The 93,784-nt window shown below is 37.7% G+C and carries 57 protein-coding genes; 46 read left to right on the top strand and 11 right to left on the bottom strand.

Translation table 11 applies throughout. The features are described from left to right. Positions 1–631: 631 nt before the first annotated feature. Positions 632–1,333, bottom strand: a complete 702-nt coding sequence (locus OM074_RS12235) for a hypothetical protein (protein WP_301199794.1) — start codon at positions 1,331–1,333, stop codon at positions 632–634. Positions 1,334–1,946: 613 nt separating this feature from the next. On the opposite strand from OM074_RS12235, the gene OM074_RS12230 reads away from it, so the two are divergent. The 11 genes from OM074_RS12230 (at position 1,947) to glmM (ending at position 19,468) form a co-directional block, all read left to right on the top strand. After that, positions 1,947–3,455, top strand: coding sequence for a T9SS type A sorting domain-containing protein (locus OM074_RS12230; protein WP_301199793.1), 1,509 nt, complete (start codon positions 1,947–1,949; stop codon positions 3,453–3,455). A gap of 148 nt (positions 3,456–3,603) precedes the next feature. Continuing rightward, positions 3,604–6,768: a chondroitinase family polysaccharide lyase gene (locus OM074_RS12225; RefSeq protein ID WP_301199791.1), complete on the top strand. Its 3,165-nt coding sequence runs from the start codon at positions 3,604–3,606 to the stop codon at positions 6,766–6,768. A gap of 19 nt (positions 6,769–6,787) precedes the next feature. Continuing rightward, complete coding sequence (locus OM074_RS12220; protein WP_301199789.1) at positions 6,788–8,365, top strand: sulfatase; 1,578 nt, start codon at positions 6,788–6,790, stop codon at positions 8,363–8,365. Positions 8,366–8,692: 327 nt separating this feature from the next. Then, positions 8,693–9,745 (top strand): LacI family DNA-binding transcriptional regulator, encoded by a 1,053-nt coding sequence (locus OM074_RS12215; RefSeq protein WP_301199787.1) that lies wholly within the window; start codon positions 8,693–8,695, stop codon positions 9,743–9,745. 567 nt (positions 9,746–10,312) lie between these two features. Beyond that, positions 10,313–10,939 (top strand): carbohydrate-binding family 9-like protein, encoded by a 627-nt coding sequence (locus tag OM074_RS12210; protein WP_301199785.1) that lies wholly within the window; start codon positions 10,313–10,315, stop codon positions 10,937–10,939. Between the two features lie 150 nt (positions 10,940–11,089). Further along, positions 11,090–12,118 carry a UDP-glucose 4-epimerase GalE gene (gene galE / locus OM074_RS12205; RefSeq protein WP_301199783.1) on the top strand — a complete coding sequence of 343 codons (1,029 nt, stop codon included), beginning with the start codon at positions 11,090–11,092 and terminating at the stop codon, positions 12,116–12,118. A gap of 7 nt (positions 12,119–12,125) precedes the next feature. Beyond that, positions 12,126–14,444, top strand: a complete 2,319-nt coding sequence (locus tag OM074_RS12200) for a glucosamine-6-phosphate isomerase (protein ID WP_301199781.1) — start codon at positions 12,126–12,128, stop codon at positions 14,442–14,444. Between the two features lie 67 nt (positions 14,445–14,511). After that, positions 14,512–15,753, top strand: a complete 1,242-nt coding sequence (locus OM074_RS12195) for an MFS transporter (RefSeq protein ID WP_301199779.1) — start codon at positions 14,512–14,514, stop codon at positions 15,751–15,753. Between the two features lie 19 nt (positions 15,754–15,772). Continuing rightward, complete coding sequence (locus tag OM074_RS12190) at positions 15,773–16,861, top strand: phosphotransferase enzyme family protein (protein ID WP_301199777.1); 1,089 nt, start codon at positions 15,773–15,775, stop codon at positions 16,859–16,861. Positions 16,862–17,093: 232 nt separating this feature from the next. Then, positions 17,094–17,996 carry a nucleotidyltransferase family protein gene (locus OM074_RS12185; RefSeq protein ID WP_301199775.1) on the top strand — a complete coding sequence of 301 codons (903 nt, stop codon included), beginning with the start codon at positions 17,094–17,096 and terminating at the stop codon, positions 17,994–17,996. 101 nt (positions 17,997–18,097) lie between these two features. After that, complete coding sequence (gene glmM, locus OM074_RS12180) at positions 18,098–19,468, top strand: phosphoglucosamine mutase (protein WP_301199774.1); 1,371 nt, start codon at positions 18,098–18,100, stop codon at positions 19,466–19,468. Positions 19,469–19,606: 138 nt separating this feature from the next. Here glmM and uxuA read toward each other — a convergent pair whose 3' ends face one another. From uxuA to OM074_RS12160, 4 genes are all read right to left on the bottom strand, one after another. Further along, a complete protein-coding gene (uxuA, locus tag OM074_RS12175; RefSeq protein ID WP_301199772.1) occupies positions 19,607–20,809 on the bottom strand; it encodes a mannonate dehydratase in 1,203 nt (400 codons plus the stop codon). Between the two features lie 126 nt (positions 20,810–20,935). Beyond that, positions 20,936–21,316, bottom strand: a complete 381-nt coding sequence (locus tag OM074_RS12170) for a GxxExxY protein (protein WP_301199770.1) — start codon at positions 21,314–21,316, stop codon at positions 20,936–20,938. 91 nt (positions 21,317–21,407) lie between these two features. Further along, positions 21,408–22,214 (bottom strand): SDR family oxidoreductase, encoded by an 807-nt coding sequence (locus OM074_RS12165; protein ID WP_301199769.1) that lies wholly within the window; start codon positions 22,212–22,214, stop codon positions 21,408–21,410. Between the two features lie 51 nt (positions 22,215–22,265). Then, positions 22,266–22,901, bottom strand: a complete 636-nt coding sequence (locus OM074_RS12160; protein ID WP_301199768.1) for an NUDIX hydrolase — start codon at positions 22,899–22,901, stop codon at positions 22,266–22,268. 253 nt (positions 22,902–23,154) lie between these two features. Here OM074_RS12160 and OM074_RS12155 point away from each other — a divergent pair, with 253 nt between their 5' ends. From OM074_RS12155 to OM074_RS12075, 17 genes are all read left to right on the top strand, one after another. Further along, positions 23,155–24,366, top strand: coding sequence for a glycoside hydrolase family 27 protein (locus OM074_RS12155; RefSeq protein ID WP_301199766.1), 1,212 nt, complete (start codon positions 23,155–23,157; stop codon positions 24,364–24,366). 48 nt (positions 24,367–24,414) lie between these two features. Further along, positions 24,415–28,503, top strand: a complete 4,089-nt coding sequence (locus OM074_RS12150; RefSeq protein ID WP_301199764.1) for a hybrid sensor histidine kinase/response regulator transcription factor — start codon at positions 24,415–24,417, stop codon at positions 28,501–28,503. 227 nt (positions 28,504–28,730) lie between these two features. Further along, on the top strand, positions 28,731–31,166 hold the full coding sequence (locus tag OM074_RS12145) for a glycoside hydrolase family 94 protein (RefSeq protein WP_301199762.1): 2,436 nt from the start codon (positions 28,731–28,733) through the stop codon (positions 31,164–31,166). Positions 31,167–31,201: 35 nt separating this feature from the next. Then, complete coding sequence (locus OM074_RS12140) at positions 31,202–32,047, top strand: sialate O-acetylesterase (RefSeq protein WP_301199760.1); 846 nt, start codon at positions 31,202–31,204, stop codon at positions 32,045–32,047. A 13-nt stretch (positions 32,048–32,060) separates the two neighbouring features. Continuing rightward, positions 32,061–33,158, top strand: a complete 1,098-nt coding sequence (locus OM074_RS12135) for a glycoside hydrolase family 26 protein (protein WP_301199758.1) — start codon at positions 32,061–32,063, stop codon at positions 33,156–33,158. Between the two features lie 20 nt (positions 33,159–33,178). Beyond that, positions 33,179–34,390 carry a glycoside hydrolase family 130 protein gene (locus tag OM074_RS12130; protein ID WP_301199756.1) on the top strand — a complete coding sequence of 404 codons (1,212 nt, stop codon included), beginning with the start codon at positions 33,179–33,181 and terminating at the stop codon, positions 34,388–34,390. A 287-nt stretch (positions 34,391–34,677) separates the two neighbouring features. Next, entirely contained in the window at positions 34,678–36,060 is a 1,383-nt protein-coding gene (locus tag OM074_RS12125) for an MFS transporter (protein WP_301199755.1), read from the top strand. Between the two features lie 13 nt (positions 36,061–36,073). Next, positions 36,074–38,668: a beta-mannosidase gene (locus tag OM074_RS12120; RefSeq protein WP_301199753.1), complete on the top strand. Its 2,595-nt coding sequence runs from the start codon at positions 36,074–36,076 to the stop codon at positions 38,666–38,668. 114 nt (positions 38,669–38,782) lie between these two features. Continuing rightward, positions 38,783–41,992 carry a SusC/RagA family TonB-linked outer membrane protein gene (locus tag OM074_RS12115; protein ID WP_301199751.1) on the top strand — a complete coding sequence of 1,070 codons (3,210 nt, stop codon included), beginning with the start codon at positions 38,783–38,785 and terminating at the stop codon, positions 41,990–41,992. Between the two features lie 12 nt (positions 41,993–42,004). Continuing rightward, positions 42,005–43,702, top strand: a complete 1,698-nt coding sequence (locus tag OM074_RS12110; protein WP_301199750.1) for a RagB/SusD family nutrient uptake outer membrane protein — start codon at positions 42,005–42,007, stop codon at positions 43,700–43,702. Between the two features lie 70 nt (positions 43,703–43,772). Continuing rightward, on the top strand, positions 43,773–45,038 hold the full coding sequence (locus OM074_RS12105; RefSeq protein WP_301199748.1) for a glycan-binding surface protein: 1,266 nt from the start codon (positions 43,773–43,775) through the stop codon (positions 45,036–45,038). A 21-nt stretch (positions 45,039–45,059) separates the two neighbouring features. Then, positions 45,060–47,321, top strand: coding sequence for a hypothetical protein (locus tag OM074_RS12100; protein WP_301199746.1), 2,262 nt, complete (start codon positions 45,060–45,062; stop codon positions 47,319–47,321). Positions 47,322–47,525: 204 nt separating this feature from the next. Beyond that, the gene (locus OM074_RS12095; RefSeq protein ID WP_301199744.1) at positions 47,526–48,905 is read left to right on the top strand and encodes a glycosyl hydrolase; all 1,380 of its coding nucleotides are present in this window, start codon (positions 47,526–47,528) and stop codon (positions 48,903–48,905) included. A 9-nt stretch (positions 48,906–48,914) separates the two neighbouring features. Next, a complete protein-coding gene (locus OM074_RS12090) occupies positions 48,915–50,114 on the top strand; it encodes an AGE family epimerase/isomerase (protein ID WP_301199743.1) in 1,200 nt (399 codons plus the stop codon). Next, the gene (locus OM074_RS12085; RefSeq protein ID WP_301199741.1) at positions 50,104–51,087 is read left to right on the top strand and encodes a cellulase family glycosylhydrolase; all 984 of its coding nucleotides are present in this window, start codon (positions 50,104–50,106) and stop codon (positions 51,085–51,087) included. The genes OM074_RS12090 and OM074_RS12085 overlap by 11 nt, the downstream gene beginning before the upstream one ends. A 17-nt stretch (positions 51,088–51,104) precedes the next feature. After that, positions 51,105–52,484: a cellulase family glycosylhydrolase gene (locus tag OM074_RS12080; protein WP_301199739.1), complete on the top strand. Its 1,380-nt coding sequence runs from the start codon at positions 51,105–51,107 to the stop codon at positions 52,482–52,484. A gap of 246 nt (positions 52,485–52,730) precedes the next feature. Further along, complete coding sequence (locus OM074_RS12075) at positions 52,731–56,303, top strand: autotransporter-associated beta strand repeat-containing protein (RefSeq protein ID WP_301199737.1); 3,573 nt, start codon at positions 52,731–52,733, stop codon at positions 56,301–56,303. A gap of 705 nt (positions 56,304–57,008) precedes the next feature. Here OM074_RS12075 and OM074_RS12070 read toward each other — a convergent pair. The 6 genes from OM074_RS12070 to OM074_RS12045 all read right to left on the bottom strand — a co-directional run bounded on the left by OM074_RS12070 (position 57,009) and on the right by OM074_RS12045 (position 69,434). After that, a complete protein-coding gene (locus tag OM074_RS12070) occupies positions 57,009–58,427 on the bottom strand; it encodes an efflux transporter outer membrane subunit (protein WP_301199735.1) in 1,419 nt (472 codons plus the stop codon). A 4-nt stretch (positions 58,428–58,431) separates the two neighbouring features. After that, positions 58,432–61,593, bottom strand: a complete 3,162-nt coding sequence (locus OM074_RS12065; RefSeq protein WP_301199732.1) for an efflux RND transporter permease subunit — start codon at positions 61,591–61,593, stop codon at positions 58,432–58,434. Positions 61,594–61,676: 83 nt separating this feature from the next. Continuing rightward, positions 61,677–62,741 (bottom strand): efflux RND transporter periplasmic adaptor subunit, encoded by a 1,065-nt coding sequence (locus OM074_RS12060; protein ID WP_301199731.1) that lies wholly within the window; start codon positions 62,739–62,741, stop codon positions 61,677–61,679. Positions 62,742–62,814: 73 nt separating this feature from the next. Further along, positions 62,815–63,255 carry a MarR family winged helix-turn-helix transcriptional regulator gene (locus tag OM074_RS12055; protein WP_301199729.1) on the bottom strand — a complete coding sequence of 147 codons (441 nt, stop codon included), beginning with the start codon at positions 63,253–63,255 and terminating at the stop codon, positions 62,815–62,817. Between the two features lie 273 nt (positions 63,256–63,528). Further along, positions 63,529–64,929, bottom strand: coding sequence for a glucuronate isomerase (uxaC, locus tag OM074_RS12050; RefSeq protein WP_301199727.1), 1,401 nt, complete (start codon positions 64,927–64,929; stop codon positions 63,529–63,531). Between the two features lie 143 nt (positions 64,930–65,072). Beyond that, the gene (locus OM074_RS12045) at positions 65,073–69,434 is read right to left on the bottom strand and encodes a two-component regulator propeller domain-containing protein (protein ID WP_301199726.1); all 4,362 of its coding nucleotides are present in this window, start codon (positions 69,432–69,434) and stop codon (positions 65,073–65,075) included. Positions 69,435–69,680: 246 nt separating this feature from the next. Here OM074_RS12045 and OM074_RS12040 point away from each other — a divergent pair, with 246 nt between their 5' ends. The 18 genes from OM074_RS12040 to OM074_RS11955 form a co-directional block, all read left to right on the top strand. Next, positions 69,681–70,868: a glycoside hydrolase family 88/105 protein gene (locus OM074_RS12040; protein WP_301199725.1), complete on the top strand. Its 1,188-nt coding sequence runs from the start codon at positions 69,681–69,683 to the stop codon at positions 70,866–70,868. Between the two features lie 10 nt (positions 70,869–70,878). Next, on the top strand, positions 70,879–72,201 hold the full coding sequence (locus OM074_RS12035) for a pectate lyase family protein (RefSeq protein WP_301199724.1): 1,323 nt from the start codon (positions 70,879–70,881) through the stop codon (positions 72,199–72,201). 10 nt (positions 72,202–72,211) lie between these two features. Further along, positions 72,212–75,430, top strand: coding sequence for a SusC/RagA family TonB-linked outer membrane protein (locus OM074_RS12030; RefSeq protein WP_301199723.1), 3,219 nt, complete (start codon positions 72,212–72,214; stop codon positions 75,428–75,430). Between the two features lie 18 nt (positions 75,431–75,448). Further along, positions 75,449–77,236 carry a RagB/SusD family nutrient uptake outer membrane protein gene (locus tag OM074_RS12025; protein ID WP_301199722.1) on the top strand — a complete coding sequence of 596 codons (1,788 nt, stop codon included), beginning with the start codon at positions 75,449–75,451 and terminating at the stop codon, positions 77,234–77,236. A 38-nt stretch (positions 77,237–77,274) separates the two neighbouring features. Further along, on the top strand, positions 77,275–78,873 hold the full coding sequence (locus OM074_RS12020) for a DUF5123 domain-containing protein (RefSeq protein WP_301199721.1): 1,599 nt from the start codon (positions 77,275–77,277) through the stop codon (positions 78,871–78,873). A 122-nt stretch (positions 78,874–78,995) separates the two neighbouring features. After that, a complete protein-coding gene (locus OM074_RS12015) occupies positions 78,996–80,510 on the top strand; it encodes a right-handed parallel beta-helix repeat-containing protein (RefSeq protein WP_301199720.1) in 1,515 nt (504 codons plus the stop codon). Positions 80,511–80,533: 23 nt separating this feature from the next. Further along, entirely contained in the window at positions 80,534–81,505 is a 972-nt protein-coding gene (locus OM074_RS12010; RefSeq protein ID WP_301199719.1) for a pectinesterase family protein, read from the top strand. A gap of 105 nt (positions 81,506–81,610) precedes the next feature. Beyond that, positions 81,611–83,314: a glycoside hydrolase family 28 protein gene (locus OM074_RS12005; RefSeq protein ID WP_301199718.1), complete on the top strand. Its 1,704-nt coding sequence runs from the start codon at positions 81,611–81,613 to the stop codon at positions 83,312–83,314. A 27-nt stretch (positions 83,315–83,341) separates the two neighbouring features. Further along, positions 83,342–84,085, top strand: a complete 744-nt coding sequence (locus OM074_RS12000; RefSeq protein ID WP_301199717.1) for a rhamnogalacturonan acetylesterase — start codon at positions 83,342–83,344, stop codon at positions 84,083–84,085. A 62-nt stretch (positions 84,086–84,147) separates the two neighbouring features. After that, positions 84,148–85,098: an alpha/beta hydrolase gene (locus tag OM074_RS11995; protein WP_301199716.1), complete on the top strand. Its 951-nt coding sequence runs from the start codon at positions 84,148–84,150 to the stop codon at positions 85,096–85,098. A gap of 2 nt (positions 85,099–85,100) precedes the next feature. Beyond that, positions 85,101–86,315: a pectinesterase family protein gene (locus OM074_RS11990; RefSeq protein ID WP_301199715.1), complete on the top strand. Its 1,215-nt coding sequence runs from the start codon at positions 85,101–85,103 to the stop codon at positions 86,313–86,315. Positions 86,316–86,617: 302 nt separating this feature from the next. Beyond that, positions 86,618–87,301, top strand: coding sequence for an NUDIX hydrolase (locus OM074_RS11985; protein ID WP_301199714.1), 684 nt, complete (start codon positions 86,618–86,620; stop codon positions 87,299–87,301). A gap of 161 nt (positions 87,302–87,462) precedes the next feature. Beyond that, complete coding sequence (gene araA / locus OM074_RS11980; protein WP_301199713.1) at positions 87,463–88,965, top strand: L-arabinose isomerase; 1,503 nt, start codon at positions 87,463–87,465, stop codon at positions 88,963–88,965. Between the two features lie 66 nt (positions 88,966–89,031). Beyond that, positions 89,032–90,711, top strand: coding sequence for a sodium:solute symporter (locus OM074_RS11975; RefSeq protein ID WP_301199712.1), 1,680 nt, complete (start codon positions 89,032–89,034; stop codon positions 90,709–90,711). Between the two features lie 11 nt (positions 90,712–90,722). Continuing rightward, positions 90,723–91,406, top strand: a complete 684-nt coding sequence (gene araD / locus OM074_RS11970; RefSeq protein WP_301199711.1) for an L-ribulose-5-phosphate 4-epimerase — start codon at positions 90,723–90,725, stop codon at positions 91,404–91,406. An 81-nt stretch (positions 91,407–91,487) separates the two neighbouring features. Next, positions 91,488–93,125 carry a ribulokinase gene (locus OM074_RS11965; RefSeq protein WP_301199710.1) on the top strand — a complete coding sequence of 546 codons (1,638 nt, stop codon included), beginning with the start codon at positions 91,488–91,490 and terminating at the stop codon, positions 93,123–93,125. Between the two features lie 66 nt (positions 93,126–93,191). Further along, positions 93,192–93,632 carry an RpiB/LacA/LacB family sugar-phosphate isomerase gene (locus OM074_RS11960; protein ID WP_363320266.1) on the top strand — a complete coding sequence of 147 codons (441 nt, stop codon included), beginning with the start codon at positions 93,192–93,194 and terminating at the stop codon, positions 93,630–93,632. A 6-nt stretch (positions 93,633–93,638) separates the two neighbouring features. Further along, positions 93,639–93,784 (top strand): thiamine pyrophosphate-binding protein (locus tag OM074_RS11955; protein ID WP_435873443.1); only part of this gene is annotated, 146 nt, incomplete at its 3' end.

Raw genomic sequence — 93,784 nt, 5'->3', positions numbered from 1 at the left:
ATGCGTTGCATGGGGCTAGGATAAGCTGTGCTTTCAGCACGATATACAAAATGCTTTTACAAAAAATCTTCAGCCTAAAATATATAACATTATTCCAATAAAATAGAACCTTAGCCTGACGGCTATGCCCTTTAGGGTTTGGGGTTATACAAGCTGTAAATAAATCTCCACAAGGGTAGTCTCCACTTCAGAGCCTGTCCCGATCAAACGGGAGGATGTATGGAGGAGTAAAACGAGAAAGTACTTTCAGTTTGTAAGTAACCACTCTTCGTTAAAAGAGTTTTTACACACCCTGTAAAAGGAGGAGTACCTCGCCAAAGGCGAGGGAGGTGGTTTTATGCGTATTAAAAACCACCTCCCTTTTCCTGCCTCGTATTCCTCCTTGGCAAGAAGGAATACGATTTACAGCTTGCAAAACCTTAAATCACATTAGGTTTTATCTTTCCGTACACCCAAAGGCATCGATCGTTCCATGATCTTGAACGTAATGGACATTCAGAATGTAAGTCTGAAACTCAGGCCTTATCGAACTATATCATGTATCCACAGTTGCCATAAAAAAATAACATTAATGAGTAATACCAGTTTGGTATCCCATCGCAATTATTCTAATGCCTCTTGCTGGTACCAATTAATTTCTTCGGTAATCGCTGGCATAACGCTTTTTTCTGTTTTCATCCTTCCAAAAAACGTAGCGGCCATATTCCCTCACTTCGTTTAAGTGCAATGTTAAAAGAGAGTAGGCTTTGTCCCTAAGGATTTTATCTTCGTTGTAATTGCCTTTTTCTCCGTTAACTTTAGCCAAAATATCCTTTAGCTTGTTATAACTGGCTAAAGCATTTGTTGATAATTCAAAATCGTAATCAATAGTTTTTAAGGGTTCAGGATATTTTTCAGAGAGGGTATGTATTTCCAATAAATCCTGCACCAGGTCGTAACTGCCGCTACCTTCTTTTATGCGGTTTAGCTTTTTAATTAACGAAGCGTCTTTTCTATAGGCAAAAGTCATATGATGCAGAATTTCTTTTCTTAGCTCATAGGCAGCAGGAGCTTCATTTTTCCAAATTAATTCAGCTTCCTTTTTTGATTGGTATTCCGACTGCCATTGAGCTTCAAAATATCGGGTAATGTTAGCTAAATCAGTTAAAGCCTGTATGTAACTGGTATCCATACCTGCTTTGGCAAATTTTTCAACATCTTTATTGGCATCAACAGCAGTAGCTTCTGCCTCGCCGCATTGAACTTCAACCGGAGTACTGATGGTACGGATTTCTTGCGGCGTAACGGCATCAATTTTATCCTTCCAGGATTCTAATTCCAAAGGAGTTTCCATAATAAATAAAATTTTAAGAATTGCTTTAGGTTTTGATTATAACTGTTTGGTTTGTTATAACGCTCAGAACGTTATGGGCTATAAAACACAGCAGTAGATAATAGTATATGTTAGTTTTGGTGTTTCGCAAGCCGGTTCAGATTAAAGCAATTGTAATTAATAATAAAAATATCGTGGGCAAATGTAAAATTATTGTTGTAAAACGTTTGGATATTGTGACGAAATAGGGTAAGCCTTTGGTAAAGACCATGTTTTTATTGATAAATGCCATCCGTTGGTTAAAATCAATGTTCAATTTTGAGATATGGTTATCGGCATAGTTTTTAAAATACAATCATTTGATGTTGAAAGAGTGGTTTTGATATGTCGGGGAGTTTTAATGTTTTGTAAATAAACCTAACGGTCAGTAATGTTAACCTATCACTAAAACTTAACGAGCTATACATTAATATGAGTGCAAAAATAATACGTATAGTTTTTAAATGCTATTGAATCAGTGTTTTACTAAAAGAGTGGATGAATTTATTTACACTTGAATTGAACTAATGTGCACCGCAAAACAGTCAGGTTAAAATACTTTAGCACATAGAAATAATATTAAAATCAATCCATTATGAAAAAGTATTTACTTATAAATTTAGTAGCACTGTTATTCATTTCTTTAAACCTGAAAGCTCAGGAAACTGAAATTTATTATCCTGATTTGCGCTATGCCACCGAGGCCAGGGGTTTTACAATCCACAACGTAACTTTTGAGTCTTCAATCGAGGCTGAATTGTGGAAACGTTCTACTTTTTATATTCCTGCTGAATCGGAATTGGGATATACACGTACCGGCGAGCAAACAAGTATTGCTGTAAAAGGGTATGATGCCACTAATTATTATGCAACAGAAACTTATGCAGTTATCACTTCGGTTGATTTGAGTGCTAATAGCGCAATTAATGATTATCAGGTTACTTTTTTTAATATGGCGCAATATGGCAAGGTAAATTTTGCCGAATTCTCCGTGTTAATCACAACCAACTTCACGGGAGACGCCACCACAACAACATGGACCGATGTAACAGATCAACTGGATCAGCTGGATGATTATGTAGACTATGACAGCAACTGGACAAAATCAACATTAAGCTTAAATGCCTGGAAAGGTGAAAGTGCTGTGGTATTAGCCTTTAAATATAAAATTGCCAATACAGGTACAGTTGATTCATCAACCGACAGGCCTGGTATTTGGAGGGTTGCCGAAGTTCGTTTTACTCAAACATCTAAGGAATTAACCAACGTGATGGACTGGCAATTTGATGATTTCAATACCTTTGAGATGATCAATGTAACCAGCGCAAACGCTCAAGGCTGGAAAAGAACAGAAGCCTTAAGGACTGGTTTGGTTGAGCCGGTAGGAGAAGATTATAAATCGCTTCAGGCATCAGCGGTTTACGATGCCGATGGTTTAAAAAATGTTTCGCCAACAGAAACATGGGCCGTTCTGAACACGGTTGATTTAACAGGATATGAAAAAGCATATTTGTCGTTCTGGAATATCAGTCAATATAAAATTGGGGGCGATTCAGAAATGACAATTAAAATGTCGACAGATTATGTACCAAATGAATCAGATCCGCAAGGGGCAGTTGGTGCTGCAACATGGGCCGATATAACCAATGCATTTGTGCTTGATGAGTCGTTGGGTTATGATAGCAACTGGACAGAAAGTATAGGAGAGGTTTCTGTGGATTCCAATAATCCGGATGTAACATTTGCTTTTGTTTATAAGTGTACCGATACATACGAAGATGTAAATGGGGTAAATTCAGATTATAGAGCTTCTACATGGAAAATAGGTGATGTTAAAGTAGATGTTGAGCCCCTACCTACCAACTTTGAAGAAAGCAAACACGAAAATGAAGTGTGTTTTTACCCAAATCCGGTAAATGATATCATTAACTTTACAAGCCAGGTTGCCAGTGTGGAATTGTATAACATGAATGGTTCAATGGTTAAGTATCTGGTAAATCCCGGGCAGCACCAAAATATAAGCGACCTGACTAAAGGCATATATGTTATTAAACTAAAGCTGGATTCGGGAGAAATTCAGGTTAACAAGTTTATTAAACAATAGTACCATAACACATCAACAAAATTCAAAGTGTTATAAGGCACCTTGCAGCATACCATTCCCTTTAACCCCCAGGTTAGAGGGATGTGCTGTTTTATAGAACCATGTAACCACTCTATTTTCATTTGATCACTAATTATTTAAAAATAAGATGAACCGCATTTTAATAGTAGTATTAAGTTTGTTGTTTTGGAATTCCAATGCACAAGATTACCTTCAGTTAGAAGGAGAGGTTCCATCAAATTGGGAATCCTCCGATAATACATTAAGTATTTCAACAACACATTGTAAACTGGGTTCCCAATCAGTAAAATGGGAATGGAATCCCAACAGTAATATCTCTATAAAATCCCCTTTGGGTTTGGCAAATGCTTGTAATACCTATAAAGGAGGAATGATGTTGTGGATTTATAATGAAAACGCCAAAAACAACGAGTTGCTTTTTGAGTTTATGAATAGCGCTGATGTGGTTCAGTATTATTTTACGTATCATATTGACTTTGTTGGTTGGAGGGCTTGTTGGATTCGTTTTGATGAGGATATGTTGGGTGTTAAACAAGATAAAAACCTTACCTCGCTCCGTATTGTTGCGCCAAATACAAGCTCAGGAGGAACATTGTATTTTGACAGGATGAAGTTTCCTGCAACAAGGATAAACGACAGGGTTACCCCGGATGCACAGCTTGATTATATTAATCCGGAAATGAATGCCAACCATTGGTCGGCACTTTGGCATTGGTACTCAAATTATCAATTCGAACTGGCCTTACCCCAGGCGGTAACTTCAGAGCAAAAGGATGCGTTTGGTGAAATCAGGCAACGAATTACCGCAAATATAAAAGGAAACCCTGTTTCAGCTTCGCGTATTACCGAGATAAGAAACGAGTTTGCCGACTTAAATATCCAAAAACAAGATGGCGTAATATCTGGTGCCGCCTTTGTTTCTGCTGATGAATATGTAAAGGCTAATGGCGATAAGCGGTTTAATGATTTAGATGCTTTGGTGTATGATATTGCTAAAGCCTGGTACCATACTCAAGAAAACGGGTTTGATCAATACTTTATCGATATATTGGATTGGCTGTACGATCAGGGGCTGGTTGTGGGTAGCGGTTTGGGTACCAACCACCATTATGGTTATGAGTTCCGTGGCTTCCCAAAATCGATATGGTTAATGCAGGACGTACTAAAGTCATCAGGAAAATTTGATCAGGCATTTGAAATGATTCAATACTGGACCGGAGTTCAGGAGGTGCGGCAATTGCCTGAGGTTGAAAATTTCCAGGGGATTGTGGATGCCTGGAATACTATTATTCCGGGGCGTTTGTTGGCTATTATGCTAAGGGACGACTCTCCCGAGCTGGTTCGCGACATGCAGTCGTATGTTAGTTGGATGGATGCGGTAATGAAACCGAGTGTTGGACTTATGGGAGGATTTAAACCTGATGGGGCCGGATTTCATCATGGAATGATATATGCAGGATATATGAATGGTGGTTTTGGTGGTTTAAGTGAAATACTGTGTTATTTGGGAAATACCCCATTTAACTTATCCATTGAGTCGCGCAATAATTTACGCAAGGCTCTTGATGTGCACATGTGGTATTCAAACCTGCGCTCTATTGTTAATAGTGTATGCGGACGGAAACCAATGAACCAGGATTTGGGTACAGGAGCAATTAATGCATATGCATATCTGGCCAAAGCATCTGATCCGGTTGACAGGGATGCCGCTGCTCAATATATGCGTCTTACAAAGTATAAAAAGGAGCTTTATGATGAGTTTGTTACTTTGGGTATTACAGCAGCCCAGGCTCCGCAAGGCAACAAGAGTATTAATTATGGAGCCTTGAATATCCACCGCCGTGATAATTGGATGGCAGCCATCAAAGGATTTAATAATATTGTTACGGGAACAGAAATATATACGTCCAATAATCGGTATGGTAGATATCAAAGCTATGGAACTATTCAGATTCTGGGGACAGGCTCTCCCGTGGATGCAGTTTCCAGTGGCTATTCGTTAAATGGTTGGGACTGGAATCGGTTTCCGGGCGCAACAACAATACATTTACCATACGAGTTACTTGATTATGCCGGAGGTAATATTAACGAAAGATCAGATGAAGAAACATTTGCAGGTGCATGTACCATGGGCGATAATGGCATATTCGGGATGATACTCGATGAAAACAACCATGTGAACTATACCGATGATTTTGTAGCCAGAAAGTCAGTGTTTGCATTTGATAACCGTATTGTTTGTTTAGGAAGTGGAATAAGCAACGGTAATACTCAATATCCTACCGAAACAACCTTGTTTCAGGTTGCATTAAGCAATACAAGCGAAAGTGTGATGATGGACAATAATGCATTGTCATCATTTCCGCTTGAAAAAGATGTTGTGGTCAGTTCACCAGTAACCTTAATGGATACTAAAGGAAATGGTTATTATATCCCATCGGGCTCCTTAACTGTTTCAAAAATGAATCAGGAATCGCGCAATAACATCAATAAAACGGTAAACTATGGAGACTTTGCTACAGCATGGCTTAATCATGGTAAAGCACCCGTAAACAAAGGGTATGAATATGCTATTTTAGTTCAGTCTAATCATTCAGCTCTTCAAAATTTCTCAACTCTGATGCAACAGGATAATGCGCCATATAGTGTTATCAGGAAAGATAACGTTGCTCACATAGTTTATGATAAAGAAACAGATACATATGGCTATGTTTGTTTTGAGCCCAATGTAGATATATCAGATTTATTGATCAGCCAAACATCTTATCCATGTCTTATAATGACAAAGCAAGGTGAAGATAACAAGGTAAAACTTGTTATGACAGATCCGTCGTTAAACATGCCAACACCCGATGCACTGGTTAGTTATGAAGAAGTAAGGGAGCGTAGAGTTCAGGTTACAATAAAAGGTTCTTATCAATTGGCATCGCCAAATTCCTCATGTAATATTATTTCAAACGATAATAATACTACAATACTTGAGTTTATCTGTATTCATGGTTTGGGTGTAGAAATAGATCTCATTCCGGATGATACATCAAATAGTGGAGATAAGGTTAATGACAAAAATGAGGTAACTATTTTTCCTAATCCAGCCAATGAAATATTAAATATTGATACAAAGTCGCAGGTAGATTCGCTTAGGATCATAGGGGTGGATGGATCAATACATAATATTCAGCCAAATAAACAAAATCAGTTATCTATAAAAAACTTGACGAGTGGGGTTTATTACCTTGAAGTTATTTTGGGAGAAGGGAAAAAAGAAACCTTAAAGTTTATAAAGAAATAGTTTCTAAATATTAGATTAAATGAAACGATTTATAAAGAACAAAATAGTATTCGCTTGTGCTGTGATGTTTCTGTTTTCGCTTAGTGTTAATGCTAAAGAAAGGAGCAGTAAACCCAATGTTTTGTTTATATCAATAGATGATTTAAATGATTGGATTGGGATGTTGGGCGCAACAGGGCACCCTGATGTGAAAACGCCAAACCTGGATCGGTTAGCTGCAAGAGGGGTTTATTTTGCCAATAACCATGCAAACACAACAGCTTGTACGCCTTCCCGCTTGTCGGTAATGACTGGTTTAAGTGCGGTGAGTACAGGTTGTTATACCAATAAGAGTGGTGTGCAAAACCAAAATTTATGGAATGAAGTTTTGGCTTTGCCTGCTTTTTTTCGTCAAAATAATTATTACACCATGGCTTGTGGAAAGATCGAAGGTCACGCATGCCACGGTATTGAAAAAGAATATCCGCATCAAAAATTATGGGATGAAAGATTGCCCCGGGGGTTTTTAATGGACGAACAAACATTACGTGACGGACAAGGATATGGAGGAACAATTTTTTATCCTTTCCCCAAAGGTGGTTCGCCGATTAGAAATCATAATGCGTCTTATAAAGGCCATTCACTTTGTGCAGGTCCAATTAACCCTGATGAAATACCGGGCGGTAAAATGCCTGATGAATTAGCCGCAGATTGGGCTGTTGAACGTTTAAAACGGGAGTACGACGTGCCGTTTATGCTAGGAATTGGGTTTGTTAGGCCTCATGTTCCTTATACCGCACCTAAGCAATATTTTGATATGTATCCTGTTGATAAAATTTACATTCCCACAGATCCTATCGGAGAGATGGATGATATTCCATTGTATGGTAAAGCTATGGCGTATGGAGTTTTTGAACCAGGAGATGAGCGTATGGTACGTGAGTTAGGGTGTGAGTACCGCAAGGAGTTGGTTCAGGGGTATTTGGCTTGTGTAACTTTTATGGATGCCCAATTAGGAAAAGTGTTAGATGCTCTGGATAATAGTAATTATGCTGATAATACCATTATTATATTATGGTCTGATCATGGGCAGCATTTAGGCGAAAAGCGCAGTTGGCGTAAGCAGTGCCTGTGGCAGGAATCAACCAATAGTCCTATGCTTTGGGTTGTGCCTGGTTTAACAAAGGGAGAGATATGTAAGCAACCTTCAAGTTTGTTGGATATTTACCCTACATTAATACAGTTATGTGGTTTAAATGAAAAAGTAAAATCAGATGGCATAAGTTTGCTTCCCCAGTTGAAAGATGTAAACAAAAAAAGGAGTCAGCCTGCTGTTACAACCTGGACGTATGGTAGTCATGCTGTCAGAGATGAACGATGGCATTATATTCGATATTATGATGGATCTGAGGAATTGTATGATGCAGATAACGATTATGGCGAACATTATAATTTGGCTGAAAATCCGGATTATAAGGCAATTATCGCTAAAATGAAAAAGTATTTGCCCCAGGATATTTATACACCTACGTCAAATGATGTAGAATTTAATTCGTATAAGAAAAGGGTTGACCAATGGAAAAATAATCCATATTGGATACCGGAATGGTTAAGATAGTTGGGGGAGCATTACATAGCTTTTATTGAAGCTTAATATTATTTTGTGTATCATGAGCCATAACTATAATGTGTCATACATATCTTGGCTTTCATCCGGGTGATTATATGATGTAAATTACAAGGGGGAACCTGCTTGTGCCATTGCTACTCAGCAGGTGTGCAAGCAGGTTGTGTTATATAAGGTTTTTAGTATTGTGACATACCGGATTGATGTTATAAATTTTATACTGATCTATCCTTGGTGTGCACGTGAACGTTCTAAATGTTGTCATTGTTGTTTTTTTTCTTCATTTTTGTGGTCAGCATAATGAATAAGTATTGAAAAGTGAATTCTAAAACAAATTATACACTAAAGGATATTGCGCAGATGGCCGGTGTTTCCAGGGGTACTGTAGACAGGGTTATTCATGGCAGAGGGGTTGTTTCAAAGGAGACTTATGATAAGATTAAATTGATTCTGGATAAAATAAATTATCAGCCCAATTTTGCTGCACAATCTTTACGTAAGGGAGAGTTGTTTAAAATTGCAGTTTTGGTTCCGGATGGGGACATTGACGAGTTTTGGAAACGAGCGATGGATGGTATAGAAAAAGCCATCAAGGATCTGTCTTTCATTGGAATCAATGTAAGTATGCATTTGTTTAATTCATTTAAGGAGGTTAGCTTTTCTTATAATGCCAAACAGGTTTTAAAGGAAGGGTGCGATGGCGTATTGGTAGCTCCGGTATTTTATAAAGAAGCCATTGAATTTTTTGAAGAATGTCATAAACAAGGTATTCCTTATGCAACATTTAATACGGATATAAAAGAGAAAAACACATTGTGCCACGTGGGGCAGGATTTGGTTAAAAGTGGTGAAACGGCGGCAAGTTTGCTCAAAAAAGTATTGGGTAAAGATGATGGATATTTAATTATTCATATTCATGAGGATATTACTAATGCCAAACATATAGAAGAGAAAGAAAACGGTTTTATTGATTATTTAACCGGGAAAGGGGTTGAAAAGAGTAAGATCAGGATTTTAAAAGTGAATAATCATAAGATGATCGAGAAACAGATGATAGCTATGCTTGATGAGTTTCCTGAGGTTAGGGGAGTGTACGTAACAACATCTAAAGTTCATTATGTGGCAGATGTAATTGAAGCGTATTCGCTTGATTTGGTACTTATTGGTTATGATCTTATTGATGAAAACAGGAAGCACCTGAAACAGGGGAATATCGAGTTCCTAATTTATCAGAATCCTGGATTGCAAGCCAGTTCAGCTATAACACTGCTCCTGGATCACCTGGCGTTTAAAAAAGAAGTTCCCAAAATTAAGCTTCTGCCTATTGAAATTGTAATCAAAGAAAATTATAGGGATTATACAGCCATGTAGAGTCAGCCATAAAACTACCACATATTTCTCAAGCATCTCATCTTTACCTATCCGCATCTTTTGTTTGCGTGCTCGATATACATTAATGCAACTCACAGTATAAAAAGCGATGTTATACGTTATGGTGTTGTCTTGTACATTTACAAGCAATGTGCAGCATTTAAAAATGCATTGATTTGTTGTAAATATTCGCTACAATCCTTTGTTTATAAGCGTTTAGGGATGGTAGCTATGCTCCAGCCCGGGTTTGCAACTTCTTAAAACTTCCAGAGTATATGTTTCTTTTTTCTATTCAAATATAAAGTACACTAAAATTTATGTTTGTGGATATGTATTGTAGTCACGTGCACGAATATTTATTGAGTTTGGTTGATTTTTTAACCCTTGATAACAGGATGTGAATCTTTGTGTCTGTGATTTAAATAGCAGGCAATGAGTGTTGTAGGGGTTGATATTGTGTAGGATGGTGTGTTGTGTTAAATGTTAAAAAATGCTAATAACAACCAAGGGTGCACGTGCACGATAAATATTTCCATATATTTGCAATGTGTTTATTGGAAAAAAACTATGGAAAAAATTATTGTAGATAGAATAGAGAATGTAAAAGGGTGGTTTGCAGCTAAGGAGTTGGAAAGAAATTCAATTTCGTGTAATAACTGGGATTACCAAAGTGATGTAAATGCTGATTTTGTGATTGGTTATGATTGCGATAATCTTTATCTGAAATTTTTTGTTCAGGAATCTAATACTAAAGCAGTAAATACAAAATACAATGAACCTGTATACGAAGATAGTTGTGTTGAGTTCTTTGTTTCGTTTGATGGAGAAAAGTATTATAACCTGGAATTTAATTGTATAGGGAATGTTTTAGGCGGTTATGGTGCGAATAGGAATAATAGAGAACGATTAGCTACGGAATTGCTTACAAAAATTAGTACAAAACCTTCGCTGGGGAAAAATAGAATCAATATTATCGATCGGAAAACCGAGTGGAGCCTTGAAGTTGTGATCCCTAAAGCGGTTTTTAAAAATGAAGAAATCAAAACTTTCGAAGGACTCAAAACTACTTGTAATTTTTATAAATGTGGCGATAAACAAGCATTCCCTCATTATTTGTCATGGAGTCCGATAAGTGTTGAAAATCCAGATTTTCATTTGCCTGAATTTTTTGGAGAAGTTGTGTTTGGAAATTAAGACAATTGATTTAGAATCAGAGTATATGAAATTATCCTTAACTTTATTAGTTGTAAAGTATATACAGGGTTATGATTAAAAAAGTTAATGCGATTTCCTGAATGTGCAGAAGTTTTTGGTGCATTTTCTAAAGACAAAAAATTTAAACAGATGAAAAAACAAATATTAGTTACAGGGGGTACGGGATATATTGGATCGCATACAGTAGTGGAGTTGCTTTCTGAAGGTTTTGATGTTGTAATAGTAGATAATTTATCAAATTCCGACATAAGTGTGCTCGAGAACATTGAGAAGATATCAGGACTTAGGCCTGTGTTTGAGAAACTGGATCTGTCGGATGCTCTACAAACAGAAAGTTTGTTCCTGAAATATCCAAATATTGATGCAATTATTCATTTTGCAGCATATAAAGCTGTTGGGGAATCAGTGGAAAAACCATTAGAATATTATTCCAACAATGTGGGTTCGTTAATGAATTTACTGTCGTGTATGAATAAATATAAGGTTTCTAATCTCGTGTTTTCTTCATCCTGTACAGTATATGGGCAGCCGGAAAAGTTACCAGTAACAGAGAGTACACCCCGTCGTGAAGCTGAATCACCTTATGGAAACACTAAAAAGGTATGTGAGGATATCTTAAGAGATTCGGTTTCTGCTTATGCTGGGATGAAAGGAATTGCACTAAGGTACTTTAATCCCGTGGGAGCGCATAAATCTGCATTAATTGGTGAGCTACCTGTAGGAATACCTAATAATCTGGTTCCTTTTATTACTCAAACTGCTGCTGGTATCAGGGAAGAACTGAAAGTTTTTGGAAATGACTACAACACCCCGGATGGTAGTGCAATTCGCGATTTTATTAATGTGGTTGACCTTGCAAAAGCTCATGTAGTAGCTGTTGATAGATTAATTAATGATAATCATAAAACTAATTACGAGGTTTTTAACCTTGGTACAGGAAATGGATTGTCAGTATTGGAAATAGTAGAGTCGTTTCAAAAGGTTAATAATGTTAATCTTAATTATACTATAGTTGACCGTCGGGAGGGAGATATTGAAAAAATATATGCCGATACAACTTATGCAAATAAAGAGTTAGGATGGAAGGCTCAGGTGGCATTAGAGGAAACTCTGGCATCGGCCTGGAATTGGGAAAAGAATATTAGAAATATTAAATAGAAGAGCAATGGAGAAGAATAATTTTTCAAGCGTAGAGAAACACTATTTTAAGAAGTCAAATGTTGGATCAGTATCAACACAGGTTCCTTATATTCCAGTTGATAATTTTCCTCAGTTGGGAATGTTTACCGCTTTACGATTTTTAGAGTGGGTGGCTGATAATCCGGAAGGTGTAATTAGCTTGCCTACAGGAAAAACACCTGAGTATTTTATACGTTGGACTCAGTATTTGCTTGAGAACTGGAACAATGCAAAAGGAAAAAAGATTAGGGAAGAGAACGGCTTAAAAGTTGAGAAAAAACCTGATTTAAGCAAGCTGCACTTTGTTCAAATTGATGAGTTCTATCCAATTAATTCAAGTCAGCACAATAGTTTTTACCACTATGTAAAAGAATATTACATTAAGGGGTTTGGTTTGGATCCGGAACGTGCATTGTTAATCAATTCAGACGAGATTCCTTTAGTGGATGGAAAGCATTTTTCAGAAGTATTTCCAGATAGTATTGTCGATTTATCATTGCGCTATCGTGAGGCAAAAACCCAGAAGGAGAAAGAACAGCAGAAATCTATTTTTATGATAGATGACTGGTGTGTAGAGTATGAGTCTAAGATCAGAGAAAAAGGAGGTATAGGTTTCTTTTTAGGGGGAATAGGCCCTGATGGACACATTGCCTTTAACACCAGAGGATCGGATCACTTTTCAACAACCCGTTTAACAAAAACAAATTTTGAAACTCAGGCGCAGGCTGCAGGTGATTTAGGAGGGATAGAGGTGTCGAAGAATAGGTTGGTAATTACTATTGGATTAGAATCCATTACCTATAATAAAGATGCGGTAGCTTTGATCTTTGCAGCAGGAGAGGCCAAAGCCGGGGTTGTTAAAAATGCGTTGGAATCAAAACCAACCGTAATGTATCCGGCAACTGTTTTACAGAAACTGCCTAACAGTCGTTTTTACATCACCAAGAGTTCTGGCGTAAAACTAAATGATAGCGTTGATGCTTATTATAAAACCGGAGAGTGGACGCAGGAAAAAACGGAGCGTGCTATTATTGATTTATGTAAGCGCATTAACAAGTTTGGACCAAAACTGGAATTGTCCGATTTAAAATCAGACCCATATTGTAGTTTGATACCGGGACTTTCATTAGACACCGTTCAGCAGGTTATGGATTCGGTTAAGGGTAAATTGGCTAATGGATTAAAGCCAGAGATTAACCAGGCGTTTTATCATACTGGTCCCCATCACGATGATATTCAATTGGGTATTCAACCGCATGTAAACCGTATTTTACGCGAAAAGTCAAATAAATCTGTTTTCTCTGTATTAACATCTGGTTTTACTGCTGTAACCAATGATTTTGTAACTGAAACATTAAATAGTACAAAAAAACTACTGGATGATAACCGTATTCAGATGGTTAATTTCCCCGACTTTTTTGAGGCAGGTTATCAGTATAAATGGGATAAGGATGTATACCATTTTCTATTGAATGTGGCATCAGAGGAACCTTTGGAAAGAGTTCGCGGACTTTGCCACAGAGTGGTTCGTGCCATTGTTGCAGTTTGGGAAGTTAAGGATAAAGATGGGTTGCGAAATACAATTAACGCTATTTTGGCTAATATCAGGGAAAGCTACGATGGCCAAAAGAATCCTCCAAAAATCCAGAAGCTGAAAGGAATGATCCGTGAGTTTGAGGAAGAGTTGGTATGGGCGCATTCAGGGGTTCAGGTAAAAAATGTTCGTCACTTACGACTAGGTTTTTATACAGGGGATATCTTTACTGAGCAGCCAAATCGCGAAAGAGATGTGGCTCCGATCCTGGAAGAACTTAGAAAAGAAAAGCCTACTGTTATATCACTGGCGTTAGATCCGGAAGGAAGTGGACCGGATACGCATTATAAAGTGTTGCAGGCAATTGCTGATGCGGTTCGTTTGTGGAGTAAAGAAGAAGACTTGAGTAACTTAAGAATTTGGGGATATCGTAACGTATGGTTTAAGTTTGCACCATCAGAGATAAATGTAATGGTACCTGTGAGCATAAATGGACTGGATGTTTTAGATAAGTCATTTAGCGATTGTTATTTAAGTCAGGTAAATGCTTCATTCCCAAGTCATGAACATGATGGTAAATTTAGTACGCTGGCTAAAAGAATCTGGGCAGAGCAGTTGGAAAATGTTCAGTACTTGTTAGGTAAGGATTATTTCTATACAAATGAGGATCCTAATATTCGTGCCAGTCACGGGCTAATTTTCTTTAAAGAAATGAATGTTGACGAATTTTTGAAACAGGCCAGAGAGCTTGAAAAATCAATGGAAGGATAAGTTTTTTGTGATATACGTTTGGTCAATCTTTTAAAGGTTGACCAAATATTGAATAAATCAATTTGTTATGAGTGAATCTGTGAAGTCAAATCGAGGTAGCTATATACTACCTCTTGCAATTGTTAGCATCTTATTCTTTGTTATTGGTTTTGGAATAGGGATCAGCGGATTTTTAACCCCATTTCTGCAGGATGCCTTTAAACTATCTACATCACAATCCTATTTAGTTACTGCAGCAATATTCTCTGCGTTTGTAATATTTGGTGCTCCAGCTGGTGTTATTATTAAAAAGGTTGGGTATAAAAAAGGAATGGTTCTTGCTTTTTTTGTAATGGCATTGGGAATGGTCCTTTTTATTCCATCATCTAATCAGTTAAGTTTTCCATTGTTTCTTTTGGCATTGTTTGTAGGAGGTATTGGAAATACTCTTTTGCAGGCATCGGTAAATCCATATGTAACCATTATAGGTCCAAAAGAAAGTGCAGCTATGCGTATGAGCTTAATGGGAATCATGAATAAATCAGCATGGTGGCTATCGTCATTGTTTTTGGGATTGTTTATGGATTTGAAAAATGTAAAGTTGGATGATATCATATTTCCATTTTATATCGTTACTGCAATACTTGTCGGATTGGGCATCTTTATGATCTTTGCTCCACTTCCTGAAGTAAAAGCAGAAGGAGAGGAAGAAAGTGGAGAGGAAAATGCTGAGTTAACTGCTAAAACCAGCGTGTTTCAGTTTCCACACCTTTTATTAGGAGTATTGGCGTTGTTTATTTATGTGGGTGTTGAAACTTTACCAATGGTATCTGTTATAGGGTATGCAAAAGCAGTATTTGTTGATTCATCAGTCAATTTTGACAGTTTTTCTATTTATGTCCCTCTGGGATTGATCGCAGGTTATTTGTTTGGAGTGATTATGATTCCCAAATACCTATCACAAACCACTGCACTTAAAATCTTTTCATGGATAGGAGTTTTTTCAGCTTTGTTGTTAATCTTTTTGCCAGGTGAATTTGGAATATACACTATGGCGTTAATAGGTTTTGCTAATTCATTAATGTGGCCGGCTATTTGGCCATTGGCTATTGCCGATTTAGGGAAATTCACCAAAACAGGAGCTTCTTTGTTGGTTATGGGTATTGTCGGAGGTGCAGTTATTCCACTAGTTTTTGGATTTATCATTGATTTAGTAAAAAGTACTGAAGTAATAACTGTAGCAAATTATAAGAGTGCTTTCTGGGTTTATATTCCATGTTATTTCTATATCCTTTTCTTTGCTGTAAAAGGTTATAAAATAAGAAAGTAATAACTTCAATATATTGAAAATGGAAACAAATATATATAAGATAGCAGATTGCTTTCAATTGGAAGGTAGGGTTGCTAATATTTCACCTTTGGGAGAGGGATTTATCAATGACACCTTCATAATAGAAACGGAAGCTGAGGATATGCCCAATTACCTGATGCAGCGCAAAAATAAAAATATTTTTACAGATGTGCCTGCCATGATGGATAATATAGAAAGGGTTACTTTACATTTAAAAGAAAAAATTAAGGCTCAGGGTGGTGATATAGTGCGAGAGGCCTTAACGGTTGTTAAAACAAAAAATGGCTCTTTGTATCATGTAGACGATGAGGGTGAGTATTGGGCCGTATGTTTGTTTATTGCCGGAAGTATTACTTACGAAGCTGCTGACACCCCAGAGCTTGCATATGCCGGAGGAAAAGGTATTGGTAAGTTTCAATGTATGACTTCTGATTTTAAAGGCAAATTGGCCGATATTCTTCCTGGATTTCATAATATACGCTATCGTTTTAAACAGTGGGATGATGTGTTGAGTAAGGATCCGGTAGGAAGAAGTAAAGAGTTGGCCTCTGAGATTTCCTGGATTGAAGATCGCCGGGATGAAATGTTGAAATTTTGGGAGAAGGTAGAAAATGGTATTATTCCAACACGAGTAACACATAATGATACGAAAATCAATAATATACTTTTTGATGATAAAGGAGATGTATTGTGTGTTATTGATTTGGATACTGTATTAAGTAGTACTGTGTTAAATGATTTTGGTGATGCAATTCGTTCATATACCAATACCGGGTTGGAAGATGATAAGGACTTGGATAAAGTGTCGATGGATCTGGATATTTTTACTGCTTATACTAAAGGATATATTTCCGAAACAAAAACCTTTCTTACTCAATCAGAAATAGATAACCTCGCTTTTTCTGCCAAGTATATTACTTATGAACAGGTTCTTCGTTTTTTAATGGATTACATAGACGGAGACAATTACTATAAAACAAAGTATCCTGATCATAATTTGGTTCGTACACATGCACAATATAAATTATTGCAGAGTATTGAAAATCAATATGAGGATATGAAAGAAGTTGTTAAAAGCAGTCTTTGATATTTTAAATAACTGCGTTCGGTTAAAACTGTATAACCGATATTATATGTTAACTCACCAAACTTAGCCCCAATACTACCCGAAAAAAAGTACCAAAAAACTACCAGTGTTTAAATAGTTAAAAACCATATGAAATGAGCAAATAAATTCCACTATCCAAATTCGCACGAAGGAGGATGATTTGATTTGTTTGTGAGTTACTTATGACCATTTAAAATTAATTATTATCATAATGAAACCTACATTACTTGTATTAGCTGCCGGAATGGGAAGCCGTTACGGAGGTTTAAAGCAGATGGATCCGATTGGTCCAGCAGGAGAAACCATAATCGATTATTCAATAAACGATGCTATTGATGCCGGATTTGGAAAAATAGTGTTTGTAATTAGAGAGAGTTTTAAAGAGGAGTTTGTTCTTCTTTTTAATAAAAAAATAGAGGGTAAGATTACTGCAGAGTATGTAACTCAGGAAATAGAAACGATTCCAGCAGGATGTACTTTTATTTCAGAACGTTCCAAGCCTTGGGGTACAGGACATGCTATTTTGATGGCTAAGGATTGTATTAATGAGCCTTTTGCCGTGATTAATGCTGATGATTACTATGGAAGGGAAGCTTTTTTTACAATGGCAGATTTTTTATCAAATCAATCTTCTGATAAAGAATTTGGTATGGTTGGCTATCACTTGGGGAATACAATTTCAGAAAATGGTTCAGTTTCCCGTGGCGTGTGTTCAACTAGTGAAACAGGCCATTTATTATCTGTTGTGGAACGTACTCAAATTGAAAAGATAGATAATAGGATTGTGTACAGGGATTTTCAGAGATGGGTTACATTAGATACACAAACAACTGTTTCTATGAATTTTTGGGGATTTACACCTTTGGTATTTAGTCATTTGGAAGAGCTATTTGTTCAATTTTTAAAGGAACATGGTCAGGAAATGAGTTCTGAATTTTATATACCTTCGGTTGTTAGTGAAGTTATAAATCAAGGAAATACTAGTGTACGAGTTTTAAAATCAGATGCCCAATGGTTTGGTGTTACCTATAAAGAAGATAAAGAAAAGGCTGTTAACTGTATTAATAATTTAATAGCACAGGGTGTTTATCCAAAGCAATTGTGGGGCAATTAGTCTGATAAAAGTGATATCGTAATGTATGTAATAAGAATAAAGAGTTGAAAATTATTTTTCAGCTCTTTATTGTGAATAATCTTTTCTAACAATCAAAATAAATGACATTAATAAAATCAATTTCAGGAATCAGAGGTACCATTGGAGGAAGGCCTGGAGAGGCACTAACCCCTACTGATATTGTAAATATTTCAAGCGCGTTTGGAGTTTGGTTAAAAAATAGTGGGGCCAATAAAAAGGTAGTTATTGGTCGCGATGCCCGTATTAGTGGAGAAATGGTAAATCATCTTGTGGTCGGTTCATTGCTTTCTGTAGGTGTAGATGTGGTGGATTTAGGCTTGGCAACAACACCTTCTGTAGAAATGGCTGTAGTGGATTTGAATGCCGGAGGAGGAATTATTTTAACTGCCAGTCATAATCCAAAAAACTGGAATGCATTGAAACTATTAAATGGTAAAGGTGAATTTATTTCTGATGCTGATGGCAAGCAATTGCTAAAAATGGCTGATGATAGTAATTATCAATTTAATGAAGTTGATGAATTGGGCTCATATGATACTTGTGATTATTTAGATCAGCATATTGAGCATATATTGAATCTTCCTTTAGTAGATAATAAACTTATAGAACAAGCCTGTTTTTCTATTGCAGTAGATGCAGTAAATTCTGTTGGAGGAACGGCCATACCAAGGTTGTTAAAGGCTTTAGGTGTAACAACTGTAGAAGAAATCAATTGTAAGCCAGATGGCCATTTTGCTCATAACCCGGAACCGTTGCCGGAAAATATAAAAGAAATCTGTTCATTGGTAAAGGATAATAAGTATGATCTGGGTATTATTGTCGATCCTGATGTGGATCGCCTTGCGCTAGTATGTGATAATGGAGAGCCTTTTGGTGAAGAGTATACATTGGTTTCTGTTGCAGATTATATTCTGGAAAACACAAAAGGGGCATTGGTTGCTAATCTATCCTCAACTATGGCTTTGAAGGATATTGCAAAAAAACATAAGGTTGAGTTTTTTGAATCGGCTGTGGGAGAGGTAAATGTGGTAAATGTAATGAAGGAGCAAAACGCAGTTATAGGAGGTGAAGGAAATGGTGGGATTATATATCCTGAACTTCATTATGGGAGAGATGCTTTGGTTGGGGTTGCATTATTTTTAACTCACCTGGCAAAATCAAAGAAATCATCTTCTGAGTTAAGAGCGCAATATCCCGATTATAAGATGGTGAAACATAAATTGGAGCTGGATGAAAATCTTGATTTGGACGTTGTTTTAAAAGGTGTACTTGAAAAATATGTAGATTATCCATGCAACACTATTGATGGCGTAAAAATTAGTTTTCCAACAGGATGGGTTCATTTAAGGAAATCAAATACGGAGCCTATTATCAGGATTTATGCAGAGGGTAAGGATGTTTCTGATTCTCAGAAATTAGTAGAGGAAATATGTAATAAAATGAAATTATAATGGCATTTTAATTATAGAGCAAATAGAGGGGTGTTTTTGAATTTGAAAACAGCCCCTTTAATCTGAATAAAGAGAAGTTTTAACTGCTAACCTGGACAAGTTGTAAAAGAACTATTTGGCTTGTCCAGGTTATATTTTTTATATAAATGACTCTATTCCTGTCATTAGTCCATCTAGTTCAGCCAAACCCTTTAGTCTTCCAATTAAGGGGTATCCGGGATTGTAATCGTTGTTGTAATCATCCAGTATTTTAATTCCGTGATCGGGGCGAACCGGCATTTTAGTATCTTTTCTTCCTTCTGCAATGCGTCTTTTTTGTTCTTTGAGCAACGCAGTGATTAGCTTTACCATGTTTTGGCTTCCCACAATATGCCCGGATTCATAAAAGCTACCATCCTCTAAGAGAAGTGTGTTGCGCAGGTGTACAAAATGGATGCGTTCAGCAGTTTTGTTAATTATTTCATTTAAATCATTTTCCTTTCGTGCGGAAAGCGAGCCTGCGCAAAAAGTGATGCCATTGTTGGGCGAAGCGTTTGCCTCGAACAGCCATTCGTAGTCTTCAAGTTGTCCGATAATTCTGGGTAGTCCCAATACAGGAAATGGTGGATCATCTGGATGAATGGCCAAGCGAACTCCAGCTTCTTCTGCTATTGGAATTACATCATCCAAAAAGGCTTTAAGGTTTTTTCGCATCTCGTATTTGCCATATCCTTTGTATCGGTCAATAAACTGAAGGAATAAGCCCTTGTAGTCAGGGATGCTTCCATCAACCACTCCGTCAATAAAACCCTGGGTGACCACAATGATATTGTAAGCTAGTTTTTCCGCTTCCTCGGCAGACATGTTGGAATATACCTCTTTAGCCTTTTTAACAACCTCTGCAGGATAATCAGATTCTGCATTGGGGCGTTTCAAAATAAAAACATCAAAAGCTACAAAGGTTGGAAAATCAAAGTACATGGATTCACCACCATTTGAAAGCTTATAATGGAGGTTGGTACGTGCCCAGTCCAAAACCGGCATAAAATTGTAGCATATTGTATCTATACCGCAAGCACCTAGGTTTTTAACCGATTCCTGATAGTTCTTAATAAGACGGGGGCGGTCTTCAGAGCAAATTTTTATGCCTTCGCTTACGGGTAAGCTTTCAACAACACTCCAGCGCATGCCATGTTCTTCAATGGCATTTTTAACTTTCATAATCTCCTCTATTGTCCACACCTCACCATTGGGTATATGGTGCAAGGCTGTTATCACCCCTTCAACTCCCATCTGCCGAAGCATATCCAGTGAGATGTTATCTTTTTCGCCAAACCAGCGCCATGTTTTTTCTAAAGCCATATTTTTAATTGTTTATGCCATGTAAAAAGTTTATGAAATTCTTTGAACAAGACGGAAATGGATGTTTCTCGCAAAGAACATAAGGGCATAAGACTAATGATCCTTAATTGTTCATTAAATGTGACTTTAATCCAATCCGTTTACTACTCTTGTAATTCCGTTTTTTATTAATCTTTCGCCAAAATTTATTAACAGACCTAGTTTTGTGTCAGTTAGCTTTAAATAGGTTTTAACTTGTTTGTAAGCTACTGGAGCTAAAATTTCTACAGACTTTAATTCAATTAAAAGTTTGTTTTCAACAATTAAATCAGCTCTGAAGCCAAGCTGCATTTTTAGAGTGTCCCAGATTACAGGGATTGCTTTTTGTCTCTCTACTTTCAATCCTTGTTTCGACAATTCGTAATACAATATTTCTTCGTATACAGATTCCAGTAGTCCGGGACCAAGTTCAATATGAATTTTGAAACATGTATTGACTACAATTTTTGATAATTCATTCTCATTCATAAGATTTCTTTTTTTATAAAAATACTGATTTAACAATAGTTTTATATAAAATCTTATTATGCACTTATGTGCTTATGTACTTTGCGTGATCTTAAACTCCACTAAATGAGCTAAAGCCCCCGTCAACAGGAAGGATTACACCTGTGATAAAAGATGCTGCATCTGAGCATAGGAACTGAACAGCTCCATTAAGCTCTTTTATATCACCAAAGCGTTTCATAGGAGTTCGGGCCAGTACCTTTTTACTGCGCTCGGTATATGTTCCATCCTCATTAATCAGAACTTTTCGGTTTTGGTCGCCAATAAAAAATCCGGGAGCAATGGCATTAACGCGGACTTTTTCTCCAAATTTAGTTGCCATTTCCATGGCCATCCATTGTGTGAAAATATTGATGGCTGTTTTTGCTGTAGAATATCCAGGAACCCTGGTTATTGCTGAATAGGTTGCCATAGATGAAATGGTGATGATGCTACCTTCGCCTTGCCTGGCCATTATTTCACCAAAAACCAGTGATGGATAAACCGTACCATTCATATTTAAATCATTAACCTTGTTAAAGTCCTCGATCTTCATGTCGAATACGGTTTGTTCTTCAGTAAGAGTTGCCCCTGGCAAGTTACCACCGGCTGCATTCACTAAAATGTCAATACGTCCCCATTGATCAATGATTTTTTTGCTGGTCTGTTTCAAGTCGTCCATATCCAAAACACTTGAAACAAAACCAATGGCTTCACCTCCCTTTTGATTTAACTCATCAACACGGTTGTTAACATTTTCCTCTCTAATGTCAAGGATGGCAACTTTTACACCTGCTTCAATCAGGCTGTTAGCAATGCTTCCGCCCAAAACTCCTCCTCCGCCGGTTACTACGGCTACTTTATCTTTAATTTCAAACATAACTATATAGCGTTAAAAGTACGTAAACTAATTTGTGCAAATTTTTTTAATCTATTCTTTAAATTTATATAAAAATGCAGGACGTTGTTGACCTCCCTTTGTTTTTTCATCCAACCTTTCTACCAATTCCTGACTAATCACTTTTTTTCTAAAATTTCGGTTGTCAATTTCCGCCTGCAAAATCAACTGGTATAAATCTTTCATCTGGTTTAATGGGAATTTATCTGGTAACAGGCTGTTTAAAATAGGCTTTCTCCATATTTCTTCCTTTAGCCAATTTAAAGAATGTTCTATCATTTTATTATGGTCAAATGGTAAGGTCTTAATTTCATCTAAATTGTGCCAGCTAACTTGTTTGGCATGCGAACCCGCAATTAGTTCAAATTGTTCTGGTTTTATCAAAGCGCAATATAAAACAGATATTACCCTGTGATCCGGGTATCGATTGGGTTCATCAAATATTCCTACCTGGGTAAGAAAAATATTTTGGATACCGGTTAACTCATTTAAAACACGCTTTGCTGAGTTTTCTATAGTTTCAATTTCTGAAATGTATGCACCGGGAAGCGACCATTTTTCCGGCTCCGGGAATTTATCTCTTTTGATGAGCAGCACTTTCATTTTTCCATCTTCATAACCTAAAATGGTACAGTCTACAGAAATTCCTATTGGTAAGTGCATATTCATATTTAAATCGTTTGCGTACAAAGTACGTTAAAACTTCTGAAGTTTCAAAATAGTTTTGATATTAAATCGCGAGTGTATTTTTAATGTACATATAATCAATGATATGTGTTTGGTATCTCATGTTATGAGAGGCTTCTTTATTAATACGAATTATCATTTTGAACACATGTCAGAAACATTGTATGTATACGTGTTCCTTACTTATCATGTAGTTTTGTTAATGTATATATTTTATAATTTATTTTTAAGTAAGATGAGAAATATAAGTATTTTATTGTTGTTTTTTATTTCAATAACAACGTTTAGTCAAAAGGCTAAAGATGTTGCAACAACCCCTCCCATGGGATGGAATAGCTGGAATACCTTTGGAACTGAAATAAATGAGCAATTGGTAAAGGATATAGCAGATGCTTTTGTTGATTTGGGATTACGGGATGCCGGATATAATTACCTTGTACTTGATGATGGCTGGATGGCCAAAGAGCGAGATGAAAACAACAATTTGGTTCCTGGTCCAAACAAGTTTCCCAATGGGATGAAAGATGTTGTTGATTACGTGCATTCGCGGGGATTAAAGTTTGGTATTTACAACTGTGCCGGTAATAAAACCTGTGCCGGATACCCTGGGAGTCGTGGGTTTGAGTATCAGGATGCAAAGCTTTATGCCGAATGGGGAGTCGATTTTTTAAAATACGACTGGTGCAATACTGAGAACCTGAATGCAAAAGGGGCCTATCAAACCATGCGTGATGCCTTATATGCAACAGGTAGGCCTATTTTGTTCAGTATTTGCGAATGGGGTGATAATGATCCCTGGAAATGGGGTGAAGAAATGGGACACATGTGGCGGGTTACCGGAGATATTATAAATTGTTGGGATTGTAAAGTGGGTCATGGTACCTGGTCTTCTCTTGGGGTATGGCCAATTATAAAACTGCGAAAAGAGATTCGGAAATATACAGGTCCTGGCCATTGGAATGATTTTGATATGATGGAGGTAGGCAATGGGATGACAGCTGCCGAAGACCGTGTTCATTTTGCTATGTGGTCAATGTTGTCTTCTCCATTGATTATGGGTAATGACTTGCGTTCTGCTTCAAAAGAAACGATTGTTACATTGACTAATAAGGAGGTAATTGCTGTTAATCAGGATGAGTTGGGAATACAGGCTTATTGCCACTCCGATGAGGGAGAATTGGAGATCTGGGTAAAGCCTTTACATAATGGAGAATGGGCTTTTGCTTTTGTTAATATGAGCAAGGAGCGTATTGAGGTTGACTATGAATGGAATAGGCATCCGGTTAAAGATGATTTGTCGAACCGAGAATTAAAGGCTGACCATATCGTTTATAAGATAAGGGATTTGTATAACCATAAGGATTTAGGTACTACAAAAACCAATCTAAAATCAGATATTGGAAGCCATGATGTGTTAATGCTTCGTCTTGTGCCGGATATTAAGTAAATTTGAGTATACTTATTAAAACTGTTTTTCTGCTTTAATGTTCCAAATATGAATAGAGTTGTAATTACTTGTGTTGTATTATTTGTTTTTCTTTTTGAGTTGCGCCCTCAGCAGCAATATTCCTTTTTACAGGTTAATAGTGCTGATGGGTTGGTTAGCAACAGGGTTACATGTATTCATAAAGGTGCACGAGGCTTTATTTGGATTGGAACTAAAGCAGGGTTAAGCAGGTATGATGGCGTTAGGGTTGTTAATTACAAGCATGATTCAACTGATTCAACTTCGTTACCCAATAATCATATTATAAAAATACAGGAGGATAAAAAGGGTAATCTGGTGATACAAACGGGCACAGGTTATTATGTTTATGACATTCATAAGGAAAAGTTTTGTACAGATATCAATAAATATTTAGGGATAAAACCTGGCATGTTTTATATCGAGAGGATATATTGCGATGGGGAAGATGGAATATGGATAAAGACTCACGATCAGCGATATTATCAAAAATGGAATAAAGAGGATGGGGTTTTGGAAGATGTTTTTCCAAAAAAAGGTTCTGAAGGAGAGGCATTGGTTGATTTTTCGCATGTAAACAATAAATATTATTATCTGTTTGGCGATGGGATGCTGGAGTGTTATGATGATTCGGTATATAATCTGAAATTTAAAGATTCTTATTTGTCAGGAAAAATAGAAGGGGGTAGTTTAACCCCTGGTTTTTTTGTAGACAAGGAAAATGATTTTTGGTTCTATGGAAATGATAACGGTGTGTTTCATTATAATTCCTTATCCGCTACGTGGACCCATTACTCCAAAAACATGGGTAAAGTTCGCCTTACAAGTGATATTATTTATGAGGTAATTCAAGATGATAAGGGGTTGATATGGATTGCCACAGATCATGGAGGGATCAATATACTTAATAAGTATTCAGAAGAGCTTGTTAGTCTTAAATACCAGTCGGATAATGATAAAAGCATAGCCGATAACTCAATAACAGATCTGTATGTAGATGACGACCATATTATATGGGCAGCAACCAATAAAAATGGAGTGAGCTATTATCATGAGAGCATTCATAAGTTTCCTCATTACAGGAGCTTGCAATCGGATAAGAAGAGCTTGCCTTTTAATGATGTAAATTGCTTTCTTGAGGATAAAAATGGCAATTTGTGGATTGGTACAAACGGAGGAGGGCTCATTTATTATAATAGAACTTTAAAAACATACAAAACATTTATACACCATAAAGAAAACCCTTCCTCCATAAGCAGTAATGTGGTGATGAGCTTGTTTATTGACCATCAGGAAAGGTTGTGGATAGGGACTTATGCTGGAGGAGTGTGCCGGTTTGATGGTAAGCGTTTTATAAGATATCAGTTTAATAGCGATTGGGCCAGGGGATTGACGAATAATAATGTTTGGTCAATCATCGAAGATCAAAAACATACTATCTGGATAGGCACCAATGGGGGAGGTATTGAAATTTATGATAGTAAGAACGATTGTTTCATGAAACTACCCAATAAAGGGAAGTATACCATGCCAACCCAGCATATATCTGATTTACACAGGTTGTCAAACGGTAATGTTTTGATTGGAACAGCCTATGGTGCTTATTTATACGATACAAAGGAGCAAAGATATAAGCGTATTCCAGGCTTTGAAGAGGGGTTGGGTTTTGTGAATAAATCGGTAAATGCCGTATTTGAAGACTCAAGGGGACTCTATTGGATCGCTACTAACGAGGGCTTGATTTTTGTCGATCCACAAACAGGCTATGTAAAACTGTTTACCGCCAAGGATGGTTTGCCAGAGCATATTATGAACTGTATACAAGAGGATGAGTTTCAAACAATATGGGTAAGTAAATCAACCGGTTTAAGTCAAATAATTGTTAATAAGTCCTCCAGAGATAAAGAGTATGGTTTTACTATTTATCATTTTACAGAAGAAGATGGCTTGCAGGCTAATGAATTTAATCCAAACGCCGGGTTAAAAACCAATGACAACGAATTAATATTTGGTGGGATAAATGGCTTTAACCTTTTTAAATCGAAAGATATTAAAAGTAATACGGCCTTGTCAAATGTTGTATTTACGGGGTTGCAGGTTTATAATCAGGATGTTTTGCCAGATGTAAGTATTAAAAACACAAAGTTGTTGGATCAATCAATAACCACTACTGAAAAAATTGTTTTAAAGCATTCGATGAATGTTTTTTCAATAGATTTTGCTGCTTTAAACTATTTGATACCAGACAAAATAAAGTACAAATATAAACTTGAAGGTTTTAATAAAGAATGGCTGAGCCTGAATAATACTCAGCCTAAAGTGAGCTATACCAGCTTAAATGCAGGAGATTATATTTTGAAGGTAAAAGCTTCAAACAATGATGGGGTTTGGAATGAAGAATATGCCGCTTTAATAATTACCGTGCTACCTCCGTTTTATGCAACCCCTTGGGCATTTGTATTCTATGGTGTTATTATTATATTGCTTTTGGTGTACTATCGGTATTCTATGCTGCGTAAGGAACGCATGAAATTTACCCTGGAGCAGGAACGGTTGCAGGCGCGACAAAATCATGAGATGGATGAAATGAAGCTGCGTTTTTTAACCAATGTGAGTCACGAGTTCAGGACTCCTTTGACGCTTATCTTAACACCTTTGCAAAGGTTGCTTGAGCAGGTTAAATCTGAGAAAGATCAAAAATTACTGGAAGTAATCGATCGCAATGCGAGGAATCTGTTGGGGCTTGTGAATCAGTTGCTTGATTTCAGGAAGCTGGAGCTTCATGGTATGCGATATCACCCATCTTATGGCAATATTGTTGCCTTTCTTAGCAAGGTGATGGAGAATTTTGAAGAAGGTTTCCGCAAAAAGAATATAGAATTTGTATTTCTTCATGAGGTTGATCAGTTTATGCTTAATTTCGATAGTGACAAACTTCAAAAAGTAATGATGAATTTGTTTTCGAATGCCTTAAAATTTACTCCTGAAAAGGGGATTGTTACTCTGAAATTAAGTGTTGACAAAAAGGAAGATTTGGTACATATATCAGTTACTGATACCGGGATTGGAATTAAGAAGGAAGATTTAAATAATATTTTTGACCGCTTTTACCAGGCAGAAAATAATAAAAAACTTGGTTTGTCGGGTAGTGGCATTGGTCTGAATCTGGCACATGAAATGGTTCAGCTGCACAACGGAACCATCAGGGTGGAGAGTGAAGAGGGGGCAGGAGCAACTTTTACAGTTAGTCTTCCTGTTGAAAGTGCCGTAAGCGAAAAAGCTGAAGTGCATGACAAACCATTAAACGACCAATCAGAGAAAGAACCAGATAGGGAGCATAAGTCAAAAGAAAAACCAGTTGTTTTATTGGTTGAAGACAATGAGGATTTTAGAACCTTTATGAAAGAAACGCTGGATGACGATTTTGTTATTCATGAAGCTGCAGATGGGCAATTAGGTTATGATAAGGTGCATAATGTTTTGCCCGATTTGATAATTAGTGATGTGATGATGCCCAATATGGATGGTTTGGAATTGTGTAAAAAGCTTAGGGAAGATATAAGAACATCGCATATACCCCTGATTTTATTAACCGCCCGAACTGCTGATGAAGATAAAATTAAGGGTCTGGAGATTGGGGCCGATGATTATATTACAAAACCGTTTAATATGGAATTGTTGTTGTTACGGGTTAATAACCTGCTTCAAAAAAGAAGTAAGATGCAAAAGCAGTTTCAAAAAAATGTTGAGATTAATCCAAGTGAAGTGGAAATAACTTCTATGGATGAAAAATTGATTAAAAAGGCCATTGCAATTGTTGAGGATAATATTGAAGATCCTGGTTTTAGTGTTGAGGATTTTAGTAAGGAGTTGGGTATGAGTAGAGTTTATCTTTATAAAAAGTTGACATCAATAACCGGTAAATCACCTATTGAGTTTATGCGTATCATAAGGCTGAAAAGGGGCGCTCAACTATTGGAAAAAAGTCAGATGACTATTGCTGAAGTTGCCTACGCAGTCGGGTTTAATAGTCCCCGTTATTTTAGCAAATATTTTAAAGAAGAATACGGAATGTTACCTACTGCTTACGTTAAACAAAAAGCAGCGCAGGCAGAATAATTTTTTTGAAAAAAGAAAAGCGATTTGGCAGTAATCAAAGTTAAAATAATATTCATTGATACTGACCTTTGATCGCTTTTAACCAACCCGCAATGCTTCTAATTACCTAATAAATGGGGCAAATGTAAGCTGCTTAACATTTGAGCACCCTTCAGAAACATTACATACACCTGTCGTAGTTACTTGTATTCTATTTTTGGATATAAATAATAGCTAAAAATAGAAAAATGAAGTACGGACATTTTGATGATGCCAATAAGGAATATGTGATAACAAATCCTCAAACTCCTTTTCCATGGATAAATTATTTAGGGAATGAGGATTTCTTTGGTCTGGTTTCAAATACAGCAGGCGGGTATGCTTTTTATAAAGATGCTAAATTTCGCAGGTTAACTCGTTATCGGTATAATAATATACCCATGGACAATGGTGGCCGATATTTTTATATCAAAGATGAAGATACAATCTGGAGTCCGGGATGGAAACCGGTAAAAACACCGCTGGATAAATATGAGTGCAGGCATGGTTTAAGCTATTCAAAAATAACAGGTGTCAAAAATGGAGTAAGTGCCGAAAGTACTTTTTTTATTCCGCTAAAAACCTGGGCCGAAGTCCATCATCTGAAATTAACAAATGACAGTGACTCAGTAAAAAAGCTAAAGCTTTTTTCTTTTATGGAGTGGTGCCTTTGGAACGCCGAGGATGACCAGAATAACTTGCAACGAAACCTGAATACCGGAGAAGTTGAAGTGGAGGGCTCTACAATTTACCATAAAACAGAGTATAAGGAGCGTAGGAACCATTATGCATTTTATAGTGTAAATACCCCAATAAATGGGTATGATACCAACAGGGAAAGCTTTGTTGGTTTATACAATGAACTTTCCGGCCCTCAGGCAGTGCTTGATGGAAAGCCGCATAATTCTGAAGCACATGGCTGGTCGCCTGTTGCCTCGCACTATATCGAAGTAGAGTTACAGCCAGGAGAGGCGAAGGATTTTATTTTTGTGTTGGGATATGTTGAAAACCCAGAAGAGGATAAATGGGAAAGCAAAGGGGTAATCAATAAAAAGCCGGCGTTGGCTATTCAGCAAAAGTTTGATACTGCCGAAAAAGTAGAAAATGCTTTAGCTGAGCTTAAATCATATTGGGAGAATTTATTGAGCATTATAAACCTGGAAAGCAAGGATGATAAGCTAAATAGAATGGTGAATATATGGAACCAGTATCAATGTATGGTTACTTTTAATATGTCGCGTTCTGCATCTTTTTTTGAGGTTGGTATTGGCCGGGGAATGGGATTCAGGGATAGCAATCAGGATCTGATAGGTTTTGTGCACCAGGTACCTGAACGTGCCCGGGAGCGGATTATTGATATTGCTTCAACACAGTTTCCTGATGGAGGATGTTACCATCAATACCAGCCTTTAACCAAAAGAGGCAATGATGCCATTGGTGGCGGTTTTAATGATGATCCGCTTTGGCTGATACTGGGCACCGTTAGTTATATTAAGGAAACCGGTGATTTTTCGATATTGGATGAAATGGTTCCGTTTGATAATGATGAAAGTATAGCGCAATCCTTATTTGATCATTTAACCATTTCTTTTAATCATGTAATCAAAAATTTGGGACCAAATGGTTTGCCATTGATAGGTAGGGCAGATTGGAACGATTGTTTAAACCTGAACTGTTTTTCTACAAATCCCAACGAGTCGTTTCAAACTACTGAAAATAATACGAAAGGCTCAAAGGCAGAGTCGGTTATGATTGCCGGGTTGTTTGTGGTATACGGAACCGATTATGTGGAGCTTTGTGAAAAGTTGGGTAAAACCGATGAGGCTGCCAGGGCAAAATCTGAAGTCAACAAGATGGCTGAGGCTGTTAAATCAAAAGGATGGGATGGAGAATGGTTTTTGCGAGCCTATGATTTTTATGGTAACAAAGTGGGCTCTGATGAAAATGAGGAGGGTAAGATATTTATAGAATCTCAAGGTTGGTGTACCATGGCTGGTATAGGTAAGGATGAGGGGATGTGTGAAAAATCTTTAGATGCCGTAAAAGAGCGTTTGGATTGCGAATATGGTATTGTGCTAAATAATCCTGCTTTTACCAGGTATGTAGTAGAATACGGCGAAATTTCAACCTATCCTAAAGGATATAAGGAGAATGCCGGGATATTTTGTCATAACAACCCTTGGATTATGATCGGTGAAACCCGGATTGGAAGAGGGGATAGGGCATGGGAGTATTACCAAAAAATTTGTCCGGCCTATTTGGAAGAAATCAGTGATTTGCACAGGACAGAACCCTATGTGTATGCACAAATGATTGCAGGTAAAGATGCATATATTCCAGGTGAGGCTAAAAACTCCTGGTTAACAGGAACCGCGGCATGGAACTTTTATGCCATCACCCAATTTATTTTAGGTGTCAGGCCAGAATATGAAGGGCTTCTTGTAGATCCATGTTTGCCAAAGGCGATGGAGGAATATCAGTTTACACGCAAATTTAGGGGAGCTACCTATAAAATTAATATTGTAAATGGAGAACGGGGACATGGGGTGAAGGCGTTAAGCATAAATGGAAATAAGGTAGATGGTAACCTGATTCCTCTTCAAAAAGCCGGAGGGGTGTATCAGGTTGAGGTTATCATGTATTAAACGCACCATTCCATATTATTTTAAAAATACAAGTTATGAATATAAAAGTAATAGTATTGTTGGCTTTGGTTTTAATACCATTTGCCGGGTTTTCGCAAAATTCTGATTTTCATATTTATCTGTGTTTCGGACAATCGAATATGGAAGGACAGGGGAAAATAGAAGAGGAAGATAAAATTGCTGAATCAAGATTTAAAGTGCTGCAATCTGTTGATTGTCCTAATTTAAACAGAATGAAAGGGAACTGGTATCCTGCAGTAGCTCCTTTATGCCAATGTTTCTCGGGGCTTTCGCCAGCTGACTATTTTGGTAGGACAATGATTCAAAATTTGCCGGAAGACATAACCATTGGGGTGGTTCATGTGGCTGTTGGAGGTTGTGACATCAGGTTGTTTGATAAGGATTTGTATCAGGACTATGATTCGACATACACTGATAAATGGTTTGTGGAAAAGATTAAATCGTACGGTGGCAATCCATACAAGCACTTAATTGATTTGGCAAAACTGGCGCAAAAGGACGGCGTTATAAAGGGAATATTATTGCATCAGGGAGAAACAAATACTGATGATGAAAAATGGCCCGGGTATGTAAAAAAGATTTATAAGGATATGATGAAGGATTTGCATTTAAAGCCAAAACAGGTGCCGATAATTGTAGGAGAGGTTGTGCATAAAGATCAGGAAGGTAAATGTGCCAGTATGAATGAGATTATAGCAACGTTGCCCGATGTTGTTAAAACAGCTCATGTTGTATCCTCTGGTGGGTGTACAGATCAGGGTGACAAGGTTCACTTTAGCTCCGAAGGTTATAGAGAATTAGGAAGAAGGTACGCCTTAATGATGTTGGGGATATTAGGGTATAATGTTGATAACGAGTAATATATTAATTATTATGAGAATTGTTGTTTGTATTGCTTTTATTATGGTCGTAGTTGTAGGATGCAAAGCGCCAAAAGCTAAAGTGACTGAGAAAGAAAAAATGCTGGAAGTACTGAAAGCCGTTAAAGGGAATGGTGTTTTATTTGGACATCAGGACACTTATGCATATGGTTACTATTGGAAGGATGTTGAAGGGAATTCAGATGTAAAAAGGGTTGCTGGTGATTATCCGGCTGTGTTTGGTTGGGAGTTAGGAGGTATTGAAAAAGGTGTGGAAGCCAATCTTGATACAATTACCTTTGATAATATCCGAAAGTACGCAGTAAAAGCTTATGGGCAAGGGGGAATAAATACCTTTAGCTGGCATCCCTTTTCGGTTATTGACCGTGTTGATTCCTGGAATACTGATAAACGGGTTGTTGATAAGATTATTCCTGGAGGTGAGTTTCATGAGGCATTTAAGGAAGATTTAGATGCACTGGCTGATTTTTTAAACAGTGTAATTGCTACCAACGGAGTTAAAGTTCCTTTTATTTTTCGCCCCTGGCACGAAATGGATGGAACATGGTTTTGGTGGGGTAGCACCTGTTGCACTCCTGAAGAGTTTAAGGAATTATTCCGCTTTACCGTGGAATATTTACGCAACGAAAAAGGGCTTGACCAGATGCTGGTTGCTTATTCTCCCGACAGGAACTTTTATACCCGAGAGGAATACCTTACCTGGTATCCGGGAGATGAGTATGTAGATGTTATAGGAATGGATAATTATTACGACCTGTATACTGAAGGATTGCTTGATGAGGCCGTAAAAAAATTACATATTGTAATTGAATATGCCAACGAAAAGGGAAAAGTATCTGCTTTAACAGAAAGTGGGTATGAAAACATACCGGATCCAACCTGGTATACAAGTAAACTAGGGCGGGTGCTGAGCGACAGTATTGTAGCTGCAAATATCAGTTATGCCTTAGTATGGCGTAACGATCCTTTAAAACATTTCTTTTTTCCTTATCCGGAACATGCTTCGGCTAAATATGCAAAAGAGTTTCTTTCCAGAAAGGATGTTTGGTTGTTAAATGATTTGGTGCAGTTTAAAAATAGTAGTCATTGATGTAAACTTAAAATACAGTTATGAACAAAGATATTTTCAATACCCGTTTAGAAAAGATTAAAAAAGAACATGAAGAATTGGTTCAAAAACCAAATGAAGAACTATTCAGTAGTAATGGAATATATTGCAAGTACAAAAATCCTGTGCTAACGCGCAATCATGTGCCTTTGCATTGGCGCTATGATTTAAATAAGCAGAATAATCCATTTTTAATGGAGCGTATTGGGTTTAATGCTGCATTTAATGCCGGTGCAATTAAATTGAATGGAAAATATTTATTGGCTGTCAGGGTTGAAGGTAACGACCGGAAATCCTTTTTTGCTATTGCCGAAAGTGATAACGGAATTGATGGGTTTAAGTTTTGGGATAAACCCATAACACTGCCTCAAACAGAGAATCCGGATACCAATGTATATGATATGCGCTTAACCCAACACGATGATGGTTGGATTTACGGGGTGTTTTGTACCGAACGAAAAGATCCCGAAGCCCCGGAGGGTGACACCAGTAGCGCTGTAGCTGCAGCAGGTATTGCACGGACAAAGGATTTGGTAAACTGGCAACGTTTGCCTGATTTAATATCAACGACAGGTCAACAACGTAATGTGGTACTTTTCCCACATTTAATAGAGGGCAAATATGCATTTTATACCCGCCCGCAAGATGGGTTTATTGATACCGGAAATGGAGGGGGGATTGGATTTGGGTTGTCCGATTCCATAGAGCATCCAGAAGTTAAGGAAGAGGTAATTGTTGATGCGAAAACCTATCACACTATTTACGAAGTAAAAAATGGATTGGGGCCGGCGCCAATACGTACCGATAAAGGATGGCTGCAATTGGCTCATGGCGTGCGGAATACTGCGGCAGGGTTAAGGTATACGCTGTATATGTTTATGACTGATCTGGAGAAACCCTGGGTTATTACGCATAAACCTCATGGTCATTTTATCGCACCCTTAAAAGATGAGCGGGTAGGGGATGTCTCCAATGTGGTTTTTTCCAATGGTTGGATTGTTGATGAAGATGCCAGCCTGCCTGAGGGGCAGAGGAAAGTTTTTATCTATTACGCTTCATCAGACACACGCATGCATGTGGCTACAACTACAATTGATCAGCTGGTAGATTATTGTATCAATTCACCTCAGGATCAGCTGCATTCGCATTTGAGTGTAGAAACTATTAACAAGCTGGTTGATCAGAATAAAGATTTTATGCATTTGCTTGATTAAATCTATCAGGTTGGTGCAATATCAGGTTAATTGCTGCCGCACTAATTTTTTGTGTGATAAAGGTATGGTAACCGCATGATTAATTTCTGCAAGAAAACTCGTGATTCCTACGCTCACCCCTTTGATCCCCTAAAAGGGAAAATTCCAACGCGCTGTGCGGGAGCAACTTCCCCTTTAGGGGACTGAGGGGTGTGGGTGGGCTAACATAAATTTCAGCAGTTTTCTTGCAAGCACTAATTATATTATGCGGTAGCAATTGAAAGAGTTTAAAATCTAAAATAAAATCTATGATAAATAAAGTTTCCTTTAAAGAAAAAATAGGATATGGTTTTGGAGATGCAGCATCTTCCATGTTCTATAAGTTGTTTACAACTTTTTTGATATTCTTTTATACAGATGTGTTTGGTATTTCGGCAGCTGCGGCAGGTACCATGATTTTGATTACCCGCTTTTGGGATGCGCTTAATGATTTGATTATGGGGGCAATTGCCGACCGTACAAAAACAAAATGGGGGCAGTTTCGGCCTTACCTGCTGTGGTTTTCAGTCCCTTTTGCAATTATAGGAGTTCTTACATTTACAACCCCGGGATTTGCCGAAAACGGTAAGCTTATTTATGCTTATGTCAGTTATTCGCTAATGATGATGATTTATACAGTAGTAAATGTTCCGTATTCATCACTGATAGGGGTTATAACTTCCGATTCAGTTCAAAGAACTTCGTTGGCCTCATATCGTTATGCATTTGCATTTGGAGGTGGTATTTTGGTTCAGGCAACCTTGCTTAAAATGGCAGGTGTGCTCGGAGGGGATAATGAACAGTTGGGCTGGCAAATGGCAGTAGGAATATTTGGCGTATTGTCTGTAGTGTTTTTCTTGTTGACCTTCTTTTTAACAAGGGAACGTGTAAAACCTTTAAAGCAAGAAAAATCATCGATAAAAGAAGACCTGAAAGATTTGTTGCATAATAAACAATGGTTTATCCTTTTAGCAGTTGGTGTTTTTACTGTGATATTTAACCAGTTGAGGGAAGGAGCTGCGGTTTATTATTTAAAGTATTATTTTGGGGAGCAGGAGTTAATGCTATTTGGCAATGTATGGCATCTTGATTATAAGGCTTTAACCGGCATTTTGGTTCCGGTGTGGACAGGGGCAAATATACTGGGGGTTTTTATGGCAACCTGGATGGCAAAGACATTGGGAAAAAAGAAAGCTTATATGGTATTTATGATCATATCATTAGTTGCCAGTTTATTATATTACCCAATATCGCCAAATGATATTTATATGTTATTGTTGCTTCAGGTTGTTGTAGGTATTGCCGCAGGTTTACCAATTCCGTTAATGCTTGCTATGTTTGGCGATATTGCTGATTACTCAGAATGGAAATCCGGACGCAGGGCTACAGGTCTTATTTTTTCTTCAATTAGTATGTCGCAAAAACTGGGAAGCACTTTGGGTATTGCTCTAACCGGATATATATTGGCTTCTGTAGGATATTCTCCTAACAATGTAACAGCAGAATCCCAAACCGGAATCAGGTTTATGATGAGCGTTGTACCTGCTGTGGCAGCAGGCCTTTCTGTTGTTTTTTTGTTGGTATACAAATTAAACGAGAGTTATATGAAGAAAGTTAAGGATGAACTTAACGAAAGGATTAATAAGGTATAAAATTCAGTGCAAGATGAACATATATAGGAGCATAAAGAATTTTGGGATATTTATATGTTGGGTTATGGGCATATGTGCTTGTCAGCAAAAACCGATTGATAATTACACTGTAGTAAGGCTCAATAAGGGCTGGACGTATGAGGACGTTGAGGGAGAGCATAAAGGTTCTGCTATTGTGCCAGGTACAATCCATACCGATTTATTGAATAATAACCAGATTGAAGATCCTTTTTACAGGACCAATGAAAAGGATTTGCAATGGATAGATAAAAAAGACTGGGTTTATCAGAAGACATTTACGGTTGGTAAAAATATACTGGATAAAGATAAGGTAGTTTTACATTTTTATGGATTGGATACTTATGCGGATGTGTTTATTAATGGGAAACTCATATTAGAGGCATTTAATATGCATAGGGAATGGTCGGTAGATGTAAAAAAAATGCTGATGGAAGGAGAAAATCTGTTGAAGGTATATTTGCATTCCCCCGTTAAAAAGGGGCTGGAGTTGTACAATGCTTCTCCTTATGCATACCCGGCAACAAACGACCAATCGGAGAATGGAGGATTGGGAGATAAAAAGATATCGGTATTTACACGAAAGGCAGGTTATCATTATGGATGGGATTGGGGCCCCCGGTTTGTAACTTCGGGTATCTGGCGTCCGGTAGAACTAAGATGCTGGGATGACTTAAATATTGAATCCGTTTATATCAGGCAACCCTCAGTAACAAAGCAGCTTGCCAAATTAACTGCCGAAATCAATATAGATGCCAACGATGGTTTTGAAGCAGAATTGGTAATAAACAGTGATAAAGAGAAAAGTGCTGTTGCTGTAAAAAAGGTGCTGTTAAAAAAAGGAATGAATTTGGTTTCAGTACCTTTTGAAATTGTCAATCCGAAATTGTGGTGGAGTAATGGTTTGGGAAATCCCACAATGTATGATTTTAATGTGCAGGTTGTCGTTGGTGGGATGGTGGTATCAAATAAGAAGGTATCTGCCGGGTTGCGTTCTGTTAAGTTGGTTAGGGAGGCAGATGATAAAGGCGAGACTTTTTTGTTTGAATTAAATGGGGTAAGAGTATTTGCAAAGGGAGCCAATTATATTCCTAACGATAGTTTTTTACCTCGTGTTACAAAATCTGATTACGAAAAAGTGGTTGCCGATGCTGCTGATGCAAATATGAATATGTTGCGTATATGGGGAGGTGGCATATATGAGGATGATTATTTTTATGAATTATGCGACCGTAATGGTATTATGGTTTGGCAAGATTTTATGTTTGCTTGTTCCATGTATCCGGGAAATGAGGCCATGTTGAAGAATATAGAGCAGGAGGCAATTGATAATGTAACACGATTACACAACCACCCTTCAATCGTTCTATGGTGTGGTAATAATGAAATAAATACAGCCTGGCATCATTACGGACAAGGAGGATGGGGCTGGAAAAAACGTTATAATAAAGAACAGCAAGAAGAAATACACCGGGCTTATACTGATATTTTTCACGATATACTACCTCAGGTAGTGGATAGTTTAACAGAAACGGATTATTGGCCTTCTTCACCTCAGTCAGGTTATGAACCCAATAATCACGCCAGCTATGAATCCACATCAGGAGATACGCACTATTGGGGAGTTTGGCATGCATTGCACCCATTTGAAGATTTCGACAAATACAAGTCGCGCTTTATGAGTGAATATGGCTTTCAGTCGTTTCCTGATTTTGAATCGGTACAGACTTACGCAAAGCCTGAAGACTATGATATTGAATCAGAGGTAATGGCTGCCCATCAGCGGAGCGGTATTGGAAACTTGCGCATTAAAGAATACCTGAGTTGGTATTACAAAGTCCCTGATAATTTTGAGGAGTTTTTATATATGAGCCAGGTTTTGCAAGCCCATGGTATACGAATGGCTATTGAGGCGCACCGCAGGGCAATGCCCTATTGCATGGGATCGCTTTATTGGCAGATAAACGACTGTTGGCCTGTGGCCAGCTGGAGCAGTACCGATTATTATCATAAATGGAAAGCAGTTCATTATGCCGTAAAAAAGGCTTTTGAGCCAGTAATGATCAGTGCAGTAAATAAAGGACATGAGGTGGAGTTATATGTTGTTTCTGATCTTCAGGAAAACAAAAAAGCAGAAATGAATATTCAGCTCATGGATTTTAAGGGAAACATATTGTATAGTGAAGTGCGAAATGTTGATATAATGGAAAATACAAGCACTCAATTAGAATCTTTTAACCCAGAATCAATAGACGGTTTTACAAAGGAGTCTTGTGTTTTGGCTCTGACCCTAAGCGAAGACGGGAAAGAAATAAGTACAAAAACCCATTTTTTTACAACTGCGAAAGAACAGAAGCTTCAATCACCGGAAATAGATATTTCATTTGAAGAATCAGCAGAAGGACTTTATCTTGTAGTTAAATCAAATACGTTGGTAAGGGGTTTATACTTGTATGATAACAGGTCCGGACTCATCCTTGATGACAATTATTTTGATTTGTTACCTGGGGGAATAAAGAAAGTTAGGGTTGTAAAGTCTTTATATTCAGTGGATACGAAGCGGGTTAACTTTAGGTACATAACAAGTTAACAAATCAACACAATGCTTTACATTAAGTAACATATTTTTGAATAATGGTTCTTTTAACATGTAATGAATGTGTGCACAATTAGTTTAAATAATTATCAAATTAAATCAATTTATATGAAAACAAATCTACGACTCTTTACCGTTGTTGTTATGTTTTTTGTAGCCCAGGTGATGATAGGGCAAAACAGGACAATAACTGGTACGGTAAAGGATGATACAAATGAACCCTTACCGGGAGTATCTATCCAGATAGGAGGCACAACTACAGGTACAATTACTGATATTGACGGTAATTACAGCCTGGTGATTCCTCAGGAGAAGGTGAAGTTAACCTTTTCTTTTATCGGCTTTAAAGCCAGGGAAATTGAAGTTGGTAACCAAACAGTAATAAATGTACAGATGGTGCCCGATGTTGAGGGGCTTGACGAGGTGGTTGTGGTTGGATATGGAACTATGAAAAAGAGTGACCTTTCGGGAGCATCGGTTTCGTTGTCGGCAGAAAAACTAAAAGGAGCCGGTATTGCTAACATTGATCAGGCACTAAAAGGAAGAGCTGCCGGGGTTTCTGCAGTTTCTACTACGGGTCAGCCTGGTGGTGCAGTGAGTATTCGGGTGCGTGGCCAGAGTACCATTAATGCAGGTGCAGAACCGCTCTATGTTATTGATGGAGTGCCAATGACCAGTAATACTTCAAGTGGTCATGATTTGGGTTTGGGAGATGCATTGGGTAACTCACCAACAACAGGGGTTTCTCCACTGTCAACAATTAACCCTAATGATATTGTTTCTATGGAGATCCTTAAAGATGCTTCAGCAACTGCTATTTACGGATCAATGGGGGCAAACGGAGTTATCATGATTACTACAAAAAGAGGTAAGAAAGGTGATGCCAAGTTTACTTATGGAGGTTCTTACGGTGTTCAGCACCAGGATACCAGGATTGATATTTTGAATCTTAGGGAGTTTGCCGAGTACAGTAATGAAGTAGCCTCAGATTTAAATTCTAATGATCCACGAGCTGAATTTCAGGATCCGTCTTTATTAGGCAAAGGAACCAACTGGCAGGATGCCATCTTTCAACTGGCAGCAGTTCAGCAACATCAAATCAGTGCCAGTGGTGGTGGCGAAAAATTGAAATACTATGTTTCGGGTGGATATATGAATCAGGAAGGAACCGTTATCGGGACAGAGTTTGAGCGTATGTCGTTTAGTACCAACCTGGATGCAGAGCTGAAAAGCTGGCTGAAAATGGGGGTGAATATTAAATATTCTCAAACCGATGAAAGACTTGGGCTTGCAGATTCTGAATCGGGTATTATCCGTATTGCACTGCAAACTACACCTGATATGCCTATTTATGATATGGATGGTAATTATGCCACTATTTTTAGAGACAGGCAGCCCTCAAACCCAAATGCTATTGGGTTAGCTTTGGATGATGATAATCTCCTGGAAAAAACGGCTTTTGGTAGTACTGTATTTTTTGATTTTGATATCCTGAAAGATTTGAAATTTCATACCGAAGGAACTTTAAATCTGAATTATTCTAAAGCAGAAGTGTTCAGGCCTGCTGTTACCTATGGTAATTGGGATCGGTCAATAAATTCAATGCGTGCACAGAATAACAAATACACTTTCTGGCAGATTAAAAACTACATGACCTATTCAAAATCATTTGGTAAGCATAGCGGTACAGCTATGGTTGGTCAGGATATGTTTGAGTCTTCATTGGATTATGAAAGTGTTTATAACACAAACTTACCAAGTAACGATATTCAAAACCCGGCTCTCGGCGACGGAACGCCACAAATTAATTACGGCTTTAACAGTATGTCTAATGCCTCGGTTTTTGGACGTTTCAATTATAATTATGACAATAGGTATATGCTAACTTACACCTATCGTCGTGATGGTTCTTCAAATTTTGGACCGGAGAACAGGTGGGCCGGTTTTAACTCATTCGCTGCTTCATGGAGATTGAGTAACGAATCATTTATGAAATGGTCAGAACCTGTTTTACGTAATGCAAAACTACGTTTCGGTTGGGGACAAGTAGGAAACCAGGATATTGATGGTTATTTATGGGGTGCCAGTATCTCTAAAATGGAAACAGGCTTAGGTGCAGGATACCGCCAGACAAATATTTCAAACCCATATATCAAATGGGAAAAGCAGGAACAGTACAATATTGGTTTAGACTTGTCGATAATGGATGTAGCTGATGTTGTTGTTGAAGTATATAAAAAGATTTCGAATGATATGTTAATGGATATGCAGTTGCCTTCGTATATGGGTACAAGAGGAAACTCATCAAGTGCACTCGCAGCTCCATGGGGTAACTTTGGTGAAATTGAAAACAAAGGTTTAGAGATTTCTTTAACAACGCATAATATTAAAAAGGCGTTTACCTGGGATACCGATTTTCAAATTTCTTTTAACAGAAACAAATTGGTGGCTTTAGATGGAACTCCATCTGCTCATTTGGAAGGTTACGGACAATGGAGCGATGTGGTATCACTGACAGAAGTGGGCGATCCTCTTTTTAATTTTTATGGATATGTAACAGACGGGGTTTTTCAAAGTCTGGAGGATTTAAAGAGTAGTCCTGTACAGGTAGGGTACCCAAGCGATGGGGAATCATTCCATATCACCAACACTACTTATATAGGCGATTTAAAGTTTAAAGATATTAGCGGGCCCGATGGTAAGCCTGATGGAATCATAGATTCTTACGATCGTACTAACATAGGTTCTCCAATGCCTGATTTTACTTTTGGGTTAAACAATACCTTTTCTTATAAAAACTTTGATTTGGCCGTGTTTATCAATGGTTCATATGGAAACGATGTAATGAATTATACCGCCATCAGCTTGTCAAATATGAAAAGTGAATTTTCTAACCAGTTAGCTGTTGTAAATAACAGAGCAAGGTTAGAGGTTATAGATCCAAGCATTGAAGGAACTAGTTTAAACGATGTTTCGAATGTACGTTTGATTAATCCGAATACAAACATCCCAAGGGCAACCGGACAGGACCAAAATGATAATGACCGTATTTCGGACAGGTATATTGAGGATGGTTCATTTATCAGAATCAAGAATATCACGTTAGGATATACTTTCCCTAAAACCTTGATTGAAAAAGTCAGGTTAAGTAATGCAAGAATTTACGCAAGTATAGAGAATCTGGTAACATTTACAGACTATTCAGGATTTGACCCGGAAGTAGGGGCGAGTACACAAAGCCCTAATGTTTTTGGATTGGATAATGGCCGATATCCTTCACCTCAGGTATTTACTTTCGGTTTAAATGTTTCATTCTAAAAAGTAATTACGATGAAAAAATATAATATAATAAAATTATTAATAGTTTTTATTGGTGTTGGATTAACGGTTTCATGTGATGATTTTTTAGACAAACCGGCTGAAGATTCCTATACCATCGATACCTTTTATCAAAACGATGAACAGATATATCAGGCTGTAAACTCTATCTACAATTCGCCCTGGTACGATTTTCAACGTGGGTTTATGAAAATTGGTGATGTATTGGCAGGAAACATCATTTTCGATAGTGGTGATGGTTATACCAACTTTACGTTAAACAATTCCGATGCTGATATTGCCAATGCATCCGCTTCGTTATGGTCGGTAAATGCTTATTGCAATGGTGTTATTGAAAATGTGGATATGAAATCAAGCGCCGATGTTTCTCAAACGGTTAAAAACACGGTAAAAGGTGAGGCAATGGTATGGAAAGCCATGTCGTATTTTTACCTGGTACGTTGTTTTGGTGCCGTGCCCATTATTCACGATAATGCTGAAATTATTGCCAATAATACATCAACTACCTTAAGAAGAAACAAAGTGGAAGATGTATACCAGTATATCATTTATTTACTTGAAGATGCCATAGATTTATTGCCGGAAAAAAACAGGACCGGTAGAATAGATAAGTACAGTGCCTGCGGTTTGTTAGCAAAAGTATACCTGACAAAATCGGGTTATGGTATGAGCGGGTCGCGTAACGAAAGTGACCTTACTAATGCGGCAAATTATGCAAAAATGGTTATCGATGAGAGTGGCCGTGTTTTGGAACCTAATTACGAAGATATCTTCCAGCTAAAAAGCAATTTTTCAGATGAGAGCCTGATTGCATGGCACTGGACAGTTGGGTCGCAATGGACTAGTCAAAACTCTTTACAATCAGATTTGTCCATGACAAATTTTTCTGATGCGGTTCAGTCATGGGGTAACTGGGTATATCCAACCATCGACCTGCAAACGGCTTTTGATGAAAGTGCCGGTAGCTTAATACGAAATAACCTCGATACACGCCGTAAAGCCACAATAATGATGGTGGGTGACCATTATGATTATTTCTGGGTAGAATTTGGTGGTTTTGATTATAACTGGGATAATGATGCCGATGGACAATATGAAGGTGCTTTAGCTTTTGCCAGTGGAACAGGATCAAACTGTGCCAAGCATATTGTTGGTCGCTTGGCTGATGCTGAGGCCCAAGGCTATGATGCTTTAGACAGGATGCATACCCCATTGAGTACACACATTCTTCGTTTAGCAGATGTATACCTGGTTTACGCAGAAGCTGTTTTAGGCAACAATAGCTCAACTACAGATGCCGGGGCATTAGCTGCATACAATGCGGTTAGAGAAAGGGCTTTGCATAGCTTTTACGAGCCAGCTGCAAGTTTTAGTTTTGATGATATTTATAAGGAACGCAGATTAGAACTGGCATTGGAAGGCGATAGATGGTACGATATTGTACGACTCCATTATTATATGCCTGAAAAAGCAAAAACAATGATCACAAGTCAGGAAAGGGGTTACTGGGCTGGTTTGGATGATTTATATACTTATGATGATGCATCTAATCTTGAAATAAACAGTCTTAAAGCTACCGGAATTACGGATGATGACTTTACCATTCCTTTCCCGGAAGTGGATCTGTCTTTAAATCCGGGCTTGATGAATGAGCCGGTAGATTTTGATTTTAGTTCAATAGGTTATTAATTTCTTAATATGGTTTAGGTAGGAAAAACAATACAATCTTATCTATCCTATAGAAATAAAAATTATACAAATGGAAAATAATATAAAACGCATATTCGTAGCATTGGTTGTTATGGCAATATCAAGCATCGGAGTGATTTTTCAATCATGCGAAGAATATCCAGATGAATATGAAATAACAGGAGGGGTTCCTACTGTTGATTACATAAGAGTATCAGACCCGGAGAAATCAGATTCCTTAATAGCAAGTGCATCGCTGAACCAAACAATAGTTTTAATTGGTGAGAATCTTACCAGTATAAAAGAAATGTGGTTTAACGATAAAGAAGCGTATTTAAATACCAGTTTTATTACTTATAATACCTTGTTTGTTACCATCCCAAATGAAATTCCGGATGTGGTTTCAGACAAGATATACATGGTGGCCGGGAAAGATACGGTATCTTATGATTTTAATGTGGTAGTTCCTGCACCTGCTCCCAAGTCAATGCTTTGCGAATTTGTAGCAGATGGAGAAGAGGCTGTTATCTATGGTAACTACTTTATCAATGACCCTAATGTTCCTTTACAGGTGTTCTTTCCGGGAGAGCTGGAAGGAGAAGTGGTTAGTGTAAGTGATGATTATGATGAAGTTGTGGTGAAAGTTCCTTCCGGGGCAAGTGTTGGGCAAGTTACCGTAAAAACGATCTACGGATCAGCTCGCTCTTCTTTCTTTTTCCGCGACGACAGGAATTATATTTTAGATTGGGACAACCTGGACGCTTCCGGAGGCTGGAGGTCTGGAGTTATTGCCAATTCAGATCCTGTAGGTATCAACGGTAATTATGTTCGCTTTTATGGAGAAATGCCAGGGAAGGCTGGCGATCTTTGGGATGAGGATAAGTTTGCTTTCAACCTTTGGAATCAATCTAATGGTAGAGCTGATGTTCCTTTCTATGATGGGGATTTGAGTGCCGCAGCTTTAAAATTTGAAGTCAATATTCCTGAGTCATGGAGCTCTGCTGCTTTGCAAATGATATTTACCCCTTATTCAGTTTCAGGGAATAATGAATATGTTGCAAATGATGATGCAACAAAAACATATCTGAGTAAAGACTTCCCCCGTGGATTATGGATGCCTTGGGTTAGTTCGGGTAGTTATATGACGGATGGTTGGACAACAGTTACAGTACCATTAAGTGAATTTGTTTACGATAAAGATGGTAAGGCATCTGAGGCTACTTTGACAACGGATATGTTAGGAGGTCTTACATTCTTTGTATACCATGGAGGTGTTGATGGTTCAGATTGTACAGTTCATATGTGTATTGATAATATCAGAATTGTTCCCTTGTAGTAATCCTAAGTAAAATTAATTATGAAGAAAACAAAATATATAAATAAGATAGAGTCTGCTATCCTTGTGTTTTTTATAGGATTATTTGGACTAACACTTACTCTGACATCGTGCGAGGATGATGATGATGGAGTAAGTAATGAAACCGAGCTGTTAAGTTATGGCCCTATGCCTATTCAGCGTGGTGCAGAACTAAGGTTTATAGGTAATAATTTAGATGATGTTACTTCTATCATAATTCCTGATGGAATAGAGTTAACTAGTGCTGACTTTACTGAGCATACAGCCAAAAGTATTAAGCTAATTGTTCCGCAGGAAGCAATCGAAGGACTTCTGGTATTGAATTATTCAGAAGGTACCATTACTACTCAGACTCCAATTGGTTTTAGTGAACCAATATCTCTGGAAGCATTTGCGGTTTCAAGTATTAAACCGGGTGCTGAATTAACTTTAACAGGGGATTATTTAAACAGAGTTGCTGAGGTTATTTTTACCGATAGGGTAGTTGTGGATAGTGTTGATTTTGTTAGTAAATCCCGTAAGGAGATAAAATTAATTGTACCTGCAGAAGCTCAAACTGGTAAAATTGCAGTATCTAATGGAGCTGAAGATCCTATCATTATTTATTCTGAAGAGGAGCTTAATATTGTAATTCCGGTTGTTTCCGAAGTAACACCAAATCCGGTTAAGCCAGGTACTGCACTAACTATTACAGGAACAGATCTTGATCTGGTAACTGGCTTTGCTTTGGGTGGAGATGTTAATGTAACTGAGTTTGAAAGTCAAAGTGCTACAAGCATAGTGATGACAGTACCAACCAACGCAAAAAGTGGAGCAGTAACATCTGTGTTACCATCAGGCATTGAAATTGAAGTTGGTGATATCGCTCTTATTGAACCTACTGCCGCCATTGATGAAATAAAGGATTCCTATGGTGTTGGTGAGATGGTTGTTTTTGCAGGAACAGATTTGGATTTAGTGACCACTGCTACATTTACAGGGGCAGAGGCTACTCCTGTAACAATAACAGATGGAAAGATAAATCTGGAAGTATCAGAAGCTGCCCAAAGCGGTGCAATTACATTAGCCACCGCCAATGGTACTGCAATTACGGTTGATGGTTTTGTGACAACTAAGCCTGTTGCCACTTTCCCATCCGATGCTACACCGCTGGATGAATTAAGTATTGTATCGACTTTAGGAGGCAGAGTGAAATCAGTTATGTTTGGTGACCTGGAAGCTGAAGCAACTGCTTCCGGCGATGGTTTTAATGTGGTAGTTCCCCTTGAGGCAGAGACGGGCAGTGTAACCATGGTAATGGACAATGGAGAAACTGTTGCTGCAGGAAGTATTACAATTAACACATTTACCTTTTGTGCTGTTTCTGAATTTGCTTCAGAATCAACAACTGTTGGAGAATTATTGGAGTGTGCTGTTGTTAATGGCGAAAATCTTACCAATGTGCTTCTTAACGATCAGGATACACCATATTTATTGGTTGGGACAGTACTTTATGCTGCTGTAGGAACTAATGTAGGGGATAATAAAATTACCTTGGTGTCGGGCACAACAAATGTGGATTATACGATAAAAGTTGAAGCCTCAGGTTTGGTTGAAACGGTATTGTATAATACTCCTGTTGAGCTGACCAATTGGAGTGCGAATTATGAATTGAATGTTGACTTTTCTGGTGCTCCGGCTGATTCATATGTGCGCATCCGATACACCAAGACCAACGATAATCCTCAAATGAAAATATTCCATGGTCATTGGGGTAATGTTTATGATGGTACAACTGATGAGAATTTAGCCATCCTGGCATCTTCTGATTATATTGATCTGCCAGTTTCATTGTTCCCATTTAGCGATTGGGGTTATTCAATTATCCTTCAGGGCGATGGTATGATTATTTCATCTATTTCCTGGGTAAAGGACTTCTCTGCACCAAAACCTATTTGGGAAGGTTTATTCGATTTGGGTAACTGGCAGGGAAATCAGGATTTGGCCTGGGGAAATTATGATTGGTCAACCGTTACAGCAGGTCAGACACTGTACTTCTCATTCACAATGAATGAAGGTAATGATTGGGGTTGTCTATCGCTTCGTCATGGTGATAGTTGGGGAAATCTGCCTACCGAGGGCTCTGGTCAAATTGATTTTGGCCCATCTGATACGCAGGCAACCTACACACTGACACAAGCTGACATTGATGACCTGGTTGCAAATGGAGGCCTTGTGATAACAGGAGCAAACCTGACTTTGACTAAGGTGGCGCTTAAATAATCCTCTTGAATTTTCAAGGTATAATGATTGCCAATCTAAGATTTAATCCTAAATAAATAGAATTGTTTTTGAGTTTTAGCTTAAGCGGGGTTGTGTTTACAACCTCGTTTTAGCTATTACAAAATTTTAAAAGCTTGATCCTGGTTTAAAGGTTAAAAATTATTGCTGCAGGTTATTGCAGGTCTTAATTTCAAAAGAATATTTATGAATAAAATATTGGGTTTATTGATATTTCTTGTGCTTGCAAGTTGCACAGGTGAAAGTGGGGGTGAGGAACATGAACCACCAATGTTAAAAACAAGCACTCCCGAAAATGGGGCTACAGGTATTACATTGGATACTCAGGTGGAAATCGTATTTGATGAAGTAATTTCTTTGGTTCAAAATCATGGGATTACCATTAATGGGGAACTTGCTGATGTATCATCGTCTCTAACAAAACTTAAGTTAGATGTCAGTTTGGAGTATAACACAACATACGAAATCATTATTCCGGCAGGTGCTGTAATAAATACTTTTAATGTGCCATTGGCCGGTAAAATTCAGCTGTCTTTTTCCACAATAGAAGAAACAATAATAAATATTAAAACAAGTCTGGTAACTCAAAATCCATCGCCAGAAGCGATTAATGTATATGGTTTTTTAAAGGATAATTATGGGGTAAAAACCATTTCGGCAGTCCATGCCAATGTTGCATGGAATTGCAATGAAGCAGAATGGGTAAAAGAACAAACCGGAAAGTACCCGGCAATGACAACGGTGGATTATGTGCATCTTCCTGCCTCCCCGGCCAACTGGATTGATTATTCACAAACATCCTTTGTTGAGGATTGGTGGAGTAACAATGGTATTGTTTGTGCCAATTGGCATTGGATTGTACCGCGTTACCAAGGAGATACGGATACCAATAACTTTACTTATAAACCGGAAGAAACCATCTTTAGTGCAGAAAATATTTTAGTGGATGGAACCTGGGAAAATGAAGTGGCAATGGCCGACCTGGAAAAACTGGCCGGTTATCTGCTTCTGCTAAAAGAAAAAAACATACCTGTCATATGGCGTCCTTTGCATGAGGCTTCTGGTAATATATATAATTATGCCAATGGAAAAGCCTGGTTTTGGTGGGGCGATAGCGGTGCAAGTGTTTACAAGGATCTTTGGAAATTGATGTTTAGCTATTTTAAAGATAAAGGGTTAAATAATTTGATTTGGGTATGGACAACGCAGACTAACGATGATGCATTTTATCCGGGTGATGAATATGTTGATATCATTGGTCGGGATATATACAATACCGGTGATGCTGAGGAAATAGCTTCACAATTTACTGAAATACAGAAGATTTATACTGATAAAATAGTCACCCTTAGTGAAATGGGTTCTGTGTCGGAGATGTCCAGCCAGTGGGGCAAAGGTGCTCAGTGGTCGTATTTTATGCCCTGGTATGATTATGCAAGGACTAATGATCCGGGCGAGGCTGACTTTCAGGAAACAGCTCATGAACATGCCAATGCTTCATGGTGGCAAAATGCAATGCAACAGGATTTTGTAATTACCCGGGATATGATGCCATCGTTAAAATAAGGAATTGCCATGATAGAGGAATTAAAAAATAATGTTGTTCCGCAACTACAGGAAGAATTACAAAGTATTTTGGACTTTTGGATTTCTAACGTTCAGGATGGTAATCATGGTGGCTTTATAGGTGAGATAGATGGTAATGGGTGTCGTAACGACAAGGCAGATAAAAGTGCTGTATTAAACACGCGTTTGCTATGGACTTTTTCCGCTGCCTATAACTTATATAAAAATCCTGTTTATCTGGAGATGGCCGAAAAGGCCTATGACTACTTAGTTGCCAATTTTTGGGACAAAGAGAATGGAGGACTGGTTTGGTCTGTAGATTATAAAGGAGAAGTTAAAGACAGTCATAAACAAGCCTATGCCCAGGGCTTTGGTATTTATGGTTTTTCTGAATATTATATGGCTTCAGAAAATAAGCAGAGCCTTGAGTATGCAATTGAACTGTATAATTTGATTGAAAACAACTTTAAAGATGAGGTGTATGGTGGATATATTGAAGCTCTTTCGTGTAGTTGGTTGCCCATGGAGGATATGCGTTTAAGTGCCAAGGATGCCAATGAGCCAAAATCTATGAATACCCACCTGCATATTATTGAACCCTATACCAACCTTTATCGGGTATGGCCAGATGAGGGATTAAAATTGCAAATCAAAGATCTTTTAAAAACTTTTCGGGATAGAATAATCGATGGTAGTTCGTATCATTTTAATCTGTTTTTTGATGTAGACTGGGCAGTGAAGTCGGATATAGTTTCTTATGGCCACGATATTGAAGGAGCCTGGTTGTTAAATGAGGCAGTTCAGGTTATTAAAGATGAGGAATTAATAACCATTATGAAAGATATCTCGCTAAAAATGGCAGATGTTACCATACAGGAAGGCTTAGATATGGATGGTGGAATTTTTTACGAGAAGGAAAAGAACCATTTGGATACGGATAAGCATTGGTGGCCTCAGGCAGAAGCGATGGTGGGATTTTTAGATGCTTACCAGAACTCTTTTGATATGAAATACCTTGAAGCAGCAAAAAATAGCTGGACTTTTATTCTAAACCATATAAAAGATAAGGAAAAAGGTGAGTGGTTCTGGAAAGTAAATAAAGAAGGTATTGCCGACCCTGTTCCGCCAAAGGTAGGTTTTTGGAAATGCCCATATCACAATTCCAGGGCGTTAATAGAATCAATTAGAAGAATTAAGCATGAGATATAGTTTAAATATTTTTGCTTTTCTGACAGGATTAATATTTGTATTATTTTCTTGTCAGCAAAAGGAGCAAATAAAAGGGTTCAAAACAGTCGGGAATCAGCTTTTAGATGCCAACGGAAATGCATTTGTGATGCAAGGGGTAAATGTTCCCTTTGCCTGGCATTATAATCAATCCTACCAAGCCCTTGATAAAATTGCTGCTTACAATATAAATTGCGTAAGAATTGTATGGGAGAGTCAGTTAGATCCATCAGGATTGGATAGTGTTTTGCAAAAGTGCATCCGGTTAAAAATGATTCCGATGGTTGAGCTGCATGATGCTACCGGCGACTCTACAGGCACAAAGCTTTATCAACTGGCCAGGTATTTTGTACGGCCCCAAATGAAAAACATCATTAAAAAGTATGAAAAACACATCTTGCTAAATATTGCTAACGAATGGGGCGACCATTATATAACAGCAGAATATTGGAGAGATGCATATAAAAAATGTGTTTCTTTACTACGTCATGAAGGATATAAATCAACAATTGTGATTGATGCCCCGGGATGGGGACAAAATAGCGAACCAGTGATATTATATGGACAAGATTTAATAGATAGCGATGCGGAACATAACCTGTTGTTTTCGATTCATATGTATGGTTCGTGGAATGATGAAGCAAAAATAAGAGACGACTTATCTAATTTAAATCAGATGTCGGTTCCTGTTATTGTAGGAGAGTTTGGATATAATTACAATAGTGGCGACAATAACTTAAATTGCAAGGTAAACCATAATCAGATTATACAAACATGTAATAATTTGGGAATGGGTTATCTGGCTTGGTCCTGGACTGGGAATAATGAAGAAAATAACTGGCTTGATATGGTACTTTTTCAGGATTGGGAAACGTTGACCTGGTGGGGTGAAGAATTATTGAATTCAGATAATGGGATTAAAGCAAGCTCTAAAATAGCATCAGTTTTTGAATGAAAATTATATTAAGGTATATGAAAAGCATAAAACATATTATTGTCATTTTATGGGTAATTGCTGGTTGTACAGCATGTTCAAGTTCAGAAGGGGCATCAAAGCCGGCACCTGTATTTAAATCAAGCATCCCGGCCAATAATGATCACAATGTTAACTTGTCTTCCATTATTGAAATTGTTTTTGATGAGGTGGTTTCCTTAGCACCTGATCATGGGATTACGGTTAACAATACTCCGGCTTCGGTAGAATCCAGGTTCACCAAACTGATTTTTAATATCAATCTGGAATACAATACAAATTATACTATTGTGATACCAAAGGGTGGAGTTATCAATACTTTTAATGTCCCTTTAGAGGAAGCTGTTGAAATATCATTTACCACCAAAACAGCACCGCTTATTAATGAGCAGGCAATGGAATTTGTTTCAAATATGGGGGTAGGCTGGAATTTGGGGAATACCCTGGATGCAAAAGGCGATGACGAAACGGCCTGGGGAAATCCCAAAGCTACAAAAGAATTGATTGATGCAATATGCCTTAAGGGATTCAAAACTTTGCGCATTCCGGTTACCTGGCAATACCATATGGGTAGCGAACCTGATTATTTAATTGAGAGCGAGTGGCTCGACAGGGTTGAGGAGGTAGTAAATTATGCATTGGATAATAATATGTATGCAATCGTAAACATACATCACGATGAAGAGTGGATTATCCCTTCTTACGAAAAGCTTAATCTGGTAAAAGGTCAATTGGGGAAAGTATGGACTCAAATAGCCACCCGTTTTAAAGATTATGATGAGCACCTGATATTTGAAAGTCTGAATGAACCACGACTAATAGGTTCATCTGCCGAATGGACCGGGGGCACGGCCGAGGGACGCGATTGTATCAATCAATTCCATCAGGCCAATGTGGAGGCCATTAGGGCAACAGGAGGTAATAATCAGGAACGCTATATCATGGTTTCACCATATGCTGCATCTTCAGCACAGGTAGCCATAGATGGTCTTGAGTTACCCTCTTCTTCAAACCTTATTGTATCAGTACATAATTATTATCCATACAATTTTGCGCTTGCTTCCAATGATTATGTTACCGAATGGGGTACGGAAGAAGAAAAACAAGCCATGGATGCTGAACTGGATAGAGTATATCAAAAGTTTATAGCTAATGGTGTTGCTGTGGTAATGGGAGAGTGGGGCAGTTTGCATCACAATAATTTGGACGATAGGGTGCAACATGCCGGGTACTTTGCCAGTGGATGTGTAAGTAGAGGTATTTGTCCGGTTTGGTGGGATAATGGCAATTCAGGTGAGTTTGGCATCATTAACAGAAATGATTATATATGGATATTCCCGGATATAGCCGAAGCTATTGTTGCTGCAATTAAAGAGTAATACTGATAGATTATCATTTCTTTTATTTTAGAAACTTGATTTTATCCAAACCTGCACCCTCCAACTACCAAATGGGGAAATTCTTATCCCTGTTCTCTTCATGTAAAACTGGTCGGCCAGTAATAATATTTTATACCAACACTATATACGTACAAAATTCCATTGATTTGTACTATGGTTTATATCAATCGTTAGGGTGAAAAGCTAATTTTGATAACAATCAGCTATAGTTAAACAAATCAATAAATGAATAAAATCTACTTTTTAGTCGTTGCATTGCTTATTTCTCAATTGGCAATGCAAATAAATGGCCAGCAATTGGCTTTTCCCGGAGCCGAAGGGTTCGGAAAATATGCCGTAGGAGGCCGATATGGATCGGTATATCATGTTACAAACCTTAATGATTCAGGAACGGGATCTTTAAGAGATGCGGTTAGTCAGAGTAATCGAATAGTTGTATTTGATGTGGGAGGAGTTATAAAAATTGGCTCCACCCTAATTGTAAAGTCAAATATTTACCTTGCGGGGCAAACAGCTCCTGGCGAGGGTATTACCGTTTATGGTAACAGGGTGTCTTTTTCCGGTGCAAATAATAGTATATGCCGTTATATGAAGTTTCGTATGGGCGAAAAATATGGCGATAGTGGTAAAGATGCTTTGGGTGTGGCCAATGGTGTCAATATGATTTTCGACCATTGTTCCATATCCTGGGGACGCGATGAAACCTTTTCTATTAATTGGGATGGGAAAGGAACTGAACCTGCCAACATTACTATTCAAAACTGTATTATAGCCCAGGGGCTGATGAGCCACTCTGCCGGAGGGTTGATTCAAACCAATGGAGGCGTTACTTTATATCGCAATCTGTATGTGGATAATGACACCCGGAATAATAAGGTTAAAGGTGTTAATCAGTATGTGAATAACCTTGTTTACAATTGGAGAAGTGCTGCTTATATCATGGGAGGCGATTCGGAGGGGCATTCTTACGCCAATTGCGTGAGTAACTATTTTATTAAGGGGCCTGATGATGGTAGTGTTCCCCTGAGTGGTGCAAATGAAAACTTTCATCTGTATGCAGATGATAACTGGTATGATGGTAATAAAGATGGTTCTTTGAATGGATCGGAAGTGCCATTCAGTGATTATTCCGGAGGTCCTGATTTCCAGGATGAGCCTTATGATTACCCATTGTTGCCAACTGTTGGGGCTGATGAAGTTTTTGAGTCTGTCTTGCCTGGAGTAGGTGCTTCATTGCCTTGTCGCGATTATGTGGATTATTATGTTGTAAATGAGGTTAAGTCATTGGGTAATAATGGTAAGATCATTACATCAGAGGAGGAGCTTCCTTTTGGAGCCCCCGAAAGCTGGCTTTTATGGTCGGGAACAGCCCGTGTAGATAGTGATAATGATGGTATTCCTGATGAATGGGAAAATAACAATGGCTTAAATGCTTCATCTTCTGCAGATGCCATGGCAATAGCTTCAAACGGTTATGCAAATATTGAAAACTATATTAATAGTATCAGCCAGGAAAATACACAGGCCTATCTCAGGAAACCTTTGAATTTACGGCTGGCCTCATCCACCCAAACCTCCTTAACGCTTGAATGGTATGATTATACCGAACAGGAAGAAGGGTATATTATCGAACGTGAGGTTTCTGGAGTGTTCACCCCAATTGGTTCTACTGTAGCAAATGTTTATACTTTTACTGTAACAGATTTATCTCCTGAAGAGCAGGGTACTTTTAGGGTAAAGGCTTATAACTCCTCTATAGAGTCAGAATACTCAGAAACATTAACATGTAAAACCTTGCCGGTACCAGTGGAAGTGTTGGATATTGAGAGTTTTGTTGAAGACTTTAGCTGGAATGCCACCGTTAATTATAATTGGGATGAAACAACCGCTAACTGGCTGGCTTCAGGTGAATCAACTACATATTCAGAGAACAGTGCCGTGTTGTTTGGGAATATGGAAGGAGATCAGAGTGTTACTCTGGCTGAGCAAGTAGAGCCTTCGGCTATGGTTGTTGATGCGGATAACGATTATACTTTTTCGGGTAGTTATCGTATAGCAGGAGGTGCTTCTGTAAATAAAACCGGTACAGGAACTTTAACTTTGGCTACCAATAACTCGTACACAGGGGCAACGGTAATACATGATGGGGTGCTGCAAATTAGCAGGCTGGCCAATGGTGGGGCAAGAAGTTCTATAGGAGCCTCCCAAAATTACGATTTCAATTGGGTATGGTTAGGGGGAATGATCAATTATACCGGTACTACAGTATCCACCGACAGAAGTGTTGCCCTGGATGGAACAACAGCGTTTTCTGTTCAGGAAGCAGATGCCACAGTTACCATAACAGGCAATATTGGCGGACAGGGAGGTTTAACCAAAGCCGGAGCAGGAAATTTATTTTTAACTAACGAAAATCCATACGCAGGAGAAACAACGGTGTCTCAGGGTACTCTGGAATTAAATGGAATGACTGCCCTGACAAATACTGCAGGAATGGGAACTTCTGGCAAGGTTGTAATGAATGGAGGCAGGTTAAAACTGTCAGGTGGTGAAAGTGCCAATTACGAAACTTATACTTTTGGAATGGAAGTAGCTGCCGGTAAGCATAGTTATTTTCAAGTGGACCGTACTTGCTACCTGAAGGGTAATGTAAGTGGAGAAGGAACATTGGATTACGATATCTATTATGTCAGGGAGTATATACAAGGAGACTGGTCGTTATTTAGTGGAACCATAAATGCAAATGGTCTGGGAACAACAAGTGATGGTAACCAGTTTTTATTAAACAATACCAAAGGTATTCCCAACGCCAGGGTAGTCACCTCCGGAACAACAAAGATTATATGCTGGAAAAATGCCAGTACCATGTGGTTGGGCGGTTTGTCCGGAACCTCCGGAACAATGCTGGCAGGAGCCGACAAGCAAAATAATTCGGCTACAATGACCTGGGTTGTAGGTGGTGCAGGTACCAATGAAACATTTCATGGTGTAATTAATAATGAATGTTCTAACCGAAACTACAACGGAAGGACTTCCATAATAAAAGAGGGAACCGGTTATTGGAGATTGACAGGTTATAATATTTATTCCGGATCAACGCGTATTACTGATGGTAAACTTATCGTGAACGGAACAAATACCTCTACCGCCGCAACCACAGTAGAAGGGGGTATGCTGGCTGGACAAGGGCGCTTGTACAGTAGGGTAACGGTTCAGGCAGGTGCAGGGCTCGAACCCGGGGATGGAGGCATCTCCACTTTATCTGTGGCAGGTTTAACCCTGAATAGCGGTAGTTATGTTAATATGGATCTGGACGCAACAAACACCTCAAATGATAAAGTGTCTTCTACTTCCGGCGTTTTATATAATGGTATATTGAATTTGAACATTACCGGAGAATTAAAGATTGGTGACTCCTTTACGCTCTTTTCTGCATCAGGCCATACCGGTAGTTTCGAGGAAATTGTGCCGGCCATTCCCGGAGATGGAATGCAATGGGATTTTACCAACGGAGTTCTTAGTGTGGAGGCAGCTACTTCAGTTTACGAGAACAGCATTTCTTCTATGAATATTTACCCAAATCCGGTTCAGGATCTTTTACATATTGATTTGGGACCGGATTATGCAGAAGTACAATTGTCATTAGTTACAGCTACGGGTAAAGAGGTGTTAAACCAAATATATAAGGGTGGGGAAGATATCGTTTTACCTGTTGAACAGTTGCAAAGAGGGATTTATTTTATAAACCTTGATGTTGATAAGGTTAAGATAACTGGATTTAAAGTTATTAAGAAGTAAATAGAGCTTGCAGGAACTAAATAAAAAAAATAGGTATGATACGTTATATCAGATTAAATGTGCCAGGGTTTAGTTTCTACCAGAAAACTCATGGTTCCTAAGCTCACCCCTTTGATTCCTCCCGTTTGATCGGGACAAGCTCTAAAGGAGTAAACTCCAACGCACAGTTCGGAAGTAACTTCCTTTAGGCATAGGGGTGTGGGAGGGCCAACAAAAATTTTAGCAGTTTTTTTGCAGCACCTATTTACATGAGGATCGGATCTGTATAGACATCGTGAAAATCAGATCCGTTCCATTCGCGTATAAATCTTACAGATTATTAACCTTCAGCAAAAACCATGAAGCTTGGTAGAACCCTATATTGATGGGTAGAACGGCCTTGTGAGCAGGTAGAACAGGTCAATGCCTTGGTAGAAGGGGGCAGTAACTTGGTAGAACCAGTATCCAAACCTTCCTGGTTTATTTACATTATGTAAGTAAACCTGGAAGGTTTTAAGCCTAAGATCCCTGATCAGCTATTAAAAGAACAAGTTAAAACCTTGCAGGAAGAAACTATTTGGAAATGATAAAGTATCCAACCATCGTGCACATTGGAAAGTGCACGATGGTTGGATTATTAATTTGATCATTAAATATCTTGAGAACAACTCTTACGTCTCTTATCAGAAGTCTAACGATCTATTGTAAGCAATATCTAATAATAAATCAGTTCTTGCCTCCGCCTAAGGCTTTATATAATGCCACTGAATAATTTAGTTGCTCTAACTTATCTGATACCTGGCTTAATTGAGCTGAGAGTAAATTTTGCTGAGCACTTAATACCTCAACGTAATTGGCTTCGCCTGCTTTTAATAGTTCCTGTGTAAAATCAACAGCATTGGTTAATGCGATAATTTGTTTGTTGCGCAAACCGTTTTTATTTACTGATGATTTAAAGCTAAAGAGGATGTCGGACACTTCCTGGCCTGCTTCCAGTACTGTATTTTTAAAAGTTAACAATGCTTCTTCCTGTTGGGACTTAGCAATGGCTAAACTTCCTCGCAGTTGTTTTTTATAAAAAACAGGCTGTGCTATTCCAGCCACAAAATTTGCGGCTATATTTTCAGGTTTAAAGAAATCAGAAAGCTCTGTACCATTAAAACCTATAGATCCACTACTTAAATTAATACCAGGGTACAAGCTGGCCTGTGCTGCATTTGTTGCTTCAAAGGCCGCTCTGAAAGAAAGTTCAGCACTCAATACATCGGGGCGTTTTGACAATAATTGAGCCGGAACCCCGTACTTTAACTCAGCCGGAACCGTTTGTTGATTGATGGCACTGCGAGTGACTGTTCCCGGCGTTTTTCCCAATAAAACACATAGAGAATTTTCTTGTTGTTGGATCTGATCTTCTATGGCATATACAGATAGCTGAGTGTTGTATAATAAAGCCTTACTTTGCTCAACGGCAGCACCATTGGTTTGTCCTGCATCTTTTAAGGCTTGCATTGTTTCAGCACTTTCAGAAAGCAATCCGATGGTTTCTTTAGTTACCCTGAGTTGCTCATCTAATGACAGTAAAGTATAGTATAATTGAGCTACACCGGCAATAATATTGGTTTGAACCAGGTTTTTATACTCCATTGTGTTTAACAAAGAGGCATAACGGGCCTTTTTTGTACTCTTTAATTTACCCCATGCATCCACTTCCCAGGAAGTAGTTAAACCCAATGAAAGTGTATTTGCATTGTAGCCTAAAACCTTTGTTGAACTTCCGTTATTGCTGTATAAAGTAAAATCATCCTGGGCAGCAATACTTAATGTTGGTAACTTGGCAGCCTTGGCCATCGAAAAATTCGCCTCCGCCTGTTTTATGCGTTCAATAGCTACTTTCATATCCAGGTTATTATCTAAAGCTTCCTGAATCAATTGCTTTAGTATGTCATCGCTAAAATATTCCTGCCATGGAATATCAGCTATGGTAGTCGAATCAGAGGTGTTTAAATTCTCATCTCTGATTAAATCCTTTGTATCTACATTTAAATCAGATACATTTTTGCTTGTACGGCATGAGCTCATTCCAATAGCTATAAAAACAGCTATCAGAATGGCACTTTTGCCTGTATATTTTAATCTCTTTTGCATCGTATTATTGAATTTCTTTAATTTCCTCGTCATCAATAGTAACTATCTTATGCTTACTTACCCTTTCTTGTAAACTTTGGAATATGATAAACAGGGTTGGAATGATTATAACCCCAATTAGAGTACCCACAAGCATACCCCCGATGGCACTAATACCAATCGATTTGTTACCAATAGCACCGGCACCTTTTGCCAAAGCCAGGGGTAATAGCCCAAATATAAATGCAAACGAGGTCATTAAAATTGGTCGTAAACGGGCCACAGCACCAGTAATAGCAGCTTTTACAATACTCATGCCCTGTTTTCGTCGCTGTAATGCGTATTCTACAATCAAAATGGCATTTTTAGCCAGCAGACCGATTAGCATGATCAATGAAATCTGTACATAAATGTTATTCATAATACCTGTACCGCTGACCATAGCTACAAAGATGAACATAAACACTCCGGCCAAACCAACAGGGAGAGAAAATATTACAGCCAATGGTAAAATATAACTTTCATAAAGCGCGGCCAGTAATAAGTACACAAACACCAAACAAAGCACAAATATGATAGCCGTTGTGCTGCTGCTGTTAACCTCTTCACGGGTCATACCTGAAAAGTCGTACCCGTAACCATCAGGCATATCGATAGTTTCAATAAACTTCAACACATCACCCGAACTTTTCCCTTCGTAATAGTTAGGGATAATAGTTACCGACATTGAAGAATACAGGTTAAAACGGGTTAACGCCTGAGGGCCTGTTACATCTTCAATAGTGATAAATTCAGAGATGGGAGCCATTGATCCGCTGCCTGTTTTTACCTGCAGATAACTTAAATCTTCTAATTTAGAACGATATTCAGGAGCAGCCTGTACCATAACGCGAAACTGCTTACCATACAGGTTAAAGTTAGATACATACATACTTCCAATATAAGCCTGCAAGGTAGTCATAACAGTACTCAAGGTCATGCCGGCATCCTTAACCTTGGCAATATCCACATGAATTTCCTTTTGAGGGAAACGGGGATCGAAAGTATTCATGATCATCATGGAAGTACCACTCGCCCTGATTTTATCAAGGAAATCATTAGTAACCTCATAGAATTTATTAATATCACCACCTGTTTTATCCTGCATTTTTAATTCAACACCACTACTCATACCAAAACCCTGGAGCGTTGGCATACCAAAGAACATAAACGAGGCATTGGCTATACTGTCGGTTCTTTGTTTCAGGATGGCAGCTACATCATCGGTAGTAATATCCCTCTCGTTCCAATCATCCATTTTAATAATCATTGATCCGTAAGAACTACCAGCACCGCTTAAAAAGCTTATTCCTGTCAGGTTGGTTACGGTGCGTACATGAGGGATTTCATTGGCTATTTCTACTACTTTTTCAACTATGCTATCGGTTCTTTCCAACGAAGATCCCGGAGCCAAAGTAACAAAACCCATTACACCTCCACTATCTTCCTGAGGAACAAATCCGGCAGGTATCATATTGATAAGGAAGTAAAAGATATAGCTGAATACACCAATAATAACAACAGTAATCCATCGGTGGCTCTTTTTACCCATGAAGTTTAATGTTTTACCATATTTTTTGGTAACAGCATCAAATCCAACATTAAACACATAGTAAAAACGTTGCATAAAATTGCGATCCTTTGCTTCAGGAATATGATGGGCTTTTAAGAATATAGCACATAATGCAGGACTTAGCGTTAATGCATTTATAGCTGAAATAACAATAGAGATGGCCAGAGTTAAACCAAATTGCTTAAAGAAAACCCCACTGGTTCCTCCAATAAAACTTACCGGAATAAATACAGCCGCCATTACCAAAGTAATAGATACAATAGCAGGTGCAATTTCGCTTAATGCACTTAGAGTTGCTTTACGGGGATCTTTTTCTCCTGCATCCATATGTGAGTGAACAGCCTCAACCACCACAATGGCATCATCTACCACAATACCAATGGCAAGCACCAGTGCAAACAAGGTTAACAGGTTTATGGAGAAACCAAAAACCAACAGGAAAAAGAAGGTTCCAATAATTGCAACAGGAACCGCAATGGCTGGAATTAAAGTAGCCCTGAAATTTTGCAGGAATAAAAACACTACAATAAATACGAGAATAAATGCTTCAAATAAGGTATGCAACACTTTTTCGATAGAGGCATTTAAGAAACTACTGGCATCCATTTCAAAAGTATATTTCATACCATCAGGAAACGACTCTGCAGCCTTTACCAATTCTTCTTTAACTTCGCTGATAACATCCTGGGCATTTGATCCCGCAGTTTGCGAAACACCCATAACGATGGCCGGATTACCTTGGTTTAAAGTATTTACGGAATAAGATAAAGAACCTAATTCAACATCAGCAACATCTTTAAGTCTTAATATCTGAGAATTTGAAGAACGGATAATAATATCTTCAAACTGCTCTTCGGTTGTTAAACGCCCGGTATATTTTAAAGAATATTGAAATGTTTGATTACTATTGGCACCCAATTCACCAGGTGCTGCCTCAATATTTTGGTCCTGTAATGCCGCAATAACTTCTGTTGGATTCATTTTATATGCAGCCAAAACATCAGGCTTAAGCCAGATACGCATAGAATAATTTCGTGCCCCATAAACAGTTGCACTACCAACACCAGTAACCCTCTTAATTTGAGGAATAATATTAATATTGGCATAGTTTTGAATAAACTCACCATCATAATCCGGATTAGTAGAAGATACCGCAATAAACAATATGGTACTACTTTGTTGCTTTTGCACAGTAACTCCAACCTGTGTTACTTCCGAAGGTAATAAAGAGGTTGCCTGAGAAACCCTGTTTTGTACGTTAACTGTAGCAATATCAGCATCAATTCCCTGTTTAAAATATACCTCTATTTGTGCTGAACCACCATTTGATGCCGTTGAAGTCATATACGTCATTCCTTCAACACCATTAATAGATTCTTCAAGGGGTACAATTACACTTTTTAATACCGCTTCGGCATTGGCCCCACTATAGGTTGTTTGTACCCTAACTGTTGGAGGGGCAATATTTGGGTATTGTTCTACCGGCAGGGTAGCAATACCAATAACGCCCAACACTACAAATAATATAGATATTACCGTAGATAGTACGGGACGTTCTATAAATGTTTTTAACATTAGCTTTTTCTTTTAATTTAGTGACTGTTATAAAACTCTGACAATAGTGTTATGCCAGTTTTAAGAGCAGTCATTTATACTAATTATTGAATCTGGATTTCCATTCCATTTTTGAGTGTTGAAATACCGTCAACAACTATTTTATCTCCGGCATTCACCCCATTTAATACAGCATAGCTTTTGCCGTCAGGGGTGGATTCTACGGTGATCACTTTTTGTGCTGTTTTATTCCCATCCAGAGTGTAAACCAGTACTTTGTTTTGTTGAGCAAAGGTTGCTTTTTGAGGTACAACCACAACATTTTTAAGTAATGTAGGAATAACCACTTTCCCGCTTGTTCCGCTCCGTAACAAACCATGGGGATTACTAAATACTGCCCTGAAATTTACAGCTCCGGTACTGGCATCTACAACACCCGAAATGGTTTCGATGCGCCCGGCTTCTTCATATTCACTTCCATCTGCTAATATTAATTTTACAGACGGCATTTTATCAATCTTTTCGGCCTGAGTATCGCCTTCCCATTTGCGCATATACTCTAATAACTCTTTTTCATTCATCGAAAAATAAGCAACCACCTTTTCGGTGTTCGCAATGCTTGTTAATATACTTGAGCTGTTTACCAGTGTTCCTATACGATAGGGTAAGGTTCCTATGGTTCCGTTGATCGGACTCGTTACTGTGGTCCAGCTTAATGAAGCTTTGGCCTTATCTAAATTAGCCTTGGCAGAGTTAAAGGCATTTTCATACGTCTTTAGCAATACCTCACTGATAATCCCTTTTTCAGCCAATGGGCGCATACGTTCCACATCAAGCTGAGCAGTATTATATCCGGCCTGAGCTGTTTCTAAAGCCTGAATTGATGAGGGCGAGTTGATTTTAAATAAAGGGGTTCCTTTGGTAACTACCGAGCCTTCATCAACAAAAACGGCTTCAATAAAACCATCCACTCTTGGTTTAATTTCAATATCAACTTGTCCTTGTAGCACGGTTGGGTATACCGAATGCAATTCAACATTTTTTGCAACCAATTCTGCAACAGGGTAGGTTTTTGTGGATTTCACAGCGCTTGTTGTCTGTTCTTTTTTTCCACAAGAAACCATTAGTAGAAGCCCTAAGGCTCCTGTCATAATCTTCTGTAAATTCATAGTATATTTATTATTTATTTTTATCGTTGTTTTTAACAATAGTATACATTTGCAACTATTGAGGTAAATTTTTTTATTTTAATCCCAGTTTATTTTGAATATGATCAAATACTTTAAAGAAAACAGCTACATCTGTTTCATTTAATCCTTCCATTAGATTTATTGTAATTTCCTGATCACATTCGGTGAAAAGTTCTGTGTATTCATATCCTTTTTCTGTAAGCGTAATAATGTTTCTTCTACGGTCGTTAGGATCAGTACTACGTATTAATAAGCCATCTTTTTCCAGTACATCAATCATTCGTAGTACAACTGATTTGTCCTTTTTCATGATTTCTGCAATGTCTTGTTGTACTGGGGCTGTTTTTACGCAGTATTTTACAACCAATAAAACAACCATTTGATCGAAGCTGTACTCTATTCCTTTTTGTTTAAGCATATCAGCCATCAACTTGGGAAATACTCCTTTTATGGATCCTATGGTCATTCCTAATGGTTTAACATTCAATTTCATTTTGTTGTCATTTAAATTTGATACATATTGATATGTAATGTATTATATGTTTTTATTAAAATAATATCCAGAGCAACTTAAAAACAAATGCAAAATAAAGCACAACAGTTGATATTTGCAACTGTTGACAATGACATTTAATGGTTTTTAACATCCAATTGTGATGAATAAGTCTTTTTTTCTGAATTATACTGTATAAAAAAACAGCGCCGGCTATTATTAGCCGGCGCTGTACCTATTTTTAAATAATGTCAATGATAAATCAAGAAAGGACTAGAAGTTAAAGTAATTTTTTGCATTGTAATAGCAGATACCTTCAACATATTCCTTTAAGAGCTCCATGTCGTTTGGAATTAATCCTTTTTCAACGTCTTGTCCTAACAGGTTACATAGTATTCTCCTGAAGTATTCATGGCGGCTATAACTCAAAAAGCTTCTTGAATCCGTCAGCATACCAACAAAACGGCTTAACAGACCAAGGTTTGAAAGTGCATTCATTTGTTTTTCCATTCCATCTTTTTGGTCAAGGAACCACCATCCAGAGCCCCATTGTATCTTTCCTGCAATACTTCCGTCCTGAAAATTACCCAGCATTGTTGCATAAACTTCGTTATGGGCTGGATTTAAGTTGTACAGAATTGTTTTAGTAAGTTTTTCTTCTGTGGCAAGGCTATTTAAAAATTTCGACATATCCTTGGCAACCAAATCATCACCAATGGAATCAAATCCGGTATCAGCACCCAATTTGTTGTACATAAAGGTGTTGTTGTTTCGGATAGCGCCAATGTGGAATTGCTGTGTCCATCCTTTAGCATGATCCATTACAGCCAACTGGTATAAAACAGCCGATTTGTATTTGTTAATTTCCTCTGAGGTTAAAGCTTCTCCTTTTCTTGCTTTAGAAAAAATTGCTTTAATTTCATCAATGGTGTAATCATCGCAGAAGAATCGGTCTAAACCATGGTCAGACAATTTACATCCCATTTCGGCAAAGAAATCCTGACGGATTTGCAGCGCTTTTAATAAGTCATCATATGATTCAATTGTTACACCTGCAACTTGAGCTAAAGTGTTTACATAAGCATTAAAGTCGTTAAGGTTATCAATGGCCATTGCTTTATCAGCTCTCCATGTTGGAAGTACTTTTGTTTCAAAACCCGATTCCTTTATTTTTTTGTGGTATTCCAGTGAATCAACAGGATCATCAGTAGTACAGATGATTTCAACATTTGCTTGTTTGATTAATCCTTTACATGAAAATTCCGGAGTTTGAAGTTTTTCGTTACATTCATTCCAAACCTCTTCTGCAGTATTTGCATTCAAAAGTTTTTTAATTCCAAAGGGCTTGTTTAATTCAAGGTGTGTCCAGTGATATAATGGGTTACGTAATGTATAGGGTACTGTTTTTGCCCAGTTGTTAAACTTGTCCCAGTCACTTACGTCTCCTGTAATTTCATTTTCCGGAATTCCGTTGGTACGCATGGCACGCCACTTATAATGGTCGCCATATAGCCATATTTGAGTCAGGTTTTTAAAATTTACATCGTCAGCTATTTGTTGGGGTGGAATATGGCAGTGATAATCAATAATAGGGAGCTTTGCTGCGTAATCGTGATAAAGCTTTTTTGCTACATCGTTCGATAATAAAAAGTCATCAGTGATAATTGTTTTCATAGTACTCTATGTTTTAATTTTTAATGTCAAAGAAACTTCTGGTTTATTTGTATTTGCAAAGATAATGAAAATAATGTGTACGCACACATTATTTTTGTAATAATCAAAATGTGGGGTTGTGGCATTACTAAATAGGTACAAAATTATTTCTTTAACTTGCTGGGGGGATACCCATACATCATTTTAAACTGGCGTGAAAAGTATTTTACGTCAGTATACCCAATTTTGAATGCGGCATCTGCAACCGGGTATCCTTTTACAAGAAACTCATGTGCAATTTTTAGTTTGATCTGGCGTATAAACTCAAGTGGACTTAATCCTGTGAGTCCTTTAACTTTGTTATAGAGAACAGTGCGGCTAACGCAGCAATATTCTGTTACTTTCTCTATACTTAAATCCATAGAATAGTTTTCTTCAACAAATTTTAAGAGGTTTTGAAGAAACTCCTCATCCTTTGAATTCACCTTTAGGGTTTTGGGATCAACGGTTTTGTTATCCCTGAATTTTGATATTACAAGCTTTCGTTGTTTTATAAGGCTTTCTATAACAGCTTTTAAATAGCTCGAATTTAAAGGTTTTGTAATATATGCTTCAGCACCTGTTTCATAACCCGAAATTTTATCCTGAATATCGCTTTTTGCCGTCATCATGATTACAGGGATATGGCAAGTGCTAAAATTCTCTTTTAATTTTTTAGTCATTTCAGTACCATCCATCTGTGGCATCATTATGTCAGTAACAATAATATCCGGATTGTTTCTTTCAGCAATTTCCAGGCCTTCTATACCATTGTTGGCAACCAGGCAATTGTAATTTTTTAATAATTTGCTTTTTATGTAGCTTAAAATTGGAGCGTTGTCTTCAACTATTAAAATAGTGGCTTTGTTTTTGTCTATGGCGTTTTTGTTCAGATAATCAGGTGTATACGTTATTTCTTCGGAGTGGCTTTCTATCTGAATCTTCTGCCCATCCTGTATAGCTGTAACATTGGCCTGTTGAATAATCTTTTCCTTGTCTAATGGCAAGGTCAGGCAGAATGAACTTCCTTGTCCAGGTTCTGATTTCAGATCTATATTTCCTCCATGTAGCTTTGCCAGTTCAAAAGCAAGAGATAGACCAATGCCGCTGCTCATATTATTTTTGTTGTTCAGGATCACATAGCGGGTAAAGATGTCGGAAATATGTTCGTTAGGTATACCCGGGCCTTCATCACTTACATTAATTTTTGCAAGATTTAAATCATTGTCTTCAGATAGCGTGATGGCTACACTTTTTCCCCGTGGTGTATATTTAAGTGCGTTGCTGATCAGGTTATATAAAATAGTATCTAACTGAATGGGGTCTGCCCAAATAGGGATATCGGCATTATAAGGGTGAAATTTGAACGTAATCCCATTATGTTTTGCCAAAGGGATAAAGCTGTTGTATATGTTTTGTACAAATTCGTTTAGATATATTTCTTGTACCTTCAGGTTTAACTTATTGTTTTGTATTCTCCTGAAATCGAGTAATTGGTTTACAAGATGAAGCATCCTTTTGGTGTTCTTGCGCATCAATATCATTTGTTGTTTGATGTTGTCAGAAAGGGAATTTTCTTCCAGAATATCTTCTAATGGCCCTAATATCAGGGTTAGAGGAGTCCTGATTTCATGTGATATATTGGTGAAGAAACGGAGTTTTAATTCGTTAATTTTTTTCTCCAGTATTAAGTCATTACGGTATTTGTTTATTTGTGTAACTATGGTTCTTACAATCAGGAGTAATCCGATAAGTAAAAGGGCATATAAAATATAGGCCCAAATGGTTTTCCACCAGGGGGGTAGGATTTCTACCATAAGTTTTTGCGGAGTGGTTTTCCATTGTCCCTTACGGTCTGTATTCTTAACTAAAAATGTATAGTTTCCCGGAGGTAGGTTGGTGTAAGTTGCTTTGGTTTGGTTGCCAACATAATTCCATTGATCTTCAAATCCTTCCAGCATAAATGCATATTGGATTTTTCCGGGATCTAAATAATCAAGTGTTGAATATTCAATACTAAAACTCGATTGCTTGTAGGTAAGTTTTATTTGTTCAGTAAAAGTGATACTCTGCATTAGCGGAGAATTTTTGTCGCCTATTACAACATCTTTATTAAATAATTGAAAATTGGTTAACTCAATGTTGTTTTGTATATCCGGGATTTGAAGTAACTGTGGCTTTATTATTTCAATGCCGTTTGCACCTCCAAAAAGTAAATAGCCATTTTTTTGTTTATAGGAGGTGTTTTCTGAAAATCCATTGAACGACAGTCCGTTGGATTCGTTAAAAATTTCAAAGTTTTGATTGTGTTTATCGTAGCGGTTTAATCCATATTCGGTACTAAACCAGATACTTTGGTTTTCATCTTCCTGTATCCCAAAAATAGCGTTGTTAGAGAGGCCATCCTTGGTTGTAAGATTTGTAAACTGAATTGAATCGGTAAGGGGTAGCTTTATTCTGCTAACTCCCCCTCCGGATGTCCCAAACCATATTTGTTTTTCTGAATCTTCAAATATTTCTATAATATCATTATAGGTTATTGAATTAACTGATTCAATGTTTTTTAAATATTTTTTAAACGAAAAATTATTTGATGAAAGGCTGTCTGCAAACAATACATTTAACCCGAAAGACGTAGCTACCCATATGTTTGAATCAGAGTCTGTTTTAACCTGACGTACCAGGTTATTGGATAACTGGCTATTGGATGAGTTAAGGTTTTTGAACTTGAGAGAAGTTATGTCTTCAGGGGTTGTAATACTTATCCCATTGCCGAATGTTCCGATCCAGATGTTGTTCATATAATCCTGCTCAAAGCTGTATATGTTGTTGTTGCATAGTGAGCTAGGGTCGTTTTGTTCCGCTTTGTAGTTTATAAATTCAATATTTTGGTATTGGTTTATGTTGTTGGGTAAGGGGGAGGTGCTTACAAACAATCCCTGTCCTTTGCTTCCCAGCCAAATATAATTGTTGTTGTCGAAAAATATAGAGTAAATATTTGTGTTCAGAATATCTTTAAACAGTGGGTTTTTATATCCGTATTGATGGACTATATTTAGTTGCTTGTCAAGTATAAAAAGTTCTCCGCTTTTTGTTCCACACCAAATGCAACCATTGCGATCTTCAGAGATGGATCTGACCAGATTATCAGTTATCTGGCTTATATTTTCCTTTAGCAGCAGGTGTTGAAAAGCAGGGTTGCGTTTAATGATTTTTTCTAATCCCCCTTTGTATTGACCTGTACCCACCCACATCAATCCTGTTTTGTCTTCTGTAATACAATGCACTATGTCTGAAGAAATGGAGTAGTTATTGTTTGGGTCGTTGGAATAATTTACAAAGGTATTGCGTTGTCTGTCGTAAAAAGACAACGCCCCGCCATGCAATCCAACCCATAAATTTGAATCCTTATCTTCATAAAATACATGCCTTTCTAAATCAGTAATGGCTTTGTGCTTTTTTATTAAATAGGTTTCAGATTCATAACTGTTCATATCAACCCGGGTAACGCCATATTGATCCGATGTTACCCAGGCATTGTTGTATCGGTCAAAATATATCTGATCTACATTATTGCCATGTATTTCAATGTTTTCCCATTGGTTGGAATGTGTGTCAAATGCTATTACCCCCTGGTCTTTTAAAGCAATAAATATTTTGCCATTTTGCGATTTTATTAGTTTTAAAATGTTGTTTGTTGATATATAAGGAGCGTTGAAAGCATTGAGGAAATGATAGGATCCGGTTTTTTTGTCGTATGTAATAATACCATTGCTTTCAGTAGAAAACCATATTTCTTTATCTGTTTCAACAGCAGAGTTAAATGAGTAGTTAATAAAAAGGTGCTGAAAATTAAAGGTGTTGTTTCTAAAATCTTTTTTTGTTAACAGGTTAATCCCTTTCTGTGCACCTACCCATACCGAAGAGTCCTGATCTACTATAATAAACCTGACTGTGTTATTGGTAATAGTGTACCTTCCTTTATCACTAATCTGAGTATTATTGTACGTGTCTTGTTTCGGGTCGTGTTTTAAATAATATATTCCCCTTCCCGATGTGCCTATCCAAATTTCATTGTTGGAGTATTGCCGGAAACAAGATGATTCCTTTATCTTGTTGTAATCCGGTGCTTTATAGTCAGGTACGCTTTTAAATATTTCCTTTCGTGGATTAAATGCGTGCAAATAATGGTCATATGTTTCAAGCCAAATATAGTCTAAGCTATCCTGCCATAATTTAATAATGCGGTTGTTGGCAAATGTATTTTGTATGTATACCTTAAAATTATTTCCATCATACCTGTTCAGCCCATCCCTGGTTCCAATCCATAGAAAACCTTTTTTGTCGCATAACATACTGGATACGGTACCTTGCGATAAGCCATCTTCAGTGTCAAAATGTTCAAATCGGTAAATATCCTGCCCTTTTGAAAACAAAGGCGATAAGAGCAGTAAAACAAGAAATATATATTTTTTAAGATTTTCCATACTATTTGCTTCAAAACAAATATAGCATTATTAACTCATTTAATTACGAATAATTGGTAAAATAAGAATTTTTGTAATATATAGAAAGTGTTGAAAATCAAGGTTTAGAACAAATGACTACCCTAAATAGTAACAATTTGTCTACCATAAAATGATGAAATGTACCCTTGGGTAAAATAGGGATGTCATAATTTTATAAATGTTAAAATATAATTAAAAACGTTATCGGAAGTAAAGGTGTTTTTTATGAAACAGATAATATACATAATAGTTTTAGTGATTTTGTTAGGATGTAATAATACGCCATCTAACAAATCTCAACAACATCAAAAAACAACCCGGAAATGGTCGGTTAAAATGGCTGATGCCGTAATGCAGGAATATGATAGCCTTGTTTATTATTTAAACCCACAAAAAGTTAAATGGGAATATGATTATGCTTTTTTAGGACAGGCAATCGATCGTTTAGGGGATTTGGATCCTAAGTATTCAGAATATATGCAAGCCTATATTGATTATTTTGTTCGTGAAGATGGCAGTATATATAAATATAAACTCAGCGATTATAACATTGACCGTGTAAACCCGGGAAAAAATGTAATTACATTATATAAACGCACCGGAAATGAAAAATATAAAAAGGTTATAGACCAATTGGTGCTTCAAATGAAAGAGCATCCAAAAACAAAAAGTGATGGGTATTGGCATAAAAAGAGATACCCATACCAAATGTGGCTGGATGGTATTTATATGGCTTCTCCTTTTTTAGCACAATATGCCAAAGAGTTTAATGAACCTCAGTGGTTTGATGTGGTTACTCACCAGATTAAACTGATTTATAGTAAAACGCGTGATGAAAAATCGGGCTTGCTATATCATGCATGGGATGAAAGCAAACAGCAAAAATGGAGTGATCCGGAAACAGGCTTATCGCCTCATTTCTGGAGCAGGGCTATGGGCTGGTATGTTATGGCTATTGTTGATGTTTTGGATTTTTTGCCTGATCGTCACCCCGACAGGGAAGAGTTGATTGCAATTCTTAATAACACCTGTGAAGCTTTGCTGAAAGTAAGAGATAGCGAGTCGGCGCTTTGGTATCAGGTTTTAGATCAGGGAAATCGCGAAGGCAATTATCTGGAAGGTTCCGGATCGGCTATGTTTGCTTATGTTTTTGCCAAAGGGGCAAATAAAGGGTATTTAAATCAGGCCTATTTAAACCTTGCCAACGAAACTTTTGATGGAATCATTAATCATTTGATTACGGAAGGTACAGATGGTAAGATTGAGATGAAAGACATATGCGGAGGTTGTGGATTAGGTGGGAATCCGTATAGGGATGGTTCTTTTGAATATTACATAACAGAAACGAAGGTTACTAATGATACCAAGGGGGTAGCTCCCTTTATTCTGGCAGCAATAGAGTTAGATCGATAAAGTTTTTAATATGAAGAGATTATTGAATATAGTACTTGTCTTAAGTCTTGTTGTTTCTACAGCATTTGCTTGTAAAAATAAAGGTGTTCCTGCTTTTCCGGGAGCAGAGGGAGCAGGTAAATATACAACAGGCGGAAGGGGCGGTATAGTTTATACGGTGACCAACCTGAATGATGATGGCCCAGGTAGCTTACGGGACGGGATTCAAAAACATGGTGCACGGATCATAGTATTTGCTGTAAATGGTTATATCGACCTGAAATCGCAACTGGTAATAAACAATGATGATATTACCATTGCAGGGCAAACCTCTCCGGGTATGGGGATCTGTTTAAGAGGACATGGATTAAGGATTAATGCCAATAATGTAATTGTGAGGTATTTAAGGGTTAGGCCCGGCGATGCTGCCCAAACAGAGTTGGATGCCCTTACCGGAATGAAACACAAGAATATTATTGTAGACCATTGTAGTTTGAGCTGGGCTACTGATGAGGTTTGTTCATTGTACGATAATGAAAATATGACGGTACAATGGTGTATTATCAGCGAAAGCCTGAACCAAAGCTTTCATTCAAAAGGCAAGCATGGTTATGGAGGGATATGGGGTGGAATGAAAGCTACCTTCCATCATAATTTGTTGGCCCACCATACCAGCCGAAATCCTCGTTTACAGGGATGCAGAAAACTTTCTACACCGGAAACAGAGCATGCCGAGATTGTAAACAATGTGATGTATAATTGGGAATCGAAGTGTATTTATGCAGGAGAGCAGGGAAGGTATATTATATCAGGGAATTACTTTAAGCCAGGTCCTGCTACTAAAAAAGCATCCAAAGTAAGGTTGCTCGAACCTTATGCGCCCTACGCAGATTTTCAGTTTAGTAAAAACTTTTTGGAAGGAAATGAAGATATATCAAAAAGTAATCTTAAAGGAGTTCTGCTGGATATAGATACCATTAGTAAATATTTTAAAAAATCGCTGGTTGCTGCTTCTGACTTTAAAGTTGAATCAGCACAAAAGGCTTATGAAAAGGTGCTGAATGGTGCCGGAGCCAGCAAACGCAGGGATGCTATCGACAAGAGAATCGTTGAAGAGGTAAGAAAAGGTGTGGCACATAGTGCATTGAAAGGGATAATTGATAAGCCTGAAGATGTGGGCGGATGGATAGTGATAAAAAGCGCTGAGGCGAAAAAGGATTCCGATAAAGACGGGATGCCGGATGAGTGGGAAACCAGGAACCGTTTGGATCCAAATGATAGTTCTGATGCATCGGACTATGGTTTGGATAAAGACTATACAAATATTGAATACTATTTAAACAGTTTACTTTAAAATTAGTGAAATGAATGAAAATCGATTAAGAAGTAGCAAATTGTTTATGCTTGCTACCTTAATGTTACTGCTTTGTAGCATGAGTGGCTTAGCACAACAGTTGAAAGGAAAGGTGACCGATTCTGCAAATGAACCGTTGCCAGGAGTAACCATAATGTTAAAAGGTACTACAACCGGTACTATTACCGATATTGATGGTAACTATAGTTTAGATGTTAGCAACTCTCAGAATGATGTTATTATAGCTTCATTTATTGGGATGGAATCTCAGGAAATAAAAATAGCGGGCAGAAGCACTATTAATATTGTAATGCTTGATTCACATACGCAGTTAGATGAGGTTGTGGCAGTGGGTTATGGTACTGTTAAAAAACGCGACATAACAGGTTCTGTAGCATCTGTAAAAGGGGATGATTTACAGGCTATACCAGTATCTTCTGCGGCCGAGGCTATTACCGGTAGAATGGCAGGGGTACAGGTTACTGCTACAGATGGTGCACCGGATGCAGAAATTAAAATCCGCGTTCGTGGTGGTGGATCTATTACCCAGGACAATTCTCCTTTGTTGATTGTGGATGGTTTCCCTGTGGAATCTATTTCTGATATCCCTGCTTCAGATATTGAATCTATGGACGTACTTAAAGATGCTTCGTCAACAGCTATTTATGGTGCCAGGGGTGCTAACGGGGTAATTATTATTACAACAAAATCAGGAAAAGAAGGTAAAGTTTCTGTTTCCTATAATGCTTATTACGGGGCAAAGAAAATAGCCAAAACATTGGATGTCCTGGATCCGGAAGATTACGTAAAATGGCAGTATGAAAACACTTTGCTTTCAAAAGGTGAAGATAACATGACTTCTTATACCGATTACTTTGGTGAGTTTCAGGATATAGATTTATACCAGGGCATGAAGGGTAATAACTGGCAGAAACAAGTGTATGGCAGAACAGGAGAGGTATTTAGTAATGACTTGAGCATTACGGGAGGTACCGAAAAAATGAATTATGCTTTTGGTTTTGCTCATTACAATGAAAAGGCAATTATGCTGGGTTCTGATTTTAAGCGTAATAACTTTTCTTTGAAAATGAAATATACGCCAAATGATAAAATCGAGTTTAACTACTCTATCCGTTATTCAGATACTGATATAAATGGTAGTGGGGCTAATGAGCAAAATGAAACTTCATCGGCAGATGCCAGGTTGCGTCACAGTGTTATCTATACACCAATTCCATTAAATGGCTTAGAGTCTGATATTGATGAAGAAGTGGCTTCAAGTGAATTGGTTGATCCTTTAGTAGCTGTTGCCGATAACGACAGGGAGCAAAACAGAAGAAACCTGAATGCAGGTGCCAGTTTTGCCTGGGAAATTATCGACAACCTGAAATTTAAAACAGAGGTTGGTTTAGATAATTATTACTACAATGATGCCCGTTTTTATGGTTTGTCAACATATTATTCAAGAGAGCAGGCTGGTGAATATACAGGTCAACCTGCTGTTAGGTTGATTGATAGAAAAACACAGCAAATCAGGAATACAAATACTTTGAATTACGATTTTAAAGGTTTGATATCCAATGGAGATCATAGCCTTTCGGCGTTGTTGGGTCAGGAAATTATTCATTCAGAAAGAGTTACTAATACTTCGACTATTCAGGGCTTTCCTACCTTGTTTACGTCAAACCAGGCGTTTAAACTTACTTCGCAGGGACAGAATGCATCTGTGGATAATTTCTATAATCCGGATACTCGTTTATTGTCATTCTTTGGTCGTGTTAACTACAATTTCCAGAGTAAGTATATTTTCTCCGCTACATTCAGGGCTGATGGTTCGAGTAAATTTGCCAAAGGAAACCAGTGGGGATATTTCCCTTCTGCAGCGGTTGCTTGGCGTATTTCAGGAGAAAACTTTATGGAATCAACATCTGGATGGTTAGATGACTTGAAACTTCGCTTGAGTTATGGTTCTGCGGGTAACAACAATATTCCTTCTAACCAGATTGTGCAATCATTTGAATCAAAAACTTTGGAAGGACGTGTGAATGAAATTTCAAATTACTGGAGTCCTTCATCAAACCTTGCAAACCCTGACTTAAAGTGGGAAACTACCTATACAAGGAATTTAGGTTTGGATTATGCATTGTTGGGAACCAGATTGACAGGTACTATTGAGGCCTATTATAATACAACAAAGGACTTATTAATTGAATTTCCAGTATCGGGTATTGGTTATAATAGTCAGTATCGTAATATGGGTGAAACAGAGAACAAAGGGATTGAGTTTGCTGTAAACTGGATTGCTGTTGACAAAAAGAATTTTGGATTAAACTTTGGCTTTAATATTGGATTCAATAGAAACAAAATTAATTCTTTAGGAATTATGGAAGATTTTGGAGCCAACTCTAATTGGGCTTCAACAGAGATTAACGATGATTTCTGGATTTATAAAGGAGGATCTGTAGGAGAAATGCAAGGGTATGTTTCTGATGGAAGATATGAAGTTTCTGATTTTGATCGTTACGACGAGGCCAGTGAAACCTGGATTCTTAAAGAAGGTGTAGCTAATAATTCCAGCATTATTGGTGAAATCAGACCTGGATCAATGAAACTAAAAGATTTAACCGGGGATGATGAAGTTACTCTTGAAGACCGCACTATTATTGGTGATGCTAATCCATTGCATACAGGTGGTTTTAATATCGGAGCCAGAGCATACGGATTTGATTTGTCTGCAATTTTCAGCTATAGCTATGGTAACGAGATTTACAATGCCAATAAAATTCAATATACATCAACCAGTAAATATCAATACAGAAATATGATTGATATGATGGCTGAAGGAAAAAGATGGAATAACATTGATTGGTCAACCGGTGAAGTTGTAAATGATCCGCAAACTTTGGCTGCAATGAATGCCAATACTACCATGTGGTCTCCTTATATGAGCAGATATGCCTTTACTGATTGGGCTGTTGAAGATGGATCTTTCTTAAGGTTAAATACTTTGACTTTAGGTTATACCATGCCAAAATCAATAGTGTCAAAAATTGGTGTTAACAGACTTCGTTTCTATGCAACTTGTAATAATGTGTTTATCCTGACAAATTATTCAGGTTTCGATCCTGAAGTGTCTACTCGTAGAAAAACCGCCCTGACACCAGGTGTAGATTATTCTGCATATCCAAAGAGCCGTCAGTTAATCTTTGGTTTGAATCTTAATTTCTAATTGATTAAAAAAGGTAATATGAAGAGTTTACTATATATATTGAGTTTAGTCTTGTTGGTGTCATTTGCATCATGTGAAGACTATCTGGATACACCGGCAAAATCTACTATTGATGAGTCTGTGTTGTTCTCGACTCCGGATTTGGCCAAAGGTGCCGTGGATGGAATCAAGTTTGCATTTACTGAAACCAATAGCCACAGGGCACGTTTTGTACCCTATTATGGTTTTAATACCGATATCGAATTTCATTACAAGTCAACAGAAGGTGAATTTAATGATGATGCTGCATTGGTAGCTTACAGTGCCACTCCACAAAATGGTCGTATGAATTCATCAAACAATGCCTGGGCAATGATTTATCAGGGTATTGAGCGGGCTAATATCTGTATTAAAGGTTTACGTAGCTATGGTAATGTAGAGAACAATGAGGAATTAGCCAGGTTATTGGGTGAAGCCTTAACTTTAAGAGCAATTTATTACGGTGACTTGTTAAAAGCCTGGGGAGATGTGGTGCCTCGTTTTGAGCCAATTACCTCAGAAACAATTTATATGCCTAAGGTAAGCCGCGATTCTGTTTATAAACAACTTATCCGTGACCTTGATGAGGCTGCCGAATTAGTGCCTTGGCCAAATGCAACAAGTGCAACAACTACAGTTGAAACCGTTAATAAGGCATTTGTTAAAGCTTACAGAGCACGTTTGTGTATGGTTGCTGCAGGTTACTCACAATATCCTGATGGAATCAGAAGAAGTACAGATCCTGATTTGACAGTAGAGAAAATGTACCCGATAGCATTACAGGAATGTAAGGATGTTATTGCACAGGAAGGTTTTTCGGTTGAATTGGAAGATGAGTTTGAAACCGTGTTCCGTAAAAACTGTGAAGACAATATTAATGCAGGCGGTGAATCACTTTGGGAAATTCCATGGGCCAATAACCGTGGGCGTTATGTGTCGTCGTTTGGTGTGAAACATACCAGTTCTGATCAATATACCGGAACAGGTCGTGGAGGAAGTGCAGGCCCTAATCCTCACTTATTTTACGATTATGATGTAAAAGATAAGCGTCGCGATGTATCTATCGTTCCTTACAAATGGGCTAAAGCAGTAGATGGATTTGCCACACAAGAACTTAGTACTATTGAAACTTTATATTTTGGTAAGTTGCGTTACGAGTGGATGATTCGTCAGACTTCATCGAGTGATGATGGTATAAACAAAAACTATATGCGTTATGCCGAAGTTATTTTAATGGCAGCAGAACTTGAAAATGAATTGAATGGTGCTTCAGCTGCAGCTCCATATCTTAAAAAACTTCGTCGCAGGGCATTTGACCAGGCTGATTGGTCTGAAAAAGTGGATGCTTATGTAGATGGTTTGTCAACCAAAGCAGATATGTTTGATGCTATTGTAGATGAGCATGCATTTGAGTTTTGTGGAGAAATGGTTCGTAAACAGGCTCTTATTCGTTGGAATTTGTTGAAATCAAAAATTGATGAAGCCAAACAAAAAATGTACAATCTAAGAGAGAGAATTGGTGAGTATGCTGATGTTCCTGAAAAATTGTATTATAATATTGCTGATGATGGTGAAACATTGGAAATATATGGTTTAAACCGAGGCGAAACAGAAGACAAGTCTTCTGAATACGAATTTAATTCAACCTGGGTTGATGTAGAAGAACTACCTGATGAAAGAATTGAATCAATGTATTACTATAATCCCGACGAAAAACAGTTCTGGCCTATATGGCAAGTGTTTATTGATGCTAGTAATGGCACATTGACAAACGATTATGATTATTAGTATTTCCAAATACCGTTGAAAATTTAAATTATAATGAGATGAATAAATTATATAAAATACCAGGATTAATATTGGCATTTGCACTGGCTGTGTTTTTCCAAGCATGTGATGATGATATCGATCCCATCATCGAAGAATTAAACTTTGAAAGAGCTTTTACTCCGCTTGACCTGGATGTAAAAGTACGTAACCAGTTAAATGCTGAGGTAACATGGACCGTATCTCAGAATATTGATCATTATGTGCTCGAAATTCATAATGATAGCATGTTATTTGGAAGTTTAGTTGTTACCCAGGATGTGTTGCCTGCTGAAGTTCCGGTTACTATAGAGCTGGAGAGTGAAGAACAATACTCGGTTAGGATTAAAGCTGTTAGTACTACCGAAGGTCAGGATGAATCAAAATGGGGCGGTATTGCATTTAAAACCAGTAAAGAGAATATTTTCAATCCTTTAACGGATGAAAATATTGGAAAGCAGGAAGCCATATTAAGCTGGCCGGCAGGAAGTGCTGTAACACACTTTATGATAACACCTGGTGATGTGAGAAGAGATTTGAGTGATGATGAAATTGCAGCAGGAGAAGCAACTGTTACCGGATTAGATTTTGATACCGAGTATACTGTAATCATGTTTAATGGAGTTAACCCAAAACAACGTGGTGATATTACTTTTACTACGTTACCTGAGGGTATAACTTTAACTGCTGCTGATGACCTGAGTGCTGCAATTGCCGGAGCTGTTGATGGTGAGATATTCTTGCTTGAAGGTGGTGAGTATACTGCTTATAAAGGTATGATTACAATTGACAAGTCTATTGTATTAAAGGGATTATCATCAGAGGATATGCCTGTTCTTAATGTTCAGTTTGTTATTGCAGATGGTGCAGCAAATGTAGAATTGTCTAACATTGAAATGGATGGTAAATATACAGATGAGTTAGAAGTAGAAACGATTTTGGATCATGCAATTCAGTACTCAAGTAGTGCAACAGCTGTTGGTAATATAACTCTTACAACGTGTAATATCCATGATTATAACAAATCGTTGGTGTCGGCTTCAAGCGGTGCATTTACCGTTGAGTCAATTACTTTCGATGATTGTATGATTGCTGATATTTTAAATGACGGTGGAGACTTTATCGACTTTAGAAAATCGTTCCCTGCAGCAATAACAGTTACAAATACCTCATTTGTAAATTGTGCTACGGCCAACAATCGTGATTTCTTCCGTTTAGATGGTTTTGCAAAAGGAAATGCTTTTGATGATGGAGCTCATACGCCTGTGATTACAGTTACAGCTAATACATTTTATAATGTACAAAATAATGCTTCAGGAGGAAAACGTTTCTTCTATGTGAGATGGCAAAATAGTCCGGAAGTGTTGAATGTGGAACGTAACCTATTTGTGAATAGTACTGCAATTTACTCCTCAGACAGCGATACCGATATGGCTACATTTAGTAAAAACAATTATTTTAATGCACCAGGATTCTTAGATTCAAGCAAGTCTGTTTATGATAATTCAGGAACACACTCAGAGTTGGATCCGGGATTTGCAGATGCAGCAAATAATGATTTTTCAGTTTCAACTCAGGCAATAATTGATGATGCGATTGGAGCCTTGAGATGGCGTTAAAATATTAAAGTAGTATTTGAATAATTTAAATAGAAAGCACATAGATATGGCATTGGTTTGCCATATCTATTGCTTATATAAAGAACCGGTCTTTAAAGATTATTAATTCAATAATTAAAGTAATGAACAATTTTAAGGTACTATTTACTTTTATTTTATGGGCTTTTGTGCTGAATTTTGGCTATACAACCAATTACTATGTGTCAACAAGTGGTAATGATAGTAATTCAGGGACTTCAGTTTCGGGAGCGTTTGCTTCAATTACAAAGGCGGTTTCTGTGGCCGTAGCAGGTGATGCTATTTTAATTTTGGAAGGATCATATAGTTATTCGGCAAAAATTAGTTTAAGTCGTAACGGTACTTCTGAAAACCCTATTGTAATGCAAGCTTATCAAGATGAAACTGTGGTAGTCGATTTTTCATCTATGAGTTTAGATAGTGGAAACCGTGGATTTAGTTTAAGCGGAGATTATTGGGTAGTCAAAGGTATTAAGGTTATTAAAGCCGGTGATAATGGAATGCATATTTCAGGAAACTATAATACAGTTGAAAATTGTGTGTTTTTTGCCAATAGGGATACCGGGTTACAGTTAGGAAATGGGGCCTCAAACAACAATATAATTAATTGTGACAGCTATGGAAATGCTGATCCAACTGATTATGGCGATGCTGATGGATTTGCGTGTAAGATAGATGTTGGTGTTAATAATTATTTTTATGGTTGCAGGGCCTGGTTAAATGTGGACGATGGATGGGATGGATACATGAAAGTGGATACTAAGCCAAATACAATATTAGAAAACTGCTGGACCTGGATGAACGGTTACTTTCTTGACGGGACAGATGGTGGTGCCAGTGCTAACGGAAATGGTTTTAAGGTTGGGGGTAGTGATAAGAAAGATATGGATCACAATTTTACATTGATAAATTGTGTGTCGTTTGATAATAAATCAAAAGGATTTGATCAAAATAATAATACCGGGACAATGAAGTTTTATAATTGTACGGGATATAGAAATAAAGGAAATAATTTTTCAATTCCCATGGAATTGAATGTGGGCAATACTGCAGAGGTGATTAACTGTATTGCCATAGATGGAAAAGTTAGTCTGGGAAGTTTTGTTGATGACCAATACAATAGCTGGAATGGTTTTTCCTTTGATAATAGTGATTTTGTAAGTTTGGATACCACAGGGGTGTCTGGGCCAAGAAATGCAGATGGAAGTTTGCCTGACCTGGATCTGTTTAAATTGTCATCCACAAGTTCTTTTATAGATGAAGGGATTGATCTTGGTTATGCATACTATGGCGATGCGCCGGATCTTGGAGCCTTTGAGTCTGATTATAACGCATCCGGCATATTCACGAAACAAAAAAATCAGGATATATACAATGCTGTAATAATTGGTCATCCTGTTCAATCTCAATTGAACCTGCAAACAGATGTAAGTGTAGGATTATCTGTTGATGTCAGGTTTGTTTCAATAACTGGAAAAGTAGAAAAGGAAGTTTTGGTTGATTTGAACAGCGGGGTTCATGTAAGCGCCATTGATGTTTCTTGCCTTAATTCCGGGCTTTACATTATGACGGTAAGCTCATCAAAAGGTACTGGTAATTATAAGATTATTAAAAAGTAGCATATCGCTGCATATAAAAATATATGATGAAGCAGGTTTTAATTTTTATTGTTTTGTTTTTAACTGTAGGTTGTTGTTCTTGTCATGCCAGTAATTACGACTTTGTTGTAGCAAAAGACGGATCCGGGGATTTTATGACTGTTCAGGAGGCTATTTTTGCTGTGCCGGATTTTCGAAAGGCAACAACAACCATATATGTCAAAAAAGGCATATATAAGGAAAAACTGATATTGCCTGCATCAAAAACAAAAGTAACCCTTGTTGGAGAGAACAATAAGGAGACTATTATTACGTATGATGATTATGCTTCAAAAAAGAATAGTTTTGGTGAAGAAATGGGAACAACGGGTTCGTCTGGTTTTTTTGTATTTGCTGATGAATTTACAGCCCGGGATATCACATTTCAGAATTCTTCAGGCCCGGTAGGACAGGCAGTGGCCGTAAGGGTAGATGGAGATAAGGTAAGCTTTGTCAACTGTCGTTTTCTGGGGCATCAGGATACATTATATCCTCATGGTGAAAATAGTCGTCAATATTATAAAAACTGTTATATAGAAGGGACTGTCGATTTTATTTTTGGATGGTCAACTGCTGTTTTTGAGGATTGTGAAATATTCTGTAAAAGCAAAGGCTATGTAACCGCAGCATCAACAACAGAAGAAACGCCTTATGGTTTTGTTTTTATAAAATGTAAAATCCACGGAAATGCTCCAGATAAGAGTGTTTATTTGGGCAGGCCATGGAGGCTTTATGCTAAAACAGTTTTTATTGAATGCCAATTGGGTAAAGTAATTAAGGATGAAGGTTGGCACAACTGGAATAAAAAAGATGCAGAGGAAACCGCATTTTACGCTGAGTATAAAAACTCAGGAAAAGGATATACCCCTGATAAGCGTGTGGGGTGGTCAAAGCAATTAAGTGATAAGCAAAAAGAAGATTATACATTAGAAAATATATTTAAGGGTTGGATTCCGGATTGTTCAACTATTAAATAAGGAAATGAAAGAGAGTGGCTGTTTTTCAGCCAGAAGGAGCTTTGTGTGATGCACAGTTGGTATATGATGGACTTAATAAGTTAAATGTTAATAAATAAAGATAGTATGTTAAGCAGTAGAAGAGTAATTGAAAATTTGTTATTCGTGTTTCTGTTGACTCTGGTAGCTTGTAATTCAGCTCAGGATAAAGTAGAAATCGGAGATGAAATTTATAGTGGTGTTGAATTCCAAATGCCAAAAGTAATTGAGCCCGGGTTTTCGGAATATACAGTTTCGATAACAGAGTTTAATGCAGTGCCTGGTGGTCAGGTACTCAATACAAAAGCTATTGCAGATGCCATTCACAATGTTGTTTCCCATGGAGGAGGAAAGGTTGTGATCCCAAGGGGAATTTGGTTGACAGGGCCTATTGTATTGCAGAGCAATGTGAACTTGCACGCAGAGGCCGGGGCGTTGGTGATCTTTAGTACAAATAAGGATCTGTACCCATTGGTTGAAACAAGTTTTGAAGGACTGAATACTGTTCGATGCCAGTCACCAATTTATGGTAAAGACCTAGAGAATATTGCTATAACAGGAGATGGGGTTTTTGATGGATCCGGTGATGTTTGGAGAATGGTGAAGAAATCAAAACTCACAGAAAGCCAATGGAAAAGGTTGGTGGCAACAGGTGGGTTTGTTGATGAAAAACGCAAAATCTGGTACCCTTCAGAGAGTTTTAAAAAAGGAGTGGAAATAAGTGATATGAATGTTCCTAAAAACTTTGATAAACTAGAAGACTATACTGCGATAAGAGACTTTCTTAGGCCTGTAATGGTGAGTTTGGTTAATTGTAATAAAGTGCTGTTGGATGGGCCTGTATTCCAAAATTCTCCGGCCTGGAATATCCATCCATTGATGTGCCAAAACCTTACGGTTAGAAATATTGATGTTAGAAATCCATGGTATTCCCAAAATGGTGACGGAATTGATATTGAATCTTGTAAAAATACTTTGCTATACAATTCTACTTTTGATGTGGGCGATGATGCAATTTGCATTAAATCTGGAAAGGATAAAGATGGAAGGGACAGGGGCATTGCCAATGAAAACCTGATTGTGAAAAACTGTATAGTCTATCACGGTCACGGAGGTGTAACTGTTGGTAGTGAAATGTCCAGTGGAGTTAAAAATATGCATGTTTCTGGTTGTACCTTTATTGGAACAGATGTAGGATTAAGGTTCAAAAGTACAAGAGGCAGGGGAGGAATTGTTGAAAATATTTACATATCGGATGTTGATATGATTAATATTCCGGCAAATGCTATTTCTTTTAATATGTATTACGGAGGATTATCAGTCTCAGAGATGTTGGCAAAAAGTAAGGAAGGCAATGCCGTACAGGAGATACGTGAGGTAACGGAAGAAACTCCTCAGTTTAGAAATATTAGTATTAAAAATGTAACATGTAAAGGCGCTCATACTGCTGTTTATTTGCAAGGTTTACCCGAAATGAACCTGGAGAATGTATACCTTGAAAATATTAATATGGTGGCCAACAATGGCTTGTTGTGTATGGATGCTAAGGGGGTAAGGATTAAGGATATGAAACTTATTACAGATGCTAAACCAGCTGTTAATTTTATAAATGCAAAAGATGTTGAAATAGAAGGCTTAGATCTGGGTGATTCTTATGAATCGATGGTTTCCATAAGTGGAAGTGTAACAGAGAATGTGTCCATCGGATTTACATCAAAAGCCGACATAGAACAAGTTTTAGTATTGGATGAATCGGTCAATAAAGAATCTGTAAAAGTATCAAAAAAGTAATAAATTTATTTCCGAAAAAATTCTATTATGAGAAAGATATTATTGGCGATGATTGTAATGGGGGCTTTGTTCTCATGTAAAAAAGAAAAGCCCTTTACCATATTTATGATTGGCGACTCAACTATGGCCATAAAAAGAGCAGAAGTGTTTCCTGAAACAGGTTGGGGTATGGTTCTTCCCAACTATTTTGATTCGCTGGTGGTTGTTGATAACCATGCAGTAAATGGAAGGAGCTCAAAAAGCTTTATAGGCGAAGGAAGGTGGCAGGTTGTATTGGATAGCTTAAAATCCGGGGATTTTGTTTTTATCCAGTTTGGGCATAATGATCAAAAAGTTAAATCGCCCGATAGGTATACTGAGCCTTATGGAGAGTATACAAGCAATTTAGTTAAGTATGTTAAGGAATCCCGACAAAAAGGGGCTGTTCCAATTTTGTTCACTTCGATAGTCCGCAGAAAATTTGATGTTGATGGAAAACTTGTGGATACCCATGGTGAATACCCACAGGCCATGAAAAAGGTGGCGGAGGAATTAACAGTACCTGTTGTTGACCTCCAAAAATTAACGCATAGCATGGTGGAAGCATTGGGGACTGAAGAATCAAAGGAATTGTATTTGTGGACTGATCCGGATGATCAATTCCCTGAGGGAAGAAAAGATGATACACACCTTTGCACAGAAGGTGCCGAAAAAGTTGCCAGGTTAGCAGTTATTGAACTGGCTAAAATCAACCAGAAGCTGGCAGAACATATTATAAATAAAGAAGAATAAGAAAATATATGGAGGTTTGTTGTAAAATAAGGCACGAGTTGGAGGTTTTTAGATGTAGTATTTTGATATTATTTCTTTTTGTCGCCAATTATAATTTTGCACAAACCGATTACCCAAGGGATACCTCGTTTACTGTAAATTCAGCCTGGAATAAAGTAAAAAAGAAATATCCATATACTTCACCTGTTACATCAACCAAATCGGATAAAATTATTGGACTTTCCAATCAGGTGTATCGTGTTCGGGGAAACCGAATGTTGCATATGGATATTTTTATGAAGCCAGGAACAGATAGTTGTAGTCGTCCGGTTGTTTTAATGATTCATGGAGGAGGGTGGCGATCGGGAGATAAATCCCATTTGAAACCTTTGGCCATGTTTTTGGCACATAATAATTATGTTGCAGTTCCGGTAGAGTATCGTTTGTCAAAAGAAGCCAGGTATCCTGCTGCAATATATGACCTAAAGGAAGCATTACGGTTTTTAAAGCATAATGCAGCGCTTTATAAAATTGATACATCAAAGATTGCAGTTTTGGGAACTTCAGCAGGTGGAACCCTTGCCGGACTGCTCGCCACAACGTGTGGTATGGCAAAGTTTGATGATCCCAACTCTGTTTTTCCTAATTCCAGCTCTGCCGTTCATGCGTATATAGATATGGATGGGGTGTTGGATTTTACAGATCCTTCTGAAAGTGGAAAAGATCAGGATCCACACAAACCATCTGCTGCTGCAATGTTTTTTGGGGAAACATTCAATGAAAATCCTCAGGTATGGAAAGAGGCATCTCCTATAAATCATGTTTGTGCCAATCCCTTGCCAACTCTTTTTGTTAATAGTTCCCTTCCTCGTTTTCATGCCGGAAGAGATAAATTTATCCATATTTTAAGTTCAAACGGTGTATATAGCCAAGTGCATGAGATAAAGAATACACCACATCCGTTTTGGCTGTTTTATCCGTGGTATGATGAGGCTAAGGAATATGTGGTTAAGTTCTTGAACAAAATTTTTTAAGTATGGTTCTCAGGATAATTATAGGATTGTTAATGTTGGGCTCAATATCGTTAAAGGCTGCAAATGATATTGTAGTGGCAAAAGATGGTTCCGGTGATTTTAAAACCTTGACAGAAGCTATTGCCAGTTTGCCATACTATAATTATGAACGGATTGTTATTTACCTTAAAAATGGTGTTTATAACGAAAAGATTAAAATAAGGTGTGACTATATTACTATCAAAGGTGAAAGCAGAGATAGTACAGTTATACAATATGCCCAGCTCCGTGAGGACTGGCAGGAAAACAAAGATGATATTGGCCCTGCGGTGATTAATATAGAAGCTGATGATATTGTTTTGGATAACCTGACGATTAAAAATACCCAGCCCAGGATAGGGCCACATGCCTTTACTATTCTGGGGAATGGTACCCGCACCATCATTGTTAATTGTAATGTTACAAGTAAAGGTGGAGATACAGTTTCGTTGTGGGATTATAAAACGGGTATGTATTATCACGACAACTGTTATTTTGAAGGGGCTGTTGATTTTGTTTGTCCAAGGGGCTGGTGTTATATTTCAAATTCCACATTTAAAGAGTTAAAAAACACCGCAGCCATTTGGCATGCAGCACCTACTAACCCAAACCAGAAATTTGTTTTAAGAAATTGTGATTTTCTTGGGGTGGATAGCTTTTATTTGGCCCGTCACCATTATGATGCGCAGTTTTATTTATTAAACTGTAGGTTCTCTTCATACATGAGGGATAAGAGTATACAGCATGTAACCTATCCTGATAAGCCTTATAAGAACAGGCCATATATTTATGGCGACAGGTATTATTTTTATAATTGTTCCAGAGAGGGCGGAAATTATAAATGGTTTGCCAATAACCTTGATTCAATTTCTCTTCATCCGGATAGGATAACTCCAGAGTGGACTTTTGACAGACTTTGGGATCCAATGGATACATCAAAGTTGAATATCAAAAAAGTAGAGTATCAGCAAGATCTTCTATGCTTATGGTTTGATGAAATAGTTATGCCAGAGGGAGAGTTTAAAGTTATTACTAAAACAGGAATTCTATACTCATATGTTTCAGGATCAGGTAGTAAGTGTTTGAAATTGGTTGCCGGAAACACTGCAAAGAAAGCTGAAGAATATTCATGTTTGCAAGTTTATAGCGGTAATGTAAAAAATATTATAGCCACGGTTGAGCCTCGGTACCTTAAGTAACATCATAATCTGCAACAAATCTTATTAGTAACCAAATCATACAAACTTCATTCTTTCATATATATCCGATAATCTCTAATTATAATTGTACTTTGTACTTTTATTATTTATGCAAACAAGTGTTTAGTTGAGGTGTAAAGGTTTAAACTTTGTAAGTTTCTTAAAATTAGTAACAAAAACAGGTTTTTTCTGCAATTTCATATGTACATTTCTAAAGAAATGTAAAAAAATCAAAAAAAAGTAATTGAAAAATTATAATAGTAATAGATACTATTATTATATTTGTAGCATTGATGTTTTACATGGGCGAAAAGTACAACAAGTTTTCAAAATATTTTGTAGCTGTTGACTGCGTGATTTTTGGTTATGAAGATGGTGATTTAAAATTGTTACTTTATCATCGGGGTTTTGAACCTGCAAAAGGAATGTGGTCTTTGATGGGAGGATTTGTTGGCGAGAAAGAATCGTCGGATACAGCTGCCCGACGGATTTTAAAAAATATTACCGGATTAGAAGATATATTTCTTGAACAAGTGGAGGTTTTCACTGAACCGGAAAGGGATACGGAAGACAGGGTTGTCAGTATTATTTATTATGCATTGATAAGGATCGATAAGCATAATTCTGATAAGGTTCGTGAAAATGGTGCACATTGGTGGTCGATGAAGTCGTTACCTGATTTTATTTTTGACCATAAGGAAATGGTGAATAAGGCGCTGGAAAAACTCCAGTTAAAAGCAGGAATGGAACTGGTAGGAAGTGAGTTGCTTCCCGATAAGTTTACTCTGTTGCAACTAAGGAGGTTATACGAAGCAATTTTTCAGAAAGAATTGGATACCGGTAATTTTAGGAAAAAAGTATTGTCTTTAAAAGTTCTGCAACGTCTCGATGAAAAAAATACGACGGAATCAAGGCGTGGTGCTTATTATTTTAAATTTATTGAAGGAGCTAAGGAAAAATCCTTCGATAGAATTGTAAAAATATAAGATGCAATAAAGATTGCATTTTTTTTAGGGTTAATAATAGTACAAAGTACTACAAAATTAATGATGTGCTGTAATATTATGGGGGTATGTATTGAAAAATAGGTATATACAAAATAGTAGGGCAGTATATATAAAAGGTAGAAGTAAAAATCAGTTTAATTATGAAAACATTAAATCAATTAGAAGTTTGGTTTGTGACAGGAAGTCAGCATTTGTATGGTCAAAAAACTTTAGATCAGGTAGCTGAACATTCAAAAGAGATTGCAGCAGCATTTGATGCTTCATCTGAAATTCCTGTTAAAGTTGTTTGTAAACCAACAGGAACAGGTTCTGCTGAAATACATAACATTTGTAAAGAAGCTAATAGCGCTGAAAACTGTATTGGAATCATTACATGGATGCATACTTTTTCACCTGCTAAAATGTGGATTCATGGACTAAAAGAATTGAATAAGCCTTTATTGCATTTACATACTCAATATAATAAGGAGATTCCATGGGATGATATTGATATGGATTTCATGAACCTGAACCAAAGTGCACATGGGGATAGGGAGTTTGGACACATTACTGCACGTATGCGTTTGAACAGAAAAGTAGTGGTTGGACACTGGCAAGATCCTAAAACCGTATCAAAAGTTGCAGGATGGTCTCGTGTTGCTGCTGGTTGGGCTGATTCTCAGGATATGTTGATTGTACGTTTTGGTGATCAGATGAACAACGTGGCTGTAACAGATGGAGATAAAGTGGATGCTGAAAGAGTATTCGGATATCATGTTGATTATAGTCCAATTGCTGATTTTGTAAAGGTACAGGATGACGTAAGTGATGAGGATGTTGCTGAATTGGTAAAAATATATGAGGCTGAATATGATTTGGCTGATAACTGCAAAGAAGGTGGAAAAGATCGTGACCAGGTTGTGAAAGCTGCACGTATTGAAATCGGACTTCGCAGATACCTTGAAGCAAAAGGAGCTAAAGCATTTACTACAAACTTTGATGATTTAGAAGGTGTAGATCAGTTACCAGGTTTAGCTTCTCAGCGTTTGATGGCTGATGGTTATGGTTTTGGTGCTGAGGGCGACTGGAAAACAGCTGCTTTATGCCGTACAATGTGGTATATGGGACAAGGATTGCCAAATGGATGTTCTTTCTTAGAAGATTATACTTTAAACTTTGATGGTGAGAATAGTTCTATTCTTCAGGCTCACATGTTAGAGGTTTGTCCTTTAATTGCTGATGGTAAACCAAAATTGGAAGTTCATCCCTTAGGAATAGGTGGCAAAAATGATCCTGCTCGTTTAGTGTTTACAAGTAAAACCGGACCAGGAGTAGCAGCTACTATTGTTGATATGGGAAGCCGTTTCCGTATGATTATTAATGCTGTTGATTGTATCGAATCAAAAGATCTTCCAAAACTTCCGGTTGCAAGTGCTCTTTGGATTCCTCAACCAAATTTTGAGGTTGGAGCTGCTGCATGGATTTTAGCAGGAGGTACTCACCATACTAGTTTCTCGTATGATTTAACAGTAGAGGATTTACTTGATTATGCTGAAATAGCTGGTATTGAAGCAGTGGTTATTGATAATAGCACTACTATCCCTGCATTCAAGAAAGAACTTCAGTGGAATGATCTTTATTATCACTTAGCAAAAGGAATATAATATCTATATAAAAAAATGGTGTGTGGTTTCACACGCCATTTTTGTTAACTAAACAGTTTAGACAAAATGACTACATTAGATTGGATTGTTATTGGAGTATTCTTTATTGTTTTAATTGCCATTATTGTATGGGTAGTTAGCCAAAAGAATAAAAACTCAGAAGATTACTTTTTAGGAGGTCGTGATGCTTCCTGGATTGCAATTGGGGCATCTATTTTTGCTTCCAATATTGGTTCGGAACACTTGATCGGTTTGGCGGGAGCCGGAGCTTCAAGTGGTATGGCAATGGCTCACTGGGAAATCCAGGGCTGGATGATTTTGATCCTTGGATGGGTTTTTGTACCATTTTATTCCAGGAGTATGGTATTGACTATGCCTGAGTTTCTTGAACGAAGATATAACAAAGAGTCAAGGACTGTATTGTCGTTGATTTCTTTGGTGAGTTATGTATTGACAAAGGTTGCTGTTACGGTTTATGCCGGAGGTTTGGTTTTTCAGCAGGTTTTTGGTATTGAAGAAATGTGGGGAATTGATTTCTTCTGGATTTCTGCAATAGGCTTGGTATTGTTAACTGCTTTATATACCATTTTTGGTGGTATGAAATCGGTATTGTATACTTCTGTACTTCAAACTCCGATCCTGTTAGGAGGTTCTTTAATTATTCTTGTGCTTGGATTAAAAGCTGTTGGTGGATGGGAACAAATGTTGGAAATTTGTGGTGCTACTAAAGTGAATGAATATGGTGACACCATGGTAAATCTGATTCGTGATAATGGTGATCCAGATTTTCCTTGGTTAGGTGCGTTAATTGGTTCTGCAGTTATTGGTTTCTGGTATTGGTGTACTGACCAGTTTATTGTACAAAGGGTATTGTCGGGTAAAAACGAAACACATGCTCGTCGTGGAACTATTTTCGGTGCTTATTTAAAGTTATTACCTGTATTCTTATTCCTGATTCCAGGTATGATTGCATACGCTATGGGAGCAAAAGGAGATGTAATGCTAAATGGTGAATTATATGTATTGCCAAGTGCTGATGCTGCTTTCCCTTCATTGGTTGCTAAGTTGTTGCCTGCCGGTGTTAAAGGTTTAGTAGTATGTGGTATATTAGCGGCATTGATGAGTTCATTAGCATCCTTGTTTAATTCATCGGCAATGTTGTTTACTATCGATTTCTATAAACGATTCAAGCCTGAAACGCCTGAGAATAAGTTAGTAAAAATTGGTCAGATGGCTACAGTGGTAATCGTAACCCTGGGAATTTTATGGATTCCTATCATGCGTAGTATTGGAGATGTTCTTTACGAATATTTACAGGATGTTCAGTCGGTGTTGGCTCCAGGAATCGCAGCAGCGTTCTTGATGGGGATCACCTGGAAAAGAGCATCTGCTAAGGGTGGATACTGGGGCTTAATGTCTGGTTTTATCATTGGTATTACCAGATTGGGTGCTAAAGTATATTATAACTCTGTGCCTAATGCTCAGGACAGCTTGTTTAAAGCAGTATTTTTTGATACCAACTGGTTGTTCTTCTGTGGATATATGTTATTAGTATGTATTGCAGTAGTGGTTATTGTCAGTATGTATACCAAAGCGCCAAGTGCAGAGAAAATTCAAGGTTTGGTTTTCGGCACATCAACTCCTGAGCAAAGAGCTGCTTCCAGAGCAAGCTGGAATGCCTGGGATGTATTTCATACTGTCGTAATTCTTGGATTTACAGTAGCTTTTTATATTTATTTCTGGTAAAAAAATAAGTGATGTTAGAGCAATTAAAAGAAAAAGTTTTTAAGGCAAATCTGGATTTGGTTAAACATGGCCTGGTTATTTTTACCTGGGGAAATGTTAGCGCCATTGACAGAGAGAAGGGATTGGTTGTGATTAAGCCCAGTGGAGTGGAATATGACGTGATGAAAGCTTCTGATATGGTTGTGGTAGACTTGGATGGCAATGTGGTTGATGGCAACATGAAACCATCATCTGATACCCCAACTCACCTTGAGCTATATAAGGCTTTTCCTGAAATTGGAGGTGTGGTTCATACCCATTCTACTTATGCTACGGCTTGGGCTCAGGCCGGGAAAAGTATTCCTATTTTGGGAACAACGCAGGCTGATTATTTTTATGGAGATGTTCCTTGCACCAGGTCAATGACCCAGGAGGAAATTGCTGGTGAATATGAAAAAGATACTGGTACTGTGATTATTGATGCTTTTGCTGACCGTAATCCAAATCATGTGCCGGGTGTTATTGTTAAAAACCATGGGCCTTTTTCATGGGGAAAAAATGCTGACGATGCAGTTCATAATGCTGTGGTATTAGAGCAGATTGCAAAAATGGATTTCATTGCACTTCAGGTGAATCCAAATGCAGATATGAACGAGCATTTGACTGAGAAACATTTTAACCGTAAGCACGGTGCTAATGCCTATTACGGTCAATAAACATAGAATTGGGTAAGGATGAATAAGGAACCGGGGTAGGCAAAATGCTTATTCCTGGTTCCGATTATTAAATTGAAAACAATGAAAAAGCAATATGTAATAGGGTTAGATTATGGATCTGACTCAGCAAGGGCATTAATTGTTGATGTAAACACAGGTGAAGAAATGGCTTCTTCTGTAAAATATTATCCTCGTTGGATGGAAGGTAAATACTGTGTGCCTTCTCAAAATCAGTATCGTCAGCATCCAAAAGATTATTTGGAGGTAATGGAAGCTACTATTACAGAGGCGTTAGCTAAATGTGATGCTTCAGTAGCAGAAGGTGTTGTGGGAATATCTTTTGATACTACTGGTAGTACACCTGCATTAACTGATGCCAATGGAACTCCTTTGGCCATGTTGCCTGAGTTTGAGGAGAATCCTAATGCCATGTTTATTTTATGGAAAGACCATACTGCTGTTAAAGAGGCTGATGAAATTAATGAATTGGCACGTAAGTGGGATGTGGATTTTACAAAGTATGAAGGGGGTATCTATTCTTCAGAGTGGGTGTGGGCTAAAGTTCTTCACACTTTGCGTAAAGATGATGCGGTTAAGGGAGCAACTGTTTCCTGGATTGAGTATTGTGATTGGTTGCCTGCTGTTTTAACTGGTAAAACAGGATTGAAAGAATTGAAGAGAAGCCGTTGTGCTGCAGGACACAAAGCGTTGTGGCACACAGACTGGAATGGACTTCCTCCTGAAGAGTTTTTAGTAGAACTTGGCCCTGAATTAAAAGGATTGCGCGAGAACTTATTTGAAGAAACATATACAAGTGATGAGGCATTTGGAACTTTAACTGCTGAGTGGGCTGAAAAATTAGGACTTTCTACTGATGTGATTGTTGGTGTAAGTGCTTTTGATGCACACATGGGGGCTGTTGGTGCCGAGATTGAAGCAAATACTTTTGTGCGAATCATGGGTACGTCTACTTGTGATATTATGGTGTCGCCTGAAGAAGAGTTGGGTGATAAATTGATACCTGGTATTTGTGGACAAGTTGATGGTTCTGTAATCCCTGGTATGATTGGATTAGAGGCTGGTCAGTCTGCTTTTGGTGATGTATATGCATGGTTTAAAAATGTATTGGCCTGGCCATTGCAGTTTATCGATGATAAAGATCAGGCTAAAGCAATTGAAGATAAAATTATCCCTGCGTTATCAGAGGAGGCTATTAAAATTCCATTGGAAGAGTCTACTATTTTAGCTACGGATTGGTTAAATGGCCGTCGTACTCCGGATGCTACGCAAAACGTAAAAGGTACTATTACCGGATTAAACTTAGGATCTTCAGCTCCTCGTATTTTCCGTGCTTTAGTAGAAGCTACAGCTTATGGTTCTAAAGCTATTGTTCAGCGTTTTCTTGATAACGGAGTAAAAGTAGATCAGGTTGTTGCTATTGGTGGTGTTGCAAAAAAATCAGATTTTGTAATGCAAACTTTGGCTGATGTACTTGGAATGCCAATAAAAGTTGCCCGTTCTGAGCAGAGTGTTGCTTTAGGAGCTGCTATGTTTGCTGCTGTTGCTTCAGGGGCGCATGCCACTATTGCAGAAGCACAAAAGGCAATGGGACAAGGATTTGAGAAAGAATATGATCCGATTCCTGAAAATGTAGAGGCATACAAGTCATTGTATGATAAGTATATAAAATTAGGAAAGTTTACAGAAGAAGAACTGTAATTATATTTAAGACGATTAATGGGATTGGAGAAGGATACTGTTTTTCTCCTTCCCATATTTTGAATCATGGAAATGGTTATTGGATTGGCTTCAGATCATGCAGGGTATGAAATGAAGAACAGAATTATTGAGTACCTGAATCAAAAAAGTATTGTTACTAAAGATTTTGGTACGGTCTCTCCTGAAAGCTGCGATTATGCAGACTATGCTCACCAGTTAGCAAATGCCATAGAAAATAAAGAATTAAAAGTTGGATTGGCGTTTTGCGGTAGTGGAAATGGTATTAATATTTCTCTGAATCGTCATAAAGATGTTCGGTCGGCTTATTGTTGGAAACCGGAAATAGCAGAATTGGCCAGACAGCATAATGATGCTAATGTTTGCACCGTGCCTGCAAGGTTTTTGAATGAAGATGAGGTGATTGAAATAATCGAAGTGTTTTTGGCAACAGGTTTTGAAGGTGGGAGACATCAAAAACGAATAGAAAAAATAGAAATAACAAACTAATAAACAATGATGCAAGATGTAGCAAACAAAGCGGCTGATAATATCAGGTTATTAGCGGCAGCAATGGTTGAAAAAGCAAAATCAGGACACCCGGGCGGCGCCATGGGAGGAGCAGATTTTATTAACATTCTTTATTCTGAGTACCTTAACTA

The organism is Plebeiibacterium marinum (assembly GCF_026013615.1).
Taxonomy (GTDB): Bacteria; Bacteroidota; Bacteroidia; order Bacteroidales; family Marinilabiliaceae; genus Saccharicrinis; species Saccharicrinis marinus_A.
The sequence above is the reverse complement of the archived record's forward strand: the minus strand, read 5'-3'. Positions and strand labels throughout refer to the sequence as shown.

Bases quoted from the DNA above. Each gene is read 5' to 3' on its own strand.
- OM074_RS12105 (WP_301199748.1), top strand. From the start codon at position 43,773: ATGGAAAATAATATAAAACGCATATTCGTAGCATTGGTTGTTATGGCA.
- OM074_RS12015 (WP_301199720.1), top strand. From the start codon at position 78,996: ATGAACAATTTTAAGGTACTATTTACTTTTATTTTATGGGCTTTTGTG.
- OM074_RS12120 (WP_301199753.1), top strand. From the start codon at position 36,074: ATGAACATATATAGGAGCATAAAGAATTTTGGGATATTTATATGTTGG.
- OM074_RS12040 (WP_301199725.1), top strand. From the start codon at position 69,681: ATGAAACAGATAATATACATAATAGTTTTAGTGATTTTGTTAGGATGT.
- araD (WP_301199711.1), top strand. From the start codon at position 90,723: ATGTTAGAGCAATTAAAAGAAAAAGTTTTTAAGGCAAATCTGGATTTG.
- uxaC (WP_301199727.1), bottom strand. From the start codon at position 64,929: ATGAAAACAATTATCACTGATGACTTTTTATTATCGAACGATGTAGCA.
- OM074_RS12225 (WP_301199791.1), top strand. From the start codon at position 3,604: ATGAACCGCATTTTAATAGTAGTATTAAGTTTGTTGTTTTGGAATTCC.
- OM074_RS12045 (WP_301199726.1), bottom strand. From the start codon at position 69,434: ATGGAAAATCTTAAAAAATATATATTTCTTGTTTTACTGCTCTTATCG.
- OM074_RS12055 (WP_301199729.1), bottom strand. From the start codon at position 63,255: ATGAAATTGAATGTTAAACCATTAGGAATGACCATAGGATCCATAAAA.
- OM074_RS11960 (WP_363320266.1), top strand. From the start codon at position 93,192: ATGGAAATGGTTATTGGATTGGCTTCAGATCATGCAGGGTATGAAATG.
- OM074_RS12170 (WP_301199770.1), bottom strand. From the start codon at position 21,316: ATGAATGAGAATGAATTATCAAAAATTGTAGTCAATACATGTTTCAAA.
- OM074_RS12000 (WP_301199717.1), top strand. From the start codon at position 83,342: ATGAGAAAGATATTATTGGCGATGATTGTAATGGGGGCTTTGTTCTCA.
- OM074_RS12165 (WP_301199769.1), bottom strand. From the start codon at position 22,214: ATGTTTGAAATTAAAGATAAAGTAGCCGTAGTAACCGGCGGAGGAGGA.
- OM074_RS12150 (WP_301199764.1), top strand. From the start codon at position 24,415: ATGAATAGAGTTGTAATTACTTGTGTTGTATTATTTGTTTTTCTTTTT.
- OM074_RS12020 (WP_301199721.1), top strand. From the start codon at position 77,275: ATGAATAAATTATATAAAATACCAGGATTAATATTGGCATTTGCACTG.
- OM074_RS12130 (WP_301199756.1), top strand. From the start codon at position 33,179: ATGAACAAAGATATTTTCAATACCCGTTTAGAAAAGATTAAAAAAGAA.
- OM074_RS12085 (WP_301199741.1), top strand. From the start codon at position 50,104: ATGAGATATAGTTTAAATATTTTTGCTTTTCTGACAGGATTAATATTT.
- OM074_RS12100 (WP_301199746.1), top strand. From the start codon at position 45,060: ATGAAGAAAACAAAATATATAAATAAGATAGAGTCTGCTATCCTTGTG.
- OM074_RS12075 (WP_301199737.1), top strand. From the start codon at position 52,731: ATGAATAAAATCTACTTTTTAGTCGTTGCATTGCTTATTTCTCAATTG.
- OM074_RS12160 (WP_301199768.1), bottom strand. From the start codon at position 22,901: ATGAATATGCACTTACCAATAGGAATTTCTGTAGACTGTACCATTTTA.
- OM074_RS11975 (WP_301199712.1), top strand. From the start codon at position 89,032: ATGACTACATTAGATTGGATTGTTATTGGAGTATTCTTTATTGTTTTA.
- uxuA (WP_301199772.1), bottom strand. From the start codon at position 20,809: ATGGCTTTAGAAAAAACATGGCGCTGGTTTGGCGAAAAAGATAACATC.
- OM074_RS12110 (WP_301199750.1), top strand. From the start codon at position 42,005: ATGAAAAAATATAATATAATAAAATTATTAATAGTTTTTATTGGTGTT.
- OM074_RS12145 (WP_301199762.1), top strand. From the start codon at position 28,731: ATGAAGTACGGACATTTTGATGATGCCAATAAGGAATATGTGATAACA.
- OM074_RS12070 (WP_301199735.1), bottom strand. From the start codon at position 58,427: ATGCAAAAGAGATTAAAATATACAGGCAAAAGTGCCATTCTGATAGCT.
- OM074_RS12010 (WP_301199719.1), top strand. From the start codon at position 80,534: ATGATGAAGCAGGTTTTAATTTTTATTGTTTTGTTTTTAACTGTAGGT.
- OM074_RS12090 (WP_301199743.1), top strand. From the start codon at position 48,915: ATGATAGAGGAATTAAAAAATAATGTTGTTCCGCAACTACAGGAAGAA.
- OM074_RS12135 (WP_301199758.1), top strand. From the start codon at position 32,061: ATGAGAATTGTTGTTTGTATTGCTTTTATTATGGTCGTAGTTGTAGGA.
- OM074_RS12185 (WP_301199775.1), top strand. From the start codon at position 17,094: ATGAAACCTACATTACTTGTATTAGCTGCCGGAATGGGAAGCCGTTAC.
- galE (WP_301199783.1), top strand. From the start codon at position 11,090: ATGAAAAAACAAATATTAGTTACAGGGGGTACGGGATATATTGGATCG.
- OM074_RS12220 (WP_301199789.1), top strand. From the start codon at position 6,788: ATGAAACGATTTATAAAGAACAAAATAGTATTCGCTTGTGCTGTGATG.
- OM074_RS11965 (WP_301199710.1), top strand. From the start codon at position 91,488: ATGAAAAAGCAATATGTAATAGGGTTAGATTATGGATCTGACTCAGCA.
- OM074_RS12060 (WP_301199731.1), bottom strand. From the start codon at position 62,741: ATGAATTTACAGAAGATTATGACAGGAGCCTTAGGGCTTCTACTAATG.
- OM074_RS12200 (WP_301199781.1), top strand. From the start codon at position 12,126: ATGGAGAAGAATAATTTTTCAAGCGTAGAGAAACACTATTTTAAGAAG.
- OM074_RS12155 (WP_301199766.1), top strand. From the start codon at position 23,155: ATGAGAAATATAAGTATTTTATTGTTGTTTTTTATTTCAATAACAACG.
- OM074_RS12210 (WP_301199785.1), top strand. From the start codon at position 10,313: ATGGAAAAAATTATTGTAGATAGAATAGAGAATGTAAAAGGGTGGTTT.
- OM074_RS12080 (WP_301199739.1), top strand. From the start codon at position 51,105: ATGAAAAGCATAAAACATATTATTGTCATTTTATGGGTAATTGCTGGT.
- OM074_RS12065 (WP_301199732.1), bottom strand. From the start codon at position 61,593: ATGTTAAAAACATTTATAGAACGTCCCGTACTATCTACGGTAATATCT.
- OM074_RS12005 (WP_301199718.1), top strand. From the start codon at position 81,611: ATGTTAAGCAGTAGAAGAGTAATTGAAAATTTGTTATTCGTGTTTCTG.
- OM074_RS12115 (WP_301199751.1), top strand. From the start codon at position 38,783: ATGAAAACAAATCTACGACTCTTTACCGTTGTTGTTATGTTTTTTGTA.
- araA (WP_301199713.1), top strand. From the start codon at position 87,463: ATGAAAACATTAAATCAATTAGAAGTTTGGTTTGTGACAGGAAGTCAG.
- OM074_RS12235 (WP_301199794.1), bottom strand. From the start codon at position 1,333: ATGGAAACTCCTTTGGAATTAGAATCCTGGAAGGATAAAATTGATGCC.
- OM074_RS11990 (WP_301199715.1), top strand. From the start codon at position 85,101: ATGGTTCTCAGGATAATTATAGGATTGTTAATGTTGGGCTCAATATCG.
- OM074_RS12125 (WP_301199755.1), top strand. From the start codon at position 34,678: ATGATAAATAAAGTTTCCTTTAAAGAAAAAATAGGATATGGTTTTGGA.
- OM074_RS12035 (WP_301199724.1), top strand. From the start codon at position 70,879: ATGAAGAGATTATTGAATATAGTACTTGTCTTAAGTCTTGTTGTTTCT.
- OM074_RS12190 (WP_301199777.1), top strand. From the start codon at position 15,773: ATGGAAACAAATATATATAAGATAGCAGATTGCTTTCAATTGGAAGGT.
- OM074_RS11985 (WP_301199714.1), top strand. From the start codon at position 86,618: ATGGGCGAAAAGTACAACAAGTTTTCAAAATATTTTGTAGCTGTTGAC.
- OM074_RS12230 (WP_301199793.1), top strand. From the start codon at position 1,947: ATGAAAAAGTATTTACTTATAAATTTAGTAGCACTGTTATTCATTTCT.
- OM074_RS12140 (WP_301199760.1), top strand. From the start codon at position 31,202: ATGAATATAAAAGTAATAGTATTGTTGGCTTTGGTTTTAATACCATTT.
- OM074_RS12195 (WP_301199779.1), top strand. From the start codon at position 14,512: ATGAGTGAATCTGTGAAGTCAAATCGAGGTAGCTATATACTACCTCTT.
- glmM (WP_301199774.1), top strand. From the start codon at position 18,098: ATGACATTAATAAAATCAATTTCAGGAATCAGAGGTACCATTGGAGGA.
- OM074_RS12095 (WP_301199744.1), top strand. From the start codon at position 47,526: ATGAATAAAATATTGGGTTTATTGATATTTCTTGTGCTTGCAAGTTGC.
- OM074_RS12025 (WP_301199722.1), top strand. From the start codon at position 75,449: ATGAAGAGTTTACTATATATATTGAGTTTAGTCTTGTTGGTGTCATTT.
- OM074_RS12030 (WP_301199723.1), top strand. From the start codon at position 72,212: ATGAATGAAAATCGATTAAGAAGTAGCAAATTGTTTATGCTTGCTACC.